Genomic DNA, 115,343 nt, shown 5'->3' with positions numbered 1-115,343 from the left:
ACTTTACAGATAGTGATATTCAGATTATTGAAGTTCAAGTTGGAAATTATCTTGGTGAAGATGATATAGTACGTTTAGAAGATATCTATAAGCGTGACTAACACCAATCCCAATACAAATTCATACTTTCTATCATTGCATTTTACACCTTCTTTAGCCTTTTAATATTTGCCAATAGCTTTTGCTATTACCGGCATATCAAAAGATTAAATTAGGTACAAACTCTCTTTGAGATAAATATACTAATTTGTATTGGGACTGGCATAACTTCTAAAAAAATACTAAAAAAAATATTTATTCTGTACCCCTATCATTTAAAATAGTTATTGTATTCATATTTTATTAAATAACTGGAGTATTTCAATGACTATAAAATCAAAAGCAGCTGTTGCTTATAAAGCTGGACAACCATTAACTGTTGAAATGGTTAATGTTTCTTTACCCAAAGATAATGAAGTTTTAGTTGAGGTTAAAGCAACAGGTATTTGTCATACAGATGCATTTACTTTGTCAGGTGCGGATCCTGAAGGGCTATTTCCTGCAATATTAGGCCATGAAGGTGCTGGTGTAGTAGTAGAAGTTGGTAAAAATGTTACATCTGTAAAGCCGGGAGATCATGTGATTGCTCTTTACACTCCGGAATGTAGAGAGTGTGAGTATTGCTTAAATCCAAAAACCAATCTGTGCCAAGCAATTAGAGAGACTCAAGGTAAAGGTTTGATGCCAGATGGTAGTTCTAGATTTACTACACAAGATGGTAGAGAAATATTTCATTATATGGGATGTTCAACATTTTCAAATTATACAGTCTTACCAGAAATAGCAGTAGCTAAAATTCGTAAAGATGCACCTTTAGACAAGGTTTGCTATATAGGCTGTGGTGCAACTACAGGGGTTGGAGCTGTAGTTAAGACTGCAAATGCTGAGGCAGGAGCTAGTGTGGTTGTATTTGGCTTAGGTGGAATTGGTCTAAATGTAATACAAGGTGCTAAACTTGTCGGGGCTGGTCAGATAGTAGGTGTTGATATTGATAACAATAAAAAAGAATTAGCAGAAAAATATGGTATGACAAATTTTGTTAATCCAAATGAAATTGATGAAGATCTTGTCCAGCATTTAATTCGCTTAACTGGTGGGGGTGCTGATTATAGTTTTGAATGTATTGGTAATACAAAACTTATGCGCCAGGCTTTAGAATGTGCCCATAAAGGTTGGGGGCAAAGTATAGTAATAGGTGTTGCTGGAGCTGGTCAAGAAATTAGTACAAGACCATTTCAGCTTGTGACAGGTCGTACTTGGAAAGGTTCGGCTTTTGGAGGAATGCGTGGCAGAACTGATGTACCAATGATAGTTGATTGGTATATGGATGGTCGTATCGATATAGATAATCTTATTACTTCGAATATAAAGATTGAAGATATTAATAAAGGTTTTGCCGATATGCATAAGAATATTAGGACAGTTGTCAGCTTTTAAGGTTCATAACTTGTACGGAAGGGGCAAAGTATGTGTAAAGTTAGTAAATTTTATAAATTAATGTTTTTAGTATTATTAACACTTGTGTTAATAATACTGGTTGATAATTATGACTATTTTTATGGAGATGTTACTGTTGCTAAGCATATCCAAGCTATTTTTTCTGGAGATATCGCCTGGGCTAATATTCTTTCGAATTTAGCTGAGTTTCCTTATAATATAGTTTTGTTAATTATAGCCATGGCTATAGCTTTTTATATTAAAGGCTATAGAGCGGCATTTTTAGCTGTTATTAGTTTCATAGGTTTATCCTTAATTGATAAAGTAATTAAAGTTTTTGTCTTTCAAGCAAGACCTTCGGCTGATTTGATTTCCGTCAGACACAAGTCTACCACATCAGGATTTCCATCAACTTCAGCAATTATTTATGTAGCAATATTTGGTTTTTTGTTGTTACTTAGTGCTAGGTTTATAAAGAATCATTATTTAATAAAGTTATTTTCTTTATTAGTTTTATACCTCTAATAGCAATATTTATCGATAGAGTTGTATTAGGGGCACATTGGCCAAGTGATTTAATTATAACGTATATGGTAGGAGTAGTATGGATTATGTTTTTAATATCCTTTATAAAAAGAACACAAAACTAAGTTATTTGTTATTATATGCTTTAATTGCTTTTTCAAATAGTTCTAAGGCTCTTTTAAGTAATTTTTCTTCTAGGATATATGCTATTCTTACTTCATCTTTACCAAGTTCTTTTGTTGCGTAGAAATCAGTTGCTGGAGATATCATAACTGTTTCCTTATTATCTTCAAAATCAGTTAATAACCAAAGAGCAAATTTTTCAGCATCATCAATAGGCAGTTTAGCAATTACATAAAAAGCACCTGTTGGTTTTTCACAAATTACATTTTCCATTTTAGAAAGAGCTGCAAAAGTGACATCTCTTCTTTTCTGGTATTCTTTATTTACTTCTTTTAGATAATCTTCAGAAACTTCATAAAGTGCTGCAGAACCAATTTGCTCAAGAGTTGGTGCGCATAACCTTGTTTGGCAAAGTTTTGTTACCTGAGCAATAAAGTCTTTATTCTTTGAGCAAAGAGAGCCAATTCTAGCACCACAAGCACTATAACGCTTAGAAACTGAATCAACTATGATAACTCTATTTTCAACACTTTTTATATTGCCAAAAGAAGTACAAGTAAGTCCATCATAGGTAAATTCACGATATACTTCATCACTAATGATAAATAGATCTTTCTCTTTAGCAACTTCAGCTAAAACCTCAAGCTCTTCTTTAGTATAAACAACACCAGTAGGATTTCCTGGGTTAGAAATCATAATCGCACGAGTTCTATCAGTAACACATGTTAAGATTTCTTCTTTTGATGGTAGATGGAAGCCTTCTTCAGCTTTTGTTGTAATAGGCTTAATAGCTACATCAACGGCTGTGGTAAAACCATTATAATTTGTATAAAAGGGTTCTGGTACAAGTATTTCATCACCTGCATTACAAGTTGCAATTGCTGCAAATATAAGTGCTTCTGAACCACCATTTGTGATTAGGATTTCATTTTCTGTAAAATCCATATCAAATCTTTTGTAGTATTTTGATATAGCTTTGATCAGACTAGGTTCACCACTTGCTATCGAGTAAGCAATAGTTTCTTCATCATAATCTCTAATAGCATCCATAAACTCATGAGGAGTCTTAATATCTGGCTGACCAATGTTTAGGTGATAAACTTTTCTACCTTCTTTTTCAGCTTGCGTTGCATACGGTACTAACTTACGTACGGGAGAGGCTTGCATTGCCTGTACTCTTTTTGATAACTGCATTTTTGTTGATCCTATATTTTGGGTTTCACATTTGAATTATAATATGTTTTTATCTGATAAAGAAAGGCTAATAGATTATATTTATTGACAAAACTTGTATAAAGCTAAACTAAGATATATATTAAATACGTCCAATAAAAAAATAACTGACTATTTATGTTATTACATTTATCTATAAAAAATTTTGCGATTATAAGATCTACAGAGATTGATTTTAAAAGTGGTATGACAGTCTTAACTGGTGAAACTGGAGCAGGTAAATCCATATTACTTGATGCTTTAAGTTTTGTACTTGGAGCAAGATTAGAAAAGACATTTATACATGATGATCAGGTTACAGAAGTATCAGCTACTTTTTGTATAAAAGATAATCAAAAAGCAAAAAGTCTTTTAGATGAGCTTTTTATCGATTACGAAAATAATGAATGTATTTTTAGACGTGTTGTTAATAAATCTAAACAGAGTCGCTTATTTATAAATGGTAGTGTAGTTAAAGCAGTAGATGTTAAAAAAGTATCAGATAAGCTAATAAATATATATAGTCAGAATTCACATCAAGATTTATTGGATCCAAAATCTCAATTAAGTTTATTAGATAGCTTTGCAAATAATGATCAACTGTTAGGTTATGTTTCTGAAACTTTTTATCAATTACAAAAGATAAATAGCGAAATAAAAGATTTACAAGAGTACGTAAATAATCAAAATAGCCAAAGAGAGCTTTTGGAGTATAAATTAGAAGAGCTTGTGTCTTTAGGTCTAGGAGAGAATGAATTTGAAGAATTATCTCAAAAGCAAAAAAATCTCTCTAGTGTTGATGATATTAGCTATAGCTTAAATCTTATCATTAATTTAATGTATGATGATGAAATAAATATTACGGCAATGTTAACAGAACTTGAAAAAGAAACGTTAAAGCTAGAAGAAGCTAATTTTAGTGATCTACAAGAACTAATATCTCAAATAAAAGTATATGCTCAAGAGGCTTACCAAGAAGCGCAGAATAAGCTATATTCACTAGAGCAAGATCCAGAAGAATTAGCAAAAATAGAGCAAAGGATGAGCCAGATATATGATCTTGCACGTAAGCATAAGGTTGAGCCTAATTATTTATATCAATATATTCAAGAACTACAAACTGAGTTAGAAAGTTTTACTTATGATAGTGCTAAACTAAAAGAGCTAGAAAAGCAAAAACAAAATCTAGAACAAGAGTATAATGATTGTGCAGATAAACTTAGTAAGGTGAGAAATAAAGCAGCACAGGAGTTCTCAAAGCAAGTAGAGAGAAATATTCGTTTATTAAATATTCCTAAAGGTAGTTTCGTCGCTCAAGTTGTAAAAACTGAATCAAATACATCAAAAGGAATTGATGAGTGTCAGTTTATGATTAATTTTAATTTAGGAGAACAACTTGCACCTGTGAAAAAAGTGGCCTCAGGAGGTGAGCTAAGTAGAATAGGGTTATCAATACAAGCTGTTTCTGCTGAGAAAAAATCATATCCAACCTTGGTGTTTGATGAGGTTGATGTTGGCATATCTGGTGCAACTGCTGAGATAGTTGGTAAGCTTTTGAGGAGGTTATCTGAAAAATTACAAGTACTTTGTATTACACATCAACCACAAGTTGCTGCTCAAGGTCAAACACACCTACATGTGAGTAAAAAATATCTTAAAGATACTACAGAATCAAAAATTATAGAGCTTACACATGATCAGCGTATTACAGAAATAGCTAAGATAGTAGGCGGAGTAGATGTTTCAGAGAATGCTCTTAAGCATGCTAGAGAACTTCTTTTAGGGTAATTCTAGATTATAACTTGTTTATAAAAATGATTCTTATTATTATATTCAAACTACTGAACAGTTAGCAGGAGCTTGGGTTGAATTAACTCCGTTTATGTTACAAGTCCAGGTAATTGTGCCACTTGATACTAGTGGAGTAAGCCTAAGTTCAGAGCCACTAACAATAGAACTTGTGTCTAAATCTATTCTGCCGTTGGTAACACCATCGTTAACTGCTGCTCCAAATGGAAGATTTGGGATATCACTGGATATGTAGTCAGTGTTGCCTGCGTTATTTGTGATATAATCATTAGCATTTGTTTTAGCTCCTCCTAGTTTTGTCAGCTGAGCTCCTAATTTAGCACGAGTAGTATAATTAGAATACATGGGGATAGCTACTGCTGCTAAGATAGCAATAATAGCAATTACAACCATTAACTCAACTAGTGAGAAACCTCATTTAGTTTTTAGTTTTTTCATGATTATTCCTTATATAGTATTTAAATAAGCTTGAAGAGAGTTTTAAACTAATGCGAAAAAACCTTCAAGTATAATCAATTATAAGTATAAAAGTTTTTTATTCAAGAGAAAAAAAATTATAGATTTAGGGTAAACAACAGTTCAATAGATAAAGAAATTCACTAGAAATAGAAGAAAGATATAAAGTTATAGAACAATAATAATTCTAAAGGATATTAAGATACTGTACAGTTGCCTGGTGCTTGAGATGTGCTTACTCCAGATATATTACAAGCCCAAGTAATTGCACCTGATCCAACTGTTGGGGTTAGAGTCATGCTAGCTCCAGAAACAACATTAGAAACATTACTATCAGTAATAACTCCATCCGCCACACTTACTCCAGCTGGGGTATTCGCTGCATCACCAGACACACCTGTAACAGAACCATTGTTGTTTGCAATATCTTTAGCAACGTCAGATTTTACACCACCAAGTTGAGCCATTTCTGCACCAAGATTCGCACGAGTAGTATGGTTAGAATACATTGGGATAGCTACTGCTGCTAAGATAGCAATAATAGCAATCACTACCATTAATTCAACTAGTGAGAAACCCTTTTGAGCTTTTGTTTTTAAATTTTTCATGATTATATTTCCTTATAGGTTTTTACATTTCTCCGAGATTTGGTGAATAAATTCCCTAGATCTCAGATAGTTCTAATTATAAAGGTAAAAAAATCTCAATCAAGTTTTTTTGAAAAAAATTAACCTTATTAAATTAATGGGATTTAGGGTTTTATTTCTTAATGTAATATTAAAATGTCTGCTATACTTGTCTTATAACATAAAATTATGTACGAAAAGTAATGAAAGAAATTATCAAAAACAATTTTGACCAGCTAAAGGAATTTTTAAAAAAACCTAAAGTTCTAGATGAAAAAATCCCTAAATACTTACAGTTGAAGTACACTTTTATACCTATAATACTGGTTGTTATATTTACTTTTTATAACATCGATACTCCAGTTGAAGATTATATCAAACATTCATTACCGCATATTGTTGATACTATTTTTAAGGATATCACAAATGTAGGTAAAGCAGAATATATTTTAATAATCTGTATTGTTATTGTCCTTGTAAGATTAGTTTGTAACCCTAAAAAACTTTCTGAGAAAATGGAGATTTTCTTTAATAAGCTTGTAGCTTATTCTGGATTTATGATTGCAACAGTTGCAATTAGCGGTATTGTTGGACAAATATTGAAAATGATTATAGGAAGAGCGCGCCCTAAATTCTTTTTACAATATGGGTCTCACTACTTTGAGCACTTTCATGCTCCAGGGTATAATTTTGCAAGTATGCCTTCTGGACATTCAATAACAGTGGCAGCGATGTTTTTAGCATTCTTGTATATGTTTCAAAAATTAAAATACATGTGGTACGTACTTATAGTAATATTTGCTGGTAGTAGAGTTATTATTGGTTCTCATTATCCGAGTGATGTTATATTTGGAGTGGCTATAGGATTGTATAGTACAACTTATTTATATTATTGGATGAAAAATAGAAAAATGTTGTAAAATTAAATCAAAATTTATTGTATCTTTAGTTTAAAAAATAGTTTTAAAAAAATCTCAAAAGTTTACACAAATTTGTTATTATTATAGGTATAGATATTAATTTATGTCCTAAACAAATTAACTATGATTTTAATCGATGGAAAAGCTCTTTCTCTGAGTCTAAAAGAGAGATTATCACAACAAGTCAAAGAATATAAAAATGATACTGGAATAACTCCAAAACTTGTGGCTATAATAGTTGGAGATGATCCTGCTAGTAAGACTTATGTTGCATCTAAAGAGAAAGCTTGTGCAAAAGTTGGTATTGATTCTGATGTGATTACTTTACCTGAGACAACTACAGAGCAGGAGTTATTAACATTAATTGATGAATTAAATAATGATAATAATGTCAATGCGATTCTGGTACAGCTTCCTTTACCCATACATATTGATAAACAAAAAATTATATATAATATTAGGCCTGAGAAAGATGTAGATGGCTTTCACCCTACTAATGTAGGTAGACTTCAGTTAAGAGATAAGAAGTGTCTTGAATCGTGTACTCCCAAGGGAATTATGACGATATTAAGAGAGTATGATATAAAAACTGAAGGTGCCTATGCTGTAGTTGTTGGAGCCAGTAATATTGTCGGTAAACCAGTTTCACAGTTGCTGTTAAATGCTAAAGCAACTGTAACAACTTGTCATAGATTTACTAAAGACCTTAAATCTCACACAACCAAAGCAGATATATTGATTGTTGCAGTAGGTAAACATAATTTTCTTACTGAGGATATGGTTAAGCCAGGAGCTGTAGTAATTGATGTTGGTATAAACCATATTAATGGAAAAATACGTGGAGATGTTGATTTTGATGCGGTGAAAAATAAAGTTTCTGCTATTACTCCTGTGCCAGGAGGGGTTGGACCTATGACAATCACAGAGCTCTTGTATAATGCATTTCAATGCTGTAAAGAACAGAATGAAGGTATTGATATGGAAGTATAATTTCTTAAATTTAGTGGAGCCATCCTAAACTAGTCACTGAGCGGAGTCGAAGTGTAATTAAGGATCTCTAGGATTTTGCTTATAAATATTTTGGATTAAAATCTGGAATATGAATAGGCGTTTTGAATTGATTAAAAAGGAAATTAAAATGGCAAGCTTAAAATATGAAGATGCTGGGGTAAATATTGAAGCAGGGAATCAAGCTGTAGAAAGAATGAAAGATCATGTGAAAAAAACTTTCACAAAAGATGTTTTAACAGGCTTGGGGAGTTTTGGTTCACTATATTCACTAAAAAATATCATTAATAATTATAATGATCCTGTTTTAGTTCAGTCTATCGATGGAGTTGGAACTAAAACAAAAATTGCAGTGATGTGTGGCAAATTTGAGAATCTTGGTTATGACCTTTTTTCAGCTGCTACTAATGATATCGTTGTGATGGGGGCTAGGCCAGTTACATTTTTAGATTATGTTGCCCATGATAAATTAGATCCTGAAGTTATGGAAGAACTTGTTAAAGGTATGTCAAAAGCCTGTGCAGAATGTGGAGTATCTTTAGTAGGTGGTGAGACTGCTGAAATGCCCGGAGTATATCAAGCTGGAGAAATTGATATGGTAGGTGTTATTACAGGTGTTGTAGATAGGAATAAAGTGATAAACGGTGAAAATATTAAAGCAGGTGATGTCGTTTTTGGACTAAGTTCGTCCGGGCTTCATACAAATGGTTATTCTTTTGCTCGTAAGCTATTTTTTGATGTTGCTGGTAATAAGAATACAGACACATATCCAGAGTTAGAAGGTAAAGCAATTAGTGATGTTTTACTTGAACCACATATTAATTATACAAATATTGTTCATGACTTTTTGGATAATGGTGTAGATATTAAGGGTATGGCACATATTACAGGTGGTGGATTTATTGAAAATATTCCACGCACACTACCAAAAGGTTTAGGTGCTGAAATAGTTAAAAATAGTTTTGAGACTCCTGCTGTTTTCGAAGTGATGCAGAGAATAGGTAAAATTAGTGAGTTTGAAATGTATAGATCATTTAATATGGGTATTGGTATGACTATCATTGCTAATCAAGATCAATATGGAAAAATGCAACAGCTCGCTAAAAAACATACTAACACTAAATTACACCAAATAGGTAAAATTACAAATTTAGGTAAGGTGGAAATCATTTAATGATTGATAAACAAATCATCGCAAATAATATTAAAAATGTTTTAAAATCGACAAATCTTGATATCAAAGATAAGTATGTTGGTAAAGTTAGAGACATGTATTTTTTTAATGATAAAAGTATTTTGATATCTACAGATAGACAATCTGCTTTTGATAGATCTTTAGGATTTATTCCTTTTAAAGGGCAAATATTGGCTCAATCATCTATTTGGTGGTTTAAAGAGACGGCACATATTGTCAAAAATCATTTTATAGATTCACCTGACCTAAATGTTGTAATTGCAAGAAAAGCAAAAGTGCTACCTATTGAATTTGTTGTTAGAGGTTATATAACTGGCTCAACCTCTACTTCTTTGTGGACTCATTATGAGAATGGTAGTCGAGACTACTGTGGTAATATCTTACCAAAAGGGTTAGAAAAAAATCAAAAACTTCAACAAAACATTTTAACTCCAACAACAAAAGAGCATGACCATGATTGTCCAATATCTGCTGATGATATCGTTAAAGAAGGCTGGTTAACTCAGAAACAGTGGGATTTTGCCTCACAAAAGGCGCTAGAACTTTTTGAATTTGGACAAAAAAAAGCATTAGAACATGGACTAATATTGGCCGATACTAAGTATGAGTTTGGTATTGATGAGAAAACTGGTGAAATTATTTTGATCGATGAAATACACACTCCAGATAGCTCAAGATTTTGGCTAGAGAGTAGTTATGCTGATAGAGTTAAAAAAGGGTTGGAGCCTGAGAATATTGATAAAGAATTTTTTAGACTTTGGTTTGCTAAAAATTGTGATCCGTACAATGATGAGGTTTTGCCTGGAGCTCCAGAAAATTTAGTTGTAGAGTTATCACAAAAATATATAACTCTTTTTGAGATGATAACAGGACAGGAATTTGAACTACCAAAAGATTTGAGTAGTATAAATCAGCGTATTGCTAGAAATGTTACAAATTATTTAAATACGGAGAAACAAATGAATATCCTTCTAGTTGGTTCAGGTAGTAGAGAGCATGCTATTGCTGAAGCTATTAAGAAGAGCTCTACTGAAACTAGGCTTTTTTGTATTAGTGGGGCTGTAAATCCTGGAATTGATAAAATAACACAAGGTTATAGTATTATTAACATTTGCGATTGTGATGCTGTTTTAGAATATGCAAAATCTCAAAATATAAACATAGTTATAATTGGCCCAGAAGCCCCATTAGAAGCTGGCTTAGCTGATGTTCTAAAAGCACAGGGTATAGGCGTAGTTGGACCAACTAAGAAGCTAGCCCAGCTAGAGACTTCAAAAAGTTTTACTAGAGATTTAATTCGTGATTATAAAATTTACGCGAACCCATTTTTTAAAAGGTTTAACTCAATGGATGGTGTTGAGGAGACTCTAAAGAAATATGAAAAGCAATTTGTAATTAAAGCGGATGGTCTTTGCGGCGGTAAAGGTGTACTTGTATGGGGAGATCATCTGCGCAGCATGTCTGAGGCTATTAAACATTGTCAATCATTGGTAGATACCAGGCAAGAATTCGTGATTGAAGAGAAGCTAGTTGGACAAGAGTTTTCTCTAATATCATTTACTGATGGCAAAAATTTCATCCATATGCCAGCGGTGCAAGATCACAAACGAGCTCATGAGGGCGACAAAGGTCCAAATACTGGTGGTATGGGAACATACTCTGATGCAAATCATAGTTTACCGTTTCTATCTGATAAAGATATTCAAAAAGCTAAAGATATTAATGAAAAGGTTGTATGCGCACTAGCAGAAAAATTTGGTGAGCCGTATCAAGGTATTCTCTATGGTGGTTTTATGGCTACTAGGAGTGATACTAAGGTTATTGAATATAATGCTCGCTTTGGTGATCCTGAAGCTATGAATTTATTGACTCTATTAGAAACAGATTTTGTTGAAATTATTGAAGCTATAACACAAGGAACACTTGATAAAGTACAATCAAGCTTTAAAAAACAAGCAAGTGTATGTAAATACTTGGTGCCTTTGGGGTATCCAAACCAATCAGTAAAGAATTTTGAGATTGATATTTCACAATGCCCTGATGATGTTGAACTTTTTCTTGGAGCTGTTGATTATAAGAGTGGTAAGTTGATTGGTACAGGGTCAAGAGCAATAGCAGTACTTGGTTTGGGAGATACTATTTTAGAAGCTGAAAAAAAGGCAGAAAATGCTGTAAAAAATATTTATGGTAAATTATATCATCGCCCAGATATTGGTACAAAAGAGCTTATTAATAAGCGAATAAGGCATATGAATTTATTACGTGGTAATAAGTATCAGGAACTATAAGTGGTGACTAAGTTAAAACTTGCAATACTAGGTTCAACTCGTGGCACTAATATGCAAGCTATAATTGATGCTATAGCTGCTAAAGAAGTAGATGCAAATGTAGAAATAGTTATTTCAAATAAGAGAACTGCATATATTTTGGAAAGAGCTAAAAATTATAATATCCCAAATAAATTTATAGGAGCTAAAGGGCTATGTCGAGAGGAGTATGATAGAACTCTTGCCGATGAAATACAAAAATATAACCCAGACTTAATCTTATTAATTGGTTTTATGCGTATTTTAAGTCCTTTTTTTATAAATAGCTTTAAAGATAAGGTTCTAAATATTCATCCATCACTTTTACCAAAACATGCTGGGTTAATGGATCTAGATGTTCATCAATCTGTGATTAATGCTGGCGATTATGTTTCAGGTTGTACTATACACCATGTGACAGAAGATGTTGATGGAGGAGGTATTGTTTTACAACTTAAGTGTGACGTTAATAAGAGTGACACGGCTAAAACCTTAAAGGCTAAGGTACAGACTTTGGAAAGTAAAGCTTGGGTTGAAGTTATCAAAAGCTGGAGATAAAAAATGAGTATAGATGTTGGTGTAATAATGGGCTCTAAATCTGACTGGAGCACAATGAAAGAATGTTGTGATATTTTAGATAGTTTGGGTGTTAACTATGAGTGTGAAGTAGTATCTGCACATAGAACTCCAGATAAAATGTTTAGCTATGCTGAAACTGCTAAAAAAAGAGGCCTTAAAGTTATAATAGCTGGGGCTGGTGGAGCTGCACATTTGCCTGGTATGGTTGCTGCAAAAACAGATCTTCCAGTTTTAGGTGTGCCAGTTAAATCTAGTACATTAAGTGGCAAAGATAGTCTGTTATCTATAGTGCAAATGCCTGCAGGTATTCCAGTTGCTACTTTTGCAATTGGTGTAGCAGGCAGTAAAAATGCAGCACTATTTGCAGCTAGTATTTTGCAACATACAAACCCTGATATAGGTCAAGCTTTAGAGAAATTTAGAGCCGATCAAACTCAAACTGTTTTAGATAATGCTGATCCAAGAGTAAAATAAAATATAGGGTAGTTATGAAAATAGGTATTATAGGAGCTGGGCAACTTGCTAGAATGTTAAGTATCGCAGGTACACCTCTTGGGCTAGAGTTTCACTGTTTAGGTAAACTTGGGGATTGTGCAGAGAACGTTGTAAAAAGTGTTATAGATATTGATTTAGATAAAGTTAATGATGTTGTAAACTGGGCTAAGCAGTTCGATGTAATAACCTTCGAAAATGAGAATATATCTCATGAACTTATTAAGGCAATAGATCATGAGGTAAGTGTATATCCATCTGCTAAAGCTATAGTAATTTCACAAGATCGTTTACTTGAAAAATCTTTTATGCGAGATCATGGCATTGAGACAGCAAATTTTGTCAATATTGATGATTTGGATAAACTTGAAAATGCGGTGAAACAGTATGGATTACCAGCTATAGTTAAAACACGTAGATTTGGCTATGATGGTAAAGGCCAGTTTGTGATCAAGTCTCAAAATGATGTTACTAAGGCTTGGGGTATTTTTAAAGATGCTCCCGATGGTCTTATCTATGAAGCTTTTGTTAAATTTGATTATGAAGTTTCTCAAATATGTACAGCTGATATTAAAGGTAATATTGCATTTTATCCATTAGCTAAAAATACTCATAAGCAGGGTGTTATAGTTGAATCAGAAGCACCTTTTGAAAATGAGGCTCTAGAAGTCAAAGCTCAGCAAATAGCAAAAATTTTAGTCAAAGAATTTGGCTATGTTGGAACTCTTGCAATAGAGTTTTTTGTTAAAGGTAATGAATTGATTGTAAATGAAATAGCTCCTAGAGTGCATAATAGTGGCCATTGGAGTATAGATGGTGCAATTACATCACAATTTGAAAATCATGTAAGAGCTATAGTTGGATTGATTTTAGGCGATACTTCAAGCAGAAAAACAGTGATGCTAAATTGTATAGGCGGTATGCCTTCAACAAAAGATTTATCTGCTTTAGATAGGGTTAAAATTCATAATTACAATAAAGAGTCTAGAAAAGGGCGTAAGGTTGGTCATTTAAACCTTAATCTTAATGATGAAACTGATGAGTATCAACTTTTGCAGGCTAAGAAATTGATTGCTCTTTCTGAGAAGCTTTAATTAAAACTTAGCTCTAACAGTTATCAAGATATAAAATTTGTTTTCTTACAATGTATTTCCAGAAGCCAATTGAAAGTGTATTCTTTAATAATCACAAAAAAGTTAAGTATGAGTATGGATAATAAAGTTTTACTAGTACTGGATCAAGTAGAGGTATTGGAGCTGCTACAGCAATTCAAGCAGCAAGAGAAGGGTTATTCTGTTTGTATTAATTATCTGAGTGATGAGCTCGCAGCTTTTAAAGTTAGGGATGAGATTTTAAGAATAGGGGCTAAATGTATTGCTATACAAGCTGAGGTTTCTGATGAAAGTGAGGTTTTTAAATTATTTAAAAAAAATGATAATGAAATAGGGGTAATCACTCATTTAGTCAATAATGTCGGTATTTTAAAAACTAAAATTCCTCTAATAGAAATGAGTGGTGAGCGTATTAAAACTGTTATTAATACAAATATTATGAGATATTTTTACTGTTGTAAAGAAGCAATAGTTAGGATCTCTAAAGCTAAAGGCGGTCAAGGTGGCGCTATAGTTAATGTCTCATCTGGGACCTCTAGAAAAGGGGCACCATTTGAGTATGTTGATTATGCTGCTTCTAAAGGTGCTATAGATACATTAACGACTGGTCTTGCAAAAAAAGTTGCTGCTGATAGCATTCGTGTAAATTGTGTAAGGCCTGGTTTTATATACACTGATATACATGCTGATGGTGGTGAGCCAAATAGAGTTGATAGAATTGCAAAAAGTCTACCAATGAACCGTGGCGGTAAACCTGAAGAGGTTGCTGAAGCAATTATGTGGCTGTTAAGCGATAAGGCATCTTTTGTTACAGGCAGTTTTACGGATCTTTGCAGTGGTTTATAAGTTATTTCACATTACTACAAAAGCATCTCTTATCCAGTTAATATCGTTATCATTTATTGCGATTAGATCAAAGCGACATTCATAATTTTCATAAACAGGATTTTGTTGTAAGAAAATGTTTGCTGTTTTTATAAGTTTTTGCTGTTTACTGTAAGTAAGCATTTCTTCAGCTTTAGCAAATTTAGTTTTGCTCACTTTTTATTTTATAAGCTTATATTGTCTTGTTAAAATAGTACCATTGTTTGTGTTTAACTAAAAATCTATATATTAATAAGCTTTGATATTTAGGATGTTTTTGGAGTGTTCTATATGTTAGAAAAGTTAAAGTTTAATATTATTCAAGCTCCTATGGCTGGAGGGATTGTTACTCCTGAGATGGTATCAGTGGTAAGTAATAGTGGTATGTTAGGTATGATTTCTAGTGGATATTTAAGTATTCAGCAGCTAGAAGAGTTTATATTAGAGGTAAAGAAATCTTTAAAGATAGGATCAGTTTTTGGAATAAATCTATTTATTGAGCCGTTTGTTAATCAATCAAAGTCATATGACAAAAATCATAATATAGTTAGAGCAGAAGAGCATTTACAAAAAAATAAAGTAATAGATTTATAATGTCCCCAGAAAAAGCTACTGATTTTAGAAAGATTTTTATTCCTAGATGTTAAACTTAACTAGATAAATTAGGAAATAGATAAATGAGTAAAAAAAGAGTAACGTATACAGCTGATTTTAAAGCTAAAGTAATTATAGAATTGCTAGAAGGCGATATGACAGTTAATGAGATAGCAAGTAAGTATGATTTACTTCCTAAAAACGTGCACAATTGGAAGCAGTAATTTTTATCTAATGCTTGCTTAGCATTTGATAAAAGCTCTGTTGTTAAGGAGTATAAGCAGGAAATAGATGAGCTTAGAAAAGATAAAGATGCAACAAGTAAAAAACTAGTCGAGGTAATAGTAGAGAGGGATTTTTTAATGGGAAAGCTAAAAAGCTTGGTATCATCAAATGATAGAGTAAACTCTGTAGATACTAAGCTAGAATTATCTTTAAATAATCAGCTTAAACTATTATCTGTATCTAAGAGTGTGTACTATTATACACCAATATCAAAATTTAGTAGTAATGATGATATTAGACTATTAAATGCAATAGATTTGATACATACTAAACATCCATATTATGGTACGAGAAGGCTAGTAAAGTTGCTAAATAGATTAGGATTTCTAGTTGGAAGGAAGCTAATCAAAAGTGCTATGTAATTCATGGGTATTAAGGCATTGTATCCTAAAAAAAAGACAACTGTCATTAATAAGCAACACAAGAAATATCCATACTTACTTAATGTATTTAAAAATGAGACGAATCAGGTTGTTATAGATAAAGCTAATAAGGTATGGAGTGCTGATATCACGTATATTAGACTAGAATGTGGGTATGCATATTTAGCAGCCATAATAGATTGGCATAGCAAGAAAACACTAGCTTGGAAGATTTCTAATACTATGGATACACATCTAACAACTAGTGTGTTAAAAGAAGCGTTATTTAAATATGGTAAACCTGATATCTTGAACTCTGATCAAGGAACTCAATATACAGCAAAAGAGCATATTAAAATATTATCTGATAATAAAATAAATATATCTATGGATGCTAAAGGAAGATCTATAGATAATATTGCAATTGAGAGATTTTGGAGAACACTGAAATATGAAAATGTTTATCCGGCATCATATATAACTATGAAAGAGGCTAAAGTAGGTATCAAAGAATATATTGATATTTACAACAATGAAAGACTACATTCTAGTATTGGATATATGACTCATGATGAAGTATATTCTGGTATTTTAGATGCTGCATAAAAGCAAGGAATAAAAATATTTTATAAAGTGATATTGAATAACAGGGACAGTTTAATTTAAGCTTTAAAGTTCCTGAATCAATACCTGAAGAAGAATATGTTCAATGTATAATAGCAAATTCTGTACCTATAGTAAGTACAACATTTTGTTTATTATCCATGGAGTCTATACTAACACTTCAAAAACCATAATATAGAAGTTATTGCCACAGTCACGAGCATCAAGGAGGCTGAGCTAGCTGTTAATAAAGGTATAAGATCTTTGATATTTCAAGGTAATGAAGCTGGAGGCCATCAAGCTTAATTTATAGCAAATAGAGTAAATAAACTATCTACACGTGATTTGATAGTCCAAGCTAAATCTAAGTTTGATAATAACGTTAGAATTATCGCTTCAGGAGGTATATCAATTGAAAATATGAAAGAATATTTTGCTCTAGGCAGTAACTATGTGCAGATGGGAAGTATTTTTATGATGAGTAATTTAAGTGGACTTTATGAGAAAGCAAAAAGATATATTATTGATAATTTTGATAAAAATTATATTTCTAAAAATACAACAGGCAGATTTGCTAGAGGAGTTATTGGGGATTTTTATAAAGGCCAATATCATCATTATGATTTTCCTATACAGCATTATCATACATCTAATTTAAGAAGATTAGCTAAGCAAAATAATAATTTTAACTATAATTCTCTATGGGTTGGTTCGAATAAAGATAATCTAAGATGCTATAAGTTAGAAGATTTAATTAAAGAGTGTATAGTTCGATTAACATCATAAAAATAAAAGGAATTTATAGTTTATTTAATTCCACTATGTCTAAGTAGAGCTTCTTCATTAGGTTTACGACCCATAAATGCGACAAAGTTATCCATAGCATCACGTGATGAGCCTTTTGAAATAATATTTTCAAGTAAATCTTGACCAACCTTATCACTAAGTATTCCTTCTTGTTCAAAACGAGAGAAAACGTCTGATGATAGTATTTCTGCCCATTTATAACTATAGTATCCAGCAGCATACCCTCCAGAAAAAATATGAGAGAAACTATTCTGGAATTTATTATAACTAGGAGTTTTTATCAGGTTTATTTTTTCTCTTACACCATCTAGCTCACTTTGGACATCTGCAACTGTTACTAGTTTTTTATAATGAATATTCATATCAAAGATAGCAAACTCAAGTTGTCTAACCATCATTAAAGCGGCATGAAACTCTCTTGTACCAACAAGTTTATCTATTTGCTTTTTAGTCAATGATTTACCATCACGAGAATCAGATATCAGTTCTAGACCTTCTTCACTCCAGCAGAAATTTTCCATAAACTGACTTGGTAATTCAATAGCATCCCACTCAACACCATTTGTACCAGAAATAGAAGGTATACTAACCTGAGATAGTATATGATGTAGGGCGTGACCAAACTCATGAAAAAGTGTGACCACATCATTATGAGTTAAGTTTGCGCCATCTTTTGAAGGAGGTAAAAAATTACAGTTAACATAAGCTACAGGTTTTTGTTTTTGAGCATCTGAATTAATGAATGCAGTACGTGATCCATCCATCCAAGCACCACCTCGTTTATTATCTCTTGCAAAAAGATCACAAATTATGCTACCTACATATTTATTATCTTTATAAAAATCAAAAGTTTGTTGTTCATCGATATATTTTGCGTATTCTGTATTTTCACGTATTTCTAAGCCATATATTTTATTAAGTATAGTAAATAGACCTTGTTGAACTTTCTCTAGGGGAAAATATTCTCTTAGCTCTTCTTCTGTGAAATCAAATTTAGCTTTTTTAAGCTTCTCAGAGTAATATGCAGTATCCCAAGGTTGAAATCCATCAACTAAATATGCATCTCCAGCAAACTGACGTAATTCATTAAGATCTTTTTTTGCTTGTGGAGTCGATTTTTCTAAGAGATTGTTTAAAAGTTTTAAGACTTGCTTAGGAGTTTCCGCCATTTTTGTGAGAAGAGAGCTTTCAGCATAGTTTTTAAAGCCTATAATTTCAGATTTCTCAATACGCAGTTTAAGTATTTGCTCTATTATTCTATCATTATCAAAGTTTTTGTTCTCGGCTTCTTTTGATGCTCTTGTGCAGTATGCTTTATAGAATTTTTCTCTTAGAGTTTTATTATCTGCTTGCTGCAGAATTGCAAGATATGTAGGTATATCAATACCAAAGGCATAATCATCTGATAGTTCTTTTTGCTTTGCTTTAGCTTTTGCAGCTTCAATAGTGTTACTAGATAAACCTTCAAGCTCTTTTTCATCACTTGTAGTATATATCCAATACATTGTTGCATCTAAAACATTATTTTCAAATTTTGAATTTAATTGGGCCAACTCTTGGGATATTTCTTGTAGCCGTTTTCTTTTGGTTTCATCAAGATTTACTCCAGATTGTTCAAAACTAACTATAGCTTTGCGTACTGCTTGGGATTGTTCTTTATTAAGCTGTTGTTTCTGAATCTGTTTGTATAAATTGTATAATTCTTTATTTTGACCAACTTTTGTATAAAACTTAGTCAGCTTAGCTATGGCATATTCATAGCTTTCGCGAAGTTCTTTAGTATTGCAAACAGCATTCATGTGAGAAATAGAAGAAAAATTTTGAGTGATTTTCTCGTCACTTTCTTCTAACTTTAGTAGGGTATTCCAGTTTGGGTTTTGAATTTTTAAAGCTTGTTTTAAATTGTCATTAACCATTTCTAATAAAGAATCTATAGTAGATTTTACTTCATCTACTTTAAATTGTGAAAGGTTAGGCAGGTTAGTATTTTGAGTTATTGAGTTCATAATCACCTTAAAATATTATTTAGATATGATATTGATAAGTTATAATTTATTAATATGATAACTATACTATTATAAATCAAGGTTTTTCTACTATGATGAGTTTACAAGAAGAAAAGGTTATTGCGCCAGTTTTTTTTAAGGAGTATATAAATGGTACATTTAGGCTTAATATTGGTGAGTACAATTATCCTCTTATTTTATCTTCAAAAGAGGTTCTTGACTATCAGGAAAAAATAAATGATCTTGAAGATATTCAAATGAGCCATTTAGAACTTATTCTTAAGAGCTATCCAGAGATTGTAATTATAGGGACTGGCAAAAAACAAGTTTTACCACCCGTTGAGTTAATTAGTGAACTAGCTAAAAAAGGTAAAAGTATTGATTTTATGGCGAGCGATGTTGCGTGTAAAACATATAATCTTTTAGTTAATGAAAATCGTAATGTTAGTTGTATTATTATTTAATAAACCATCAGGGTAAATGCGCCTTGTTTAAACTAATTTATATAGCGATTCTAAAATTATTTGAGATTTAAAGAATAAATACTCTTTCAAAAGTTTTATATTTGGCTATAATTAAGAGTATTGTGTTTGGTAAGTGGCTTTAGTTAATGAAAGTATTTATTTGAAACTGTAAACTGTCCCTGTTATTCAATACCACTTTATAAAATATTTTTATTCCTTGCTTTTATGCAGCATCTAAAATACCAGAATATACTTCATCATGAGTCATATATCCAATACTAGAATGTAGTCTTTCATTGTTGTAAATATCAATATATTCTTTGATACCTACTTTAGCCTCTTTCATAGTTATATATGATGCAGGATAAACATTTTCATATTTCAGTGTTCTCCAAAATCTCTCAATTGCAATATTATCTATAGATCTTCCTTTAGCATCCATAGATATATTTATTTTATTATCAGATAATATTTTAATATGCTCTTTTGCTGTATATTGAGTTCCTTGATCAGAGTTAAAGATATCAGGTTTACCATATTTAAATAACGCTTCTTTTAACACACTAGTTGTTAGATGTGTATCCATAGTATTAGAAATCTTCTAAGCTAGTGTTTTCTTGCTATGCCAATCTATTATGGCTACTAAATATGCATACCCACATTCTACGTGATATCAGCACTCCATACCTTATTAGCTTTATCTATAACAACCTGATTCGTCTCATTTTTAAATACATTAAGTAAGTATGGATATTTCTTGTGTTGCTTATTAATGACAGTTGTCTTTTTTTTAGGATACAATGCCTTAATACCCATTAATTCCATAGCACTTTTGATTAGCTTCCTTCCAACTAGAAATCCTAATCTATTTAGCAACTTTACTAGCCTTCTCGTACCATAATATGGATGTTTAGTATGTATCAAATCTATTGCATTTAATAGTCTAATATCATCATTACTACTAAATTTTGATATTGGTGTATAATAGTACACACTCTTAGATACAGATAATAGTTTAAGCTGATTATTTAAAGATAATTCTAGCTTAGTATCTACAGAGTTTACTCTATCATTTGATGATACCAAGCTTTTTAGCTTTCCCATTAAAAAATCCCTCTCTACTATTACCTCGACTAGTTTTTTACTTGTTGCATCTTTATCTTTTCTAAGCTCATCTATTTCCTGCTTATACTCCTTAACAACAGAGCTTTTATCAAATGCTAAGCAAGCATTAGATAAAAATTGCTGCTTCCAATTGTGCACGTTTTTAGGAAGTAAATCATACTTACTTGCTATCTCATTAACTGTCATATCGCCTTCTAGCAATTCTATAATTACTTTAGCTTTAAAATCAGCTGTATACGTTACTCTTTTTTTACTCATTTATCTATTTCCTAATTTATCTAGTTAAGTTTAACATCTAGGAATAAAAATCTTTCTAAAATCAGTAGCTTTTTCTGGGGACATTATAATTATAAATCTATATATAAAATTAGATTCTTTTACTCTATTAAATAGTTTGTTTTTCTGTTGTTATTGTTGTTATAATCCTATTGAGTATTAAAAAAATATAAAACTACTTTAAAGGAGTATCGTTTATGAAAAATATAGTTAAATTAAGTGCAATTACTTTAGCTGTTATTGGATTAGCTAGCTGTTCAACTTTAGGTTTTGATAGCAAAGATGCAAAAAATTCTGAAGCTCAAGCAAAAACTCAAGATGCTGCTAAAACAGCCACAGAATCTGATACAACTGCACCAACAGCCACAATTAGCCTTAAGAAAAACGATCAAGATCAAATTAAAGCTACTATATATACTACATACAACAATAACCCACAAGGAAGTATCAAGCTACAATGGGAAGCTCCTAAAGGTACTAAGTGTTATAATACTAGTTTCCCAATTACTAAATATAGTGATAAGAAAGATAAGACATGGGCATCTGTTGAGATCAAGCAAGGTAAAAAATATTGCCATGGTACGTGGACTGCAAATGTTGTCTTTGATAAAAATGTAATTGCTACAGATTCAATAACTGTTTAGTCTTTCTTTAAAAATTCCTTTTCTTTATTAAAATTAAATTCATTCTCTTGTGTTTTTACTTAATACTTTGGTATAGTGTAGGTTAATATTGATTTTATTAGGTTTCAAATTTATGAAAAAGGTTATATTAGCATCCACAATGCTTGTGGTGGCAGCTACTGCGTTGACATCTTGTGCATCCACCAAAGAAAAACAAATACGACAGTTACAGCAGACTCAAGAACAGCTTAATCATAAAGCATCGCAAGATTTAGCAAATGTAGATGAGTTAAGTACTAAGATTGTGAAATATAGGCAAGAAGCAAATACTTTGCAAAAAGAATCCAATAATATGGTTAATGACATAAAAGATTTAAAAGCAGCGTACTCTCAGTTTAAGGATCCTAACAATAGTAGTGCTATTGCCGTAAATAAAGAGCTAGTGCAGAAAACTTTGGAAAAAGTACAGTTAGATGAGAAAATAAATAAATATAGAGCTCAAGCTAATGAATATCAAGCTAAGATAAACGATTTAAAAACAACATCACAAACTCAGGCAAATGAGGCTTCAAAAATATCTCAGCAGATTAGTCAACTAAAGGTTAATAATAAATAATTTAATTTTGTTCTTATATATTATTAATCTTCTTTACTTGTTTCTACCAAATGTTAAAATATAGTTTGTATTAGAAATTGATTAAATTTTTATGAAGAAAATATTTTGCTTATTGATTATATTTGTTTTTCTAGTTTTTTAATCATTGGCTGTATGAATAGGAATATAATTTGAGCAAAAGAAAGTTGTTTGATAGAGCTGGCAAAGAGGTTCAACAAAAAAAAGAAAGAAATTGTCTGTAATAATAAAGTTAATCTCAAAAAATAGGAAAGTAGGTAAAATTAATGAAGAAAATAGTACTTTGTATAATAGCTCTATGGTTAGCTGGTTGTAGTGATACTTATCATTCTTTTAGTAAATCTTATAGTTCTTTTATTAGTGGGTTATATGATTCTGATAATTCAGTAAAAGTTAATCCTGATGATCACTTAGATAACCCTGATCAAGATGGTGAAAATTTAGCTGTAGATAAACCGACAGCAACATTAAATTTGAAATATAAGCCTAAAACGCATGAAATTGATGCCAAAATTATTACAAACTGGAATGGAGCACCTCAGGGAACGATTTATTTAACATGGACAGCACCTAAAAATACTAATTGTTATAGCACTTCTTTCCCTATTACTAAGTTTAAGGATACTCAAGATCTTACAGTTGATAGTCAAAGTGTTCTTAGCGATGCTAAAGTTTGTCAGGGAGAGTGGACAGCTACGGTTGTCAATAAATCAGATAACTCTATCTTAGCTAAAGGTTCTAGCGCCATCAAATAACTAGAATTTCTAATTTTTCCAAAGAATAAAATTTATGTTTTTGCTAAACTTATTACATTAATTAATCTTTTAATTTGAAAATAATATCTATGAAGCAAATTTATAATAAAATAAAATATAGTGATTGTGTTTTTTATTTTTTAGCGATATCAATATTTTTTGTGTTTTTGATGCCATTTATGCATTACACATCATTAAATATACTGCCAATATCAGGCGAGAAAGGTAAATATTTTAATGATTTGCGTTCAGTCAATATTTATCTGTTTATAGATAGGTATTATATTTTCTATTATAGCCTTTGTATAGTTAGTGCTGCTGTTTTGCTAAATAAGCAGCTACTATCAAAAGTAATAGAGCTATTTAAAAGCTTCTCTAGGCTGACTCAATATGCAATAACTGTATTTTTTATATTTGGAATTATTTCATCTGCTTTTGCTATATCACCATCAATAGCTTTTAAAGGCGTTGCTGTAACATTTTTACAATTTTTTTGTGTTTTATTTATAGCAACTTATGTTAGGGATAATGCTAAAAGTATACAATTTTTTTTTACGATTATATTGTTATCTTTGATATTTTTTGGAGGAGCTTTATTTCTACAGTTATTTCTGGCAAATTATTCAATATATGGCTCTGTTATAGCAGGGAATATACAAACAGTTTTACTATATATGTATAACTGTTTAAATCCTCGTTTCTTAGATAATTATTTTAGTTGGTTTTTGCCTCTTCTATTTTTACCGTGGTTTGTTGATTTAAAACCTATATATAAGATGGGAGCATTTATAGCTTTAACTCTTTCTTGGTTTATACTAATTAATCATGCGTTTAGAACAATATTTGCAGAGTATATCGTTATACTACCATTGGTTTTTGTTTTTGCTCGTCAGTACTTTAAATTAACATTTACATTAGTAATATCAGCACTAATTTGTGGTTATTTACTTGATTTATTTTATACTAATCTTATTATGGCGGGAGTACATTCTGGAGTGGCTTCAACAGCAGATCTTTTGAGATATGGGACAAGTGGAAGAATACCCGTATGGGAAGAAGCTTTTTGGGTTGGAATTAGTCACCCTTTGACTGGTATAGGTCAGTGGAACTATATAGCCGTTACCAAATATGCTTATGCTGGTTATCCCCATAACCTATTACTTGAAATCTGGTCACAGTGGGGTATTACGGCATTTATAGCGGCTGCGATAGTTATTATTACAAGTATTAAAAATTTGTTTAAAAATAGAATAGAGATATGTTCAAACCCGTATTATTGCATATTTATAATGATGCTGGCAGCTGGAATGATAGATGGTATGTTAAATGCGATGTTCAAAACATCTCTTGGGTTATTTGGCTGTGTATTTGTGTTTGGTTTTTGCTTGTCTATATTTGCTAAAAAAACACAAACTATAGATAGTATAAATATGTCAAGGACTAGTTATTTAGTAATTAGTTTAGCAATAATTGCTAGCTTATTCTGCATAGTTATTTTGTCTATTATTTTTCCACCAATGTGGATATAATATCGTGCTTTTTAGAGTAATTGATTTTTACTAAATTAATTTTATAGAATGAGTTTTTTTGTAGGTAATAAATAGATATAGATATCAAAAAATATGTTATTTATTATCTTCAAAAGGTACTGCATAATCACATTCTATATTAGGACATGCTTTTTGCTCACCATCTTTTTTAGTTGTTTTGTGTAGAAGTATAGGAGAGTTACACTTAGGGCAAGGCTCTTTTATCGGTGGGTACCAGTAAGCATTTTTACATTTAGGGAATCCTGAGCAAGCATAGAAAACTTTACCTTTTCGAGATTTTTTTTCAACAATATGATTTTTATTACATTTAGGACAAATAACACCTGTATCTTTAGGTTTTTCTAGTGGTTCCATATGTTTACATTTTGGATAGTTAGAGCAGCCTATAAATTTACCATAGCGTCCTTGTTTGATATGCAAGTCTGATTCACATTCAGGACACTTTCTACCCTCAACAATAGTAGGTTCCTCTTTCTCAATTTCTTTACCATCACTATCAACACGGCGAGTATATTTGCAAGTTGGATAGTTAGTACAGCCAATAAACCTACCATTTTTACCTAAACGAGAAGACAGTTTGCTACCACATTCAGGACAGTCTTCATCAAGCTCTTCAGTAACTACGTCTTTACGTGAAACATCTTCGGAGATTTTGTTGATTCTTTCAATGAATGGGTTCCAAAAGTTATTTAGAACATTTAAATAATCATTTTTATGATGTGCAATTTCATCAAGTTCTTTCTCTAAGCCTGCAGTGTATGAATATTCAACATATTTTTTGAAGTATTCTGTTAAAAACTTGTTTACAATGCGGCCTTTATCAGTTGGTATAAAACGACGTTTTTCGACTTCGACATATTCTCTTTGCTGTAAGGTAGAGATAATTGTTGCATAAGTTGAAGGTCGACCAATACCATATTTTTCTAAGGCTTTTACAAGAGATGCTTCTGTATAGCGAGGAGGAGGCTCTGTTGAGTGAGCTTTAACAAGAATGTCATTAAGTTTTATTTTTTCACCTTTTTCAAACTTAGGTAAAGTTACCTCATCATCAGAATCTTTATCATCTTCATCTTTTTCTACATTGTAGATTTTTAGGAATCCAGCATCAACGATAACAGTTCCTGTCACTCTAAACTTATGTTTATTGTTTTCTGTAATTAAATCAATTGAAGTACTATTTAAAGTTGCATGTTTCATTTGGCAAGCAATAGTTCTATTATAAATTAAGCTATATAGTCTAAATTCATCAGCAGTTAAGCGTTGTTTTATTGATTCAGGAGTTCTATTTGCAGCAGTTACACGAATAGCTTCGTGAGCTTCTTGAGCATTTTGAGATTTTTTACCAAAAACTCTAGGGCTAGTTGGTAACATGTCTTTATCATATTTTAACTCGATAAAATTTCTAATATCGTTAAGAGCATCATTTGAAAGATTTGTTGAGTCAGTTCTCATATATGAAATAAGACCAACTGACTCACCATTTCCTAAGTCTATACCTTCATATAGTTTTTGAGCAGTAGACATAGTTCTTTTTGCAGTGAAACCAAGCTTTTTAGAAGCTTCTTGTTGTAGGGTTGACGTTATAAATGGTGGGTAAGGATTTCTTCTTGTTTTCTTTTCAGTAATTCCATCAACAATTAAAAAGCCGTTAGCATCTTTTAAGATAGTAGTTTTTGCACTCTCTGCATCTTTGTCTTTTGTGAAAGTGAACTGTTCAACTTTTGTATTATCAAACTCAATTAAACTAGCCAGAATTTTTTTCTTCTTAAATGTATCGGCGGTTAGACTCCAATAATCTTTTTTGACAAAAATCTCACGTTCTATTTCACGTTCAACAATCATTCTTAGTGCTGGACTTTGAACTCTTCCTGCAGATAAACCACTTGTGATTTTACGCCATAATAATGGAGATAGGTTAAAGCCTACTAAGAAGTCTAAAGCTTGACGTGCTTTTTGAGCATTTACTAAGTCCATAGAAAGCTCTTTAGGATTTTCTATGGCGTTAGTAACAGCTGATTTTGTAATTTCGTTAAAACTTACCCTATAAACGCTCTTATCTTTAAGTAGACGTGCATTTTTTAAAACTTCTTTGACATGCCATGATATCGCCTCACCTTCTCTATCTGGATCTGTAGCCAGATAAATACTATTTGCATTTTTAGCAGCTTTTTTGATTGCATCTAAATGTTTTTTACTTCTATCATTAGTTGTAAACTTAATTTTAAAATTATCATTTACGTCTATCGAGGTATCTTTTGATGGTATTTCACGTACATGTCCAAAAGATGCTAGGATCTCAAAGTCACTTCCTAAATATTTTTTTATAGTCTTTGTTTTTGCTGGAGACTCTACAATTACTAAGTTTTTTGCCATTTTTAACCTTTAGAATAAATTTTTTATAAAAGAGTACTTAGGGAAACACCCGTCAGTAATTTAATAAAATATAAGAAAATCTTCCGCTTATCAATAGCTAATGTATAAAAGTTGGTTTTATAGCAGACAAATATAGATTATAATTCCTTAAGTATTTTATTTAAATAAAATAAAGCTATATATTTTAAGGTTAAAAAAAATGAATCAAAAAAATGCAAAAGTAATTTCTTTGCTTCAACAAAAAGGTGGTTCTGGCAAAACTACAACAGCTATAAATATTGCTTGTGGGTTGAAAGAGTTAGGTTATAAAGTTGCTATGGTAGATATGGACAAAGATAAGCCAGATGCATATATGTGGATGACAAAAAATGATGATTCTAAAAAATTTATTTATAGCCTAGATGAGAAAAGTGTTCGTGAGAAGGTTGCTGAATTAAAGTTAGGCTTGGACTATATTGTTATTGATACGCCTCCAAACTTTCAAACAGCAGCTTTAAAATCAGCCTTATTATCTGATTTGGTTGTTATTCCATGTTCACCTAGTGGTATGGATCTATCAGGACTTATTGAGGCTAAAGATTTAGCTTTGACAGCAGATAAACCATATAAGTTTTTTGCAAATAGAGTCCAGATGCAATCTAATATGTCAAAAAGTTTGATGGATTTTTTTGAAGAAGATGGTAATTTTTTTGAAGCTTATGTTTCTCAAAGTGTTAAGTTTATAGAGTCCGAAGCTGAGGGCGTGTATATTGGTGATTATGCGAAACAAAGCAAAGTTCATGTACAAGTTAAGAAGCTTGCTGGAGAAATAACCGAATTCTTTGGAGAAAATGATGTCTAAGAAAGTATCTTTAATGAATCGTAAAGTTAATCAAAAAGTTCATGATACTGTAGGGCAAGAAAAAAAAGATATACTTAGAGCAATGCAGCTACAAGAACTCAATGAGCAGACTAGTAAAGTAGGCCAGCTTCTTGAGCTATCATTAAGTATTGTCCAACCAGATAAAGATCAGCCACGTAAAACTTTTAAAAATATTGACTCCTTAGCTAAAAGTATCAAAGAAAATGGTGTGATACAGCCAATTATAGTTACAACCAAAAAAGATGATGGTTTACATTATATAATTGCAGGTGAGAGAAGGTATTTAGCAAGTCAAAAATCAGGGCTTACAACTATTCCCTGTGTAGTTAGACAAGAAGAGACTGATGCTAGTATTGTACTTCTGCAACTTTTAGAGAATGATCAACGTGAAAGTGTTTCACCTTTTGAAGAAGCTGATGCCTTAAAAGATTTGATAGATAATAAAAAAATGAAGAAATCTGATATTGCTAAAGTTTTAGGTAGAGATAATAGTTGGATTTCAATGCGTCTTAAAATTTCTAATTCAGATGAAAATATTCGTGAATTATCTAGAAAAGGAATTATTGAAGATGTAAGAACTCTTTATGAACTAAAGAAATTTGCTGAGGAAATTCCTCAAGGAGCACAGGAGTTTGTCAAAAAAGCTTTGGAACATAAGATATCAGGTTCTTATCGTACAGCGATCACAAGGTATAGAGGTAATTGGAAACGTAAAGCAGAAATTTTAGATGATGCGAAAGCTGATGTGATAAATATTAAAGACATTACTAAAGATAAAAATTTGCTAAAGATAAAAGGTTCTCGCTTAGGGAGCAAATCCCATACATATACTTTTGAAATTACAGAAGAATTTAAAAAAATATTATTTGAAGCGTTAATAAAATAGTTATAAAGCAAACAATAAAATATGAGAATCGCAATTTTACAAACAGATCATATACCTGAGCATAGAAGGATAGTTTCAGGAGGAAATTATCCTGATATGTTCGCAAATTTATTTTTTAAACTATCGATAGTTGTTGATTTAGATATTTTTGACGTAACTGAGCAAAAATATCCAGATAACTATGATGTTTATGATGGTTTCATAATAACAGGTAGTAAGGCTACAGCGTTTGACAATCTAGCATGGATAGCTAAGTTAAAATCTGAGATAGTTAAACTGTATAATAAAAATAAAAAAATAGTTGGAATCTGTTTTGGACATCAAATATTAGCTCAAGCCTTAGGTGGCAGAGTTGAGAGAGGACCTAAAGGTTTTGCAGTAGGAGTGAGAAATGTTAAGGTTTTAACCAAGAGACCCTGGATGAAGCCATTTCATAATTACTTAAGTTTGTTGTTTTATCATCAAGATATGGTTGTAGAATTACCCAAAGGTGCTGAGCTTATAAGCACTAGTGATTATTGTAAAGTACAGATGTTCTGTATAAATAATCATATTTTAGGAATCCAAGCACACCCAGAGATGTTAAAAGTTCATAATCATGCTTTAATAAAGGAATATCAAGATGATATTAAAAATGAATTTCAACATGCTTTAGAGAGTTTAAGAATAAGAGATAATAGTTTGATAATGGCTTATTGGATGGTCAATTTTTTTGAATATAAGGATTAGTAAAGGATATGAATATAAATAGACTTGTAGTTTTTGGTGATAGTCTTTTAGATAATGGTAATATTATTAAAACTCTTGATATACCAGGGAAGCCCTATTTTGAAGGAAGATTTTCTAATGGTCTTGTTTCTACTGAATATTTAGCTGAATTAATCACTAAAGAGCAAAAATCGGATCAAGTAAAGCATAAAAGTTACGCAATAGGTGGGGCATTAACGCATGGACCAAATCCATCTTCTTTACTTAAACATCATTCATTTGCTGTATCTGAGCAGTTAGCAAGATTTGAGAATAAAGAAGGAAGGTTTGCTAATGATGATATGGTTATTATAAATGGTGGGGCTAATAACTTTATGTTTACTGTTTATAACGAAATACCGTATATAAACTTAACAGCAAAACTTAGAGTCGCTAGAGACTTAAAAAAAATACTTAGAAAAGCTATTAAAATGGGAGCAAAAAATATAATAGTTTGGAATACTCCAGATGTGACAAGAGCTCCTGGATATAAGGAATATTTATCTAATTGGGTAGGTAAATTTTTTAAATCTTATTTACAACTAAATATAAATTTGCAAAATGGTTTATTAAGAAATAGAGTAGCGGATTTACAAATGTTTTTTCCAGAAGTAAATCTTAAGCTTTTTGATTTTTTTACATTATTAAATGATTGTATAGATAATCCAATAAAGCATGGTTTTGAAAATGTTACAGATGCTTGTATAGATAGTTATGGTGGAGCAGATTCATTAGGTAATATTCAGTATGATATAGAGATTTTAGGTGATCCTGAAAAATATTTATGCTGGGATTATTGTCATCCAACAGCAAAAGCAAATAGAGTTGTTGCGAATAGGATGTTTGAGTTGTGGAAACATAATATTTAGTTATAGTGTGGCATTAGATATGCATTCCTTTTATGGTTTTGGTTAACTATGTTAAGTGATATTTATTATTGATTTCGATTCAGATAGATACGAACAAGGTCTAGAATCAGAAATTAACGATTAGAGTGAGCACTATATCATAATTATTCTAGAGCCCAATTAGCATAAGCAATGAAAAGTTTTGTACAATCAACTATTGAGACGGAAGTTTTGATGACTCCTTGATGTATAGTAATTTTGATTTTACGATTTTATAATACCCCATGAAATTTTAACAACAATTTTGAGAATTTAGTTCCTAAAGTAGCTAAACTATAAATGAGCAATTTAGGATAAATGTAAATGAGTAATAAGAGAAAAATATATACCGTTGAATTTAAGACTAAAGTTGTCTTGGAAGTATTGGGGAAAGATCAAACAATCACACAGTTATCAGTAAAATATAATATTACGCCCAAAAACATAAATAATTGAAAAACAGCCTTTTTAGAAAATGCTGAGTTGGCAATGGATCCATCCAAATCAGTATCACAATATAAAAAAGACAATGCAAAGCTTCAAACCAAGATAGATCAGTATTCTAAGAAGGTTGGACAACTAACAATTGAGAAGGAATTTCTTGAGGGAAAACTCGTAAGCTTGGGATTATCTGATAGAAAAGCGATGATTGATCCTAAGCATAAATTATCTGTTGTAAAACAAAGTTTCTTATTAGAAGTTTCTAGAGCTGGTTTATATTACAAGCCTGTGGTTAACGAACATAAAGAAGAAGTAAAAGCAAAGCTTATACAGATACATGAGGAGATTCCCTGCTACGGCTATATAAAAGCTCATAAGCAATTAATAGAAGATGGGTTTAGCATCTGTGAGAACACAGTACAAAAATATCGTAAAGAGTTAGGCATCAAAGCTATATTGGCGGTGAAAAAACCAAACTTAAACTTATCTGAACCTAACAAAGAGCATGCTATTTATAGTTACAAACTAAAAGGTTTAAGCATATTGAGACCTAATCAAGTTTGGTCTACAGATATTACATATATTAAGACTGATGCTGGCACAGTTTATATGGCAGCTATTATTGATTGGTACTCTAAGGCTGTACTAAGTTGGGAGATATCCAACACTATGGATAGTAGTTTAGTTATGAAAGTTTTAAATGAAGCTCTGTATAAATATGGAGTACCAGAAATATTTAACACTAATCAAGGTAGCCAGTACACATCTAACATTCATATCCAAACATTATTGGATAAAAAAATTACTATATCTATGGATGGTAAAGGTAGAGCAACTGATAACATTTGCATCGAAAGATTTTGGAGAAGTGCCAAATGTGAGAGATTTTATTTAAATCAATATCCTGGCATTGTTGAACTAAGAAACGATGTGGATGATTATATAGATTTTTATAATAATAGAAGATTTCATGAGTCTATCAATTATAAAAAACCTATGGAATTTTATTACGATAACTTATTGGAAAAACGGGCGGCTTAGATGGGAACTAAATAATTGAAAATATTGTTTAATTTATTGGGGTAGTATAGGACATGATCTACAGTTACAGCTAAAACATATTTTCTTAGTATGATGACAGCCTTTAGTATGGCATACAAATTGCTTATATCCTCTAACCTGTAAGCCACAGCTCATAATATTAGTCATGTTTTCTAGCTCAACATCTCTAATATCTGTTTTATGAGCTTCGAAGTATTTCAGCCATGATTTACCAATTTGTAATACTTCTTTGATTTTTGATGGAGTTCGAATTGTAATGTATAAAAGTCTATTAGATAATAAATAATTATATTTAAAATATTTTAAACATTGAAGCATAAACATTCTCATAATAAGATGATACAGAAAGTATTACGAGATATAGCTAAAAACCATAAATTATTCCCTCAAGTAGTTATCCAAGAATTTGCTGAAGGTTAGTTAAACTTTGTTGATGAGTTTTGGATTAAAATATATGAAATATATGGTGATAAATATAATGATGTATATCGTCGTCCTGATTGTAAGAAATTTGAATTAGATCACTTCGAAGATAAAGGAAAAATATCTAAATATTTACAGTTAATTGATAATTGTGACCACTAGCACAAACTAAACCACAGCTGCCAACGCAGTTGGCTTACGTTCTTATAGGCTTACAAAGCACAGGTTTGGTAGATAGTAAGCGTAACATTATTTTAGTTGGTGGTACTGGCACTGGTAAGACTCATACAGCTATAGCCATTGCTAGAGAAATAGTCAAATTAGGTAGGAAAGCAAGATTTCACAATATCGTTGATTTGGTTAACCAATTAGAGCAGCAGAAGTTAAACAATAACTCGGGAAAGCTTGCGGAAAAGTTAAAATCAATGGATGTGATTGTTTTAGATGAATTGGGCTATTTACCTTTCTCAAAGTCTGAAGGAGCTTTATTATTCCACCTTCTGAGTAAGTTACATGAAAATGTATCTTTGATTATAACTTCAAATTTATCTTTTGGAGAATGGACACAGATTTTTAGTGATAAGAAGATGACTTCAGCTATGCTAGATCGTTTAACTTTTAACTGTGAAATTATTGAAACTGGCAATGATAGTTTTAGACTTAAAAATAGGAAATAAAACAGATGATTTTGACTGACTAAAAATCAGTCATTTTAGGTCCTCTAGGGGGTCAAAAATTCGGTGCCTATAGGGGTCAATTTTCAATGCCTATTGACAAAAAAGCTATTATTTTCTTAAATGCTTCTTATAGCTAGGGTTTTATGATATTTTTCATTTTTTATGATAGATTGTTTATCTTAGGAGATATTCTTTAAAATGCTTGATGGGAACATTACCTTTTGAAACCACTTGCTACTATATAAAATTCTCTCGATTTAGGTCTTGATGATTTAGGTTTAAACTGAGTTACTTTACTAAAATATTCTTTAACTAATTTTAAGTATTCATCACTACCTTGTCCTTGGAAAACTTTTGCTACAAATGTTCCATTCATTTTAAGATTTGTATTTGCAAAGTCTAGAGCGAGTTCTAAAAGGTATACTGATTTTGCTTGGTCTGAGGTTTTATTACCACTTAGGTTGGGCGCCATATCTGATACTATACAATCAATCTTTTGTACATTGACAAGTTCATTTAATTTCTCATAAGTCTTATCACTTGAGAAATCACCTTGGATAAAATCAACACCAGCAATAGGAGACATCTCTAGTAAATCTAAAGCAATGAGCTTTCCAGCATTCCCAATATATTTTATTATTTGCTCGGACCAGCCTCCTGGAGCAGCACCAAGATCAACCACAAACATATTTGATTTAAAGATTTTATATTTATCTTGTATTTCAAGGATTTTAAAACTTGCTCTGCTACGATAACCTAATTTATTTGCTTGTTTAACGTAAAAGTCAGAAGTATGGTCTTGCATCCAGCGCTTTGTATTTGAGGCTTTTGACATTTGTTGATATGAATTGCAATTTTTTGTTTTAAATATTTTATTATAAATAACTTCAGTCTTAAATTAAAAGTTTTTATAATTAATTTGGATTGATAAGAGTATTAAAAAATAGACTTTGCCGTTATAATTGTTGATATTAGATATCTTGCTTTTAAAGAGAATGATCAAGAAAGTTTTGGCAATGTGCTTAGTTTCGTTGGTTGTAAGCTCGTGTGCCACTGTTGGGGATGGTATAGAAGATAATATTGTGCATTATAAAAAGCTGACTAGATATAGTGAAGTTAAACCCGTTGAGTATTCAAAGCATACAAATGATGTTGAAGGTGTTGATTTCCTGGTTGCAAATTACCCAGATCAAATTATCGATCTTAACGGAAGCAATGATTTTGATAAAAGATACGATAAGCTTATTAGCTATTTAAAAGATAATGGTTATACTATTATGTTTAACGAGAAGCTTCCGCTGACAGCGACAGTGATTGCAGAAGTTAATAAGCCTATGCCAGACCTTAAATATATAGGTGTGTTAATGCAGCAAAATTCTCGCTTGCAGCAAACTGTTTATAACATCTCTTACAGTGGAAACAAGTTCAAAGCTCGCCAATTTTATCACAATTATAAAAAGACTTTATGATTTTCTCTTACTAAATAAAGATGCTAATATTAGGAGAATAACTCCACATGTAATAGCAGAATCAGCTATATTAAATGATGGCCAGTGATAATTTCCAATATGAAAGTCTAAAAAATCAATAACATATCCTCTAAAAGCACGATCATAAAAGTTACCCAATGCACCACCTAAAATAAGTGAAAAAGCGAATAAGTTAAGCTTTTCATCAGGAGATTGTTTGATAATTAAATAAATCAGAACTATCGCTGCTATTAACGAGATTATTGAAAACATAACCATTTGCCATGATGTTTGGTCATTACTTAGAAGGCTAAATGCTGCACCATGATTATATAAAAGGGTAAAGTTAAAAAAACTAGTTATCTTAACTGGCTGAGCAAACTCTAAAGAAGTATTAGCCAGATGTTTAGTGTATAAATCAGCAACTATAATAATAATTGCTAAAATAAAGTACTTTACTTTAGGCCTAAGCAAATTCACGAGATTCTCCAGTTTCTGTCGTAATATTTTCAACACAGCGGCTGCAAATATCTTGATATTCATTATTTTGACCAATTGTGGGGCTGCGGTGCCAGCATCTTTCACATTTAGGTTCCTCTATTTTATCAATATCAATAAATAAACCTGGGATGTGAGCCTCAGTTGAGATTTTAGATTTTTCTTCTAAAGGCCTTAAGTCTGCTTTAGAAGATATTAATAGAAATCTAAGCTCATTTTGTAATTTACTAAGAAGAGTATATTTTTCTTCATCTGCATATAGAGTTATTTGTGCTTCTAGAGATGCTTTGATAATATCTTCATTTCTTTTGATTTCTAATACTCTATTAACTTCTGAGCGAATCTCCTGAATTTTTGTCCAGAAGTCTAGGTTTAGCTCATCATTTGGTTTAAATGATTTAAGTTCTGTATACCATTCACATAGTTGTATAGGTAAATCAGTTGTTTTTGGCACTGCTTGCCATATTTCATCAGCTGTGTATGATAGTATTGGAGACATCCATCTAACTAATGCATGAACAATATGATAGATTGCTGTTTGTGCAGATTTACGCGGATGGCCATCAGCTTTTGCAGTGTACTGTCTATCTTTGATAATATCTAAATAGAAACTTCCCATTTCAACTGAACAGAAGTGATGTATTAGTTGAGCTACTGTGTGAGTTTGATACTTTTCATAAGCAGATATGATTTTATCTTGGAAGTCTTTGGCTTTAGCAATAGCCCATTGGTCTAATTTTACTAGTTTATCAAATTCGATAATATCTGTCTCAGGGTTAAAGCCATTTAGATTAGATAGTAAAAATCTTGCTGTATTACGCAGTCTGCGATAAGTATCAGCTGTTCTTTTTAAAATCTGATCAGAAACTGCCATTTCACTCTTATAGTCAGTTGAGGCAGTCCAAAGACGTAGAATATCAGCACCGAGTGTATTATAAATATCTTGAGGAGAGGTTACATTTCCTAAAGATTTTGACATCTTACGGCCATGCTCATCGACAACAAACCCATGAGTGAATACTTCTTTATATGGCTGACTACCTTTAGCAGATATACCAACTAATAGTGATGTTTGGAACCAGCCTCGGTGCTGATCAGAACCTTCTAAATATAAGTCAGCAGGATAGCTAAGGCGTTTGTCGATATCTAAGATGCACATACTAGATGAGCCAGAATCAAACCAAACATCTAAAGTATCTTTGACAGATTTATATTCATTTATTTCTGATATAAACTCACTATCATCAGCATTAAACCATGCTTCAATGCCACATTTTTCTATTTTTTCTGCTACTTTATGTAATATTTCAATAGTATTTGGGTGTAGCTCTTCGGTTTCTTTGTGAATAAACAGAGGTAAAGGTACTCCCCAAGTTCTTTGGCGAGATATACACCAGTCAGGTCTATCTCTAACCATTCCTTCGATACGAGCTTGTCCCCAACTAGGTGCCCAGCTAGTTTCTTTAATTGCCTTTAGTGCTTTATCACGTAAACCTTCCTTTTCCATATTAACAAACCACTGTGGTGTAGCTCTAAACATAAGATGAGTTTTATGACGCCAGCAATGAGGGTAGCTGTGTTTGATTTTATCAAAGTTCATTAAGCGCTTTTTCTCACCTAAGAGCTCCACAATTCTATCATTAGCTTTGAAAATAAACTCACCAGCAAAGAGTCTAGTATTGTCACTATAGCAACCATTACCTTTAACAAAAGTTTCCATAGATAGGTTATGCTCTTTACCTAAAGTAAAATCCTCCACACCATGCGTGGGAGCTGTATGAACCATCCCAGTACCAGAGTCATCAGTTACGTGATCACCATGTAAAATTGGTACATGACGACTATAAAAAGGATGTTCAGTTATAATCCCTACTAAATTTTCACCAGTAGAAGAGGCTACTATTTTAGCACCTTCTATAGCATATCTTTTAAGGGTTTGCTCTGCTAAATTCTCTGCAAGAATTATATAAAAATCATCTATTTTAATTAAGCTGTAATTTAGATCATTACGTACAGCTATAGCTTGGTTAGCTGGTAATGTCCATGGAGTAGTAGTCCAAATAATAGCAAAAGCTTCATGATTTAGAGAATCTAATCCAAATGCTTCAGCTAATTTAGCTTGATCTTTGATTTTAAACTTCACATCAATAGCAGGAGAAATTTTATCTGCGTATTCAACTTCAGCCTCAGCTAAGGCTGATCCGCAGTCAGTACACCAGTGCACAGGCTTAAATCCTTTGCTTAGATGGCCATTTCCCACTATTTTAGCCAGAGTTCTAATCATATTAGCTTCATAGTCGAAGTTCATTGTTAGGTATGGTTTCTCCCATTCTCCTAAAACACCAAGTCTTTTAAAGTCTTTTTTCTGAACTTCAACTTGTTTTTTTGCATATTTACGACATTCTTTGCGAAATGCATCTTCAGAAATTTTTTGACCAGCTTTACCGTATTTTTTTTCAACTTGTAGTTCAATTGGTAGTCCATGACAATCCCACGTTGGAATAAAGGGAGCATCATAACCACTTAATGTTTTAGATCTTACAATTATATCTTTTAGAATTTTATTTACAGCATGGCCAACATGGATATTACCATTTGCATAAGGAGGTCCATCGTGAAGGACAAATTTATCACGTCCAGCAAAATGCTCTCTAATTTTTTTGTAAATACCTTGTTTTTCCCATTTGTTAAGAATCATCGGTTCTTTGTTTGCTAAGTTACCCTTCATTGAGAAAGATGTTTTTGGAAGGTTTAACGTGTCTTTATAGTCACTCATCTGAATTCCTTAGGTATTTAAAAATAAGTTAATATTGAGAATTAAAAAAATTACATAAACATAAATTATAATGTACAAAGATAGTTATGTTAAGAGTCTACAATGTACTTATTAAATTTTTTGCTACTTTAATGTCGTTTGAGATTTGAGATTTTAGTTCTTCAAAAGATTTAAATTTTTTTTCCTCTCTGATGAAGTCTATAATTTCTATAGTAATGTACTGGCCATAAATATCTTTGTTAAAATTGAAAATATGAGTTTCTAGAAGGTTGTTCTTGCCATCTACAGTTGGCCTAGTTCCAGCATTAGAGACTCCATAAAAGCTCTCACCATTATTAAAAAACACTTTTGTTAAATATACGCCTTTAAGAGCTGAATTTTTTGGTAATTTTTGATTTGCTGTATGAAAGCCAATTTTTCTACCATTTTTTTGTCCATGTATAACTCTGGAGTTGATTTTTAAAGATCTTCCCAAAAGCTTACTGGCTTGACCTAAATTATGTTCGATAATAGCTTGGCGTATTTGACTACTACTAATACGATGATTATCTAGATTTAAACTAGAAACCTTATCTACTTTAAAATCATTTTTTGTTGAAAATGTTTTTAAAAGGTTATAGTCACCTTTACGTTTTTTTCCAAATTTAAAATCATCACCAACAATAATATGCTTTGTATTTAATTTTTTTATTAAATATTCCTTGATGAAATCTTCTGCTTCAATATTAGCAAAATTAGAGTTAAATTTTTGACATATAATATTTTGTAAGCCGAGATTATGTAGATTTATGATCTTGTTTCGAAAATCATAAATTCTAGTAGGGGCATTCTCTTTGAGAAAAAACTCTTTTGGTAATGGTTCAAAAAATAAAATATAAGGCTGTAGTTGATTTTTTTCAGCAATGGATATTAATTTTTGTATGATTGCTTGATGTCCTAAATGTACACCATCAAAAGATCCTATGGCTACAGCAGAAGGTTTAGGGTTCTTGATTTTTTTAAAGCTTGTGATAATTTTCATTATAAAAAGATAGTTTTAAGCCATTTCTGTTATAGGGAGTATAATAACCTAATAGTATTCATTTTTTGTTGAAAAAATGCAACTACTGTTAGATACTAACTAGTTAGAAGTTTGTCATTATATTTGTATAGGATATTTTTAAGTGGTTTTGTCATGGAAAGACGTGTAAAGAGAATAAGAAAGTTACGAAATAAAAGTGGTAAGGTTTTTGCGATTGAAACAAATCTTACAAGTAGGCAACTACTTAATAATAGGGTTTTGAACAAGGATGTTGCTTTTAGCCAGGAGGAAAGGCTAGCGTTTGATATTCTTGGATATCTTCCAGAAAAAGTAGAAAATCTAGAGGAACAGGCTGTAAGGGTTAGAAGGCAGCTTGATCTTAAGCCGAGCTCATTGGAAAAATATGTTTTTTTAAATAGGCTCAATGATCTAAATACAACTCTTTTTTATCACTTTGTACGTGAGAATATAGAAGAAATAATGCCCATTATATATACTCCAACAGTAGGTGAGGCAGTACAAAAATATAGTAGTTCATTTAGGAAACAAAGTGGTCTTTTTATATCAATCAATCATAAGAGATATATTTCGAGAATCTTAGAAAGATATGAATATAATAGTATTGATTTAGTTCTTGTAACAGACGGTGAAGCAGTTCTTGGTATTGGTGATCAAGGTATTGGTGGTATGAATATTAGTATAGGTAAGATTATGGTTTATGTTGCTGCTAGCGGCATAGATCCTGCAAGAGTTTTACCTGTGCAGCTTGATATGGGAACAAATAATGATGATTTACTTGCAGCTCCTGGCTATCTAGGTGTGCGTTTACCAAGGGTTTCTGGTGAAACATATGATGAGTTTATAGAAGAGTTTATTACTCAAGTTAAAGCAAGATTCCCTAATGTGTTTTTGCACTGGGAAGACTTAGGAAGAGATAATGCTACCCGTATATTGGATAAATATAAAGAAAGGTTGTGTACATTTAATGATGATATTGAAGGTACAGGTATTGTAGCTGCGGCTAACTGTATAGCCGCAGTTAAAACAGCGATGACAATCAGAGTTAATTCAGGTGATCTAACAGAAGAGGAAGCTATTGGTGGTATTTGTGACCTTAAAATAGTTATCTATGGTGCTGGTAGTGCTGGCTGCGGTATTGCAAGACAGCTTGCTGATGTGATAGCTGATAGGGCAGGAATTACAATTGAAAAAGCTAGAAAAAGTATTCATCTTGTTGATAGGTATGGTTTAGTTTGTGATAAGCTAAGAGCAAAAAGAATTACTCCTGAGCAGAAACTTTTCGTTAAGATAAGTGATGAAATAGATAGTTGGAATGTTGAGGATTTTAATTATATAACTCTAGAAGAAACTGTTAAAAACTCAAAACCAGATATTCTAATTGGTACATCTGGCCAGCCAGGATCATTTACAGAAGAAATTGTCAAAACAATGGCTGAATATAGTAATTATCCTATTATAATGCCGTTATCAAACCCAACGTCTCTTTGTGAGGCATTACCTGAAGATATTATCAAGTGGACAGAAGGAAGAGCTTTAATAGCTGCAGGAAGTCCTTTTGCCGATGTTGAGTATAATGGTAGAGAATATAGAATATCTCAAGGTAACAATGCATTTATATTCCCAGGATTAGGTCTTGGCTCTGTTGCTGTTCATGCTAAGGTTCTAACTGATGGGATGATTAGAGCAGCTTGCTATAGATTGAGTGAATTATCTCCAATGGTAATTAATGAAGATATAACACGACCATTATTAGCACATATTTCAGATCTGGTTGGAGTAAGTAAAGAAATTACAAAAGCTGTAGCAAAACAAGCGATATTAGAAGATGTTCATGGTGTTGATATTGATTTAGAAGATCTAACCTCAGAAGAGCTTGATGATGAGATTAATAGACTGATCAACTTATCTTCATGGACTCCAACATATGCACCTTATATGCCAATTTAGTTGACAGATTAACTAAGAATTTTAAATCTATATACTTAAATTTCACATTATTTATCTACTGTAAAATCTCTTGAAAAAATATTTTATCTCATGCTAGAATCATAACTTAATGTTAAATTTAATATGCTACAAACATAAAATTAATATTTAAGGCAATTAGCCTTAACTTTATTTAAATTATTGTGGATATTAATGTTAGCGTTAATATTTAGATTTGATACGTTGTGAGGAAAAGTATAATTGTGATACGAAAGTTAAGAAAAAGCTGTATTTTAATTGGTAGTATATTAGTTGGCTATAGTTCTGGATACTCAGAGAGCTCCCCTGACGTTGTCTCTCAAGGAGGTCCGTTAGGTGCGACAAGTATTGGAGATCAAAATCTCAATAACACTTCAACCACAAATACTACAAAAAAAACTAGTTCAAAAGCATCACAATCATCAAGCTCAAAACAAGGTACTCAAAATTTCAATGAAAAAGAGCTCTTGCTGAAATTACAAGAGCAAGTTCAACAGTTACAAGGACAGTTACAACAAATAAAAGCACAAAAAAATGAAGTTAAAAATATGTCTGGCGATGATTCAGAGTTTTCCACATATGGTAGAAAAGTGTATGACAATAAGCCTAATTCACCTGAAACAATAACTAGTGGAGATCTTAGTCAGACTTTAGTCGGTGGTCAAAGTGCTTCAGATATTATGGAAAATGTTAATGCCAGTAACTCAATAATTGACTTAGGCAACAAGTCATTAGGCGGAGTATTTAACCAAAATGGTGGTATTGACGTTGGTGGAGCTCCAGCAATTACTACTCAAGGTCAGGTTACTTTCTTAGGTTCATATTCTGGTAACAACAGTATCCCTATTGGACAGATTTCATCAAATCTTTTTGCTTCAACATTATTAGGTCAAAGAGAAAAGTTTGATGATTATTCAGTTTTCTTTGGTGGTTTCATTGAGGCAGATGCACAAGCTTGGTTTGGTAGTAGTAATGCATCTACTAATATAGCTGGCAATGGACAAAATATTTATCTAACAAATGCAAAATTATTTTTCTTGTCAAACCTTGGTCATTATGTAACAGCGCAGTTTGACTTTGATACAGATGAGTCAGGAACCTTTAGCTTAGGTAATGCTTTTGTGATTTTTGGTAACTTGGATACCTCACCTTTCTTTGTAACAGCGGGTAGAAGTAAGCTATCTGTTGGTACATATGGTGGTGGTGGTCCATGGACCTCTGGTATTACAGACTTTTTAGCTCCAGGAACAGTTACAAATGTTTCGGTCAATTATAAGAGTGAAGTATGGAACGCCAACGTTTCTGTATTTGGTGCAGATGATCAGACAGCAGACGTCTCAGCCGGCTTATTCTATGTGGATAGTTGGACAGAAAATCTAATTGGTGCTTTTAACGTAGGTTATGTTTATAATATGGCCGGCGCAGATAATAGTTCATTAGGAGATTATTTAACCAATACTAAGCTTTCCTCAGCAACGCCAATAGGCGCATTTAATATTGATGCCAACTTGACTTATGGGATCTTTAATGGATTTTTGAATTTAGGAGCAGGTTGGTCAACAACTACAAATTCATCAAACTTTAATGGCGATGGCAATGATGTTCTTGCAGGAGCATGGTATGGTGCAGCCAACTATTCACTAGTTTTAGGAGGTAGAAATACCAGTTTCGGTGTTTCTTATGGTCAATCATATAATGCTGCAAATATACCAATGAGTCTATCGGCCTCTCCTATTAATGGAAATAGTACTACTTCAGGTATAAAAGAACAGTTCATTGTTAGTGGAAACAGAGCGTACTTTGATAATAACGTTTTATTTGGTCCAGAATATTCATATCAAAAATTATATAATGGTCAATATATGAATACGTTTACTCTTGATATGTCAGTATATGTTTAATTTTATTTGTTTTTATCAAGAACATATCTTGTAGCAGTATTAGACTTATAAGGTATATCATTATTGTTAATAATACATGTGTTTTCTATAGGTTTTTAAAATTTAATTTTTCAGTGGTTAACTTAAATTTCCTACTCTTCTAGTATTGCTATACTTTGTTATTAGTATTTTTTAATAAAAATTTCATAGTATTGATTATGTTACATAATATTTGATTAAATTTTCTAGCTTTATAAAATGATCTAAATAGAGTAATATTAGCGTTAAATATATAAAATTATAAAAGAAATGGGACGTATATGTCTTTTTTAGTTGCTATAGTAGGTAGGGCTAATGTTGGTAAATCAACATTATTTAATGTACTTACTAATTCTAGAGATGCTTTAGTTTTTGATTTTGAAGGTGTAACACGTGATCGTCAATATGGTCAAGCAAAATATGATGGACTTGATTATTTGGTAGTTGATACTGGTGGTATATCAGATCAGGATGCAGGCTTTGATGAGTTTATGGCTAAACAGTCTGAGATGGCTATAGATGAGGCCAATTTAGTATTTTTTATAGTAGATGGTAGATCTGGACTAACAGCTAGTGATCAGTATGTAGCTAACTTATTACGTCAAAGGGATAAAAAAGTCATAGTTGTAGTTAATAAGGTTGATGGTGTGGATGAAGAAGCTGCGATGTCAGAGTTTTATAGTTTTGGATTTGACAAAGTCTTTGCTATATCGGCGGCACATCGTAGAAATACTCAAAAATTAGTAGATAAGTTTCTAAAAAAACCTTTAAATGATTATTATCAAGACTATACACAAACGGGTGTGCATAAGGAGCAATTGCGTCACGGTATTCATTACTCATTGATTGGTAGGCCTAATGTAGGCAAATCAACTCTTACAAATAGGATGCTTGGTGAAGATAGAGTTGTGGTGTTTGATATGCCTGGAACAACTATTGATAGCGTGAGTGTTCCGTTTGAGCGACATGGCCGAAAATATACTATAGTTGATACTGCTGGTGTACGTAAAAGAGGTAGGATAAAACAAACATTAGAGAAATTCTCAGTAGTTAAGACTTTACAAGCTATACAAGATTCAAACGTTGTAGTAGCTATAGTTGATGCTAGACAAGGTATATCAGATCAAGATCTAAGTTTGATACATTTTGCAATTAAGAATGGTCGAGCGCTTGTTTTGGCTGTCAATAAATGGGATGGCATGACAGAGCAGGACCGTAATAAAGTTAAAGAAGATATAAAAAGAAGATTATATTTCCTACAAGATTATGTAGATATTCACTTTATATCAGCTCTCCATGGAACAAATGTAGGTCACGTTTTTGAGTCTATAGAAACAGCTTATGAGTGCGCTAATAAGAAAATAACTACAGCAGATGTTACAAAGTTATTACAACTTGCTATAGATGCCCATTCACCACCAGTGGTAGGTAAGTTTAGAATCAAACTAAAATATGCTCATGTAGGTGGTCATAATCCTCCAGTAATCGTTATACATGGTAATCAATTAAGTAAGCTACCACATTCTTATAAGAGATATTTAGAAAATTTCTTTAGAGAGGCTTTAGAGTTTAGAGGAACTCCTATAGTATTTGAGTTTAAGCAGTCAGAGAATCCATTTGCGACTAGAAAAAATAAGAGATCAAAAGATGAAAGCAGTAAGAGTAAAAAAGTTAAATAACATTGCTGATGAAATAACAATAAATATTAGTGGTGCAAAAAATGCTTTACTACATTTAATATTTGCTAGCTTAATTCCTGATACAAAAACTACATTTAGTAATGTTCCAACAACTTTGTTGGATTATAAGGGTGCAAAAGAAATACTTGAAAGTGTTGGTGCAGATGTTTCTGAAAATGGTGAAGATGTAACAATTGATACAACTAAAATATCAATGCAAACATTAGAACTATGTGGTGAAATGACTTCAAAAACTCGTTGTTCTTTGATGCTTTTAGGCTCTATGTTAAAGAAAAAGGGGTGTGTAAAAATTGGATTTCCTGGAGGGTGTAGTTTTAGCGAAAAAAGACCTTTTGATATTCATTTAGAAGGGCTAGAAGCATTAGGTGCTAAGGTTACATTAGCAGAAGAACATATAGAAGTTGTCTATAAAGAAGAAAAGGATGCTAAATTTAAGATGCCTTTTCCATCTGTTGGAGCAACTATGAATTTAGTTATGTATGCAGTTATTGGCAATTCTGAGGTTATTCTTGAAAATGTTGCTTTAGAACCTGAAGTTGTCACATTAATTGATTATTTAAATAAATGTGGAGCTAATATTAAGTTTGATATTGAGAGTCGAAAAATTAGAATACTAGGTGTTGCAAGGTTGTTGGGTTGTGATTTTGAGATAATCTTTGATCGTATTCAGGCCATGACTTATGCAGCTATGGCATATTTATATAAGACAAATGTAACTATTACAAATATAAACACAAAAAATACATATAATATTACAAAACCTTTAGAGAAACTAACTAATTCAACAGCTAAATGGGAATATGATCAAAAAGATAAGACATTAAAATTCTTTGGTAAAAAAAGTAATATTAAAGGAGTTGATATTATAGCAGCTCCTTTTCCTCATTTTCCAACAGATTTACAGCCTATATATGCCGTAATGTTATTTATGGCAAATAGCTGTAGCACTATTCAAGATACTGTTTATCCTGAGCGAATTAATTATGTGTACCAAATCCGTAAAATGGGATTTGATATTTCCATAGATAATAATTTAATTGAGATAAAACCAGTTAAAAGTCTTAGGAATATTCGTCCAGCAGTTATGAGTGTAAAAGATCTACGTGCTGGGATGGCTTGTTTGATGGCAGGGTCATTACTTGATGAGTTTTCTACTATAAATAATGTCCATCAGATATTTAGAGGGTATAATGATCTTATAGAGAATATGTCTCATTTTATGAAAATAGAGATATTAGATAATAATATTTAGGTAAGTAATGTCACAATATATATCCTTAGAAAAATATAACACTTACAGAATTAGATCTTTTGCAAAACATGTTTACTTTCCTGAAAATGAAACTGAATTGCTTAATATTGTAGATAAACATAAAAATATGTTTTTTCTTGGTAATGGTAGTAATATAATTTTTTCTAAAGAGTATTATAATGATGAAATAGCTTTTGTTATCTTCTGTAAGAACTTTAACTCATTTAATATTTCTGATAGTTGTGTTGATGTTCAAGCGGGAGCTTTGCTACAAGATCTTGCATTAGCAACCTATGATGCTGGATTAAGTGGTATAGAGACGTTCTATGATGTTCCAGCAAGCTTAGGTGGGGCATTAATTATGAATGCAGGAGCCTATGGCGATGAGATTTACACCTATGTTAGAAGTATTAGAGTTTTAGATCTTAACAAGAAAAAAATAGTAGAGTATAAAAAAGAAAATATAGAATATGGCTATAGATATTCTATGTTCAAAAATGATAATAATATCTGCATACTGTCTGCTAAATTTGAATTTGAAAAAAAATCAAAACTAGAGATTAAAGCTAAATTAGACGATATTTATTCACGTCGACTATCTAATTTACCACAAAAACCTACGGCAGGAAGTGTATTTAAAAGACCTCAAGCAAATATGCCTGTAGGTGTTATGGTCGAAGAGCTTGGGCTTAAAGGTAAAATGATTGGTGATGCACAAATTTCACTTAAACATGGCGGTATTATTGTTAATAATGGTAATGCTACAGGCAAGGATATAATTGCACTTATTAAATTTATAAGAAATACGGTTTTAGAATATTATAATATAGAGCTTCATGAGGAACAGATAGTTATTTAAAGTATTATATAAAATACTTTTTTATATGTTTAATATCTAATATACTTTGCTTAAGAAAAAGTTTTTTATTTAATTATGAGAAAAAAAATTATATTTCTTTTAGTTACTGCGTCTCTAAATTATGGCACTGCTTTTGCTGACTCTAATGCTACTCAAACTAAGCAAGAGATAGTCAATACCACAGCTAGTAAAGAATCTACGCTGAAAAATAATACTGGTAAGGCTCAAGCTAAATCTAAGCAATCAAGTACGCAGAGTTATGATGATGGTTTAAGTATTATGGTTGATACTAGTAATGCCAGTTATGATGCACTTCTAGCAAATGCAGAGAAAATATTGGCTGATGGTGAAGCTAATAAACCGTCAGATGAAGAAGTTACAAAAAGAATAACACAAATTAATAAACATGTTAATAAACATGTTGTGGTAAAGAAAGATAAGAAGGCATCTATGCAAAAAGATGTTAAGGCAGCTAGCGATATTTTAAACCGTCAAGATGAAATTAGTAAAGATTTTAAAGACTCTTATGGAACTTATCAGGGGAAATCAACAAAAGATTATATTACAAAAGAAGCCCATGGTTACAATGATGCGGATGCTTATCAAATGAAAAACTATAAAACACTTTTGGATAATATAAAGACTTCGAAGCAAATAGATAATTCATTTAATGAAATAGATAATAGTAGTGATAATTCTAAGTATAAATTATCTGATGGCTACTCAATTGAAGATGTCACAATAGTTGGGGCTTTAACAGGTCAAAATAAACGCTTGAAAAAATGTTTGATTATGAAAACTTATGGAGGAGGTACTTGGAGTACATATTGTCAGCCTCTTAAAAAACCAACACAATGTCCAGATTATGATTGGAAACAGTTATCAACTATGGCTATTATGTATTGTTAGTTTTTTTAAAATTAGCTATTTGATCTTTTAGTTCATCTAGACTTACTCTATTTGGATTTGTATGAGGTTTTAAACTATCATCATTTTTACGTATTGCATAACCATATAGAGCTTCTATTTCTAGCTGTAAATTTTGCTTAAATTGGGTGTTGAAGTTGTTCCATAGTTTTTTACCTGTTAAGCCTTTATGCATGGTTGTATCAGCAAGAGGCTCATTTAGTGCTCTAATATCTTCAAAAAGGGTACTTGTGCTTTCATAGGTAAATATAATTAAATCTGATTCTATAGCTGGATTTTTATATCTACTAGATTGTAAAGTATCTCCCCACGTCAATAGATCTATCATATCGTTGGTATGTTTATTATTGCTTACTGCTGCAAAGGCTTGCTTTATGGAAGCAAAAGATTTATTTCCGAAAGTTGAAAAAAGTAAGATTCCATCATTGTTTAGCAATTCATAATAATTTTCTAATTCTTGAGTTAAGTTATCTGTTAAATGAATAGTAGAGTTTGATATTATAATATCAAACTTTTGCTGAGAATTTTGATTGCTATAAATTTTTGCATTTGAGAAACGATTTTTTAATGTTTTTAGATAATTGCTATCTTGATAGCCTTCAACTAGAATTACTATAGGATTAAGTTTGATAAAATCAAGTCTTTTTAAGAGTCTTTGAGCAATTTCATTTTTTATAAATGATGTTTGGTAAACTCTTCTATTTGATAAGTGATGCAAAAAAAGATTGTAGTTAAACATGTTTTTTAAAATTTAATTTTGTTGATGTGATTGTAATGGTTTTTTTATCTCTATAAAAGGTATTAGTTTATTAAAATAGGAAACGAGAGCCTATTAACTTTAAAAATTTAAGCTTATTAATTTGGGACTACTGAAAGTAGAGCCATCTATACTGATGAAAAATATCAAATTAGAAAGTAAATCAAACCTTCAATATTTAAGTATATTTAAATTTATTATAATACGAAAAGGGAACATTCAACATAAGTTGTATGACTCTAAGTTAATATAAAGATATAATGGAAAATGAAGTTAACAATTGTTCTAGATTAATAGGATGGATCATATTCTTGCAGAATTTTTGTTGGAGTAACAAAAATAGCAATTAAGTTGTTATTAATGTGTTGAAGGCAAGTATCTAGGAAAACTAGTTGGTGATTATGAGTGTTTTTTATAAAGATCCTAAAATAGAGCGACTAAAGAGTTTTATAAGTAAATATGTTTATTAGTGATAAATTTCTTTTTAAACAAAACTGTCTTTTATGTAAACAAAGTTCAAATGATATTATTTGTAATTATTGTTTTGATAATTTACTAAAACATTTGAATTTTGAAAAACAAGAAATTAATTTAGGTCAAGAGTATGATTATTATCACTTACTTAAGTATTCTGCAGAGGTTAAATATCTTTTGCAGAAATTTAAGTTTCAAAAAGATTTATTATCAGGAAATATATACTACCCCAATAAATTAAACAATATTTTTGAAAGATCAAATATTATAAAAAAAAATAGCTATTGGAGTAGTAGTGATAATGAGCGTAGTAACAATAAATTTTGGAGCTAGATTACATTAGGCTAGATGGATCTGTGAATGGTTCATTTCCTATTGTTATGAATTTTTTTTGTAGCTTAGGAAATTAATTACTGTGGTATGGAATGAATAGTACCACCGAGAATATGGGCATGAATATGAAAAACAGTTTGTCCACCTTCTTTACCTGTGTTAAATACAGTTTTAAATCCTTTTAGCCCCATTTCTTTAGCGACTTTAGGGATGCCCAGCATAAATTTGCCAATAAAACTTTCATCTGAAGCAGATAACGCATTTAAACTAGTAATATGCTTTTTAGGAATAACTAGAATATGTACATCTGCTACTGGACTAATATCATGAAATGCTAATACATTTTCATCTTCATAAACTTTCTTACATGGGACTTTACCAGCAATGATTTTGCAAAAAATACAATCAGACATTTATTTCTCCTTTTTGAAACCATAATAAATTAAGCATGCTATACCAGTTACTATAAAACCAGTAGTATGGCTTTCGATAAAGCCTTGTAATTTAACTAGAGGTGATAAGTTGTTATGCAAGGTGTATATAATCCCTAGACCTGTTAGAATAATTCCAGTTGCTAATGCAAAGTTATGTTTTTTCTTTGGTTTTAAAGAAGTATTTTGCTGATTTGAAGTTATTTGCTTTTGGTTTGTTTGTGTTTGCTGCAATATATCAAAAACCATACGTGGAAGTTCAGGTAGTTTGTCACTAACTCTTGGCATATTTTCAATGGAACGATGATAAAAGCCGCGTAGCCCCATCTGCTCCTTCATCCATCTTTCTAAGATGGGGCGAGAAGTTTCCCAGATATTAAGCTCTGGACAAAGCTTTTGTCCTAAGCCTTCAATATGGAATAAAGTTTTTTGTAGTAAAGTTAACTGTGGTTGGATATTCATATTAAAACGACGCGCAACAGAGAATAGTTGCATTAAGGTATATCCTAATGATATTTCACTCATAGGCTTTTCAAATATAGGTTCACATACAGTTCTAACAGCAGACTCTAAGACATCTACACGTGTGTCGCTAGGAACCCAACCAGACTCTATATGTAGCTCAGCAACTTTTCTATAGTCACGTTTAAAAAATGCCAAGAAATTGCCTGCTAGATAGCGCTGGTCATCACGATTTAAAGTTCCAACAATTCCAAAATCAATAGATATATATTTAGGATCTGCTGGATTTGAAGCATCAATAAACATATTGCCAGGGTGCATATCTGCATGAAAAAAACAGTTATCAAATACTTGTGAATAGAATATTTCAACACCTCGTTGAGCTAATAAACGACGATCAACTCCTAAAGAGTCTAATGTATCTATGTCTGATACCCGTACACCACCAACTCTTTCCATCATCATCACCGTAGAGCTAGTATATTTCCAGTATATTTTTGGCACATAATGTATAGGTGAATTTTCAAAATTCCTACGAATTTGTGAGGCATTTGATGCTTCTCGAACTAAATCAAGTTCATCAAAAAAGCTTTGATTAATCTCTTTGACAATTTCTATCGGTTTAAAGCGGCGAATTTCTCTTAGTTTATTTAGAGCTTGGGCAAGTATTAGCATCAAAGAGGTATCAAGTTTTAGAATTTTCTCAATTCCTGGGCGTAATACTTTAACGACTACTTCATCATCATTTTCAAGAGTAGCTTTATGAACTTGTGCGACTGATGCTGATGCTAGAGGAGAACTATCAAAATTTTTGAAAATATTACTAATAGGTTGCTTAGTAGCTTTTTCAATTTGTTGCGCTGCTATATTACTATCAAATGGGGGCACATTATCTTGGAGTTTAGCAACTTCTTTTATAACTTCTGGAGGAAGTAAATCTGCTCTGACAGATAACGCTTGACCAAATTTAATAAATATTGGTCCTAGTTTCTCTAATGCTTCTCTAATGCGGATGCCATGCTCTAGCTTACGAATTTTTCTTGAATAATAAAAAGGATTAAGTAAGAGTAACACTTTCAATAGCTTTATATTTGTAGCTTGAACTGGCTCATTAAGTAGGCAGTATCTATTTATAATATAAAAGATGTATATAAGTCTTAAAAACTTTCTAATCATATTATGAGCCTTGTAATAGTTTTAGCTTTGCTTCTACTATATCAGTAGCTTGTTTTAACTCTTGTATTTGTTTGTATAAAATATTTATTTCATTTTGAGATATCAAAGTTTCTCTTTCTTCTGTTAAGTAGTCTTTGATATCTATAACGGTTTCTTGGCGTGAGGTTTTTAAGTATTCTTTGATCTTATCAAGAGGTTTAGCTATAATACTAGCAAATTCTGGACTAGTTAAACTAGATATCTTATAAATCAGGTCTATATCAATAGCATTTAGAAATGTATTGAATTCATTTAGATCTTTTAGACTGCCCTGATAATCAAGCTTTTCAGCAATTATTAACTCTTGTAAATTTTTATTAAAGACAAGTTCAAGAATATAAGCTAATTTTCCTTCTAAAATATTGCTTGTTAACTCATCTGAAGCATACAGATTATTATTTTTTATCTTTAGAGAAATGTTGTAATTAAGATCAGTAATAACCACACTTAGAGATTTGTCTTTTAAAGGAGATATTAAAGCGTTTACTTGAGGGTCAAGTTTTGGCAAAAAGCTAAGAGCTTTATTTATTGTTTGTATCATTTTAATATTTATATCCAATATGTAATGCTACAACTCCACCAGTCATATTCTGATATTCAACATTATCAAACCCTGCATCAAACATCATTTGCTTTAGAGTTTCTTGATTTGGGTGCTTACGTATTGATTCAGCAAGATATTTATAGCTTTTAGCATCTTGGGTAATAATTTTCCCCAAAAATGGTAATGCTTTGAAAGAGTACTCATCATAAATTTTTGAAAGTAAAGGCACAATTGGTTTAGAAAACTCTAAAACTAAAAGACGACCTCCTGGTTTTAGAACTCGACACATAGAGGCCAAAGCTGTTGCTTTATCTGTGACATTCCTAAGACCAAAAGAGATTGTTATACAATCAAAGTAATTATCAGGAAAAGGCAGAGATTCGGCATTAGCTTGGATATATTCAATATTGCCAACACAACCTTTATTAGTAAGTTTTTCTTTACCTACTTCTAGCATAGAAGAGTTAATATCACTTAAAACAACTTTACCTTGTGGGCCAACCATTTGACAAAACTTATATGCCAAATCACCAGTTCCTCCAGCAAGGTCTAGGACTTTATCACCTTTGCGAACAGCAGTCTTTGAGAGAGTTTGTTTTTTCCAAATACGATGTATGCCAAAAGACATTAAATCATTCATTAAATCGTATTTAGCTGCTACTGAATGGAATACTCCAGCAACTTTTTTTTGTTTTTCTTCCCATGGCACTTCTGCAAAGCCAAAATCAGTTGTTTTATTTTCTTTAGACATTTAAACTAAAAATTATAATAGTTAGGTTATTGCTTCATTATAGCAGAATATGATTTATTTGTATTGGCAAGATACTACTAAATAGGAGTATAAGAATGTATATATTGTCGGGAGATATTGGTGGAACTAATACTAGGTTAGAAGTTTCTTTTTTAGAGGATGGTGTAATTAAAAGTATAGCTATAAAAAAATATAAGGGGGCTAACTATAATTGCCTATCAGCTATTATTGAGAAGTTTCTCTCAGAAGTTGATTTAACTGGTCAAATTGATTCAGCATGCTTAGCTGTTGCAGGGTTTGTATCAAATGGAGAAGTAGAGGTTACTAATTTGCCATGGATGGTTTCTGAGCAATACATATCAGAAAGTTTAGGTATAGATAAAAACATGGTCAAAGTAATAAATGATTTTGAGGCAATAGGTTATGGGATAGAGTCTCTTGATAAGGAACAAGATATCTTGACTATTCAGGATGGTCAAAAAGATGAAGATACTCTTTGTGCTGTTGTAGGTGCTGGTACAGGGCTTGGAATGTGCTTGGTCAGCTATGATAAGGAACATGCTCCTAGAGTTTATAAGACAGAAGGTGGCCATGTTGATTTTTCTCCAGTTGATGATGAGCAAGTTGAGTTATTCAAATTTATGCGTAAGACTTTTCATAGAATATCTCCTGAGAGATTTTGTAGTGGTTATGGGATTTATAATATTTATAAATATGTTGTGCGTACTCCTTTATATGATCAGCCTGAATGTATGCAACTAAGAAGAAAGTTATTTAGTGTTTCAGATTCAGATAAAGCAGCTGTTATTGTTAAGTATGCTACTGAAAATAGAGAGCCATCAGCACTAAGAACAATAGATATATTTTTGAGTATTTATGGATCTGTAGCGGGGAATCTAGCTCTTACAAGCTTTCCTTTCAGAGGATTGTATATTGCTGGAGGCATAGCCCCTAGACTTATCAAGCAAATAAAAGAAAGTAAATTCTTAGAGAAGTTTAGAGATAAAGGCAGAATATCGAATATGATGAAAGATTTTCCAATTCATATAATAACAAATACTGATGTTGGCTTGATAGGCGCACGTACTTATGCGGCAGGTCTAGTAAAAAAATGATAGGCTAGTGTTTATTAGAGTTTTTTCTTCTTTCTTTGAAATGTTTAGAGATTTTCATTGCAACAAGAAAGAGTAAATATATTCCTCCAAATATAGCTATCACAGCATAAAAAAACATAAATACTATAAAAATACCTACCATTATAGCTAATTCTGCTATGCTAAAAATAGCTAATATAAATACTAAAGAAGCACACCCTAAAAAGCTTTTATATGAACACGCAGGTTTTTTAGAGATAATAGTGCCATTAATTTCAGAGTTATTTTCGCTCATTTGTCTAAATTTTTATTATTGTGATGTTATTATACATTTGTAAAAGAATTCTTTGCAAACTAAAAATTAAAATTATCTTTTAATATGTTTAGATAAGTAAAGTGATTGGATAATTAAAAAGACAAAGGTTATTCCTAATAAGCCAAAGAGTTTAAAGTTCATCCAGATATTTGTAGAAAAAAAGTATGCTACAAATAAGTTTAATGTGCCAAGGACTGTAAAGTAAGCTCCCCACATATTATTGATTTCTTTCCATTTGTGTTTTTTAAGATCAATAGTTTCTTTAAGAATTTTCTGCATTGGGGTTTCTTTCATGGTGTATGTAGTTATTATTAGGCCAATCCCCATCAACCAATTGATAATGCTCACTTTCCATTTTATAAGCTCTTCATTATGGAAATAGAGTGTTGCACTGCCAAAGATTACAACAAGTATTGCAATAGTGATCTGCGCTTTAGCTACTTTGCGATGAGCAATATACTGCCAAGTAACTTGAGCCAATGTTACTATAATTAGAGCAGCAGTAGCAAAAAATATATCATAAACTTTATAAACGGTAAAAAAAACGATTGCTGGAAGCAAATCATTAATCATTTTATTCATTTTTATTAACAGTAAGTATTGTATAATGTCTTAGAAGTATAACGGTTGTTGTAAAGATTATGAAGAGATTAATTGAATTATATAGCTATGGTAATAATGATTTAGAGTTAAAGGGCATAGGAAATATATTAGAAAATGATGGAGTTATAGCTATCCCAACAGATTCTGGCTATGCTTTGGCTTGTAAGATGAAATCAAAGAAAGGAATTAATAAAATTATAAAAATAAGAGATTTAGATAATAGTCATAACTTTACACTTTCGTGTAAAGATTTATCTGAAATATCTGAATATGCAAAAGTTGATAATAATGCTTATAGGTTGTTAAAAAGACATGCTCCTGGTCCATATACATTTATTTTAAATGCTACAAAAAAAGTATCATCATTGCTTGTTACTAAATCAAAAAATACTGTAGGAATACGAGTTAGTGAGCATTATGTACCACAAGCGGTCTCGTTTGAGATTAGAGAACCTTTAGTTATTAGTACATTTATTCTTCCAGGACAAGAACATGTAGTTACTGACTGTTCTGAAATTGATGATCAAGTCATGAATAATATTGATGCAGTTATAGAGTCTGATTATTGTGGTTATAAATCAACAACTGTTGTAGAAATGCTGGGGTTACCATATCAAATTCTAAGGCAAGGCGCAGGAGATATGGATCTTTAAAGTAAATAAGATATTAGTAAGTAGTTGTTTGCTAGGATATAACGTTAGGTATGATGGAGGGAGCAACTTAGTTACAGATACGGTTTTTAAAACCTGGGTAGATGAGGATCGATTAGTGTTTGTATGTCCTGAGATTGCTGGTGGACTGTCAATTCCTAGATCTGCTTGTGAGATTATTGGTGGTGATGGTAGAGCAGTGTTAGCAAGTAGGGCTAAAGTTTTATCTAAAGGAGGTAAGGATTTTTCTACTGAATATATAAAAGGAGCAGAAGCTGCTTTAAAGTTGGTTAAGAAATACTCTATTAAAATTGCTATTTTAAAGAAAAATAGTCCGTCTTGTGGTAATCAGCAAATATATGATGGAACCTTTAATAGTAATAAGATTCAAGGCTCTGGAGTTGCTGCAAGCTTATTAATGCAAAATGATGTTAGGGTATTTAATGAAGGTCAATTATTGCAAGCTAAAGACTTTTTAGAAGAGCTTGAATTTAAAAGGATTATTTTTTAAACAGCAATGAATGTTTATAAGACAATATCTAAGAATATACAAACTGAAGTTGAACCTATAAAAAAATCACGTCTTATTGCATATGCTTTTTATATTGAAAGTGAACAAGAAGCTTTAGATGAGATTGGTACTATTAAAGCAAGGTATGGTGATGTTAATCATCATTGTTGGGCTTATGCACTTACTAAAGATAATAGATTTAGGTTTAGTGACGATGGTGAGCCAAACGGTTCAGCTGGTAAGCCAATACTATCACATATTCAAGGTAATGATTTGTTAAATGTGTTGGTGATTGTAGTACGATATTTTGGTGGAACTAAGCTTGGTGTTGGAGGATTGATAAGAGCATATGGACAGGCAGCTAAAGATGTACTTGAATTAGCAGATATTGTAAGTGTGGAGACTAATTGCTGTATTCAAATAATATATGGATATAACGAAACAGCAAGTATTGATATTGTTTTAAAGCATTATAATGTTAATATATTGAGCCAAGAATATTCTGAAATGGTTCAGTTGGTTGTTCAGGAAAATACTTCAGATAAGTTAAGCTTTATAGAAGAGCTTAAGAATGTAACTAAAGGTAAAGTTCAGTTTAGAGTTTTTGAAGAAAACTAGTCTGATGATTGCTTATCAAACTACTCTGCGGTTACGAATAAGCATATAGATAATCGATCCAAATAAACAAATTACGCCACTAAAAACAAATACAATAAAAAAGTTGTTATTTGTAGCTTGAAGTATAGCTCCTGTGATTAATGGTGCTAGTCCAGCACCAATGAAGTTAGCAAAGTTTTGAGCTCCACCTATTGTACCTACTAAGTGACTAGGAGATATATCTGCCACAAGAGCCCAAGTCGGTGAGACTCTAAGTCCTAGACAAAATATTGTTATGCCTATTACAACAACTATTAAAAATATGTTCTGTATATATGGTAAAGTAAGTATTGCTATTGAAGCTATTAAACATCCACTTATTATTGGTGTCAGGCGAGAAGATACTGCAGAAAAATTACGCTTAATCATAAAGTCAGAAATTATTCCACCAAGCATAACAGATACTACACCAGAGATAAAAGAAGCTGATGTTGCAATACTCATTTGAGATAAGCTCAAATCCTTTACCTTAATGAAATAGTAAGGTAACCATGTTAAAAATAACCAGTAAGCATATGATGAGCAGAGGTTTCCTATGCACAGAAAGATAACATTTTTATTTTTTAAAACTTTCTTTATTGATATTTGTTGTGTTTTGTTTACAGACTTGGCTTCTTTAAAGAGTCCTTTTTTTTGTAAATGTTGCCATAGTACAACAGCTATTAATCCTATAGCCCCAAGTAATATAAACATTCCACGCCAATTTATTAATATCATCAGAGCCACTAGTACTAAAGGGGCTAGAATATTAGCAAGTCTTGGACCTAAAGATACAATTGATGATATAATTCCTCTTTGTGAAGTTGCAAAGTTTTGCTGGATTATCTTTGTAGCAACTATAAAAAAAGGTGCCTCAGCAATTCCTAATAACAGTCTTGTAAAAAGTATTGAATAAAATCCAACAACTAAGCCACCAAGCACACATGCAGCTGACCATGTAATCATACTTATTAGCATTACTTTATTTATACCAAGGCGATCAACTAAATATCCTGCTGGTAAGCTTGCTAGGGCATATGGCCACATAAATGCAGAAAGTAAGATTCCCATTTCTGTAGGTTTAAGATTAAAGACATTTGCTATTTCAGTATTAGCAATACTTAACGTGGAACGATCAAGATAGTTCAGTAATGCCAAAAAAAACATTAAGCTAACTATTATTATATAGTGAGATCTTTTCATGACTTGTGTGTTTTATTTGACACGCATGCCAGGTTGAGCACCATCGTGTGGCTCTAATATATATATTCCTTTATTATCTCCTGCAGCAAGTATCATGCCTTCAGAAATACCAAACTTCATTTTTCTAGGGGCTAAATTTGCAACCATTACGGTATGTTTCCCAACAAGTTCTTCAGGATTGTAAGATGATTTTATACCAGCAAAAACCTGTTTTTTAACCCCGGCTAAATCTAGTATTAGTTTAAGTAACTTATCTGCCCCTTCAACATATGAGGCTTCTATGATTTTAGCTACACGAAGATCTATTTTCATAAAGTCATCAAAAGTGCATTCATCAGCTATATCAAGTTTAGACTCTTCTTTTTTAGGCGGTTGAGATTGCTCTTTTTCTAACATTTTTTTTGTGTCCTCTATAATCTTGTCAACTTTCTCTTTTTCTATACGAATAGCAAGAGGTTTGAATTTATTTATCTTGTGGTTTCTCAAAAATACTGGAGAGTCATCCCAGTTAGAAATTTCTATATTCAAGAAAAGTTCTGCTTTTGTAGCAATGTTTGGGATAATTGGCTTAAGATATGAAGCCAAAACCTTAAACATGTTTATACCTTGCGAGCATACTTGATGAACTTTTTGTTCTTGTCCTTCCTCTTTAGCTAGTTGCCAAGGCTTATGATAGTCAATAAATTGGTTTGCCTTATCTGCTAGTGACATTATAAGTCTAACGGCGCTCGCAAATTCTCTTTTTTCAAAAGCTTGAGTTATTGTGCTATGGTTCTCAGCAAATTCTTTTTCTAATCCTTTATCAAAAATTTCATCAGCTAAAGTGGCATCAAATTTTTTATAAACAAAGCCGGCACAACGACTAGCAATATTTACTACTTTTCCAACAATATCAGAGTTTGATTTTGTAACAAACTTTTCTAGGTTTAAATCTATGTCATCAATGCGTGATGTTAGTCTTGATGCAAAATAATACCTTAAATAACTAGGTTCTAGGCTATCTAAATATGTTCTAGCTTGAATAAAAGTTCCGCGAGATTTAGACATTTTTTTACCGTTTACAGTTAAAAAACCATTAGCAAATACACTTGTAGGAGTTTTATAACCTGTAGAAGCTAGAATTGCTGGCCAGAATAGTGCGTGGAAATAAATAATATCTTTTCCAATGAAGTGGTAAAGTTCACTTTCATTGGAGCTATCGCCCCAATATTGATCAAAATTAACATTATTTTTATTACAAAAATCTTTGAAACTTGCAATATAACCCATAGGGGCATCTAGCCAGACATAGAAGAATTTTTGTTCATTTGTTCCAGGTATTGCAAAACCAAAATATGGCGCATCACGCGAGATATCCCAGCTTTGTAAGCCTTGTTTAAACCATTCAGATAACTTGTTTGCAACCTCAGGTTGTAGGTTTTTATTAGATTTAATCCAGTTTTCTATGTCATTTGTTAATGCTGGTAGGTCAAAGAAAAAGTGCTCTGAATTTTTTTGTATAGGAGCTTTACCAGAAATAACTGATTTTGGATTTATTAATTCGGTAGGATCGTAAGTGGCACCACAAACTTCACAGCTATCACCATATTGATCTTCAGCTTTACATTTTGGACATATACCTTTTACGAACCTATCAGGTAAAAACATTTTAGCTTCAAGATCATATGCTTGAGCTATTTCTTTCTTTGATATAAGTTTTTGTTCATTTAGCTTATTGTAAATATCTTCGACAATTTCTTTGTTTAGAGAGTTGTGTGTCGAGTAGTAGTTATCAAAAGTAATTTCAAAATCAGCAAAATCTTTTTGGTGATTATTTGAATATTTTTCTACTAATTCATCTGGGGATATACCTAGATTCTTTGCTTTTAGCATAATTGGTGTGCCATGAGTATCGCTCCCACAGACAAATATGCATTTATTTCCTTGTAATTTTTGGAATCTAACCCAGATATCTGACTGTATATAGCCAAGCATATGACCTAAATGAAGGTCTCCATTTGCATAAGGAAGGGCGTTAGTAACTAGAATTTTTCGCATATTTAGATTTAATTATAAATTTATGTTGATTTAAATATTATAATGCTTTTTAAGCATTTTGCTTAGTAAATTTACATCAATTTATAATTAAAATAAATACGGTATTACTCTTGACACAATGTTTTATCTAGATATAATAGTTTCTCACATGGTTTAGGAGAGGTGGCCGAGAGGCTGAAGGCGCTCCCCTGCTAAGGGAGTATAGGCGTTAAACCCTATCGAGAGTTCGAATCTCTTCCTCTCCGCCATGAAAGAAATCGATTTTTTAAAATCGGGTGCATAGCTCAGCTGGGAGAGCATCGCCCTTACAAGGCGAGGGTCGGGGGTTCGAACCCCTCTGCACCCACCACCTGTATAAGGTGGTCTAATCAAGTGTCAAATTTAAATTAATTACTTAAATATTATCGTTAAAAAAGATGAACGATTTGATATACTAATTTTCGTGTTCAATTTTTTTAATATCAATATTATGAAAAAAATATTATTATCCACTATTTTAGTAACACCATCGTTAACGGCTTTTGCAACTACAGAAATAGCTATGAAGAACTGTATAAATGCATGGCAAAATAAAGAGTATGTTAATGCTATAACTTATTGTAAGCCCTCTAGCAAACCCCGCAGATCTTTATGCTGTTGGGGTTACGGCGCTATCAAATATGAAGATAGGTAATCTTGGAGAAGGTTCTAAATACGCGAAAATGTTTACAGATAATTATGATCCAAAAGCCCCGCATAGTGATAATGTTAAGAAAATAGCTAAGGCTTTGTACACTCAGTATGGTGAAGAGAATGTTGAAGGGTTAGTTTCTGGAGCTAATAAAGAAAAGGGTAAATAAATGCTAGAGACAGCTAATGAAATGGGTAGTAGTAAAGCTAAAAAGCTGCTGAGTATGTGGGATTAATAAAAATATTTCAAGGAGTATTCAGAGTGGATTGGTCAGAGATTCTTTCAGAAGAAAAGCAAAAGCCTTATTTCAAGCAAATATTAGATTTCCTAGCCAGTGAAATAAATAGTGATAAAGTGATTTTCCCATCCAAAAAAAATATTTTTAATGCTTTTAAATATACTGGGTTGGATAATTTAAAAGTCGTTATCCTAGGGCAGGATCCCTATCATAACTATAATCAAGCTCATGGATTAGCATTTTCTGTGCAAGAAGGTGTTGATGTACCACCATCTTTACGAAACATGTATAAAGAATTGAAAAATAGTATATATGGATTTGATGTTCCAAATCATGGGTGTTTAACGAACTGGGCAAAGCAAGGAGTTTTTCTTTTAAATACAACTCTTACAGTAGAAGCTCACAAAGCTAATTCACATAAAGATATTGGTTGGCAGACATTCACTGATACTGTTATAGAAAAGATCTCACAGCATAAAGAACATATTGTATTTATCTTGTGGGGATTACATGCACGCAAGAAGAAAAGTCTTATTGATAGTTCAAAACATTTGATATTAGAATCAACACACCCATCACCTTTATCTGCTCATAGAGGTTTTTTAGGTTGTAATCATTTCAAAATAGCTAATGAGTATCTTAGTAATATTGATCAACCAATTATAAACTGGAATCTTTGATAGCTATTAAAAATCTTTTTTATAAGAAAACATATGTGTTGAAGATTTTGACGGAAGTGTTAAAGAGTGCTTTTTTTTATTCAATATGATAGAATACCGACTATATGTTTTATCTTTATTAAAAGCGGTAAGTAATGTCTATAGCTACTAAAGAATCACCATCTATAAATATAGAAAAAGAATTAAGACAGTCATATCTTGATTATGCTATGAGTGTAATCGTTGGTAGGGCTCTGCCAGATGTTAGAGATGGTTTAAAGCCCGTGCATCGTCGCGTGCTTTTTGCAATGAATGAGTTATCAAACTATTACAATAGACCATATAAGAAATCCGCTAGAGTTGTCGGTGATGTTATAGGTAAGTACCATCCTCATGGTGATACAGCAGTTTATGATACTATCGTTAGAATGGCCCAGCCGTTTTCATTACGTTATACACTTGTTGATGGCCAAGGTAACTTTGGATCTGTTGATGGCGATTCTCCAGCAGCAATGCGTTATACTGAGATTAGAATGCAAAAGCTCACTCATGAGCTTCTAATAGATATAGACAAAGAAACTATAGACTTTTCTCCTAACTATGACAATACAGAGTTGGTTCCCGATGTTTTGCCAACAAGAGTGCCGAACCTTTTAGTTAATGGTTCTTCAGGTATTGCTGTTGGTATGGCCACAAATATACCTCCTCATAACATGACTGAAGTTGTAAACGGAACTATTGCGCTTATTGATAATTCACAACTAACAATAGAGGATCTTATACAGTATATACCAGCACCAGATTTCCCAACAGGATCATACATAAATGGTACAGATGGTATTTTAGAAGCCTATCAAACTGGCCGTGGTCGTGTAATCATGCGTGCAAAAGCTGATATTCATGAAGATGAAGCTTCAGGTAAGTCACAAATAGTTATTACAGAGATTCCATATCAAGTAAATAAAGCTAAGCTTGTTGAGAAAATAGCTGAGCTAGTAAAAGATAAAAAAGTAGCTGGAATTTCGGAGTTAAGAGATGAGTCTGATAAAGATGGTATAAGAGTTGTTGTAGACCTTAAAAGAGATGAATCACCAGATGTTGTTTTAAACACTTTATATGCCCAAACACAGCTTCAGTGCAGTTTTGGTATTAATATGGTTGCTCTTAGTGATAATAGACCTAAGCTTTTGAATCTTAAAGAAATCTTAGAACAGTTTATCAAACATAGAAAAGAAGTTGTAACTAGAAGAACTATTTTTGAATTAAGGAAATCAAAAGAAAGAGCTCATATTTTAGAGGGTTTATTGCTTTCATTAGCAAATATTGATGAGATGATTGAGCTTATTAAAGCATCGCCATCTCCAGCAGATGCTAAAGAATCAATGTTGGCAAGATCATGGAATGGTACTTTAGTAAAAAGTATGCTTGAAGGTGTTGACGTTAAAATGTATCGCAAAGAAACTTTAGCATCGCACTATGGTATTCAAGTAGATACGTCATATAACTTAACTCAAGAACAAGCTGAAGCAATATTAGCTTTAAGGCTTCATAGATTAACTGGTCTAGAGCAGGATAAAATTACCAACGAATTTAAAGAACTTATTGAGAGAATTAAGTACCTAATTGGTATTTTAAGTGATACTGATGAGTTAATTCGAGTAGTTAAAGAAGAGCTTGTTGAAATTAGAGATAATTATGGAGATGAAAGAAAGTCTGAAATAATTGTTTCTAGATTAGATTTGACAAGAGAAGATTTAATTACTGAAGAAGACATGGTTGTGACACTTTCTATGGATGGATATGTTAAAACACAGCCTCTTAGTATGTATAATGCACAAAAACGTGGTGGAGTGGGTAAATCTGCAACTAAGACTAAAGAAGAAGATAGTATCTTCAAGTTAATGCTGGCCTCAACTCATGATACTATGTTGTGTTTTTCTAGCTTGGGTCGAGTCTATTGGTCAAAAGTTTATGATTTTCCTGTGGCAAGTAGGATATCTAAAGGTAGGCCAATTAATAATATTTTACCATTAGAAAAAAATGAGAAGATAACAGCCTTGATGCCTATTTCACAGTTTGAGGACGGCTGGTTTGTGTTTATGTCTACTAAGCTAGGTAGAGTTAAGAAAGTTGATTTATCTCAATTTGCTAGACCACGTTCAACAGGTAAGATTGCAATTGGATTAAATGATGGTGATGAGCTATCGTATGTGGCTCTTACTGATGGTAGTAAACAAATTATGATGTTCTCAGATGCTGGTAAGGCTATCAGGTTTGATGAGTCAGATGTTAGAGCCATGGGACGTTCTGCTGCAGGCGTAACAGGTATGCGCTTACAGCCTAACCAAAAAATAGTATCTATGATTGTTACAAACCCTGATCAAAGCATTATTTTAGCTGCAACAGAAAATGGTTATGGTAAGAGAACAGCTGTTTCTGAGTATAGAAAGACAAAAAGAGCAAGTCAAGGTGTTATCGCAATTTCAACTTCAGAACGCAATGGTAAAGTCGTTGTAGCTGTGCTTGTTGGGAGTGATGAAGATATAGTCTTGATTACAGATAATGGGACTTTAGTTAGAACACCTTCTGATCAGGTCAGAGAGTGCGGTCGTTCTGCTCAAGGTGTTAGACTTATAAATCTAAGGAATAATGAAAGACTTATTAGCTTAAAAGTAGTTAAGCAAGATGATGAAAACCTTGAAGAAAATGATGAGCAAGTAGAAGAATCTTCACAAAGTAACTCATTAGAAAGCGAATAGGTATTATGTCTGAAATAAGTAGGGTTACTATATTAGGAGCTACTGGATCTATAGGTGATAGCACCCTTGCTGTGATTAGAGAGAGTGATGACTTTGAAGTTTTTGCATTAACAGCTTTTAATAATGTTGAGAAGTTGGCAAGGCTTTGTAAAGAGTTTAAGCCTAAGTTTGCAGTAGTGCCTGACTTGGATAAAAAGCATCAGCTACAATTAATTGTAGCTGATATTGATATCTTAGTTGGAAATGAAGGTCTTGAGAAAGTGGCTAGCTCTCCAGATGTTGATATAGTTATGTCAGCTATAGTTGGAATAGCTGGCCTTAAACCTACTTTTGTAGCTGCTAAATCAGGTAAGAAAATACTTTTAGCTAATAAAGAGTCATTGATAACAGCGGGCCATTTACTTGTTAATGAGGTAGCTAAAAATAATGCTCAACTTATACCAGTTGATAGCGAGCATAATGCAATTTTTCAGTGTATAGATAATAATACTAAAAAATATGCCGCAGATATTAGTCAGATAATTTTGACGGCGTCAGGAGGACCTTTTAGATATAAAAGTTTGGACGAATTAGCTAATGTAACTCCCGAGCAGGCATGTGCTCATCCTAACTGGGATATGGGGAGAAAAATTTCCATTGACTCATCAACAATGGTGAATAAAGCTTTAGAAGTAATCGAAGCTTATTGGCTTTTTGATATTGAAATTGATAGAATAGGCGTTTTAATTCATCCACAGAGTGTTATTCACTCGATGGTAAAGTATGTTGATGGTAGTTATTTGGCTCAATTAGGTGTACCTGATATGAGGACGCCTGTTGCAAATGCCTTATACTATCCAGCTAGAGGTTTTGTAGGTGTTGAGGAGCTTGACTTTACAAAACAAGAATTAACTTTTAAAAAGGCATGTTTTGAAAGGTTCGAAGCTTTGAAAATTGTATTTGATAATTTACAAAGTAAGAACTATGCTGCAAATATAGTTTTTAATGCAGCTAACGAAAAGTTAGTAGAAGCTTTCTTAAATGAAAAAATTAAATATTTAGAAATTATTAGATTAAATAAAAAAGTAACAGAAGAGTTGAGTTTTAGGAATCCATTTAGTATAGAAGAAGTTTTTGAGATTGATAGAAAAACTCGTGAATATGTGGATTCTATTTTGGGGTAAATTAGAGTGGTTTTTTTTAGAAAGAAGTTTGTATTAGCCTCTCTTCTTATGAGTGTTGCATTAAATGGCTTAGCAGCTAATAGCAGCTTTGTCTTAAATAATGTATCTATAAAAGGTCTACAAGGCTTACAAAGTGAAGTAGTTAAAAGCCGTATGGGCTATAAAAAAGGTAGCTATATCACGCCAGAGGATACAAACCAGATTATTAACAACCTTTATGGGACAGGTTTTTTTAATAGTGTAGATCTTTATCGCAAAGGAAGTAATCTTTTTATTAATGTAAAAGAGCACCCAATTATCTCAGGTTTTAGTTTTAGTGGTAATAAAAAGCTTAAGAAAGAAGACTTGCAAAAAGTTTTCACTGATGCTGGTATCTATGTTGGAAATGTATATAACCCAAATACTATGTTCTTACTGAAACAGTCATTATTAAATCAATATTCTATGATGGGGTTATATGGAGCTCAAATTGAAGAACATATAAGAAAACTTCCAAATAATAGAATTGATATAAGCATAAATATTAAAGAGGGTGAGCCTGCTAAAATTAGTGCTATAAATTTTATCGGTAATAAGAAATTTGATGATAGTGATCTGAAAAGTGGAGTTGCTTTTGCTGTTCCTTCAATGTGGAATCTTTGGGGGTTCCTATCTAAATTCGATAGTTATTCTCCTCAAGGAATGGGTCAGTCAGTTCAAGGAGTAACTAATTATTACTTAGATAGAGGTTATTTGGATTTTAAGATTACATCTAAACAAGCCTCAATGTCAAAAGATCGTGAGCATTCATATATAACTTTTGATGTTGCAGAGGGGAAAGTATATAAGGTTGGTAGCATTTCATTAAGTGGTAAGTTTCTTTTACCAAAGTCTGAAATTCAGTCTTTGATTAAGTTGAAACAAGGTGAAGTTTTCTCTAAGAAAAAGCTTGTTGATAGTGTTGAAGCTATAAAAACTTTACTTGGTAGTAAAGGCTATGCTTTTGTTACAGTTAATCCTATTCCTAGTGTAGATAAAAAGAAAAGAACAGTTTCTTTTAAATTTGTTGTAGATGCTGGCAAGAAAGTTTACGTAAATAGAGTTAATTTCTTTGGTAATAATGTAACTAATGACTATGTTTTTCGTAGACAATTACAGTATTATGAGCAAAGTCAATATAATAAGAAACAAATAGATAAATCTCAAAGAAGATTAGAGCAGTTACCTTATGTAGGGTCAGCAGATATGGAGCTTGTTCCGGTAAAAGGCTCTGATGATTTAGTTAACATCAATTATAATATTAAAGAGAGAAATGCTAACTCCGTTAGTGGTAGCTTGGGATATTCAGATCTATATGGCTTTATGATTGGTGGTAGGCTAAATATGCCAAATGTTTTTGGTACAGGAAATACTTTTAATGTTAATGCTCAGCTAGCTGTTCCTTACCAAAATCTAGATGTAAGCTATATTAATCCATATTTTACTACTTCAGGCATTAGCCAAAGTATTTCAGCATATGTTAGTCGTTCAAACTTTGCAAAAACAAATGCTATTGCAGCATACCAGTTAGATAGATGGGGTGGTAGATTAATATATGGTGTACCAGTATCAACTTTTAGTAATGTAACAGGGGGGCTTACTTTCTCTGATAGTAAAGTTAAGCAGTCTGATGGATATCAGTCAGCTGTTGTAGACTGGTTTACGCAACAACAGGGCACTAATAATTTTTATGAAACAGCACTTACTGCAGGTTGGAGCTATGATAACTCAAATAGATACATATTTCCTACAGCTGGTGGATCATTTGGTTTAAATGGTTCAATAAACATACCCGGTGTGAGTAATATTCAAGTATATAAAATAGAAGTCAAAGGCACTTATAATATAGCTATACCAAATACAGACCAGTCAGTTTTACAAATTAGGGCAGGTATTGATTATGGTGGAGGCTATGGTAAGACTAAAGAACTTCCTTTCTATGAGAACTTCTATGGAGGTGGTTGGGGAAGTGTGCGTGGTTTCCTACAAGGTTCATTAGGTGCGCGCGATATAAATTTAATTGATGGCTCGACAGGTAACTCAATTGGTGGTAACCTTAATATTTATAATAATTATGATTTACTGTTTCCAGTACCTTTTATTAAGGATAGTTCAAAAATGAGAATTGGTGCTTTTTTTGATTTAGGTAATACATATCTTACATACAATATACCAGGTAATGTACTATCACCCTCACCGCCCCACCCAACTTCACCATCGTTTACTAATTTGAAGTACTCTGTAGGTGTTGAGTTTAGGTGGGATTCACCAATGGGGCCTTTAGCTGTTTCATTTGCGCAGCCTTTCAATGTTCAAGCAGGAGATGTAACGCAACAGTTCCAGTTCTCACTAGGACAGAATTTTTAAAATATAAATAATCAAGGAGATTAAGAGAATATGAAAAAAATAATTTTATCACTATCACTTATAACAGCAGCTTTTACAGGAGCTTATGCTGATACTAAAATGGCTGTAGTTAATCCAGTTGAGATTTTTAATGATTCTGATCTTGGCTCGGTTAGTGTAAAGAAATTAGAGAATGATCTTAAACCACAGGCAACACAGTTAAGACAAGAACAAAATAATATAATGCAGCAGATGAAAACATTACAAGAAAATTCTGCTACTATGACTAAACAAGAGTTGAGTCAAAAACAACAACAAATCCAAAAAGAAGAACAAGCATTTAGAGAGAAAGCGACTGTTTTACAGCAAAAGGAATATGCTGCTAAAGATAAATTATCAAAGAAATTCCAGGCTTCATTTGATAGATCAGTAAAAGCTGTAGCTAAGCAAAAAGGTTATAATGTTGTTTTTACGACACAAGCTCTTGCATATGTTAACGGTGTTACTGATATATCAAATGAAGTAATAACGTTAATGAATAAGGATTCTTAATTAGGGGAATTTTTAATGTATACTTTAGATTTTTTAGCATCTAATCTAGATGGTGTAGTTAAAGGTGATGCGGATATTCAAGTAAACAAGATAGCAACTTTATCGGAAGCTAGTGAAGGAGATATATCATTTTGTACTAACCCTAAGTACTTAAAGGATTTATCTGAAACGAAAGCCTCAGCAGTCTTAATTACTGAAGAAGCTTTATCTTATTGTAATACTAATGCTGTAGTTTTAGCTAATCCATACATAGCTTTAGCAAAAATTATGGAACTGTTTGATAAGTCACCTCAGCCTAATGGTAAAATTCATAGTAAGGCAGTTATTGCTTCGAGTGCAGTTATTGGTGAAAGTGTAACAATAGATGCAAATGCTGTAATAGGTGAAAATGTCGTACTTGATGATGGTGTTACTATAGGTGCTTGTGCAACTATTCACGATAATACGAAAGTAGGTAGAGATACAGTTATAAAAAGTAATGTATCTATAGCTCATGATGTTGTAATAGGTTCTGACTGCATAATTCATCAAAATGCTACTATTGGCTGTGATGGTTTTGGTAATGCTCGAGATGAAGATGGCAGCTGGACAAAGATTCCTCAATTAGGAAGAGTTATAATAGAAAATAATGTTGAGATTGGTGCTGGCACTGCTGTTGATAGAGGTGCTATTAATGATACTATCATTAAAGAAGGGGCTCGTATTGATAATTTAGTGCAGATAGCTCATAATGTAGTTATAGGTAAAAATACTGCTGTGGCCGGTGTTACAGCCATTGCGGGCAGTACAAATATAGGTGATAACTGTTTGATTGGTGGGCAGTCTGCAATAACCGGACATATAACTATCTGTGATAACACTATGATCGGAGGTGCTTCAAATATAGGTAAATCTATAACTAAGCCGGGTATGTATTATGCTGCTTTTGAAGCTAAACCAAAGATTAAGTGGGGTAGGTTTGTTGCTAAGTTGTCTAAAATAGATAAACTAATGGCAAAAGTAAAAGAATTAGAAGAAAAATTAAAATAAGTAAGGATTGTTTGATGAACCATTTTGATGAGAAGAATAAAGAGATTGATATTATGGGGATTAGAAAAATTTTACCTCATAGATATCCTTTTGCTCTTTTAGATAAGATTGTTGATTGGAGTGTTGAAGAAAGAACTATTATAGCTCAAAAAAATGTAACAATAAATGAAGACTTTTTTAACGGACATTTTCCTGATTTCCCGGTAATGCCAGGAGTTTTAATTGTTGAATCTATGGCTCAAGCTACAGCTATATTGGGTGAGTTAATGGCTGAAACTTTATTTGCTCATGTTGTTAAAAAAGCTGGTGGTGGCAGAAGAACATTTATGTTAGCTGGTATAGATAAAGTTAGAGTTAAAAGACCTGTTGTACCTGGTGATATATTAATGATTGAGTCAAGAATGGTAAAACAGAAAAATATAATTTGTACAGCAAAATCTGTGGCAAAAGTAGATGGACAAGTAGTTTGTTCAGCTAATTTAATGGCAGCATATAAGGATTATTAATCGTGATACATAGTTTGGCAGTAGTACATGACAGTGCCAAGATAGCAGATAGTGCTATAATAGGGCCATTCTGTGTTATTGGAGAAAATGTCGTTATTGGAGAAGGTACAGAATTAAAGAGCCATATAACTATTGGTGATAATACAATTATTGGAGAAAATAATCGTATTTTTCAATATGCATCAATTGGTGATGACCCTATTGATTATACCTATAAAAAAGGTGATTTTTCTCAGGTTACTATAGGGGATAATAATATTATCAGAGAATGTGCAACAATTCATGGAGGAACATCCAAAGAAGTTGGTGTGACCTCTATTGGAAATAATAATATTATTATGTGTTATGTGCATATAGGCCATGATTGTAAGATTGGGAACTATATAAATTTAGTTAATGGTGTTGGTTTGGCTGGCCATGTTCATATTGACGATTTTGTTATAATTAGTTCTAATGTTGGTGTTCATCAGTTTTGTAGAGTTGGTAAGCATGCATTTATTGCCCATGCTGCGTTAATAGGAAAAGATGTTCCTCCGTATCTTATGGTAACAGCTGTTACAGCAGGATCTACACCTTGTGGAATTAATTCGGAAGGATTAAAGCGTCGCGGCTTTAGTCTAGAAGATATAAAGAAAATAAAAGAGGTTTATAAAGTTCTTTATCGAAGGGGGCTAATGATGAAAGAAGCCGCTGAGGTTATTAAAGATATGGCAGAAAATGATCCTATTTTAGAACCATTTGTTGACGTTATAAGTACTTCAAAAAGAGGTATTTTAAGATAATGAGAATAGGTATTGTTGCAGGAGAACTGTCAGGAGATCAGCTTGGTGGAACTTTAGTGAAAGCTCTTAAGCAAAAATACCCAGATGTTATTATAGAAGGTATTGGTGGTCCTAAGATGCAAGCAGCAGGCTTTAAAAGCTTATATCCTATGGATGCTCTTTCATTGATAGGTTTGCTTGAGATTATATCAAAAGGCTTAAGCATTTTGGGCATACGTAAAAAGATTATTAATTACTTTAAGCAAAATAGGCCAGATATTTTTATAGGTATTGATGCTCCTGATTTTAATTTAACTGTTGAGAAAGATTTACGGGCAGTTGGTATTAAGACTATTCATTATGTCAGTCCTAAAATATGGGTTTGGCGAGAGTATCGTATTAAAAAGATTAGAAAAGCTACAGATAAGATTCTAGCAATACTTCCTTTTGAGGTGGATTACTATAGAAAAAGACATAATTTTGAAGCAATATATGTGGGGCATCCATTAGCAAAAGATATCCCCATAAATATGAATAGATCTAGTTATAGAGAAAAACTTGGCTTAAATGATATTAGCTTGCCTATATTGTCTGTACTGCCTGGAAGTAGAAGTACAGAGGTGGCTAGACTTTTGCCCTTATTTCTTGATGCGTTAGATAAGTTAGTAAAAGCAGGCTATAAATTTCAAGTAATTATGCCTTTGGCAAAACTCTCATTACAACCTTTGTTTGATAAGTACCAAGAGCAAATTGATAATCTTGGTATAAAGGTTTATAAAACAAACTCTCATGATGTGTTAAAAGCTTCTGATCTTAGCTTGTTGGCTTCTGGTACAGCTACTTTAGAAGCAATGTTATGTAAATTACCAATGGTTGTTGGTTACAAACTATCAAACATCTCTGCTTTCTTAGGGAAATTGTTAGTAGGAAGTCATAGCTACTGGGCTTTTCCTAATATTTTACATAAAGATGAAATCATCAAAGAGCTAATTCAAGAAGATTGTACTATAGATAATTTATTTATAGAGTTGAAGAGGCTATTTGATGATAAGCAAAGAAATGATTATATTGTACAAGAGTTTGAGAAGATTCATAAAAACATGATAATAGATACTGATGATAAGATAATTGAAGTATTAGATACTATGTTATTAGAAAAATCTTAATTTTTATAAGCTTTATAATATATAATAGATGTGTAGAAAAAAAATTATATTCAGGTGTTCAATAAATGACGTTAATATTAGTTTTAATTTTAGTTTTAATTTTAGTGGTATTAATTATAATTGATTTATACCGTAAGAGTCTTCGTCTTAAGCAAAAAGATATCCTTGAAGGTACTCAACAAAGAGATGGTGAACAGCTTCTCAAGCAGGCAAAGAATTCATCAGAATATATGTATATTGAAGATGTTCAGCGTGAGTATCCATTATTAAGAGATGGTTTCTTACTATTTTATTTTGAAGGAATTGAAAAGATTGATGTAAAAGATTTGTCAACCTTTTTAAAATATTACGGAATTAAATATACAGATGAAAAAGTGTTTCAGAAACTTAATTATAATGATGTAATATTTAGTATTTTACCTGATAATGAAGAGCAAATATTTGTTGATGCAAAAGAAGGTCAAGTTAATGGTATTGTAGCTGTGATGAATTATAGAAAGTTATCTGGTATGGAGTATGATGTTAAAACATGCTATGAATTGATGATGGATATTCTAGAGGCTACAGGCAAGTCATTTCATGGTACATTAATGAATGAGCATAGGGTTAGACTTACAAATAAGGATAAGCAAAATTATTTAGAAGCAATATTATAGCCAGTTTCCTTATCTAAAGATAAAAATCTAGAAAAGCTTTTACTTTAGGAATCTCATATCCATGATTTTGATAAAAAGTAAAAATATCATATTTTTTGAATTTTATTTCTGGTAAAAGCTGTATTAAAGAGCCTTCTTTAATATCTTTTTCTACTAATCTATCTCCTGTAAGAAAAAGTCCAACGCCATTTTTACATGCTTGATTAAGGGCATTAAAATCATCAATAAATAATATTGGAGAGGAACAATATATATAAGTACCATTCTCTAGAGGTAGTTTTATGGCAGGCTTTCTTAAACTATGGGAAATAAAAGGATAATCTAGGAGATCTTTAATTGATTGAGGTAAGCCGTATTTTTTAATTAATTTTGGTGATCCACATAAGATGTTTGATATTGGTTGATCTACCCCGTCAATTTGGGACAGTTTACTACTTCATTTTCCATTATATATTCAAATTGATATGGAGTCATATAATTTATTGTAGAATGTCTCCTTTTTGTATTATAGTAAGCTTCAATATATTCAAATATTGATAGTTTAGCTTCTTCTCTAGTTTTATATCTTTCATCATGTACTAACTCTACTTTTAAAGTTCCAAAGAAACTTTCACAAGCAGCATTATCGTAACAGCATCCTTTAGAGCTCATACTTGATAGTAGCCAGTGTTCTTTAATAATGTCTTGATATTGTTTGCTACAGTACTGTGACCCTTTATCAGAGTGTATAATCACACCACTAGGAAAATTTCTTCTAAATAATGCCATATTTAAAGAATTACAAACTAAATCCGCTTTCATCCTAGAATCCATTGCCCAACCAATAACTGATCTTGAGAATAAATCTATAATCACACAAAGATACAGCCACCCCTCTTGTGTAGGTACATAAGTTATATCTGTAACCCACCTATGATTTACAGATAAAGCAGTGAAGTTTTGTTCTAATAAATTATCATAAACATGTTTGTTGTGGTTAGAATCTGTAGTTTTCTTATGCTTACGAGCCGCTTTAGCATGTAAACCAAGTAATTTCATACGTTTAGATACTCTAGGTTGAGTAACTTTCCAACCCATATCTTTAAGCTCTTTGTATATCCTAACACTTCCATATCTAGATTTATGTTCATTAAAATAGCATCATCTAGTTCAGCATCATTATATTGCCTTTTACCTATAGGTTTATGAATCCATCTGTAATATGAAGATGTGCTCACATTCAAAGATTTACATAGTGTTGTTACTGGCATAACTTTATAATGCTCCTTAATAAAGGCGTACCTTACAGATTTTGCTTTGCAAAGTACGCTGCTGACTTTTTTAGTATTTCACGCTCTGTTTCTGCCTGTTTGAGTTTTTTCTTCAAATCAGTATTTTCAAAAGATAGTTGCTGGTACTGCGTTTTATAATCTATCTTTATTTCTTTCTGAGGGTTTGACATGGCTTTGGATATCCAACTGCAAATGGTTTTATATTTAACCCCTAAATTATCTGCTATTTCTCGTCTATTTGCATCTGGTTGTAAACATAATTTAACAGCTTCATCTTTAAACTCTTTTGTATATCTCATCTTGTCTCCTTTTCTTAACACCTAAGTGTCCCAAATAGGAGGGTATGATCAAAAAATATATACCGTTGAATTTAAGACTAAAGTTGTCTTGGAAGTATTGGGGAAAGATCAAACAATCACACAGTTATCAGTAAAATATAATATTACGCCCAAAAACATAAATAATTGAAAAACAGCCTTTTTAGAAAATGCTGAGTTGGTAATGGATCCATCCAAATCAGTATCACAATATAAAAAAGACAATGCAAAGCTTCAAACCAAGATAGATCAGTATTCTAAGAAGGTTGGACAACTAACAATTGAGAAGGAATTTCTTGAGGGAAAGCTCGTAAGCTTGGGATTATCTGATAGAAAAGCGATGATTGATCCTAAGCATAAATTATCTGTTGTAAAACAAAGTTTCTTATTAGAAGTTTCTAGAGCTGGTTTATATTACAAGCCTGTGGTTAACGAACATAAAGAAGAAGTAAAAGCAAAGCTTATACAGATACATGAGGAGATTCCCTGCTACGGCTATATAAAAGCTCATAAGCAATTAATAGAAGATGGGTTTAGCATCTGTGAGAACACAGTACAAAAGTATCGTAAAGAGTTAGGCATCAAAGCTATATTGGCGGTGAAAAAACCAAACTTAAACTTATCTGAACCTAACAAAGAGCATGCTATTTATAGTTACAAACTAAAAGGTTTAAGCATATTGAGACCTAATCAAGTTTGGTCTACAGATATTATATATATTAAGACTGATGCTGGCACAGTTTATATGGCAGCTATTATTGATTGGTACTCTAAGGCTGTACTAAGTTGGGAGATATCCAACACTATGGATAGTAGTTTAGTTATGAAAGTTTTAAATGAAGCTCTGTATAAATATGGAGTACCAGAAATATTTAACACTGATCAAGGTAGCCAGTACACATCTAACATTCATATCCAAACATTATTGGATAAAAAAATTACTATATCTATGGATGGTAAAGGTAGAGCAACTGATAACATTTGCATCGAAAGATTTTGGAGAAGTGCTAAATGTGAGAGATTTTATTTAAATCAATATCCTGTCATTGTTGAACTAAGAAACGATGTGGATGATTATATAGATTTTTATAATAATAGAAGATTTCATGAGTCTATCAATTATAAAAAACCTATGGAATTTTATTACGATAACTTATTGGAAAAACGGGCGGCTTAGATGGGAACTAAATAATTAAAAATATTGTTTAATTTATTGGGGTAGTATATTCCGATACAAGGATTTAGGGTTACTATAGTTGAAGAAAATGGGGCAGTAATAGAATTTATACAAACTAATTTAACAGAAGAAGAAATATGGAATGAAATTAAATATAGTAATTCAAATATTTATCCTAAGTTTTAAATATTAACAAAAAATTTATAGAAGACTTAAGAAATATCTGCTGATGTAATGGTGGGCCCAGTAGGACTCGAACCTACGACCTACGGATTATGAGTCCGGCGCTCTAACCAACTGAGCTATAGGCCCAAAACATAAGCAAGATTATATTTAAAATAAGGTTATTAGTCAATATTTATTTTAAATATATAGCTTTTTATTTATATATTTTTGAAGATGTACCAACAATTAGAGGATCAGGTGAAATAGCAATTTTAGAATCTTTGTTATCATAATCAACATTACTTAAAATATGCCTTATTGCATTCAGTCTTGCTCTCTTTTTGTCATCTGATTTAACAATCACCCAGGGAGCGTATGGTTTGTCTGTATAAATAAACATCCTTTCTTTAGCTTCTGTATAATCATCCCACTTATTTAGAGATGCTTTATCTATAGGACTTAGCTTCCATTGTTTGAGAGGGTGTAACTCACGAGCTATAAATCTATTTTTTTGTTCTTGTTGGCTTACTGAGAACCAAAATTTAATTATAATATTTCCACTATCTACGAGCATTTTTTCAAGTTGGGGAGCTTGCTCCAGGAAGGAGAAATATTCTCTTTCAGTACAAAATCCCATAACTCTTTCTACACCTGCTCGGTTATACCATGATCTATCGAAGAGAACTATTTCTCCTCCGGATGGGAGGTGCTCAATGTATCGTTGGAAATACCATTGATTTCGTTCTCTTTCCGAGGGTTTCTCCAGAGCAATAACTTTAGCTCCACGAGGATTAAGATGCTCCATCATCCTCTTAATAGTCCCACCTTTTCCAGCAGCATCTCGACCCTCAAAAATAATTAATACTTTTTTGTTATTTTCTTTTACCCATCGTTGGAATTTTAACAATTCTATTTGTAAGTAATGTTTTTGTTTCTCATAAACTTTACGATGTATTTTATGTTTATATGGAAAAATATTTTCAACAAAAAGCTTTTGGTGTTCTTCTTGACTTAAAACTTTCATAAACAACACTCAAATAATTAATTTGAGTAATATATTAGCATATGGAGATAGTAAATAGATAGGTTAATTTTTTACAGGTTTTATGTTTAATTTAAAGCTAAATATAATATAGAAAGCTGTAAACAAAATTATTATTGCAATAATTGGCGAAGGAGTTTTAATAGGATAAATAAGAACCGCTAAGAATATTAACGTTGAGGCTAGCATAGTGAATATAAAAGTGAATAATTTTACTGCTTTACTATTACTAATATTCTCTGTTCTTGAAAGATAGATATATTTTATAGGTATAAAAGAAAATATTGTTAATACAGTTATTGTAAGTTCATTAATTAATTGTGAAGATTGAAAGCATAGCATAAAAATCACGATTACATTCCAGTAACTTGGGAAACCGACAAAAAAATTGTTGTTAGTTTTAGCATTTATTTGACAGAACTGGTATGATGATGAAATTGTTATCATTACTACTACGGGAATTAGCCATTCTTGGCTAACAACACCAGAAACATATATCCAGATGCAAGGTACAATTGAGTACGTTGTGAAATCTATTATATTATCCAAAAGAGCCCCGTCTAATGGCGCAAGTTTTTTGATATCTACTAGTCGAGCTAAACTCCCATCTATTGAATCAATAAATATTGCTATTATAATACTAAACATAGAAAGTCTAATATAATGCTGATGTAGGCTTATTTGGTTAGTTACACTCGCTTTAGCTGCTTCAATTGAAAAAATAATGGCTAATATACCAAATACAGCTCCTAGAGATGTGAAAAGGTGTACTAACCAAGCATATATTTTTTGTATTGTCTGCATATTAAATTGACTTATTTATAGATAAATTTATCAAATTGTAGCAAAAATAATTAATAGTTTCTATTAATAACTAAATTAATAAGTTTCTCAAGCTTTGCTAAATTTAGTTTTCTTTCTTCAAACTCATAGAGAATGGTATCAATTTGTTTTTTTTTACTATTAAGATATTTATTAGCTTTATCTAAGCCCATCAAGGAAACATACGTTGATTTATTTGCAGCTATATCTTTAGCACTTGTTTTACCTAACTCTTCTGATGTTTTTGTAACATCCAAAATGTCGTCTTTAATTTGAAAACATAGACCAATTAGCTCAGAAAGTTTGATTAAGGAAGTTTTTGTATTAGAACAGTGATTATCTAAAGTTAAGTAAGGAAGTAAGATGCTAGCCGTAAACATTCTTGCAGTTTTATTGATATGGACAATTTCTAGAGTATCTAGTTTGAGCTTTTTATTCTCTCCTTCAATATCGAGTTGTTGACCTGCTACCATACCAGCTGAGCCAGAGCATTGACAAAATAATTTGTTAATGCTTCTAAGCTGGGAAATATTGTTTATTTTAATATCTTGCATTACTTCAAAAGCTAGTGCTTGAAGTGCATCACCAGCTAAAATTGCTGTGGCTTCATCAAATTTTATGTGACAAGTTGCTTTACCTCTACGTAGATCATCATTATCCATAGCAGGTAAATCATCGTGAATTAATGAGTATGTATGAATTGCTTCTATTGCAAATGCTACCTTATGACAGTTATTGATATCTAGATTAAAGATTTCGCCTATAGAATAGACAAATTGCGCTCTTACTCTTTTCCCACCACCAAAAAAACTGTATTTCATAGCTTCTAATAAGGTGTCGGAACAGCAGTTAATATTATTAAATATATTTTCAGCAAAATTATTAAAGTCTATTAGTATGTTTTCAGTTTTCATAAAAATTTTATAATATTTTCATATTGCTTTTCCAAGACATCACTATGTTTTCTAAAAGTTTTAAGTGATCCGGTAGACATTTTATTTGATAAGTTCGCATTACCTAAAATCTCTACTATATTTTCGGCTAATTCTTTGTGATTGGCTACTTTTGTTAAGGCTTCATTTTCAGTTAGCTCCTTAGAAATCTTACTGAAATTAAACAAGCTTGTACCACTTACAATAGGTTTTGCTAGTGCTGCTGGCTCAAGTAAATTATGACCACCATTATCTATTAAACTACCTCCAACAAAAGCAATATCTGATATGTAGTATAAATCTAGAAGTTCGCCCATTGTATCACCAAGATATACCTGTGTATGGTTGAATACTTCATTTTTAAATAAGCTTCTTTTTTGAAGAGAAAAACATTCATCATTAATGAGTTTTTCTATCCTTAAAAACCTTTCTTTATGTCTAGGGACAATTATTAATAGGCATTGAGGATATTTTTTTAGAATATCTTTGTGCGCTTTAAGTATCTCTTCTTCTTCACCTTGATGGGTACTACCAGCAATCCAAACAGGCCTACTTCCTAGGCTTTCTTTTAAGTTTGCCATTTTTTCCCATAAATTTTCAGGAGTGATAAGGTTGTACTTTAGGTTTCCTGTTAATGATATTTTATCTTTTGGTATGCCTAATGAATGGTACCTTTTTGCATCATTTTCTGTTTGTGCATTTACATGGGAAATTCTACTAAATAAAAATTCTTTGGCAAATGGTAGTTTTGTATAATTACGCATGGATTTTTTTGAAAGTCTTGCATTTGTTATCACTACAGGAACATCTTCATTAAAGCATTTGTTTAAAATATTTGGCCAAATTTCAGTTTCAATTATAATAAATATCTTGGGGTTTAGTTTTGTGAAAAAACTATTAATGAATGGTAAGATATCATAGGGAATATAAAGGTGATGAACATTTTTATAATCTGAATATAAGCGCTCAACAACATCACTTCCTGTAGGAGTTGTCGTTGTTATGACAAAATCATCATCCGGATAGCTTTCAAGTAACTTTTTGACTAAAGGTTCGGCAGAAACCGTTTCACCAACTGAGACAGAGTGTATCCATATACAATTTTTTAAACGAATTGTTGTTTGTCCAAATCTTTCCGACCATCTTTTTCTATAGTTTGGATTTTTTAGGCTACGACGCAGTTTTTTTAAATATATTATAGGTATAGAAATAGTAAATAAACTTGAGTACACATGAGATAGAAGAGAATAAATAAAAGTCTTTAAATGTTTCACATTCTAACCTAAATATTAAATTAATTACTGATAATAGCTATATGTCAAAATATTATAGCATATAATCTAGAATTTAGATAACTTGAGGTGCTATAAAAAATTAAGATAAATCATTAGTAATATTTTTTAAGGCAGTAGCTCTGTGGCTAATTTTATTTTTATACTCAGGTGAAATTTCGGCTAAAGTTTTTCTTAATTCAGTTATGAAAAAGATAGGATCATAACCAAATCCATAATCGCCTTTAGGAGTATATGAAATTTCTCCATTTAGAAATCCTAGTGCAATTATTGGTGTAGGGTCTAGTGGGTGTTTAACATAAGCTAATGCACATACAAACCTAGCTTTCCTACAAGTAACTTTCTTCATTTTATCTAGTAGTTTTATTATATTAGCCTTATCATTCCCATGTTCGCCTGAGTATCTAGCTGAGTATATTCCAGGTTCACCGTTTAATGAGAGAACTTCCAATCCTGAGTCATCTGCTATTGCAGGAAGTCCCGTATGTTGGGAGCAGTTACGTGCTTTTAAAATGGCATTTTCAATAAAGCTAAGGCCAGTTTCATCTGCATCTAGGACATTAAACTTAGTTTGAGGAATTATTTTTATATTTTTTTCAGCAAAAATTTTTGTAAACTCTTGTATTTTACCTTTATTACTTGATGCAAGAACTATTTCTTTCATATTCGTATTACAGCTATTTTTTATAATATTTGCATATATATTAGCAATATTTGTTGTAAATGTTATCCTTTTAGTGTCTTAAAGAAAGTAAAAAATGAGGGTGTTATGAAAATATGTTTTATTGGTAGTGGAAATATGGCATCAGCAATGATTGCTGGTATGGTAGCTCATGGTTATAATACTCAAGATATAGTTATTTTTGATAGGAATGAAGAAAAGTGTCAAAACTTAGTTCAGAAGTATTCCATTAGGATCTCTAACTCTTTGGTAGAAACAGTTAAGCAAGCGGATGTTTTGATATTAGCTATTAAACCACAAGGAATGGTTGATCTAATTAAAGAAATTAGAGATTTTATTACAGCCGGACAAATAATTGTAACAGTTGCAGCAGGAATAGAGACTAATGCATATGAAAAACTCTTTGGCAAAGAAATTTCATTTGTTAGAACAATTCCAAATACACCAAGTAGTCTAGGTTACGGAGCTACTGGAGTATATTTTAATAACAATGTAAATGATACAAGTAAAAACTTGATTATTGATATTATGAAAACTATGGGCACAGTAACTGTAGCTGAGGATGAAAAAGAAATCAATGTTATTGCTGCTATTGCAAGTTCTGGTCCTGCCTATTATTTTCAGTTTATGGAGCATATGATTAATGCAGCCATAAAGAGAGGTTTAGGAAAATTACAAGCAGAGAAATTAGTCGCTCAAACATGTCTAGGAGCAGCGCAAATGGTTTTAAATAGTGATGGAGATATTGCAACTTTAAGGAAAAATGTTACATCGAAAAAAGGTATAACATTTGAAGCGTTAAAGACATTTGAAAAATTTGATCTTGGAAATATTGTAGATAAAGCAATTCAATCAAATATCAACAGGGCAAAAGAGTTAACAAAAGAGTTTAGTGATAGTATATGATTTTTTGCTAATCTCTTCATAATTTAACTATTAATTTTATTATAAGTTAGATATAAGGATTTCAATTATTCTCAATATTGAATAAGTATTTGCTTTATTTACCCTGTAAGGTATACTTGTAAAGATATGTATTATTCTAAATAAAATTAGTTTTTTAATTGAAGTATAAAGGTATATGAACTATGAGATTATTATTAGCAGAAGATGATCTGAATCTAGGAGAAGGGTTGTTGGAAGCTTTACAGAAAGAAGGTTTCGTTGTGAATTTGGTTTCTGATGGCGAGGCTGCACAAACTTTTATAGAGTCAGGTCTTTATGACGTAATAGTATTAGATATTGGTTTACCTATTAAAACAGGCTTAGAAGTTCTTAGAAATATAATAAACAAGGGTATTAAAGTGCCAATTCTTTTATTAACTGCTAGAGATGGTTTAGAAGATAGAATCAAAGGCTTAGATCTGGGTGCTGATGACTATTTGACAAAACCTTTTGAGCTTAAAGAGTTAATAGCGAGAATTAAGGCTATTTCTCGCAGAACGGATAAAAGATTAGGTAAACAGGCTATAGAAGAAATTAAGTTTGGTGATTATAGTTTTAATCCTAGCTCAGAGACTGTTACTAAAAAAGGTATGATTATATCTGTATCTAAAAAAGAATTAGCTCTTCTTACTATTCTAGTGCAAAATGCTGGTAGAGTTGTCCCTAAAACACAGCTTCTAGAAGAAGTTTATGCAACTGATAAGGAGATGGATACAAATACTTTAGAAGTTCATATGCATAATTTAAGGAAGAAACTTAACATTCCTGGTTTTATTCAGACAATAAGAGGCGTCGGTTACTTTGTGCAAAAAGGTAAAGTAGTTAAGTAACCTTATGGAATTATTTAATTATTTCTTGAATTTAGGTTTCACATTCTGGTTACTATTTTTAACTTTAGCCAGTGGTTTGGTCTATGCCATAGACTATGTTTTTTTTCAAAAGTCTAGACTAGCTCATTATAAAGAGCACTTAAAGGGTTTTACTAAGAAACAAAAAAGACAATTTTATAAAGATAATGGTTTAAAAGCCCCATTTATAGCAGATCAAGCAAGATCATTATTTAGTGTCTTTATTATAGTGTTTTTTATAAGAATATTTTTTATTGGAAATTTTTTAATTCCAACAGCATCAATGACACCAACACTGCCAGTTGGTGATTTTATTTTTGTTAATAAAACTGCATATGGTATAAGAGCACCATTTTCAAATGAGACTTTAATAAATATGAGTGAGCCTAAGCGGGGCGATATTGTTGTATTTCATTTCCCTGTTAATCCAAATGTTGACTTTGTTAAAAGAGTTGTAGGCTTACCAGGAGATGTAATATCTTATAAAGATAAGATGTTAACAATAAATGGTAAAAAGCTTAAGTATACTAATTGTGATAAAAATGCTGTAAATTATTATAATCAATCTATGTCAGCTGGTGCAGGAGATACTATTTGTACAGAAGATCTTGATGGTATAAAGCATCAAGTTGATTGGATAGAGTCAGTTAAAGGTAATGATTTTGAAAACTTAAAAGTTCCGGCAGGGCATTACTTTGTTATGGGCGATAACCGTGATAATAGTGAAGATAGTCGTTACTGGGGATTTGTTCCAAAGAAAGATTTGGTTGGAAAAGCTAAATTAGTATGGATGAGCTGGGATAAAATAGATAAAAAATTTCGTTGGGATCAAATAGGAAAGGTTTTTAAGTAGATGATTCCTGAGTATTCTAGACTTTATAACCTTCTTGGTTATAACTTTAAAGACCATACTTTTTTAATTAGAGCTTTAACTCACCGTAGTAAGACAAAAAAAAATTATGAAAGACTAGAGTTTTTGGGCGATTCTATACTTGGTTTTGTAATAGCTGAAGAGTTATATACTCAGTTTCCAGATATGGCCGAAGGGAAGCTTTCACAGATAAGAGCAAAGCTTGTCAAAGGAGCAACTTTAGCTCAATTAGCATTAAGTTTAAAAATTGATGGTTACATCATTTTGGGTGCTAGCGAACAAAGTGGCGGACAAAAACGTCATAAGATTTTAGAAGATGTTTTTGAGGCTATTATTGGAGCTATTTATTTAGATAGCGATTTTACTACAGTTAAGAAAACAATATTGAACTGGTACAAGATAATATTGTCGAATATTAATCTAGATAGTGTTAAGATCAAAGATAATAAGTCAGAACTTCAAGAAATCCTTTTGCAGAACTCCTTGAGCTTACCAGAATATAATATTGAAATTATAGAAGGTAGAGACCATGAACAGTTATTTACCGTTAAAGTGAGTTCATGCGAGTTAGGAATTGATATAAAAGCTCAAGGCACATCACGTAGAAAAGCAGAGCAACAAGCTGCTGGAAAAATGATAGAAATATTAGCAAAACAAGGCTTACATGAAAAAAAATAGACTAAATCTAAATGGTGTAATAGTAGTCGATAAAGTTAAAGGTATTAGTTCAAATAAAATTCTTCAACAGTTAAAACACTTATTTAATGCTCAAAAGGCTGGTCATACAGGAACATTAGATCCTATGGCAACAGGTGTTTTACCAATATGCTTTGGCAGGGCTACTAAGATAGCCCAATATTTACTTGATGCAGATAAGGAATATATAGCAACTATAAAGCTTGGTGTTGAAACTAATAGTGGTGATGCTGAAGGTGATATAATTGCCCAAAATGATAATATACCAGCTTTGACAGAATTTTTAATAGAGGATATATTAAGAAGATTTCGAGGTGAAATATCTCAAGTACCGCCAATGTATTCAGCGCTTAAATATAATGGCCAGCCATTATATAAGCTTGCAAGAGAAGGCAAAAAAGTTGAAATAAAACCTCGTAATATAAAGATATATGAATTAGAGCTGTTAAATTTATCTGAGACCATTATAAAAGTTAAGGTTAAATGTTCTAAAGGAACCTATATTCGAAGCTTAGCTGTAGATATAGGAAAAACATTGGGCTGTGGGGGACATTTGATTGCTTTACAAAGAACTCAAAGTGGTCCTTTTAATTTGGATCAAGCATTTACCCTAGAACAGCTAAAAGATTTAAACTTTACAGAAAAAGTTGCTAGTATAGCTAGTATAGAGAGTGTGTTTGTAGAAAAGCCAATATATTCTCTTGAAGAAAAAGAGAAAGATGATTTATACAAAAGAGGGCTTTTAGCAGATAAACTAAACCTAGATAAAACAGTTAGAATATATGATAATGATAAGTTTGTTGCTATAGCTGAATTTGAGAAAGGTAAATTAATAAGTAAAAAATTTTTTGATCGGGATATATTGATAAGTGAGTAAATATAGCATACAGAATGATCCTAATAGGGATACAGAAGCACAAAAATATGATAACCCTATACCTAGTAGAGAGGTTATATTAAACTATATAAAAGATACTAAGTTGCCTGTAAGTATCGAAAATATTGCAATGACTTTGGAAATTTTTAAGAAAAGTTTATTCGAGGGGTTAGTTAATCGCCTTGGCGCAATGGTTAGAGATGAGCAACTGGAAAAAGATAAATCATATTATAGTCTTCCAAAAATGACTCCTATTTATATAACCTCTAAAGTTACATCTGATAGAAGTTCACGACTAGAGTTATTTAGTAATACATTAAATACTAAAGTATGTATTGTATCGCACCAATCAAAATTGGTGATGGTTGGTGATGAAGTTACAGCTAAGGTTTTAGGTGTAAATAAAAGAGATAGGATTGAAGCAGAAGTAAAAACCATTGTTTCAAGAGCTCAAAAAATTGTGACAGGATATTATTATAAGAGTTTTGATTGTCATTTTTTAAAGCCAATAAGTAAAAATATAACTAGTGATATAGCTCTCTTGTCACCAAAGGAGAAAATAGAACATAACTCATTAATAGAAGCAGAAATAGTAGTTCAGCCAAGTGTAAATAGTTGCGCTGTTGCCAGATTTAAGCAAGAGGTTGAAGCTGTATCGCCTGTCAAGGAAGCTATAATGCTGGCTGCACAAAAGTATGATTTAGTTGAACAGTGGGGTAAAAAAGCGCTTAGATATTTAGATAATATTTCTGAAGATATTTCTGTAGGAAGTAGAGTTGATTTGCGTGATAAGCATTTTGTAACTATTGATGGTGAGGATGCTAAAGATTTTGATGATGCTGTATATGCACATAAGGCTAAAAGTGGTAGTTGGAAATTATATGTTGCAATTGCGGATGTTTCAAATTATGTGGCTAAAGATTCGGCATTAGATTTAGATGCTAAACGTCGCTCAACTTCAGTTTATTTTCCTGGGTTTGTTATACCAATGTTACCTGAAAAGCTCTCTAATGGACTATGTTCATTAAGGCCAAAAGAAGATCGATACTCTCTTGTTTGTGAGATGAATATTAGTAAAGAAGGTAAGCTTTCAAGATATAAGTTCTATTCAGCAGTTATTAACTCAAAAGCACGTCTTACTTATACAGAAGTAGCTAAACTTTTGGAGAAAAAACAGAATATTATTGTTGATGAAAACCCACAATTGGTGTCTAATTTATTTGATTTATACGACTTGTTTAAAATATTGCATAGTGCTAGAGAACAAAGAGGTGCTATAGATTTTGATACTGTTGAAACACAAATAATCCTTGATGAACATAATCATATAGGCTCAATTGTTCCAAGACACCGTAATGATGCTCATAGGCTGATTGAAGAATGTATGCTTGTGGCGAATGTTGCAGCTGCTAAATTTATGATTAAGTATAAAAAAACTTCTCCGTTTAGGGTTCATAGTGAGCCTAAAGAAGACCGTATGGAAACTCTAAAAAAATATCTATCGAGACACGGTATTCATCTAGCTTATGGTAAAAATGGTAAAGTTACACCAAAAGCATTGTCAGAAATGCTTGAGAGTATAAAGGATCGTGCTGATTATGATGATATTCAAATGATGACCTTGCGTAGTATGAACCAAGCAATTTATAGTATAAATAATGATGGACACTTTGGTTTAGCATACAAAGAGTATACTCACTTTACCTCGCCAATTCGTAGATATCCTGATTTGGTTGTGCATAGACTTATTAAATCAATAATTGCTGAATATAAGCATGGAGGGGCAGATTATAAAGATTCTGAACTGGCTAATATTTGTGATAATGCTTCACAACAAGAACGTAATGCTGATGGGGCTTCTAAGCAAGTAGAGAATTGGCTTAAATGCTATTTTATGCAAGACTATATCGGCCATGTTTTAGAGGCGCAAGTTAAGCATGTGAATGGTCTAGGTCTTTTTGCAGAGCTAAAAGATATGTATATAGAAGGTTTAATACATGTCTCAGCAATCCCTGGAGACTATTATATCTATGATGAAACTAAAGATATACTCATAGGTAAAAGAACTCACAAAATTTATAAAATTGGCCAGGACATAACTGTAAGAGTTGTCAGGGCTGATTTAGAAAGAGCACATATAGATTTTGAATTATATGATCCTCGTAGTGGAAAACCTTTTAATGAAAATACTTCGGAAAGGCTAACAGACAAAAAGCCTAAGAAAAACAAAAAGATCAAAAAGAAAAGAGTTCGCAGAAGAAAGGTTAAACCTAATAAAAAGGAAGTTAATAATGCTTAGGGTGCTTCATAACCATTTGAAATCTCTAAAATCTTAAACCAATCTTGGACATCTAAATCTATTTCTTGAGATTTAACAGTATTTTCTAATCTTGAGATATTTTGACTACCTATAATTACTTGAGGATTAGCAGGGTGTTTGAGTAACCACGCCATAGCAATTTGATCAATGCTATTTACACTATATTTAGTAACTAGAGTTTGTATAAATGCGACAAGCTCTTTTTCTTTAACTGTTTTAGGGTCAAAAATTTTACCACCAGCTAAAGGTGACCATGCCATAGGACGAATTTTACGTTGTTGTAGTTGATCTAAAGTACCATCATAAAAAGTATCTGTATGTAGTACTGATACTTCAACTTGGTTTGTTTTTAGAGGTATATAGCTATTTAACAGATTAAACTGTGATGGCGTGAAATTTGAAACACCAAACTCTTTTACTTTGCCTTCTTTACGCAGCTGCTTAAAGGAGTTAGCGATTACTTCAGCATTCATAAGAGGGCTAGGTCTATGCACTAATAATAGATCAAGGTAATCAGTACATAGGTTTCTAAGAGAATTCTCAGCAGACTCTACAATACTTGCTTGAGATAAGTTATAGTGCTTAACTTTATTGTTTGGAGTGGAGTCACATTCAAATTTGATGCCGCACTTACTTACGATTTGCATTTTATCAAGCAGGTGAGAATGATTTTGAAGAGCATCACCAAACAGCTTTTCACACTTATATTCACCGGAGATATCAGCATGATCCATTGTTGTTAAACTATCCTTGTTATTCAATACCACTTTATAAAATATTTTTATTCCTTGCTTTTATGCAGCATCTAAAATACCAGAATATACTTCATCAGGAGTCATATATCCAATACTAGAATGTAGTCTTTCATTGTTGTAAATATCAATATATTCTTTGATACCTACTTTAGCCTCTTTCATAGTTATATATGATGCAGGATAAACATTTTCATATTTCAGTGTTCTCCAAAATCTCTCAATTGCAATATTATCTATAGATCTTCCTTTAGCATCCATAGATATATTTATTTTATTATCAGATAATATTTTAATATGCTCTTTTGCTGTATATTGAGTTCCTTGATCAGAGTTAAAGATATCAGGTTTACCATATTTAAATAACGCTTCTTTTAACACACTAGTTGTTAGATGTGTATCCATAGTATTAGAAATCTTCCAAGCTAGTGTTTTCTTGCTATGCCAATCTATTATGGCTACTAAATATGCATACCCACATTCTAGTCTAATATACGTGATATCAGCACTCCATACCTTATTAGCTTTATCTATAACAACCTGATTCGTCTCATTTTTAAATACATTAAGTAAGTATGGATATTTCTTGTGTTGCTTATTAATGACAGTTGTCTTTTTTTTAGGATACAATGCCTTAATACCCATTAATTCCATAGCACTTTTGATTAGCTTCCTTCCAACTAGAAATCCTAATCTATTTAGCAACTTTACTAGCCTTCTCGTACCATAATATGGATGTTTAGTATGTATCAAATCTATTGCATTTAATAGTTTAATATCATCATTATGATCATACCCTCCTATTTGGGACACTTAGGTGTTAAAAAAAGGAGACAAGATGAGATATACAAAAGAGTTTAAAGATGAAGCTGTTAAATTATGTTTACAACCAGATGCAAATAGACGAGAAATAGCAGATAATTTAGGGGTTAAATATAAAACCATTTGCAGTTGGATATCCAAAGCCATGTCAAACCCTCAGAAAGAAATAAAGATAGATTATAAAATGCAGTACCAGCAACTATCTTTTGAAAATACTGATTTGAAGAAAAAACTCAAACAGGCAGAAACAGAGCGTGAAATACTAAAAAAGGCACAGCGTACTTTGCAAAGCAAAATCTGTAAGGTACGCCTTTATTAAGGAGCATTATAAAGTTATGCCAGTAACAACACTATGTAAATCTTTGAATGTGAGCACATCTTCATATTACAGATGGATTCATAAACCTATAGGTAAAAGGCAATATAATGATGCTGAACTAGATGATGCTATTTTAATGAACATAAATCTAGATATGGAAGTGTTAGGATATACAAAGAGCTTAAAGATATGGGTTGGAAAGTTACTCAACCTAGAGTATCTAAACGTATGAAATTACTTGGTTTACATGCTAAAGCGGCTCGTAAGCATAAGAAAACTACAGATTCTAACCACAACAAACATGTTTCTGATAATTTATTAGAACAAAACTTCACTGCTTTATCTGTAAATCATAGGTGGGTTACAGATATAACTTATGTACCTACACAAGAGGGGTGGCTGTATCTTTGTGTGATTATAGATTTATTCTCAAGATCAGTTATTGGTTGGGCAATGGATTCTAGGATGAAAGCGGATTTAGTTTGTAATGCTTTAAATATGGCATTCTTTAGAAGAAATTTTCCTAGTGGTGTGATTATACACTCTGATAAAGGGTCACAGTACTGTAGCAAACAATATCAAGACATTATTAAAGAACACTGGCTACTATCAAGTATGAGCTCTAAAGGATGCTGTTACGATAATGCTGCTTGTGAAAGTTTTTTTGGAACTTTAAAAGTAGAGTTAGTACATGATGAAAGCTATAAAACTAGAGAAGAAGCTAAACTATCAATATTTGAATATATTGAAGCTTACTATAATACAAAAAGGAGACATTCTACAATAAATTATATGACTCATATCAATTTGAATATATAATGGAAAATGAAGTAGTAAACTGTCCCAAATTGACGGGGTAGATCATTACTACTAAATTTTGATATTGGTGTATAATAGTACACACTCTTAGATACAGATAATAGTTTAAGCTGATTATTTAAAGATAATTCTAGCTTAGTATCTACAGAGTTTACTCTATCATTTGATGATACCAAGCTTTTTAGCTTTCCCATTAAAAAATCCCTCTCTACTATTACCTCGACTAGTTTTTTACTTGTTGCATCTTTATCTTTTCTAAGCTCATCTATTTCCTGCTTATACTCCTTAACAACAGAGCTTTTATCAAATGCTAAGCAAGCATTAGATAAAAATTGCTGCTTCCAATTGTGCACGTTTTTAGGAAGTAAATCATACTTACTTGCTATCTCATTAACTGTCATATCGCCTTCTAGCAATTCTATAATTACTTTAGCTTTAAAATCAGCTGTATACGTTACTCTTTTTTTACTCATTTATCTATTTCCTAATTTATCTAGTTAAGTTTAACATCTAGGAATAAAAATCTTTCTAAAATCAGTAGCTTTTTCTGGGGACATTATAGTATTTTAAAAATAGCTATATAATCCATTTAAATAAACAAGTATTCTATGTATAAAATAGTATATTAGAAAGTCGGAGGTTGAAATGAAAAAAATTTTAGTAGTAATACTAGGTTTAGCTATAGTTTCTGAAGTTTATGCTAAAAGCTATACAATGTATGTAAAAGCAGATGAAAAATCACAAAAGTTGGGGCAGGTCGATGATCAGAATCCTCAGTATCAGGCAATTTTCTCTAAAAAATGTTGGTTTGAGATAGTAAATAATGCTAATGGTCAAGTAGGATGGGTTAAACAAAAACCTCAAAATAAAACATCTAAAACGATCCAAAATGATCCTGTTGCACAAATGTTGGTGGATTTTCAAAAGCAACAGCAAGTGTTAGATCAGCATTTTGATAAGGTTGTATCTAATATTGATAATAATGTTGATCAGTTAACTTCTCAGTCAGGTTCAAGTGCTGTTAAAGGTAAACCTAAAGTATTTAAGGAGTTTAATTCTATTATTATAGACTCTAATGGTAAAACAGCAAAAATTATTAAAAAAACACAAGATGGTAGTGGCAATGTTAAAACTGTTGAAAAAGTAATTCCAGCAAACCAGTTATCAAACATTAAATTACAAAGCTAATAAAAATTATTACCTTAACCTATTTTTATTTAAAAGAATAGTGTAATAAGCTATCATTAATTTGATTAAACTACAAAATTAAGGGGTAGCTTATGTATGAAGAAGAATTCTTATCAGAAAAACTACAACGATTTACCTTAGTTGATATAGCATTGGTTAAGATCGTTTATTTCTTGGTTGGTTTGCTAGTAGTAACCAACTATTTAGTTTTAACGACAGTTAGCTGGATTTTCTACTTGCTGATGGCCTTGATGGCAGTGTTTCCGATAGTGATCCATTTATTCTCATTTGAAGGATCATATGTTGAGAAAGCTAGAATGTATCTAAAAACAAATAAACCATCATATCAGGTACTTTTGTTTTTTAGCCAGTTCTTTTTTGCTTGTATGCTTACAGTTTTAATACCAGCATTAATACTAGTTCCTTGGTATGTTTATGTAATATTAATAGTAATTTTTGCTATTAAGCCTATGCGTTCAAATATGTTTTGGTAATGTTTTATATAGATTTATAAGTGATTTATTATGCGAATATTAATTGTTGGAGCAGGTATTGCAGGTCTTAGTATGGCTAGGGCATTAAAAAAATATGATATAGATACTACCATTGTAGAAAAACAGCTAAGCATTTCTCAGTCAGGTTTAGGTATTGCATTACCAGCAAATGCCACTAAAGCTCTGGAGTATTTAGGCTTAAAGGAACAAACTTTAAGCCTTTCTTATAAAGTTGATGAAATACTATATTCTAAACCTTCTGGAGAGTTGTTATCTAAAGCAAGTTTAAATCAAGGAAGTTTAGCATATTCTGAATTTGTAGCATTAATGAGAAAAGATCTCATTAAAGTTTTAAACTCTTCGGATTTTAAAATACATTTTGGTTGTAGTATAGAGTTTCTAGAGGATCAAAATGGTAAGGTTTTTACTAAATTTACGAATGGTGAGGAAAATGTTTGGGATTTAGTGATAGCTGCTGATGGAATAAATTCGATCGTAAGAGAGCTAAGCTTTAAACAAAATAAACCTAAAGAGTTTAATATAAAAACTTGGAGGTTTCTAGCAGACTTAAGTATGGATAATATACAGCCTAATTATTACATTGGTAGAGATACTGCATTTATGATATACCCTATATCAAGTTCAAAAGTATACTGTTATGCCCACCAATGTAATTCTATTAAAAATGATTTTACTCTCGAGGAAACTTTTCGAGAGTATTGCCAAACAGTTAGAGATATTATTGCGGGAGTAAATGATAAAAATATTGTCTGTGGTAAATTAAAATCTGTGAATAATATAGAGTTCTATAAAGGGAATATCGCATTTATTGGAGACGCATCAAGTGCTTGTAGTCCTATGCTTCAACAAGGAGCAGCATCTGCGTTAGAAGATGCCATAATTCTTGCTCACTTATTAAGTAATAATTCCGTAGAAATAGCTTTGTCTAAGTATAAAAAAAATAGAAATGAGAGAGTTTCTTGGATTGTGAATAAATCTGATTATCCTATAAGAAAAATAGAAAATGGAACTTCTTTTTTATTTTATTTGTTTAGAAATCAAATTATAAAAAGAAGAGGGCCTATTAATATACAATATTGGAAGGAGCTATTTAAGGAAGACCCTCTTACTTTTTTTTAAAATCTATTTAAGTATTGTCACCATTGGGTTGTATATATAGTATTTTTGTTATAATCAAATTTATATAAGTGTTTCTTGGATAAATAAGTAAGCGTGTTTTGATATATTAAGTTGATATCTTAGAAAATACTAAATAAAAACTCTTTTCTAGGTTTTGATTCTATTTATTTGGCTCAACGATAGTTAATAGAATACAACTTAAAAATGATAATAAAGATTGCTGAATAAACTTAATTCAAAAATAATTTAGTTTGCGTCTATGTAAAGAGTTAGTCAATTGTTTTTTTATGAGCTATTTTGTATATTGATGAGGTTCGTAGTATAATTAGAGTATTATTAATTTTTAATAACGATAGTGATCAATAAAAGATAGATGAAAATGTGTAGCATTTTACCAAACAAATGGGTTGGAGAGATTCTGTCTGGAGAATATTTAAAAGGAGAAATGTTATGAATATTTTAAAAAAAATTAATGGCAATAAGCTTGGCATTATTTTTGATATGTGGAGTGTCTTTTGCAGATACAGATGATCAAACACAGGTTACAACAGGTGATAATACTGTAGCTGTACAAGCAGCTAAAGCAAGTGATATTAGTAGTACAGCTAAAAAAGGGAATGCTAGAACATTACGTGAGTTTATATCTCCATTAAGAAAAAATAGAATAGAACGTCGTGTGGATAGAAGAGCATTTATATTCGGTTCAGATAAACAAGACACTTCTAGTAAGACAGCATCTAGTAAGGTAAATCAATCATCTTAGCATATGAGTCTTATAGATCTAAAATATCTCTATACTGATATTGTTTTCTGTAATATACCTTAGGATTGTTAAATAATTTTTTAAATATTGAGACTCTCTTATTTATAATAAATAACATTATTGGTTATTTTTGTTATAATCGCTACATAAGTGACTTTTTAATAAAAATATATGATAAGAAAATTTCTAATAGTTATGACCTGTATTGGTATATTGCTGACTCTCAATTCATGTAGTACTAAAGTAGCATATGAAAATCCAAATAGTGTAGATACTACATCAATAGATTTTAGTTCGACTGATCTTCAAGCAATTACTAAAAAAATGACTAATGATATGCTTAATTCTCGTGGGGTTAAGAAAATTACAGCTATGGACACACCGACGTTATTTTTTAGTAATATCCGTAATGAAACAAATGAGCATATTAATACAACAATGCTATCAAATACTGTTCAAACTCAAATTGTGAATTCTGGATTATTCCAAGTTACAGATATGACTCAAATCAAAAATATACGTGAACAATTAGGCTATCAGGCTAATAGTGGTATGGTTGATCAAAGTACAGCTACTAGAATTGGTCATAATATTGGATCTAGATATATGGTATATGGTAGTATCCAGGATATTAATAATACAAGTGTTGATAAAGATCGAAAGTCTAAATTTTTCTTAGCGACTTTGAAGATGCTAGATCTAAAAACAAACATAATTGTATGGCAAAATGAAAAACAAATTCTTAAATCTCAGACAAGATCTATGTTTGGTTGGTAGTTTTTGAAAATAGGAGAAACTCTATATGAAAAAGAAAATTATGGCTTCATTTATAGCTTCATCGTTAATAGTTAGCCCATTATTTGCTGAAGATTCTAATATGCAAAACTCTAATACCCCAAGCTCAGGATCATCCCAGCAGCTTTTTCAAGCTAAGAATCCACAATCTCAGCAACAGTCAGAGCCTAATATGAGTACAGATATAACTACATTAAATAATAGTATCTCTTCTAAATCAGCTCCTTTTGTTGCAGAAAATGCAGATGTTGATAGTAGATCTGCTGAGCAAATATTAAGTGATATGATGGAAGGTTATATCGACCAAAATGACTTAAGAGATAAATATGAATATGTTGGTTCAGCGATTGGTTCAGCTTCTGTAAATCAAACAAATTCAAACTATGTTGATAGTGCCCAAATAGCTTTTGAAAAAGCATTAATAAAAGCTCAAGCAGATTATATATCTTTTATCTCTGCGAATACTAAAGTTGATAAAGGCTTTAGTGTTAACAGTACGCAAGGCTCTGGTGCAAATGAGATAAGCACTGACTCAGATAAGCCTAAAGATGGTACACAAGCAGCTATTGACGCTAAGAAAAAGGCTCTTGAGGAGGCGCAGTTAAATAAACAACTGAAAGATCAAGGCTTGGACCCAAATAGCTTCACATCAGTTTCAGAAAAGAAAAAAGTTATTTTAGATCAACAAATGACAATAAAAAGTCTAACAACAGGGTTTGGAAACCTATCAGGCTTACTTCCTATTAAAACTTTTGTTGTTGAAAAAAATGGTAATGCTGCTATTGGTGTAGTGATTATTTATTCAGCTAAAATTAAAGGGATGTTTGAGGATATTAAACATGGTAATGAACCAGTAATAGTTGGTAAAGGTGGCGAATCTCCATCAACCTTATATAAAGATAAAACAGGCGAAGATATGATGGGGGATTATGGTATTAGAGTAGGCTTTGGTAAAGATAATAAACCATATATTCTATCTTATGGGCAAGGATCATATACTGGTGCTAGTATCCAAGGCGTATCTGCCGGCGATTATGGTTATAAGCAATCTGCTATTATGGCAAGAGCAAATCTTGTTACTTTGATAGCAGGGCAAATGTCTACAAAAGAAGCCTTAACAATGTCAGAGAATATCTCTAGTACATTAGCAAAAAATACTAAAACAGAGCAAACTCGTAGAATAGATGCTACAGATATTGAGAAGACTTTATCTACTTACTATAAAACTCAGGCAAAACTAGATATTGTGGGCCTTAAAACAGTAAAAAGATGGCGTTATCAGCTACCAAGTACAAAAAATACAGTTTATGGTGTTGTTCTTAAATGGGACCCTAAGCAAGTAGCAACAGCGAATAAAATCAAAAATTTTAATTATGATGAGTATCGTAAACAACATACAAAATCAAAAGCTGGGTCTAAGAGCTCTTTAGATGGAAAAATAATTATTAGACAAAGTGATGATAATAAATATTTAAATCAGTTTTAAGGTTTTAAAATGAAAAAAGCTTTAATTTCTTTTTTAACATTATTTTTATTTTCATCGTTTGCTCTTGCAAAAACTAGCTCTTTTGAGAGCTCAATGGTTAGCTCAGGCAGTTCTATTACTAATTCAGGTAGCACTGCTAAGTATAATGGGGTAGATGAGCGAAACAATCTAAAGATGTTTAAGGTAGCAATTCTACCATTTGATGCCCATAATGCTAAAATAAATGCCAGTATGGGTATAAAACAGTTACAAGATGGCTTAAATAATATCATTATAGCGCAAATTACTCAGTCGCGTAAGTTTAGAGTATCTAATCGTGATGTTAAAGATCAAAAAGCATACGAGAGAGAAGTTCAGCAAATAATGAACTCTAATACAGATAATGAAAAGGCTAAGCTTAATAAGAAAATTGGGGCTGATTTCATACTTACTGAAGATATCTTAAGTTTAAATGTTAGCAAAAAGCAGACGTCATATTATGGTGAAAAGTTTAAAGCATACCATGTATCAGCAAGTGTAGCATATCGTATGGTAGAACTAGCGACAATGGAAGTTAAATGGTCAAATGTTGTGACAATAAGTATTCCTGCGAATATTGCTAACCAGTATGTTGAGTCAAATAATGGTAACTATTCTGAACTATTGAATTACCTTGGTAAGAGGTTTGGCAAAATTATATCTGATCAAATTGTTGGTGCTATATATCCTTTACAAGTATTAAAAGTATATGATGGAGAAGTATATTTTAATCAAGGCGGTAATACAGTTATAAAAGGTAATGTTTATGAAGTTCGCCAAGAAGGTGGTATTACTATAGATCCTGCCACAAGTCAGCATATAGTGCTTGATGGCAAGGTCTTAGCAAAAGTAAGAATTACAGACGTAATGCCTAAATATTCTATAGGTATTGTAATTGATGGTAGTTTATCAAAAATCCATAAAGGCTTACGTTCATATTTAACTAAATAAGCTATGAAATTTAAACTTTTTTTGGTATTTTGTTTGTGTCTAATTATATCTAGCTGCGCTACTTTTAGTGGTAGTCATCCTCACCAAATGGCCAAAGTAAAGCAAAGTATTGATGAAAATCATCCTAGAATGATAGAGGCAAGTTTTTTAGAGAGCTTTGATGCTACTAGTATCAACGAATCTCTTGATTATTTAGAAACTGGTAGGTTTGAACAGCTTTTAAAGAATGATAGGTTATCTTTACATAAATATGCAAAGGCAACAGATTATGTAGTTAAATCGGAATTTGAAGCAAAAATTAGAGTTAGAAATATTTTAAAAGATGCTCAAGCAACTTTAACTAGTGATAGAGAAAGATATTATTATATACCAGATTATGAAGTAACTTTTTTATATGCATATCAGGCTCTTAATTATTTGATGAAGCATGATCTTGAAAATGCTGCAGTAAGTATTAGGAATCTTTCATATGCTCAATATGCAACTTTTGAATCAAAAAATTTATCAAATAATAATTTAGATGATTATAATCAAGTTAATTCTAATAAAGTTTATTCTAATTTATCACGTTCAAAGCAATATAGACAGTTATATAGTATAGCCAATAAAGTCACCAATTCTTATGAAAATGGTTTTGGGTATTATCTTGCAGCTATTATCTATCAATCGTATGACACTAACTTAAACAACGCCAATCTTTCGATGAAAAATGCATTGGGAGTCATTCCTGGCAATCCATATGTACAAAAAGATTATGCACAGATACACCAAGCCTTTAATCAAGGTGGGAGCATCTATAAGCAAGGACAAGGTAAACTTGTTGTAATATATGAGAATGGTTGGGTTGAGCCAATTCAAAAGTTTGATTTACCTATTATTATATTTGTGCAATATGCAGGTATACAAAAGATTTCTCTACCGTATTATGCCCCGTATAGTTTAGGGAGATCTGCTAATGTAGTAGTGTATAATAAGGATAAGAAAGTAGCACAGGGTCAGACTGCCTTATTAGTTGATACAACTGCAATGGCAGCAAAATCTTTATCTAATAGATACCCTATGATTGTTACTAGAGAGATTCTACGATTAATAGCAAAGACAACAATGTCTATCACAGCTATTAAGTCATCTGGTGATTATGGAGCTTTAGCAATGATTGGGATATCAATATATAATCTAGCAACTCCTCAAGCAGATCAAAGAAGCTGGAATCTTTTACCTCGAAGCGTTGATCTTTTTTCAACAGGTTTAGATCAAGGACAATACACTGTAAGAGTTGATAACAAGATAGAAAAAGTTTCAGTCGAACCTCAAAGAGTTACTTTGGTTTGGATTGTTAAAGAGCAAAGTTTTGAGAAGATATTATTTAAGGGGGAGTTGTAATTTACACTAACTAGTTGTCAAATTAAGGTGCTCTTGAAATACTCAACTAATAAGAAAATAATTTGATTAAATAAATTTATTTTTTAAATTTACCTTTAAATTACCTTATAAGTATATTAAAGTTAAACATTGCCTCTTTAAACAAGAAAGTTATAAGGTTAATTCTTATTTAAAGAGATAATTGTTATGGTATTTATGTTGCTTTATTGATTAATTATAATATTCTGATACTTTATAAATTAAATTTTCTAAAATTTAAGTAATTACAATTAAATAAACGTTTTTGGAGAAAATATGAGAATTTTATCAGTCCAGGATATGGCTAAAATAGTTGAAAAACATGGTTTTGATAATTTTATAAAAGACCTTGTAAATTATACAAAAGAAGATTTTATTAGATGGAATGAGTTTGACAAGTCTCCAAGATATGCAGCTCACGTACCTGGTGGTGTTTTAGAGCTTATGCCAACGGCTGATAATAAGCTTTTTACTTACAAGTGTGTTAATGGACATCCTGCAAATCCTTTTGAAGGTAAACAGACTGTTGTAGCAACAGGACAGCTGAATGAAATTAAATATGGTTATCCTTTATTGATATCTGAAATGACCGTTCTTACAGCACTAAGAACAGCTGCATCCACTGTTTTAGCAACAGATTATTTAGCACGTAAAGATAGCAAAACTATGGCGTTAATAGGAACAGGTGCACAAAGTGAGTTTCAAACCTTAGCTCATAAGCTAATACGTCCGATAGAAACAATTAAATATTATGATACGGATCCTGAAGCTATGAAGAAATATGCTCATAATCTGAAAAATGTAGATCTTGAGTTTATAGCATGTGATAGCGCTAAAGAAGCTTGTCAGGATGCTGATATTATAGTTGTTTGTACTGCTTGTAAACTTCATGCAATTGTTATTGAAAACGATTGGATTAAAGAAGGTGTACATATTAGTGGTCTAGGAGGGGATTGCCCAGGTAAGACAGAACTAGATATGAATATTCTTTTTAGAGGTAAAGTAGTTGTTGAATATAAAGAACAATCTATGATAGAAGGAGAAATACAAAATTTATCACCACAAGAGGTTGAAGAAGTCTTACATGCGGAAGTTTGGGAAATTTTGACAAGCAAAAAGAAAGGTCGTGAGAATGATGATGAGATCACTATTTATGATTCTGTTGGTTTTGCAGTAGAAGATTTTTCGGCTTTACGTTTAACTTTGGATTTATCTGAAAAATATGATATTGGTATCCAGATGAATATAGTTCCACCAATAAAAGATCCAAAGAATTTATTTTCTGTACTATAGTTGTAAATAGGAGATTTTTATGAAGAAAGTAGAAGCTATTGGTATCGGTATTGGTAATGCTGGTAGAGAAATAGGATGTGGTAGAGCTCCTTATACTCTTTTAAATGAGCTTAAAGATAGAAGAATAGATGCTCAGATTTATAATTATGTTGGTGGCAGGGTAGAGATAGAAACTATGAGTAAGTATTTCAGTAATATTGCTCAGAAAGTATCAAACACACTTAATGAAGGTAAATTTCCTTTAGCTCTCGGTGGTGATCATTCATGTGCAATTGCGACATGGAGCGGAGTTTACGACTATTTGAAAGATCAGAAGAAAGATTTGGGACTAATCTGGATAGATGCTCATATGGATAGTCATAGACCTGAAACTTCTGATACTGGTAATATTCACGGTATGCCAGTTGCTCATCTTTTAGGTTATGGTTATGATGAGTTAACAAGTATTCTTAATAAAAACCCTAAGTTAAAGCCAGAAAACATAGTGTTTTTTGGAATTCGTTCTTATGAGAAGCCTGAAAAAGAGCTTTTAGAAAAGCTAGGTGTTAAAGTTTATTATCAGTCAGACTTAACAGATAAAAATTTTGAAGAATTATTTTTACAAGAGTTTGAGCGTTTGGAGCGAGTTACGGAAGGTAATGTTGGTATTAGTTTTGATCTAGATGGCTTAGATCCGACTAATCTTGATGCTGTAGGGACACCTGTAGAGGATGGTATAGATCCTCAAGTATTTTATAAGACTATTGAAAAAATTAATTTCCATAGTTTAGTGTGTTTTGAAGTTGCTGAGTATAATCCTTTAATTGACAAAACTAAAATATCTCTAAATTATATGGCAAAACTGCTAAAATTGATTGAGAGTAGTGTAAAAAACCTTCCACAAAAATAGTTTATATATAAAACTTCTGTTAATATTGTATTTATTAAGTCTTTTATAAATTTATCATCCTAATGAATTGTGATAATAATATTCTTTTGATGACAGATAGTTATAAGCATTCTCATCCTTTTCAATATCCGAATGATACTAATTATCTACATTTCTATCTAGAAAGTCGTGGTGCAGCAAATCCTAATCTTGGGACTTGTACGCGATTTTTTGGCTTACAGTACTACATAAAAGAATACCTCTCTAAACCATTAACATATCAAATGATAGATGAAGCTGGAAGCATTATAGAAGCTCATGGTTTGACATTTTATAGATCTGGATTTGAGAGAATAGTAGAAAAACATAATGGCTTCTTGCCAGTCAGAATAAGAGCCGTTGTTGAGGGTAGTTTGATTCCATTGCAAAACGTTTTAATGACTATTGAAAGTACAGACCCAGAGTTACCTTGGTTACCAGGGATGTTAGAGACATTGCTCTTAAAAGTATGGTACCCAACAACTGTAGCAACAATTAGTTTTAATATTAAGGAAGTTATAAAAGAATATCTTCTAGAAACAGCAGATAGCCTCGATAAGCTTAGCTTTATGTTACATGACTTTGGTTATAGAGGAGTTTCTTCAGAAGAGTCTGCTGGAATTGGAGGAGCTGCTCATTTAACCAACTTCTTAGGAACAGATACTTTAGCAACACTTCGTTTTTGTAAAAGATATTATAATGAAGATATTGCGGGCTTTTCAATTCCAGCAAGTGAGCACTCAACAATAACTAGTTGGGGTGTTGGCTCAGAATGTGAGCGACAAGCTTTTGATAATATGATAGAACAATTCGGTGATAGTAGCGTTTTATATGCTTGTGTTTCAGATAGTTGGGACTTTAAAAAAGCTATTCAAACTTGGGTTGATTTAAAGGATAAGGTTAAAGCAAAAAAAGCTAACTTAGTTATTCGCCTAGATTCTGGTGATGCAGTAGATAATATTGTCTATGCATTAAAAGAACTTGAAAAAGCATATGGAAGTATAACTAACTCTAAAGGCTATAAGGTTTTAGAAAAGATTGCCCTAATTCAAAGTGATGGTGTGAGTATTAGTTTAGCTAAAAATATCTTAAATGCTATGAAAAAAAATGGTTTCTCAGCTGAAAATATTGCTTTTGGCATGGGAGGGGCATTGCTGCAAGGTAATTATGAATCATCAATTAATAGAGATAGTTTTAAGTTTGCTATTAAATGTTCTGCTATTAGAAGATCAGAGACTATTTTTGGCGTAAAAAAAGAGCCTGTTACTGATTTATCTAAAAAATCAAAGGAAGGTCGTCTTGATCTTATAAAAGATGAAAATGATGACTATAAGACAATTAAATTAGATGAAAATTATGCTTTTGGGGAGTATCATCCTCAAAGTCAGCTAAAAACATATTATGAAGATGGAAAAGTACTTTTTGAACAAAGTTTAGAACAAATTCGTAATATTTAATAAAAGATTGATTTTATAGTTATATAAATGATATAGTTAACACGCTAATAAAATTAAGGAAATAATAATGTTAGAACATCATCCATTAGTAAAAGAGTTCCCTGAACTTAAAGATCAAATTCATAATATTAAAAAAGATCACCATATTAGTAAGCAAATGAAGCATTATGAAGAGTTAGATAAAAAAATATTTAACCTTGAAAGCACTGGCAATTTTCAAGATTCTGAATTAGAAAGCCTTAAAAAACAACGTTTAGAAGCTAAAGATGTAATCTATAAGGCTTTAAAATCTTAATATCTTATATTTATTATAATAATTTCTTAAACTTTCTCATAAATTTAATTTTTGTACTGTTAACAGTTTGTCAGCTAGTATTTTTTATATATCTATTTATTATAAATACATGCTATTCTAAAATTAAGATATCTCAAAAGATGTGAGGTGTAGTGTTTATAAGTATTGAGGATTAGTAATGCTAACAACAAAATATCAAAGATTAGTGATTAGTTTAATTATTCTTACAGGAATTTGTTCAGGTTTTGATATAGGTGTTATATCGGGAACATTGCCAGTTATTAAAGATGAGTTATTGTTAAACTTTAGTCAATTATCTGAGATAGCAGGAATAGTCTTCTTTGGAGCTTTATTATCAAAATTAATATCTGGTCCATTAATGGATTTTTTGAGTAGAAAAAATGTTATTGCCTTTGGATCATTTCTATTTACTATATCTATAGTATTAATGATGCTTTCAAATACCTTTGTTACTCTTATGTTATCAAGACTTTTACAAGGCGTTTCGGTAGGTTTTTTGCTAACAGTAGTCCCTGTTTATATTTCTGAAACTAGTCTTGCAAGATTTAGAGGTAGGGCTATGGCAATATTCTAGTTATCATTAGTTTCAGGAATATTTTTAGCTAATTTATTTGCTAGCTTATTTGTTAATGATTTTGGCTGGAGGTTTATTTTTGCTTGTGCTATTCCATTTTCAGTAGCTTTATTTGTAGTTAGTCTCTTAGCACCATTTTCACCATCATGGCTTGTTTTAAAAGGTAGAAATAATCAGGCACTAACTATAGGTGAGCAGCTAGATTTAAAGATTCAACTGTCTCTTAAGGAAAAAAGTAAAATAGGATTTATCGAGTTTATAAAGATTGTGATTAAGCAAAAATATTATCTTTCTATAGCATTAATTAGTCTGATGGCTGTCTTAAATGGATTTGTTGGTATAAATGTATTTATCAGTTATGGGCCAACTATTTTTGGTCAGCTTACTAACTGTCATGGCTGTGATCCAACTTATTATGGCTCTGCTATGACTTTAGTTAATTTAATAGCTACTGCAGTTGGATTATTCTTAGTTGATGTCATTGGTAGAAGAAAACTTATTATAGGTGGATTAATTATAGCTTTCCTATCAATATTTGCGACAGTTCTATTTATAACAGGTAATTATGATAATATGGCGCTGTTTATGCTTGTGATTGTTGTGTTCGGTGGAGCTGTTGGTCCAGGTGTTTGTATTTGGCTGGTTTTATCAGAAGTTTTACCTGTACAGATAAGGGCAATGGGAATATCAATAGCTCTTGTCTCAAAAGCATTAATTGAGAGTATGTTTATTTCTAGCTTTTTAGATCTTATTAATGATTATGGCTATGCGCCTATACTATATTTTATGGGAGTTTGTATAGTTGTATTTATAGTAGTGGTTTATAAATTTTTACCAGAGATGACAAATAAAGAGCTTCTTTAGGAAAGTTATTTTAGGTGTGCGGTTAGATCTTTTAAATCATAACTAGCTATATCTTTTTGTTTTGCATGATGTTCTTCTAGAAGTGCAAAGTCAGCATCTGCATAAGCACATAGATCACCTTTTTCGTTATAAATATCAACTTTTATCCAAACTGTTGTGCGACCCTTTCTAATAATACTAGTTTTAAAAATATGAGAAACTTTGCTGTAAGTTGGCTTCAAATATCTAATATTTAGATTACGAGTCATACAAAATGATTTGCTAACACTCAAAACATGTTTACCAAGAATGTCGTCACATATTAAAGCAATAATTCCACCATGAATAACATTGTCCCAACCAACATGGTTAGGTAAACATTTGAACTTAGTATACATATGCTCACCAATATGATAAAGCGGAAGTTTGATCCCTAGAGGGTTTCTTTTTGTGTTACTAAAACAAGTAAAATCACAAGGAAAATCAATTGGTTTGTGGTTATTTAAATTTATTATTCTCTATACCTATTCAATTACATAAATATATTTTAAAGATTATTGACATAATCATTCTCCAACTAAATTCACGTAAGTGAGAGAGTATCATATAAAATCATCGTCATCCTTGACACTGGGATCTCTTGACTATTTGAGAGATTTCCACCTACGCGGGAATGATTACAGATTAAATCAACAGCTTTTTAAATCTATTATTTTCTTATAAGTTTGTAGTTTAGCTTAAAAAATATTTATTGCTATGGGAGGTCATAACAATTTTTAGCAAGCTTCAACAATTCCAGCGGCTCCCATTCCTGTACCAATACACATTGTAATCATAGCATATTTCTTACCAGTACGTCTAAGTCCATGAAGGGCTTTAACAGTAAGTATTGTCCCAGTAGCTCCAAGCGGGTGGCCTAGAGCAATTGCTCCACCACATGGATTAATTTTTTCTAAGTCAAGATTAAGATCATTGATCACAGCCAATGATTGGGCAGCAAAGGCCTCATTTAATTCAATCCAATCAATATCATGAATAGTTAAATTTGTTTGTTTTAGTACTTTAGGGATAGCTGCAATTGGACCTATACCCATAATACGAGGATCAACACCAGCTACAGCAAAACCTAAAAATTTACCTAGAGGATTTAAGTTATGTTTTTTGAGATATTTTTCACTAACTAGGATTACAGCAGCAGCTCCGTCAGATACTTGAGAACTATTACCAGCTGTGACAGAACCGCCGTTTGCAAAAGCTGGTTTTAGTTTAGCTAGAGCTTCAAGAGAAGTATTTTTACGTGCACCTTCATCAGTAGTTATAGTTTTTTTATGATTGATGATCTTTTCATTTTCTTCATCTGGTCTACGATGGTCAACATCAATAGGCAGTATTTCAGCTTTAAAGTAATCATTTTCAATAGCATTAACAGCTTTTTTATGACTATTAAGAGCAAAAACATCTTGATCTTGACGTGATATGTTCCAATCATTAGCAACATTTTCTGCAGTGATACCCATACCATAAGCTATAGCAATATTTTCATCTTTTTCAAAAATTTCTCTGCTAAAAGACATTTTATTACCACCAAATGGGATCATACTCATGCTTTCTATACCAGCACCAATAACTACATCCATATTGCCTTGAGCAATCTCATTTACTGCAATAGCAATTGATTGTAAGCCGGAGCTACAGTAACGATTAATTGTGAAAGCTGGTACAGTATTTGGTAAGCCAGCTAAAAGTGATGATATTCTAGCAACATTTAATCCTTGCTCAGCTTCTGGCATAGCGCAACCGACAACTATATCTTCTATATTATTAGGATTAATATTAGATTCTAAAACAGTCTTTTTTAATACATCTGCTAGTAACTCATCAGGACGTTTTTTTGCAAAACCACCTTTTTTACCTTTTGTAACAGCAGAGCGTTTTGCAGCGACTATATATACATTTTCACTCATTACAGTACTCCTTTAGTTTCTTAGCGGTTTGCCCGTTTCTAGCATGTATTTCATTCTAGCTTCTGTTTTCTCTGATACTGCAAGTTCAGTAAAGTTTGCCAGTTCTCTTTCAAGTAGCCAATCTTCTGACACTTCAGTATCTTTTTCAATTTCTCCACCACACATAGTATTAGCAAGATTTACAGCTATTTTATAATCATGTTCAGATATTTGATTGCCATCTAGCATATTTATAAGTAAAGCTTTAATAGTTGCGATACCTGTTTCTCCGAAAACTTTGATTTTTTGTTTAAGAGGGGGTTGGTATTGACTAAATGCTAGTAGTTGAGCCTTTCTAAGAGCAACACTAAGTACTTCTTTGTTATTCATGACGATTATATCGCTTTCGCGTAAGAAGCCCATTTCTTTTGCCTCATAGCCACTTTTTGCAACTTGTGCTAAAGCTAGATTTTTATAGCGTTTTTCAAAATCTTTCCATGGATCTTGAGCTTTAGAAGCTCGTAGAGCCATTTCTTTTGAACCACCCCAACCAGGTATGATTCCTACACCTGCCTCAACCAGTCCAATATAGCTTTCATGCGCTGCAACGGTAGCATCACTATGTAAGATAGTTTCACAACCGCCGCCAAAAGCAAATCCTTTTACAGCCGCAACTACAGGTATCTTGCTATAACGAAGTTTTTGGGTAATTATTTGATGACCTTTGCGAATGACTTCTTCAATTGCAGCTTCACCATTCATAGTGAATTTAATACCAAACTCTTCTAGGTTGGCACCTACTGAGAAGATATCTTGTTGTTGCCATATAACTATAGCATCTAGATTTTCTTCTGCATGATCTATAGCTTCGGAGATACCATCTAACACATCATCGCCAATTGAGCACATTTTACTTTTGAATGATAAAATACCAATACCTTTATAATCATCTACTTGCCATAGTTTGACACCATCATTTTCATATAGTGTTTCAGTAGCAATTTCGCTGGTATGTTCAATAACAGTATCTGCGAAAAGCTGTCTATCATAAACGTTTAATTTCTTGCGAGATATAAGTTCTTTATCATTAAAGCTAAACTCTTTTTTATTTTGATAGACACCAATATCTAAATCATCTACCCAGTCAGGTAGTTTGTTTTCTGATAAAGCTCTACCTGCACTGATGTCTTTTTCTAACCATTTAGCTACTTTGTGCCAACCGGCTAATTGCCAGATTTCAAAGATTCCTTGTTTCCAGCCGAACCCCCAACGAATTGCTAAATCCATATCTTTAGGGAAGTTTGAGATATCTCCAACAAGATGAGCGGTATATAGGAACATCTCTCTAAATGTTGCCCAGATAAATTGAGCTTGGATGTTATCACTATTACGCAGTCCTTCAAGCTTTTTACCCCAATTTTTTTCAGATAATATCTCTAGAACTTCTTTATCAGATTTTTTATTAGACGGTCGATATTCTTTAGTATCTAAATCAAGCACTTTAATACCATCAGATTCTTTTATATATAATCCTTTTCTAGTCTTTTGCCCAAGAGAGCCATCATCAATAAGATTTTTAACCCAGCTAGGGGTCTTATATAAATTTTGCCAACCATCTTTGAGATTATCTTTCATTGTTTCTACTACATGTGATAGCACATCTAGTCCAACTAGGTCAGCAGTTCTATAGGTAGCACTTTTTGCACGTCCTAATTTTTTACCTGTAAGCTCATCAACTATTTCTAGAGGAATATTCATTTTTTCAGTATAGTAACAAGTTATAAGCATTGAAAATACACCTAAGCGATTAGCAATGAAGTTTGGAGTATCTTTAGCTCTAATAATACTTTTACCAAGTTTTTCTACTAGGAATGTTTCTAGCTTATCTAATATCTCTGTATTAGTGCTTATATGAGGAATTAGCTCAACCAGAGGCATATATCGGGGTGGATTAAAAAAATGTACACCACAGAAGTTAACTTTCAAGTTTTTAGGTAAAACTTCAGTAAGTGCTGTGATACTTAACCCTGATGTATTTGAGGCTAATATAGCACTTTCTTTTAAATGATCAGCAATTTTTGTATATAGACTTTCTTTGATATCTAAGCGTTCAGCTACAGCTTCGATAACTAGATCACAGTCTTCAAGTAATTCAAGATTATCTTCGTAGTTGGCAGGAGTGATATATTTGATAGAATTTTTTGAGCCGAGAGGAGCAGGGTTTAGTTTTAAAAGTTTTTCTAATGAGCTTTCTATGATTGCATTAGGTTTACCATCTTTTGATTTTAGATCAAAAAGGATAACAGGAAATCTAGCATTTGCAAAATGAGCTGCAATTTGAGCGCCCATTGTTCCAGCACCCAAAACTGCTATTTTATCAATAGCTTGACGTTGTGATTCATGATTTACAGGTTCTAATTTTTTTGCAACATTTGGCCCCAAACTATTGCTTTCACCATCTGGAAGATATTCATTGCCAAAAACTTTTAGATACTCGCGCATAGCATTCTCTTTTGACATACCTTTGATAGTATCCCAAGCCACCCACTTAGCTCGCTCAACCATTTTTAATGCAGAAGGTTTTTTTGTATTATTATCTCCTTCTTTGACTTGCTTGTAGAAAGCATATAATTTTAGCTTTTGGCTATTATCTGGCTTGAAATCAATAGTTGCATCACGAACAGCTACAAGCATTTCTTCAAATTTTTTCTCTAACTCAGTCATTTCTCCTCCTTGAGGTCGATATCCTTATCGATTTTTTTGTATAAACATTTAACAGAGTAATTGTTGTTTAGATTTCTCCCTAAGTTTGCCATTCAGGATGAGCATTTTTAGGACCCAGTGCGTAGTCATCAAATTCATCTGTCTGTATGATATTATTAACCTTAGTTAACATACCTTCGACATTGGAAGCTTCTTCTTCTGAGATGATTCTACCTTTTAAAGCTTCATCAATACAATTTGACCAATTAGTTTTAGGTAGTTTTTCAGCTTTAATTGCATCAATGATTTTTTTCTTAATATTAGTGGTTTCTAAAGAGGCTAAGTAGGCATTTTCGACTCTTCCTGTTGGATCATTGTCATTGTTTGGTACATAACAGTGGGCTTTCATAGATTTTCGAGTTTCATTGTTAGTACTTAAAGCTTTGCATATTTGAGCCTCTAGCTTATCTGAAGGTCTTCGAAATTTTTTACCATATGGAAATACAAAAAGTTTCATTTTTGTACCAAATAATCTATTTGGAAAGTTTCTAAATAGATCTAGCATTGCTTGTTGAGCTTGGTATAAACAATGTTGGATACTCCAGTCAACAAAAATATCATCATTTATTGGTTCACCAGCATCTTTATAGTATTTTAGGACTGCAGAAGCCATGTATAAATAGCTCATAATATCTCCAAGTCTAGCAGATAACCTTTCTTTACGTTTTATACCAGCACCTAGAACTGTAACTGATATATCATTAACATAAGAATATGCTGAACTCATATGGAATATATATTTGTAATAGCGTTTGAATTTTGAATTATAGCTCGGTGCTGTAAAGCCACCACTTAGACCATACCATAAAGTACGGGAACCATTAAGAGCCATATATTTAAAATGGCTCTTAAAGTTACTAGTAAATTTTTTTTCATCATTATTCATTAAGCTTTCTATTTCTTTATGGATATAAGGGTGACATTTCATAGCTCCTTGACCAAATATCATTAGATTACGTGTCATAATATTTGCACCTTCAACAGTAATCCCTATTGGTGTAGCCATGTATGGAATAGCAAGATAATTATTTGGCCCCATGATAATCGCCCGTCCGCCATGGATATCCATAGAGTTATTAATCGTAGTACGCCCCATCTCTGTTAGGTGATATTTTGCAATAGCTGAAGCAACAGAAGGGCGAATACCACTATCTACAGCAGCCACTGTAAATTGGCGAGTTGCATTAGCTATGTATGCAAGTCCTGCTATTTGAGCTAGTTTTTCTTGGACACCTTCAAACTGAGCAATAGGGACTTTAAATTGCTCACGTACATTTGCATATGCTGAGGTAATAACTGTAGACATTAAGGCGTTTGCTGTACCACATGCTGGTAGTGATATTGCTCTACCTATAGATAGACACTCAACTAACATCCTCCAGCCCTCTCCAGCCATATCTTGTCCACCTATTACCCAGTCGATAGGTATAAAAATATCTTTAGCTTTTATATATCCATTCATAAATGCTTGAGCTAAAGGCAGACCTCGTTTACCTATTTCTAATCCTTTATGGTCGTGAGGAAGCAGAGCGCATGTTATACCTTCTGAGCCAATACCATTTAATAATTCATCAGGATCTTGTAGTTGAAATGCTAAACCAACCAATGTTGCAATCGGAGCTAAGGTAATATAGCGCTTATTAATATTTTTTAGTTTAATACCTAAAGTTTTTTTACCATTGTATTTTTTATAACATACAACCCCTATATCTGGTAATGAGGTTGCATCAGATCCTGCTGTGGGTCCTGTAAGTGCAAAACAAGGTATTTCATCTCCAGAAGCTAGTCGCGGTAAATAGTAGTCTTTTTGGTGATCTGTACCATAATGAACTAAAAGTTCACCTGGACCTAAAGAGTTTGGAACCATTACAGTGATTGCTGCAGTGACACTTTTTGTGGCTAACTTCATTACTATTTCTGAGTGAGCAGCTGCAGAAAAACCTTTGCCGCCATATTTTTTATCGATTACTAGACCTAAAAAACCTTTTTTGCGGATAAAATTCCATGCTTCTATTGTTAGATCTTTATCTTCATAGTTAATTTTCCAATCATCAATTAAGCTACAAAGCTTAGTATTTTCATTATTTAAAAAAGATTTTTCCTCAGTTGAAAGTTCAAATTTTTTAAGGCTATGTAATTTGTTAAAATCTGGTTTACCCTGGAATAAATCTTGTTCAAACCAATTATCACCTGCGTTAAGGGCAGTTTGCTCAGTTTTTGAAATTTTAGGTGTTGATTTATTTGCTAGTCTATAAATCTTATTGAACATTTTAGCTCCTTAAGCAACGGATGAATTAATCATTACTCATGTTTCTCAGCATACTCTTTTTGTAAAGCGTTTACATCTATTTTTCCAACAGTATTTTTAGGTAGTCTATCTATGAAAATTATTTCTCTTGGGAGTTTATAATGAGCTAGATTACTCTCACAATATCTGAATATTTGTTTTTTGGTTATTTTTTTATCATGTTTCAGAACTACAAAAGCTACTGGTATTTCACCAGTTTTCTTAGAGTGTCCTTTAATAACAGCAGCATCTTCTATTTCATCTTTTTCAATAAGTACAAGCTCGACTTCTTTAGGAAAGACATTAAAACCAGAGACAATAATCATATGTTTTATTCTTCCTGATATTACTAAACGGCCGAGTTCATCTAAGTAGCCCATATCGCCAGTTTTAAGCCAACCATCATCAGTGAAATGTTCTTTGTTTATATCTGGTAAACTCCAGAATCCAGGGGATTTTTGTGGGCCTGTAACCCATATTTCACCGATCTTTCCTTGAGGTAGCTCTTTACCGTTGTCACCATAAATTTTGATGTCTGTATTTGGTAGAGCAAATCCTACAGTACCATTGAATGGTTCATCTTCTAATGAATTAACAGTAACAACATGAGACATTTCAGATAATCCATAACCTTCTTTAATATTTATCCCTGTAACTTTTTTCCACTCATTTGCCACAGCTTTAGTAGTTGACATTCCACCACTTATAGAAAGTTTAAAATTCGAAAAATTACTTTTTTTAAATTTCTTATTATTTAGTAGCGCGATATAAAGAGTGTTCACACCAAAAATAGTAGAGAAATCATTTTTCCTCATTTCATTGACTAGAGATTTTATGTCTCTAGGATTTGGAATTAGAACTTGGGAAGCCCCAGAAAAATAAAAAAGAAACAGATTTCCAGTAAGACTAAAAATATGATAAATTGGCAAAGCATTTATAACTGTTTGTTCACTAAGTTTTATTGAAAAACCTTCTGTCCATGCTTTTATTTGGTATATATTAGAAACAATGTTTCTGTGTAGTAAAATTGTTCCCTTAGGCGTTCCTGTAGTTCCACTAGAATATTGTAAAGCAGTAATATCATCAGGATTGATTTCAACCTTAGAGTAATCAGGCTTATATTCAGAGTTTATAGCATTATCAAAAGCATCAAACTTATCTTTTGAGTATTTATCTTTCATACCTTTGATATATTTTGCTATAAAAGAAATGAACTGTTTTTTTGGAGACGGATATAAATCAGTAATATTAGTAATAATTTTGTACTGTAAGTTTTCACACTCATCAGAGATAGCTTCAACATTGTGAGCTAGTGATGAGAGGACAATAATTGCTTTTGCTTTTGAGTCTATAAGTATTTCTTTTACTTCTCTGCTTGTATATAAAGGATTTATATTTATAAAAATACAACCTAACTTTATCAGTGCAAAAATAATAATAGGAAATTGCAATAAGTTTGGTAGCATGATTGCAATATGGTCACCTTTCTGGATGCTCCATTTTTTTTGTAAAAATCCAGCGAATTGATCAGAGTAGTTGTTTACTTCTTTAAAACTTAGCTTTTCACCGTGACAAGTAAGAGCAATTTTAGAGGAAAAACTTTCAGTTGTTTGTTCAAGCATTTGATTTAGAGTAACATTAGGTATGCTTATATTAGGATTTACTTCTTTAGGGTAGTTATCTTTCCATGGCTTAGGCATTTTGAATCTCCTATTCTACTTACTAGAATTTTTTAACTCTCTATTTAGCCTCCTGTATCTTAACTACTAGCTTATTTTGTTATAAAAATATTTTATCTATGAATTCATTATATTAGATATTTTGTCTTACCAGCAAATTTTTTTACAAATTTATCTTTATAATTTATTAAATTATTTTAATATCTTGTTGATACCTTTTATTGTGTGGTGAAACTTTTTATCATTTCTTTTTTAATTCATTTATAATTATGCGTATTAATGAAGTAATAGCGTATCAGTGTTGTTATGAAAATTTATTATAATCCAAAATGTTCGAAGTCTCGACAAGCTAAGCAAATTCTAGTTCAAAATAATATAAGTTATGATATCCATTTATATTTAGATGATCCATTATCACAAGATGATCTAGAGACTTTGCTTAGGAAGTTGAAACTTTCTATAAAAGATATTATTCGCACCAAAGAAGCTATTTGGAAGGAAAATTTCAAAGATAAAGAGCTTACTGATAGTCAGCTTATTGATATAGTTGCACAAAATCCTAGACTTCTAGAGCGACCAATAATTGAGCATAATGATTTTGCGGTAATAGCAAGATCTAATGATAAAATTACAGAAATATTAAATATCTACTAGTTTTGTGCTAGTATTTGAAAGATGAAATTCTATCTATAGGGAGATTTTTTATGCATAAAATATTTTACACATTCACAGATGAAGCTCCAGCATTAGCTACTGGGTCTTTTTTGCCAATCGTTGAGAGTTTTACAAAAATAGCTGATATTGAGTTAGAAACTAAGGATATATCACTAGCAGCACGTATATTAGCTAACTTTAGTGATTATCTATCAAATAATCAAAAATGTTCTGATGATCTAGTTATATTAGGAGAGGTAGCTAAAACTCCAGATGCTAATATTATTAAGCTTCCTAATATTAGTGCTTCAATACCTCAATTAACAGCAGCTATTAAAGAACTTCAGTTAAAAGGTTATAAAATACCTGATTATCCATTTGAGCCTAAAGATGATAAAGAACAAGAGATCCAAAATCGTTATGCAAAAATCTTGGGTAGTGCGGTTAATCCTGTACTAAGAGAAGGGAACTCTGATCGTAGAGTTGCTGAAGCTGTTAAGAAATATGCTGAGAAACATCCTCATTCAATGGGTGAGTGGTCAAAAGATTCAAAATCACATGTAGCTAGCATGGCTGATAATGATTTCTATGCTAACGAGAAATCTTATATTGTGCCAAAAGCAACTACTGTCAAAATAGTACATACATGTCTTAAAGGGGCTCAAACAGTTCTTAAAGATGCTCTTGCTCTAGAAGAAAAAGAAATTCTTGATGCTACAAAAATTTCTGTAAAAGCTTTAAGAGAGTTTTATAAATTTGAAATTGCAAAGGCTAAAAAAGAAGGAACTCTACTTTCACTTCATCTAAAAGCTACTATGATGAAAGTTTCTGATCCAATACTATTTGGTCATGCTGTTGAAGCTTTTTTTGAAGATATTTTCAAAAAATATGCTAAAGAATTTAAAGAATTAGGTGTAAATTCTCGTAATGGTTGGGGTGATGCAGTTGAGAAAATAAAACAACTACCTCAAGATGTTCAGAATAGAATTAATGTTGATATTGAAAAAGTATTTGCTAAGCAACCTGATATTGCGATGGTTAACTCTGATAAAGGAATTACCAACCTTAATGTACCAAGTGATGTGATTATTGATGCTTCTATGCCTGCAGCTATCCGTTCATCTGGTAAGATGTGGAATAAAGCTGGTAAGCTTCAAGATATGAAAGCCATGATTCCAGATAGGTGCTATGCTGGAGTATATGCTGCAACTATCGATTTCTGTAGAGAAAATGGAGCTTTTGATGTTGCTACTATGGGAGATGTTTCAAATGTAGGTCTGATGGCTAAAAAGGCAGAAGAATATGGATCTCATGATAAAACATTTGAAATTCAAGCTGATGGTAAGGTAGAAGTTATTGATGCCGATGGTAATGTTATATTTGAGCATCAAGTAGAAAAAGGTGATATTTGGAGAGCTTGCCAGACTAAAGATATTGCAGTAAAAGACTGGGTGAAATTGGCAGTAAATAGAGCTAAAATTACTCAAAATCCAGCGATATTTTGGTTAGATTCAAATAGGGCACATGATAGAAATTTAATTGCTAAAGTAAATGAATATTTAACTCATCATGATACTACTGGTTTAAATATTCAAATTTTAGCTCCGATTGAAGCAACTAAGTATTCATTAAAGAGAATAAAAGAAGGTAAAGACACTATCTCTGTTACAGGTAATGTTTTAAGAGATTATTTGACGGATCTTTTTCCAATTCTAGAGCTTGGTACAAGTGCTAAAATGCTTTCAATAGTGCCTCTTCTAGCTGGCGGGGGTTTGTTTGAAACTGGTGCTGGTGGATCTGCTCCTAAGCATGTTGAGCAGCTTATTGATGAAAATCACCTAAGATGGGATTCTTTAGGAGAGTTTCTCGCTTTGGGTGCGTCATTAGAAGATCTAGCTATTAAAACTAGAGATGCTAAAATAAAAATTTTAGCAGAATCTTTGGCTCAAGCAAATCAAGATTTTCTAGATAATGATAAATCTCCAAAACGTAAAGTTGGTGAACTTGATACTAGAGGAAGCCATTTTTATTTAGCTTTTTATTGGGTAAAAGCTTTGGCTGAGCAAACAATTAATGTTGAGTTAAAAGCAAAATTTGAACCAATCTATACTGAATTAGCAGTTAATGAAAATAAGATTGTTAAAGAGCTAGCAAATGTTCAAGGTAAAAAAGTTAATATTGGTGGTTATTACTATCCAGAAAAAGCAAAATTAAGTGATGTGATGCGCCCAAGTAAAACTTTAAATTCAATTCTTGCTAAGATATAGTCTTTATCTTTTTAATATTTTAATTCTAGGGTGTTAAAATACATTTAATTTATATAATTTAACTGTTTTTTTAAATGCCTAACTTTAAAAATCAAATTTCAAATTTATTAAATCATATACCAACAAACTTACGTGGCAAATATATATTTTTGTCAAGGAGAAAGAGCATATGTTCTAACCTTCTAGCCGAAGAGCTTGAAGATTTATCCAAACAAACTGATCAAAAAGTATTGCCCAAAATAACATATCCAAATCTACCTGTTGCAGAAAAAGTAGATGATATAAAAAAACTTATACAAGAAAATCAAGTAATAGTCGTTGCTGGTGAAACTGGATCAGGTAAGTCAACACAATTACCTAAGATCTGCTTAGATTTAGGTTTAGGTAAAAGAGGTTTGATAGGGCATACTCAGCCAAGAAGAATAGCTGCTAGATCTATAGCAAATAGAGTTGCTACAGAAATAGGTGATCAATCAAAGGTTTCTTTCAAAATACGTTTCTCTGACCAGACATCTGAAAACACTTTGATAAAAGTAATGACTGATGGTGTGCTGCTATCTGAAATTAAGAATGATAGGTTTTTATCTCAATATGAAGTTATCATAATTGATGAGGCGCATGAGAGAAGTTTAAATATTGATTTTCTTCTAGGGTGTATAAAAAAGATTTTACCATTTAGGCCTGATTTAAAAGTTATTATAACTTCGGCTACTATAGATCATCAAAAAATTACAAGTTATTTTCAAAAGGCTAAAGAAATTGCAATTAGTGGTAGAACATATCCTGTAGAGATTTGTTATCAAAATGACGAAGGTTTTGATACATTTTCAATGCAAGAGAGAATTTTATATGCAATTGATGAGTTAGGTAGAGGAGATGTTTTAGTATTCTTACCAACAGAAAGAGATATTCATGAAACACTAGCATATTTAAATAAACAAGATCTCAGATTTACTGAAGTTTTGCCTTTATTCTCAAGATTATCAAATAAAGATCAAAATAAGATTTTTAATCCAGAAGGTTCGACACAAAGAATTATTTTAGCGACAAATGTTGCTGAAAC

General features: G+C 31.8%; 116 protein-coding genes, 3 tRNA genes and 4 pseudogenes (2 of these 123 cut by a window edge). 83 read left to right on the top strand and 40 right to left on the bottom strand.

All coding sequences use genetic code 11. From position 1 onward, the window contains the following. The 4 genes from CDV26_RS09770 to CDV26_RS14075 all read left to right on the top strand — a co-directional run. Positions 1-101 carry the 3' end of a phosphomannose isomerase type II C-terminal cupin domain gene (locus tag CDV26_RS09770; protein ID WP_088773118.1) on the top strand. It extends 262 nt beyond the left edge of the window, so the window shows 101 of its 363 coding nt (coding positions 263-363); its start codon lies off the left edge, out of view; the stop codon is at positions 99-101. A gap of 262 nt (positions 102-363) precedes the next feature. Further along, positions 364-1,476: an S-(hydroxymethyl)glutathione dehydrogenase/class III alcohol dehydrogenase gene (locus CDV26_RS09765; protein ID WP_088773117.1), complete on the top strand. Its 1,113-nt coding sequence runs from the start codon at positions 364-366 to the stop codon at positions 1,474-1,476. Positions 1,477-1,506: 30 nt separating this feature from the next. After that, a complete protein-coding gene (locus CDV26_RS09760) occupies positions 1,507-2,001 on the top strand; it encodes a hypothetical protein (protein ID WP_088773116.1) in 495 nt (164 codons plus the stop codon). Next, positions 1,974-2,126 carry a phosphatase PAP2 family protein gene (locus CDV26_RS14075; protein ID WP_088773495.1) on the top strand — a complete coding sequence of 51 codons (153 nt, stop codon included), beginning with the start codon at positions 1,974-1,976 and terminating at the stop codon, positions 2,124-2,126. The genes CDV26_RS09760 and CDV26_RS14075 overlap by 28 nt, the downstream gene beginning before the upstream one ends. A 1-nt stretch (position 2,127) precedes the next feature. Here CDV26_RS14075 and CDV26_RS09750 read toward each other — a convergent pair whose 3' ends face one another. After that, entirely contained in the window at positions 2,128-3,318 is a 1,191-nt protein-coding gene (locus CDV26_RS09750; protein WP_088773115.1) for a pyridoxal phosphate-dependent aminotransferase, read from the bottom strand. 156 nt (positions 3,319-3,474) lie between these two features. Between CDV26_RS09750 and recN the strand changes: the two genes are divergently transcribed. Beyond that, positions 3,475-5,124, top strand: a complete 1,650-nt coding sequence (recN, locus tag CDV26_RS09745; RefSeq protein ID WP_088773114.1) for a DNA repair protein RecN — start codon at positions 3,475-3,477, stop codon at positions 5,122-5,124. A gap of 45 nt (positions 5,125-5,169) precedes the next feature. Here recN and CDV26_RS09740 read toward each other — a convergent pair whose 3' ends face one another. Further along, positions 5,170-5,538 (bottom strand): pilin, encoded by a 369-nt coding sequence (locus tag CDV26_RS09740; protein WP_245806436.1) that lies wholly within the window; start codon positions 5,536-5,538, stop codon positions 5,170-5,172. 260 nt (positions 5,539-5,798) lie between these two features. After that, positions 5,799-6,209 (bottom strand): pilin, encoded by a 411-nt coding sequence (locus tag CDV26_RS09735; protein ID WP_088773113.1) that lies wholly within the window; start codon positions 6,207-6,209, stop codon positions 5,799-5,801. Between the two features lie 221 nt (positions 6,210-6,430). On the opposite strand from CDV26_RS09735, the gene lpxE reads away from it, so the two are divergent. The 8 genes from lpxE to CDV26_RS09695 all read left to right on the top strand — a co-directional run bounded on the left by lpxE (position 6,431) and on the right by CDV26_RS09695 (position 14,685). Continuing rightward, positions 6,431-7,147: a lipid A 1-phosphatase LpxE gene (gene lpxE / locus CDV26_RS09730; protein ID WP_088773112.1), complete on the top strand. Its 717-nt coding sequence runs from the start codon at positions 6,431-6,433 to the stop codon at positions 7,145-7,147. A 123-nt stretch (positions 7,148-7,270) separates the two neighbouring features. Further along, the gene (gene folD / locus CDV26_RS09725; protein ID WP_088773111.1) at positions 7,271-8,137 is read left to right on the top strand and encodes a bifunctional methylenetetrahydrofolate dehydrogenase/methenyltetrahydrofolate cyclohydrolase FolD; all 867 of its coding nucleotides are present in this window, start codon (positions 7,271-7,273) and stop codon (positions 8,135-8,137) included. A gap of 148 nt (positions 8,138-8,285) precedes the next feature. Continuing rightward, complete coding sequence (gene purM / locus CDV26_RS09720) at positions 8,286-9,329, top strand: phosphoribosylformylglycinamidine cyclo-ligase (RefSeq protein ID WP_088773110.1); 1,044 nt, start codon at positions 8,286-8,288, stop codon at positions 9,327-9,329. Further along, positions 9,329-11,638: a phosphoribosylamine--glycine ligase gene (purD, locus tag CDV26_RS09715; RefSeq protein WP_088773109.1), complete on the top strand. Its 2,310-nt coding sequence runs from the start codon at positions 9,329-9,331 to the stop codon at positions 11,636-11,638. Before purM ends, purD begins: the two co-directional genes overlap by 1 nt. Positions 11,639-11,641: 3 nt before the next feature. Continuing rightward, the gene (gene purN / locus CDV26_RS09710; RefSeq protein ID WP_088773494.1) at positions 11,642-12,214 is read left to right on the top strand and encodes a phosphoribosylglycinamide formyltransferase; all 573 of its coding nucleotides are present in this window, start codon (positions 11,642-11,644) and stop codon (positions 12,212-12,214) included. A 3-nt stretch (positions 12,215-12,217) separates the two neighbouring features. Next, a complete protein-coding gene (purE, locus tag CDV26_RS09705) occupies positions 12,218-12,709 on the top strand; it encodes a 5-(carboxyamino)imidazole ribonucleotide mutase (RefSeq protein WP_088773108.1) in 492 nt (163 codons plus the stop codon). 14 nt (positions 12,710-12,723) lie between these two features. Next, positions 12,724-13,821 (top strand): 5-(carboxyamino)imidazole ribonucleotide synthase, encoded by a 1,098-nt coding sequence (locus tag CDV26_RS09700; protein WP_088773107.1) that lies wholly within the window; start codon positions 12,724-12,726, stop codon positions 13,819-13,821. 114 nt (positions 13,822-13,935) lie between these two features. Beyond that, the gene (locus CDV26_RS09695; RefSeq protein ID WP_245806435.1) at positions 13,936-14,685 is read left to right on the top strand and encodes an SDR family oxidoreductase; all 750 of its coding nucleotides are present in this window, start codon (positions 13,936-13,938) and stop codon (positions 14,683-14,685) included. Positions 14,686-14,691: 6 nt separating this feature from the next. Here the strand turns inward: CDV26_RS09695 and CDV26_RS09690 are convergent. Then, positions 14,692-14,877: pseudogene (locus CDV26_RS09690) on the bottom strand (YraN family protein); the annotation flags it as partial. A gap of 117 nt (positions 14,878-14,994) precedes the next feature. Between CDV26_RS09690 and CDV26_RS09685 the strand changes: the two are divergent. From CDV26_RS09685 to CDV26_RS09670, 5 genes and pseudogenes are all read left to right on the top strand, one after another. Beyond that, positions 14,995-15,297 carry a nitronate monooxygenase gene (locus tag CDV26_RS09685; RefSeq protein ID WP_088773106.1) on the top strand — a complete coding sequence of 101 codons (303 nt, stop codon included), beginning with the start codon at positions 14,995-14,997 and terminating at the stop codon, positions 15,295-15,297. A gap of 83 nt (positions 15,298-15,380) precedes the next feature. Then, positions 15,381-15,521: a transposase gene (locus tag CDV26_RS09680; RefSeq protein ID WP_088772134.1), complete on the top strand. Its 141-nt coding sequence runs from the start codon at positions 15,381-15,383 to the stop codon at positions 15,519-15,521. Positions 15,522-15,659: 138 nt separating this feature from the next. After that, positions 15,660-15,944 carry an IS3 family transposase gene (locus tag CDV26_RS12255; protein WP_157671585.1) on the top strand — a complete coding sequence of 95 codons (285 nt, stop codon included), beginning with the start codon at positions 15,660-15,662 and terminating at the stop codon, positions 15,942-15,944. Between the two features lie 3 nt (positions 15,945-15,947). Continuing rightward, positions 15,948-16,550, top strand: a complete 603-nt coding sequence (locus CDV26_RS09675) for an IS3 family transposase (protein WP_157671583.1) — start codon at positions 15,948-15,950, stop codon at positions 16,548-16,550. A gap of 192 nt (positions 16,551-16,742) precedes the next feature. Beyond that, a pseudogene (locus tag CDV26_RS09670) lies at positions 16,743-17,333 on the top strand (nitronate monooxygenase). Positions 17,334-17,353: 20 nt separating this feature from the next. On the opposite strand, the gene CDV26_RS09665 reads toward CDV26_RS09670, so the two are convergent. Continuing rightward, entirely contained in the window at positions 17,354-19,360 is a 2,007-nt protein-coding gene (locus tag CDV26_RS09665) for a M3 family metallopeptidase (RefSeq protein WP_088773104.1), read from the bottom strand. A 92-nt stretch (positions 19,361-19,452) separates the two neighbouring features. Here CDV26_RS09665 and CDV26_RS09660 point away from each other — a divergent pair, with 92 nt between their 5' ends. Further along, entirely contained in the window at positions 19,453-19,824 is a 372-nt protein-coding gene (locus tag CDV26_RS09660) for an Mth938-like domain-containing protein (RefSeq protein ID WP_088773103.1), read from the top strand. Between the two features lie 223 nt (positions 19,825-20,047). Here CDV26_RS09660 and CDV26_RS09655 read toward each other — a convergent pair whose 3' ends face one another. Together CDV26_RS09655 and CDV26_RS09650 are read right to left on the bottom strand one after the other, a co-directional pair. Beyond that, positions 20,048-20,410, bottom strand: coding sequence for an integrase core domain-containing protein (locus CDV26_RS09655; protein WP_088773102.1), 363 nt, complete (start codon positions 20,408-20,410; stop codon positions 20,048-20,050). A 77-nt stretch (positions 20,411-20,487) separates the two neighbouring features. Next, positions 20,488-21,207 (bottom strand): IS3 family transposase, encoded by a 720-nt coding sequence (locus CDV26_RS09650; RefSeq protein ID WP_088773101.1) that lies wholly within the window; start codon positions 21,205-21,207, stop codon positions 20,488-20,490. Between the two features lie 215 nt (positions 21,208-21,422). On the opposite strand from CDV26_RS09650, the gene CDV26_RS09645 reads away from it, so the two are divergent. The 4 genes from CDV26_RS09645 to CDV26_RS09630 all read left to right on the top strand — a co-directional run bounded on the left by CDV26_RS09645 (position 21,423) and on the right by CDV26_RS09630 (position 24,766). After that, positions 21,423-21,869, top strand: a complete 447-nt coding sequence (locus CDV26_RS09645) for a TUL4 family lipoprotein (protein ID WP_088773100.1) — start codon at positions 21,423-21,425, stop codon at positions 21,867-21,869. 139 nt (positions 21,870-22,008) lie between these two features. Then, positions 22,009-22,464 carry a hypothetical protein gene (locus tag CDV26_RS09640; RefSeq protein ID WP_211276398.1) on the top strand — a complete coding sequence of 152 codons (456 nt, stop codon included), beginning with the start codon at positions 22,009-22,011 and terminating at the stop codon, positions 22,462-22,464. Between the two features lie 284 nt (positions 22,465-22,748). Beyond that, positions 22,749-23,237: a TUL4 family lipoprotein gene (locus CDV26_RS09635; protein WP_088773098.1), complete on the top strand. Its 489-nt coding sequence runs from the start codon at positions 22,749-22,751 to the stop codon at positions 23,235-23,237. Positions 23,238-23,317: 80 nt separating this feature from the next. Then, positions 23,318-24,766: an O-antigen ligase family protein gene (locus CDV26_RS09630; protein ID WP_420809904.1), complete on the top strand. Its 1,449-nt coding sequence runs from the start codon at positions 23,318-23,320 to the stop codon at positions 24,764-24,766. Positions 24,767-24,862: 96 nt separating this feature from the next. Here CDV26_RS09630 and topA read toward each other — a convergent pair whose 3' ends face one another. Continuing rightward, complete coding sequence (topA, locus tag CDV26_RS09625) at positions 24,863-27,160, bottom strand: type I DNA topoisomerase (RefSeq protein ID WP_088773096.1); 2,298 nt, start codon at positions 27,158-27,160, stop codon at positions 24,863-24,865. A 199-nt stretch (positions 27,161-27,359) separates the two neighbouring features. Between topA and CDV26_RS09620 the strand changes: the two genes are divergently transcribed. From CDV26_RS09620 to CDV26_RS09600, 6 genes are all read left to right on the top strand, one after another. Further along, positions 27,360-28,001 (top strand): ParA family protein, encoded by a 642-nt coding sequence (locus tag CDV26_RS09620; RefSeq protein WP_088773095.1) that lies wholly within the window; start codon positions 27,360-27,362, stop codon positions 27,999-28,001. Then, positions 27,994-28,908, top strand: a complete 915-nt coding sequence (locus CDV26_RS09615; RefSeq protein WP_088773094.1) for a ParB/RepB/Spo0J family partition protein — start codon at positions 27,994-27,996, stop codon at positions 28,906-28,908. Before CDV26_RS09620 ends, CDV26_RS09615 begins: the two co-directional genes overlap by 8 nt. Positions 28,909-28,929: 21 nt before the next feature. Further along, positions 28,930-29,637: a glutamine amidotransferase-related protein gene (locus CDV26_RS09610; RefSeq protein ID WP_088773093.1), complete on the top strand. Its 708-nt coding sequence runs from the start codon at positions 28,930-28,932 to the stop codon at positions 29,635-29,637. A gap of 8 nt (positions 29,638-29,645) precedes the next feature. Beyond that, positions 29,646-30,524: an SGNH/GDSL hydrolase family protein gene (locus CDV26_RS09605; RefSeq protein WP_088773092.1), complete on the top strand. Its 879-nt coding sequence runs from the start codon at positions 29,646-29,648 to the stop codon at positions 30,522-30,524. 342 nt (positions 30,525-30,866) lie between these two features. After that, on the top strand, positions 30,867-30,998 hold the full coding sequence (locus CDV26_RS13670) for a transposase (protein WP_169709695.1): 132 nt from the start codon (positions 30,867-30,869) through the stop codon (positions 30,996-30,998). 33 nt (positions 30,999-31,031) lie between these two features. Next, a complete protein-coding gene (locus tag CDV26_RS09600) occupies positions 31,032-32,024 on the top strand; it encodes an IS3 family transposase (RefSeq protein ID WP_088773091.1) in 993 nt (330 codons plus the stop codon). 33 nt (positions 32,025-32,057) lie between these two features. Here CDV26_RS09600 and CDV26_RS09595 read toward each other — a convergent pair whose 3' ends face one another. Then, positions 32,058-32,363 carry a transposase zinc-binding domain-containing protein gene (locus CDV26_RS09595; RefSeq protein WP_157671549.1) on the bottom strand — a complete coding sequence of 102 codons (306 nt, stop codon included), beginning with the start codon at positions 32,361-32,363 and terminating at the stop codon, positions 32,058-32,060. A 296-nt stretch (positions 32,364-32,659) separates the two neighbouring features. Here CDV26_RS09595 and CDV26_RS09590 point away from each other — a divergent pair, with 296 nt between their 5' ends. Beyond that, entirely contained in the window at positions 32,660-33,145 is a 486-nt protein-coding gene (locus CDV26_RS09590; protein WP_157671579.1) for an ATP-binding protein, read from the top strand. 214 nt (positions 33,146-33,359) lie between these two features. Here the strand turns inward: CDV26_RS09590 and CDV26_RS09585 are convergent, their stop codons facing one another. Continuing rightward, a complete protein-coding gene (locus CDV26_RS09585) occupies positions 33,360-33,980 on the bottom strand; it encodes an RlmE family RNA methyltransferase (RefSeq protein ID WP_088773089.1) in 621 nt (206 codons plus the stop codon). A 160-nt stretch (positions 33,981-34,140) separates the two neighbouring features. Between CDV26_RS09585 and CDV26_RS09580 the strand changes: the two genes are divergently transcribed. Next, on the top strand, positions 34,141-34,614 hold the full coding sequence (locus tag CDV26_RS09580) for a hypothetical protein (RefSeq protein ID WP_088773088.1): 474 nt from the start codon (positions 34,141-34,143) through the stop codon (positions 34,612-34,614). On the opposite strand, the gene lspA is transcribed toward CDV26_RS09580, so the two are convergent. The 3 genes from lspA to ribF all read right to left on the bottom strand — a co-directional run bounded on the left by lspA (position 34,609) and on the right by ribF (position 38,909). After that, complete coding sequence (lspA, locus tag CDV26_RS09575) at positions 34,609-35,094, bottom strand: signal peptidase II (RefSeq protein WP_088773087.1); 486 nt, start codon at positions 35,092-35,094, stop codon at positions 34,609-34,611. The genes CDV26_RS09580 and lspA overlap by 6 nt on opposite strands. Then, on the bottom strand, positions 35,081-37,888 hold the full coding sequence (gene ileS, locus CDV26_RS09570) for an isoleucine--tRNA ligase (RefSeq protein WP_088773086.1): 2,808 nt from the start codon (positions 37,886-37,888) through the stop codon (positions 35,081-35,083). The genes lspA and ileS overlap by 14 nt, the downstream gene beginning before the upstream one ends. A 97-nt stretch (positions 37,889-37,985) precedes the next feature. Next, entirely contained in the window at positions 37,986-38,909 is a 924-nt protein-coding gene (gene ribF / locus CDV26_RS09565) for a bifunctional riboflavin kinase/FAD synthetase (RefSeq protein WP_088773085.1), read from the bottom strand. 153 nt (positions 38,910-39,062) lie between these two features. Here ribF and CDV26_RS09560 point away from each other — a divergent pair, with 153 nt between their 5' ends. From CDV26_RS09560 to CDV26_RS09535, 6 genes are all read left to right on the top strand, one after another. Beyond that, entirely contained in the window at positions 39,063-40,877 is a 1,815-nt protein-coding gene (locus tag CDV26_RS09560; RefSeq protein WP_088773084.1) for an NAD-dependent malic enzyme, read from the top strand. 242 nt (positions 40,878-41,119) lie between these two features. Next, positions 41,120-42,796 carry a DUF3573 domain-containing protein gene (locus CDV26_RS09555; RefSeq protein ID WP_088773083.1) on the top strand — a complete coding sequence of 559 codons (1,677 nt, stop codon included), beginning with the start codon at positions 41,120-41,122 and terminating at the stop codon, positions 42,794-42,796. 299 nt (positions 42,797-43,095) lie between these two features. Next, entirely contained in the window at positions 43,096-44,493 is a 1,398-nt protein-coding gene (der, locus tag CDV26_RS09550) for a ribosome biogenesis GTPase Der (protein WP_088773082.1), read from the top strand. Beyond that, on the top strand, positions 44,462-45,766 hold the full coding sequence (locus tag CDV26_RS09545; RefSeq protein WP_169709731.1) for a UDP-N-acetylglucosamine 1-carboxyvinyltransferase: 1,305 nt from the start codon (positions 44,462-44,464) through the stop codon (positions 45,764-45,766). The genes der and CDV26_RS09545 overlap by 32 nt, the downstream gene beginning before the upstream one ends. Before the next feature lie 7 nt (positions 45,767-45,773). Further along, positions 45,774-46,625, top strand: coding sequence for a UDP-N-acetylmuramate dehydrogenase (murB, locus tag CDV26_RS09540; RefSeq protein ID WP_088773080.1), 852 nt, complete (start codon positions 45,774-45,776; stop codon positions 46,623-46,625). Positions 46,626-46,700: 75 nt separating this feature from the next. After that, entirely contained in the window at positions 46,701-47,534 is an 834-nt protein-coding gene (locus CDV26_RS09535) for a hypothetical protein (RefSeq protein ID WP_157671577.1), read from the top strand. On the opposite strand, the gene CDV26_RS09530 is transcribed toward CDV26_RS09535, so the two are convergent. Continuing rightward, the gene (locus CDV26_RS09530) at positions 47,521-48,291 is read right to left on the bottom strand and encodes a methyltransferase domain-containing protein (RefSeq protein ID WP_088773079.1); all 771 of its coding nucleotides are present in this window, start codon (positions 48,289-48,291) and stop codon (positions 47,521-47,523) included. The two genes, CDV26_RS09535 and CDV26_RS09530, sit on opposite strands and share 14 nt — an antisense overlap. Positions 48,292-48,768: 477 nt before the next feature. Between CDV26_RS09530 and CDV26_RS09525 the strand changes: the two are divergent. After that, positions 48,769-49,008 (top strand): annotated as a pseudogene (locus CDV26_RS09525) (ComF family protein); the annotation flags it as partial. Positions 49,009-49,193: 185 nt separating this feature from the next. Here the strand turns inward: CDV26_RS09525 and CDV26_RS09520 are convergent. From CDV26_RS09520 to ubiE, 4 genes are read right to left on the bottom strand one after another with little or no spacing between them, the layout of a single operon-like run. Further along, entirely contained in the window at positions 49,194-49,529 is a 336-nt protein-coding gene (locus tag CDV26_RS09520; protein ID WP_088773077.1) for a histidine triad nucleotide-binding protein, read from the bottom strand. Next, positions 49,530-51,185: a ubiquinone biosynthesis regulatory protein kinase UbiB gene (ubiB, locus tag CDV26_RS09515; protein ID WP_088773076.1), complete on the bottom strand. Its 1,656-nt coding sequence runs from the start codon at positions 51,183-51,185 to the stop codon at positions 49,530-49,532. It lies immediately after the preceding gene. A 1-nt stretch (position 51,186) separates the two neighbouring features. Next, positions 51,187-51,765, bottom strand: a complete 579-nt coding sequence (locus CDV26_RS09510; RefSeq protein WP_088773492.1) for a ubiquinone biosynthesis accessory factor UbiJ — start codon at positions 51,763-51,765, stop codon at positions 51,187-51,189. Between the two features lies 1 nt (position 51,766). Further along, entirely contained in the window at positions 51,767-52,519 is a 753-nt protein-coding gene (gene ubiE, locus CDV26_RS09505; protein WP_088773075.1) for a bifunctional demethylmenaquinone methyltransferase/2-methoxy-6-polyprenyl-1,4-benzoquinol methylase UbiE, read from the bottom strand. Positions 52,520-52,614: 95 nt separating this feature from the next. On the opposite strand from ubiE, the gene glk reads away from it, so the two are divergent. Further along, positions 52,615-53,634 carry a glucokinase gene (gene glk / locus CDV26_RS09500; RefSeq protein WP_088773074.1) on the top strand — a complete coding sequence of 340 codons (1,020 nt, stop codon included), beginning with the start codon at positions 52,615-52,617 and terminating at the stop codon, positions 53,632-53,634. Between the two features lie 4 nt (positions 53,635-53,638). Here glk and CDV26_RS09495 read toward each other — a convergent pair whose 3' ends face one another. Both CDV26_RS09495 and CDV26_RS09490 read right to left on the bottom strand, forming a co-directional pair. Then, complete coding sequence (locus tag CDV26_RS09495) at positions 53,639-53,908, bottom strand: hypothetical protein (RefSeq protein WP_088773073.1); 270 nt, start codon at positions 53,906-53,908, stop codon at positions 53,639-53,641. A gap of 72 nt (positions 53,909-53,980) precedes the next feature. Next, positions 53,981-54,511: a septation protein A gene (locus CDV26_RS09490; RefSeq protein ID WP_088773072.1), complete on the bottom strand. Its 531-nt coding sequence runs from the start codon at positions 54,509-54,511 to the stop codon at positions 53,981-53,983. Positions 54,512-54,570: 59 nt separating this feature from the next. Here CDV26_RS09490 and CDV26_RS09485 point away from each other — a divergent pair, with 59 nt between their 5' ends. From CDV26_RS09485 to CDV26_RS09475, 3 genes are read left to right on the top strand one after another with little or no spacing between them, the layout of a single operon-like run. Continuing rightward, the gene (locus tag CDV26_RS09485; protein WP_088773071.1) at positions 54,571-55,185 is read left to right on the top strand and encodes an L-threonylcarbamoyladenylate synthase; all 615 of its coding nucleotides are present in this window, start codon (positions 54,571-54,573) and stop codon (positions 55,183-55,185) included. Between the two features lie 28 nt (positions 55,186-55,213). Continuing rightward, positions 55,214-55,693: a 2-thiouracil desulfurase family protein gene (locus CDV26_RS09480; protein ID WP_245806433.1), complete on the top strand. Its 480-nt coding sequence runs from the start codon at positions 55,214-55,216 to the stop codon at positions 55,691-55,693. Positions 55,694-55,699: 6 nt separating this feature from the next. Continuing rightward, positions 55,700-56,311 (top strand): YigZ family protein, encoded by a 612-nt coding sequence (locus tag CDV26_RS09475; protein WP_088773069.1) that lies wholly within the window; start codon positions 55,700-55,702, stop codon positions 56,309-56,311. 15 nt (positions 56,312-56,326) lie between these two features. Here CDV26_RS09475 and CDV26_RS09470 read toward each other — a convergent pair whose 3' ends face one another. After that, entirely contained in the window at positions 56,327-57,532 is a 1,206-nt protein-coding gene (locus CDV26_RS09470) for an MFS transporter (RefSeq protein ID WP_088773068.1), read from the bottom strand. 12 nt (positions 57,533-57,544) lie between these two features. Further along, positions 57,545-59,569 carry a methionine--tRNA ligase gene (gene metG, locus CDV26_RS09465; RefSeq protein WP_088773067.1) on the bottom strand — a complete coding sequence of 675 codons (2,025 nt, stop codon included), beginning with the start codon at positions 59,567-59,569 and terminating at the stop codon, positions 57,545-57,547. Between the two features lie 156 nt (positions 59,570-59,725). Here metG and CDV26_RS09460 point away from each other — a divergent pair. From CDV26_RS09460 to CDV26_RS09395, 14 genes are all read left to right on the top strand, one after another. After that, a tRNA-Ser gene (locus CDV26_RS09460) sits at positions 59,726-59,817 on the top strand. 25 nt (positions 59,818-59,842) lie between these two features. Next, positions 59,843-59,918, top strand: a tRNA-Val gene (locus tag CDV26_RS09455). Between the two features lie 120 nt (positions 59,919-60,038). After that, on the top strand, positions 60,039-60,242 hold the full coding sequence (locus CDV26_RS09450; protein WP_088773066.1) for a hypothetical protein: 204 nt from the start codon (positions 60,039-60,041) through the stop codon (positions 60,240-60,242). Further along, the gene (locus CDV26_RS09445; protein WP_088773065.1) at positions 60,229-60,408 is read left to right on the top strand and encodes a hypothetical protein; all 180 of its coding nucleotides are present in this window, start codon (positions 60,229-60,231) and stop codon (positions 60,406-60,408) included. Before CDV26_RS09450 ends, CDV26_RS09445 begins: the two co-directional genes overlap by 14 nt. Positions 60,409-60,500: 92 nt before the next feature. After that, positions 60,501-61,157, top strand: coding sequence for a uracil-DNA glycosylase (ung, locus tag CDV26_RS09440; RefSeq protein ID WP_088773064.1), 657 nt, complete (start codon positions 60,501-60,503; stop codon positions 61,155-61,157). 134 nt (positions 61,158-61,291) lie between these two features. Then, positions 61,292-63,895: a DNA gyrase subunit A gene (gyrA, locus tag CDV26_RS09435; protein WP_088773063.1), complete on the top strand. Its 2,604-nt coding sequence runs from the start codon at positions 61,292-61,294 to the stop codon at positions 63,893-63,895. A 5-nt stretch (positions 63,896-63,900) separates the two neighbouring features. Further along, positions 63,901-65,058, top strand: coding sequence for a 1-deoxy-D-xylulose-5-phosphate reductoisomerase (gene dxr / locus CDV26_RS09430; RefSeq protein WP_088773062.1), 1,158 nt, complete (start codon positions 63,901-63,903; stop codon positions 65,056-65,058). Positions 65,059-65,064: 6 nt separating this feature from the next. Beyond that, positions 65,065-67,443, top strand: coding sequence for an outer membrane protein assembly factor BamA (bamA, locus tag CDV26_RS09425; protein WP_088773061.1), 2,379 nt, complete (start codon positions 65,065-65,067; stop codon positions 67,441-67,443). Between the two features lie 30 nt (positions 67,444-67,473). Then, on the top strand, positions 67,474-67,974 hold the full coding sequence (locus tag CDV26_RS09420) for an OmpH/Skp family outer membrane protein (protein WP_088773060.1): 501 nt from the start codon (positions 67,474-67,476) through the stop codon (positions 67,972-67,974). A 15-nt stretch (positions 67,975-67,989) separates the two neighbouring features. Beyond that, positions 67,990-69,003, top strand: a complete 1,014-nt coding sequence (lpxD, locus tag CDV26_RS09415) for a UDP-3-O-(3-hydroxymyristoyl)glucosamine N-acyltransferase (RefSeq protein WP_088773059.1) — start codon at positions 67,990-67,992, stop codon at positions 69,001-69,003. Between the two features lie 14 nt (positions 69,004-69,017). Continuing rightward, positions 69,018-69,509 carry a 3-hydroxyacyl-ACP dehydratase FabZ gene (fabZ, locus tag CDV26_RS09410; protein ID WP_088773058.1) on the top strand — a complete coding sequence of 164 codons (492 nt, stop codon included), beginning with the start codon at positions 69,018-69,020 and terminating at the stop codon, positions 69,507-69,509. 2 nt (positions 69,510-69,511) lie between these two features. Then, on the top strand, positions 69,512-70,291 hold the full coding sequence (gene lpxA, locus CDV26_RS09405; RefSeq protein ID WP_088773057.1) for an acyl-ACP--UDP-N-acetylglucosamine O-acyltransferase: 780 nt from the start codon (positions 69,512-69,514) through the stop codon (positions 70,289-70,291). Next, positions 70,291-71,436 carry a lipid-A-disaccharide synthase gene (gene lpxB, locus CDV26_RS09400; protein ID WP_088773056.1) on the top strand — a complete coding sequence of 382 codons (1,146 nt, stop codon included), beginning with the start codon at positions 70,291-70,293 and terminating at the stop codon, positions 71,434-71,436. The genes lpxA and lpxB overlap by 1 nt, the downstream gene beginning before the upstream one ends. Before the next feature lie 65 nt (positions 71,437-71,501). Then, entirely contained in the window at positions 71,502-72,092 is a 591-nt protein-coding gene (locus CDV26_RS09395) for a cell division protein ZipA C-terminal FtsZ-binding domain-containing protein (RefSeq protein ID WP_088773055.1), read from the top strand. A 13-nt stretch (positions 72,093-72,105) separates the two neighbouring features. On the opposite strand, the gene CDV26_RS14070 is transcribed toward CDV26_RS09395, so the two are convergent. The 4 genes from CDV26_RS14070 to CDV26_RS09375 all read right to left on the bottom strand — a co-directional run bounded on the left by CDV26_RS14070 (position 72,106) and on the right by CDV26_RS09375 (position 73,683). After that, positions 72,106-72,429: a LysR substrate-binding domain-containing protein gene (locus CDV26_RS14070; RefSeq protein ID WP_420809903.1), complete on the bottom strand. Its 324-nt coding sequence runs from the start codon at positions 72,427-72,429 to the stop codon at positions 72,106-72,108. A 68-nt stretch (positions 72,430-72,497) separates the two neighbouring features. Beyond that, positions 72,498-73,169: an IS3 family transposase gene (locus CDV26_RS09385; RefSeq protein WP_088773470.1), complete on the bottom strand. Its 672-nt coding sequence runs from the start codon at positions 73,167-73,169 to the stop codon at positions 72,498-72,500. Continuing rightward, positions 73,127-73,342 carry a hypothetical protein gene (locus CDV26_RS09380; RefSeq protein ID WP_088771820.1) on the bottom strand — a complete coding sequence of 72 codons (216 nt, stop codon included), beginning with the start codon at positions 73,340-73,342 and terminating at the stop codon, positions 73,127-73,129. The genes CDV26_RS09385 and CDV26_RS09380 overlap by 43 nt, the downstream gene beginning before the upstream one ends. 32 nt (positions 73,343-73,374) lie before the next feature. Beyond that, entirely contained in the window at positions 73,375-73,683 is a 309-nt protein-coding gene (locus CDV26_RS09375) for a transposase (protein ID WP_157671249.1), read from the bottom strand. Between the two features lie 4 nt (positions 73,684-73,687). On the opposite strand from CDV26_RS09375, the gene CDV26_RS12250 reads away from it, so the two are divergent. Both CDV26_RS12250 and CDV26_RS09370 read left to right on the top strand, forming a co-directional pair. Beyond that, positions 73,688-73,831, top strand: a complete 144-nt coding sequence (locus CDV26_RS12250) for a hypothetical protein (protein WP_157671575.1) — start codon at positions 73,688-73,690, stop codon at positions 73,829-73,831. 33 nt (positions 73,832-73,864) lie between these two features. Beyond that, on the top strand, positions 73,865-74,857 hold the full coding sequence (locus tag CDV26_RS09370; protein WP_088773054.1) for an IS3 family transposase: 993 nt from the start codon (positions 73,865-73,867) through the stop codon (positions 74,855-74,857). A gap of 235 nt (positions 74,858-75,092) precedes the next feature. Here CDV26_RS09370 and CDV26_RS09365 read toward each other — a convergent pair. From CDV26_RS09365 to rdgB, 6 genes are all read right to left on the bottom strand, one after another. Then, positions 75,093-75,169, bottom strand: a tRNA-Ile gene (locus tag CDV26_RS09365). Between the two features lie 67 nt (positions 75,170-75,236). Next, positions 75,237-76,046 (bottom strand): polyphosphate kinase 2, encoded by an 810-nt coding sequence (ppk2, locus tag CDV26_RS09360; protein ID WP_088773053.1) that lies wholly within the window; start codon positions 76,044-76,046, stop codon positions 75,237-75,239. Positions 76,047-76,109: 63 nt separating this feature from the next. Continuing rightward, positions 76,110-76,868 (bottom strand): CDP-alcohol phosphatidyltransferase family protein, encoded by a 759-nt coding sequence (locus CDV26_RS09355; RefSeq protein ID WP_088773052.1) that lies wholly within the window; start codon positions 76,866-76,868, stop codon positions 76,110-76,112. A gap of 50 nt (positions 76,869-76,918) precedes the next feature. After that, the gene (locus tag CDV26_RS09350) at positions 76,919-77,800 is read right to left on the bottom strand and encodes a polyprenyl synthetase family protein (RefSeq protein ID WP_088773051.1); all 882 of its coding nucleotides are present in this window, start codon (positions 77,798-77,800) and stop codon (positions 76,919-76,921) included. Beyond that, a complete protein-coding gene (waaA, locus tag CDV26_RS09345) occupies positions 77,797-79,092 on the bottom strand; it encodes a lipid IV(A) 3-deoxy-D-manno-octulosonic acid transferase (protein ID WP_088773050.1) in 1,296 nt (431 codons plus the stop codon). Before waaA ends, CDV26_RS09350 begins: the two co-directional genes overlap by 4 nt. A gap of 100 nt (positions 79,093-79,192) precedes the next feature. Beyond that, positions 79,193-79,774 (bottom strand): RdgB/HAM1 family non-canonical purine NTP pyrophosphatase, encoded by a 582-nt coding sequence (rdgB, locus tag CDV26_RS09340; RefSeq protein WP_088773049.1) that lies wholly within the window; start codon positions 79,772-79,774, stop codon positions 79,193-79,195. A 105-nt stretch (positions 79,775-79,879) separates the two neighbouring features. On the opposite strand from rdgB, the gene proC reads away from it, so the two are divergent. The 6 genes from proC (at position 79,880) to rnr (ending at position 86,328) form a co-directional block, all read left to right on the top strand. Beyond that, entirely contained in the window at positions 79,880-80,698 is an 819-nt protein-coding gene (gene proC / locus CDV26_RS09335) for a pyrroline-5-carboxylate reductase (RefSeq protein WP_088773048.1), read from the top strand. Positions 80,699-80,880: 182 nt separating this feature from the next. Continuing rightward, positions 80,881-81,567 (top strand): response regulator, encoded by a 687-nt coding sequence (locus CDV26_RS09330; protein ID WP_088773047.1) that lies wholly within the window; start codon positions 80,881-80,883, stop codon positions 81,565-81,567. A 4-nt stretch (positions 81,568-81,571) separates the two neighbouring features. Then, positions 81,572-82,438, top strand: a complete 867-nt coding sequence (gene lepB / locus CDV26_RS09325; RefSeq protein ID WP_088773046.1) for a signal peptidase I — start codon at positions 81,572-81,574, stop codon at positions 82,436-82,438. Continuing rightward, on the top strand, positions 82,439-83,134 hold the full coding sequence (gene rnc, locus CDV26_RS09320) for a ribonuclease III (RefSeq protein ID WP_088773045.1): 696 nt from the start codon (positions 82,439-82,441) through the stop codon (positions 83,132-83,134). It abuts the gene before it with no gap. Next, positions 83,121-84,029: a tRNA pseudouridine(55) synthase TruB gene (gene truB, locus CDV26_RS09315; RefSeq protein WP_088773044.1), complete on the top strand. Its 909-nt coding sequence runs from the start codon at positions 83,121-83,123 to the stop codon at positions 84,027-84,029. Before rnc ends, truB begins: the two co-directional genes overlap by 14 nt. After that, positions 84,022-86,328 carry a ribonuclease R gene (rnr, locus tag CDV26_RS09310; RefSeq protein WP_088773043.1) on the top strand — a complete coding sequence of 769 codons (2,307 nt, stop codon included), beginning with the start codon at positions 84,022-84,024 and terminating at the stop codon, positions 86,326-86,328. The genes truB and rnr overlap by 8 nt, the downstream gene beginning before the upstream one ends. Here the strand turns inward: rnr and CDV26_RS09305 are convergent. Together CDV26_RS09305 and CDV26_RS09300 are read right to left on the bottom strand one after the other, a co-directional pair. After that, positions 86,325-87,083, bottom strand: coding sequence for an aldo/keto reductase (locus tag CDV26_RS09305; protein WP_088773042.1), 759 nt, complete (start codon positions 87,081-87,083; stop codon positions 86,325-86,327). The two genes, rnr and CDV26_RS09305, sit on opposite strands and share 4 nt — an antisense overlap. Positions 87,084-87,143: 60 nt before the next feature. Next, entirely contained in the window at positions 87,144-87,914 is a 771-nt protein-coding gene (locus CDV26_RS09300; protein WP_088773041.1) for an IS3 family transposase, read from the bottom strand. 4 nt (positions 87,915-87,918) lie between these two features. Here CDV26_RS09300 and CDV26_RS09295 point away from each other — a divergent pair, with 4 nt between their 5' ends. From CDV26_RS09295 to CDV26_RS09290, 3 genes are read left to right on the top strand one after another with little or no spacing between them, the layout of a single operon-like run. Beyond that, positions 87,919-88,242: a transposase gene (locus CDV26_RS09295; RefSeq protein WP_157671573.1), complete on the top strand. Its 324-nt coding sequence runs from the start codon at positions 87,919-87,921 to the stop codon at positions 88,240-88,242. Between the two features lie 16 nt (positions 88,243-88,258). Then, on the top strand, positions 88,259-88,474 hold the full coding sequence (locus tag CDV26_RS12245; RefSeq protein WP_088771820.1) for a hypothetical protein: 216 nt from the start codon (positions 88,259-88,261) through the stop codon (positions 88,472-88,474). Then, positions 88,432-89,061 (top strand): IS3 family transposase, encoded by a 630-nt coding sequence (locus tag CDV26_RS09290; protein WP_088773039.1) that lies wholly within the window; start codon positions 88,432-88,434, stop codon positions 89,059-89,061. The genes CDV26_RS12245 and CDV26_RS09290 overlap by 43 nt, the downstream gene beginning before the upstream one ends. Here CDV26_RS09290 and CDV26_RS12240 read toward each other — a convergent pair. Further along, positions 89,040-89,534 carry a transposase gene (locus CDV26_RS12240; protein ID WP_157671571.1) on the bottom strand — a complete coding sequence of 165 codons (495 nt, stop codon included), beginning with the start codon at positions 89,532-89,534 and terminating at the stop codon, positions 89,040-89,042. The two genes, CDV26_RS09290 and CDV26_RS12240, sit on opposite strands and share 22 nt — an antisense overlap. A 172-nt stretch (positions 89,535-89,706) precedes the next feature. Here CDV26_RS12240 and CDV26_RS09280 point away from each other — a divergent pair, with 172 nt between their 5' ends. The 13 genes and pseudogenes from CDV26_RS09280 (at position 89,707) to CDV26_RS09220 (ending at position 102,708) form a co-directional block, all read left to right on the top strand. Continuing rightward, complete coding sequence (locus tag CDV26_RS09280; protein ID WP_088773038.1) at positions 89,707-90,249, top strand: hypothetical protein; 543 nt, start codon at positions 89,707-89,709, stop codon at positions 90,247-90,249. A gap of 92 nt (positions 90,250-90,341) precedes the next feature. Then, a complete protein-coding gene (locus CDV26_RS09275) occupies positions 90,342-90,743 on the top strand; it encodes a hypothetical protein (RefSeq protein WP_088773037.1) in 402 nt (133 codons plus the stop codon). A 30-nt stretch (positions 90,744-90,773) separates the two neighbouring features. Further along, positions 90,774-91,883, top strand: a complete 1,110-nt coding sequence (locus tag CDV26_RS09270; protein WP_088773036.1) for an FAD-dependent monooxygenase — start codon at positions 90,774-90,776, stop codon at positions 91,881-91,883. A 472-nt stretch (positions 91,884-92,355) separates the two neighbouring features. After that, positions 92,356-92,646 (top strand): hypothetical protein, encoded by a 291-nt coding sequence (locus CDV26_RS09265; RefSeq protein ID WP_088773035.1) that lies wholly within the window; start codon positions 92,356-92,358, stop codon positions 92,644-92,646. A gap of 171 nt (positions 92,647-92,817) precedes the next feature. Beyond that, entirely contained in the window at positions 92,818-93,423 is a 606-nt protein-coding gene (gene lpoB / locus CDV26_RS09260; RefSeq protein ID WP_088773034.1) for a penicillin-binding protein activator LpoB, read from the top strand. A 25-nt stretch (positions 93,424-93,448) separates the two neighbouring features. After that, positions 93,449-94,927 (top strand): DUF6844 domain-containing protein, encoded by a 1,479-nt coding sequence (locus CDV26_RS09255; protein ID WP_088773033.1) that lies wholly within the window; start codon positions 93,449-93,451, stop codon positions 94,925-94,927. 9 nt (positions 94,928-94,936) lie between these two features. Continuing rightward, entirely contained in the window at positions 94,937-95,896 is a 960-nt protein-coding gene (locus CDV26_RS09250; RefSeq protein WP_088773032.1) for a CsgG/HfaB family protein, read from the top strand. 3 nt (positions 95,897-95,899) lie between these two features. Beyond that, positions 95,900-97,279 carry a COG3014 family protein gene (locus CDV26_RS09245; RefSeq protein ID WP_088773031.1) on the top strand — a complete coding sequence of 460 codons (1,380 nt, stop codon included), beginning with the start codon at positions 95,900-95,902 and terminating at the stop codon, positions 97,277-97,279. A gap of 294 nt (positions 97,280-97,573) precedes the next feature. Next, a complete protein-coding gene (locus CDV26_RS09240) occupies positions 97,574-98,590 on the top strand; it encodes an ornithine cyclodeaminase (protein ID WP_088773030.1) in 1,017 nt (338 codons plus the stop codon). 19 nt (positions 98,591-98,609) lie between these two features. Beyond that, positions 98,610-99,479 (top strand): arginase, encoded by an 870-nt coding sequence (locus CDV26_RS09235; RefSeq protein WP_088773029.1) that lies wholly within the window; start codon positions 98,610-98,612, stop codon positions 99,477-99,479. 62 nt (positions 99,480-99,541) lie between these two features. Next, positions 99,542-100,954, top strand: coding sequence for a nicotinate phosphoribosyltransferase (locus CDV26_RS09230; RefSeq protein ID WP_088773028.1), 1,413 nt, complete (start codon positions 99,542-99,544; stop codon positions 100,952-100,954). A 67-nt stretch (positions 100,955-101,021) separates the two neighbouring features. After that, the gene (locus CDV26_RS09225; RefSeq protein WP_088773027.1) at positions 101,022-101,249 is read left to right on the top strand and encodes an HP1242/YdcH family protein; all 228 of its coding nucleotides are present in this window, start codon (positions 101,022-101,024) and stop codon (positions 101,247-101,249) included. A gap of 178 nt (positions 101,250-101,427) precedes the next feature. Then, positions 101,428-102,708, top strand: a pseudogene (locus CDV26_RS09220) (MFS transporter). A 5-nt stretch (positions 102,709-102,713) separates the two neighbouring features. On the opposite strand, the gene CDV26_RS09215 reads toward CDV26_RS09220, so the two are convergent. From CDV26_RS09215 to CDV26_RS09195, 5 genes are all read right to left on the bottom strand, one after another. Next, complete coding sequence (locus CDV26_RS09215; RefSeq protein ID WP_088773026.1) at positions 102,714-103,202, bottom strand: PaaI family thioesterase; 489 nt, start codon at positions 103,200-103,202, stop codon at positions 102,714-102,716. A 261-nt stretch (positions 103,203-103,463) separates the two neighbouring features. Continuing rightward, positions 103,464-104,651 (bottom strand): acetyl-CoA C-acyltransferase, encoded by a 1,188-nt coding sequence (locus tag CDV26_RS09210; protein ID WP_088773025.1) that lies wholly within the window; start codon positions 104,649-104,651, stop codon positions 103,464-103,466. Positions 104,652-104,663: 12 nt separating this feature from the next. After that, positions 104,664-107,354, bottom strand: coding sequence for an acyl-CoA-binding protein (locus CDV26_RS09205; RefSeq protein ID WP_088773024.1), 2,691 nt, complete (start codon positions 107,352-107,354; stop codon positions 104,664-104,666). A gap of 79 nt (positions 107,355-107,433) precedes the next feature. Beyond that, positions 107,434-109,662 carry an acyl-CoA dehydrogenase gene (locus tag CDV26_RS09200; RefSeq protein ID WP_088773023.1) on the bottom strand — a complete coding sequence of 743 codons (2,229 nt, stop codon included), beginning with the start codon at positions 109,660-109,662 and terminating at the stop codon, positions 107,434-107,436. Positions 109,663-109,694: 32 nt separating this feature from the next. Next, complete coding sequence (locus tag CDV26_RS09195; RefSeq protein WP_088773022.1) at positions 109,695-111,380, bottom strand: long-chain-fatty-acid--CoA ligase; 1,686 nt, start codon at positions 111,378-111,380, stop codon at positions 109,695-109,697. A gap of 285 nt (positions 111,381-111,665) precedes the next feature. Here CDV26_RS09195 and CDV26_RS09190 point away from each other — a divergent pair, with 285 nt between their 5' ends. The 3 genes from CDV26_RS09190 to hrpA form a co-directional block, all read left to right on the top strand. Further along, positions 111,666-112,013 carry an arsenate reductase family protein gene (locus CDV26_RS09190; RefSeq protein WP_088773021.1) on the top strand — a complete coding sequence of 116 codons (348 nt, stop codon included), beginning with the start codon at positions 111,666-111,668 and terminating at the stop codon, positions 112,011-112,013. 50 nt (positions 112,014-112,063) lie between these two features. Continuing rightward, positions 112,064-114,280 (top strand): NADP-dependent isocitrate dehydrogenase, encoded by a 2,217-nt coding sequence (locus CDV26_RS09185; RefSeq protein ID WP_088773020.1) that lies wholly within the window; start codon positions 112,064-112,066, stop codon positions 114,278-114,280. A gap of 74 nt (positions 114,281-114,354) precedes the next feature. Then, positions 114,355-115,343: the 5' portion of an ATP-dependent RNA helicase HrpA gene (hrpA, locus tag CDV26_RS09180; RefSeq protein ID WP_088773019.1), read on the top strand. 2,923 nt of this gene lie beyond the right edge of the window; 989 of the gene's 3,912 nt are visible here — the first part of the coding sequence; the start codon lies at positions 114,355-114,357; the stop codon falls past the right edge of the window.

Origin of the sequence: Francisella halioticida, assembly GCF_002211785.1 — a bacterium.
In the GTDB taxonomy this organism is placed as follows: domain Bacteria; phylum Pseudomonadota; class Gammaproteobacteria; order Francisellales; family Francisellaceae; genus Francisella; species Francisella halioticida.
This window is presented reverse-complemented; position numbering and strand designations above follow the sequence as displayed.

Excerpts from the sequence above, each read along its gene's own strand:
- CDV26_RS09765 (WP_088773117.1), top strand. The coding sequence starts at position 364 with ATGACTATAAAATCAAAAGCAGCTGTTGCTTATAAAGCTGGACAACCA.
- CDV26_RS09760 (WP_088773116.1), top strand. The coding sequence starts at position 1,507 with ATGTGTAAAGTTAGTAAATTTTATAAATTAATGTTTTTAGTATTATTA.
- CDV26_RS09750 (WP_088773115.1), bottom strand. The coding sequence starts at position 3,318 with ATGCAGTTATCAAAAAGAGTACAGGCAATGCAAGCCTCTCCCGTACGT.
- recN (WP_088773114.1), top strand. The coding sequence starts at position 3,475 with ATGTTATTACATTTATCTATAAAAAATTTTGCGATTATAAGATCTACA.
- CDV26_RS09740 (WP_245806436.1), bottom strand. The coding sequence starts at position 5,538 with ATGGTTGTAATTGCTATTATTGCTATCTTAGCAGCAGTAGCTATCCCC.
- CDV26_RS09735 (WP_088773113.1), bottom strand. The coding sequence starts at position 6,209 with ATGAAAAATTTAAAAACAAAAGCTCAAAAGGGTTTCTCACTAGTTGAA.
- lpxE (WP_088773112.1), top strand. The coding sequence starts at position 6,431 with ATGAAAGAAATTATCAAAAACAATTTTGACCAGCTAAAGGAATTTTTA.
- folD (WP_088773111.1), top strand. The coding sequence starts at position 7,271 with ATGATTTTAATCGATGGAAAAGCTCTTTCTCTGAGTCTAAAAGAGAGA.
- purM (WP_088773110.1), top strand. The coding sequence starts at position 8,286 with ATGGCAAGCTTAAAATATGAAGATGCTGGGGTAAATATTGAAGCAGGG.
- purD (WP_088773109.1), top strand. The coding sequence starts at position 9,329 with ATGATTGATAAACAAATCATCGCAAATAATATTAAAAATGTTTTAAAA.
- purE (WP_088773108.1), top strand. The coding sequence starts at position 12,218 with ATGAGTATAGATGTTGGTGTAATAATGGGCTCTAAATCTGACTGGAGC.
- CDV26_RS09700 (WP_088773107.1), top strand. The coding sequence starts at position 12,724 with ATGAAAATAGGTATTATAGGAGCTGGGCAACTTGCTAGAATGTTAAGT.
- CDV26_RS09695 (WP_245806435.1), top strand. The coding sequence starts at position 13,936 with ATGGATAATAAAGTTTTACTAGTACTGGATCAAGTAGAGGTATTGGAG.
- CDV26_RS09685 (WP_088773106.1), top strand. The coding sequence starts at position 14,995 with ATGTTAGAAAAGTTAAAGTTTAATATTATTCAAGCTCCTATGGCTGGA.
- CDV26_RS09680 (WP_088772134.1), top strand. The coding sequence starts at position 15,381 with ATGAGTAAAAAAAGAGTAACGTATACAGCTGATTTTAAAGCTAAAGTA.
- CDV26_RS12255 (WP_157671585.1), top strand. The coding sequence starts at position 15,660 with ATGGGAAAGCTAAAAAGCTTGGTATCATCAAATGATAGAGTAAACTCT.
- CDV26_RS09675 (WP_157671583.1), top strand. The coding sequence starts at position 15,948 with ATGGGTATTAAGGCATTGTATCCTAAAAAAAAGACAACTGTCATTAAT.
- CDV26_RS09665 (WP_088773104.1), bottom strand. The coding sequence starts at position 19,360 with ATGAACTCAATAACTCAAAATACTAACCTGCCTAACCTTTCACAATTT.
- CDV26_RS09660 (WP_088773103.1), top strand. The coding sequence starts at position 19,453 with ATGATGAGTTTACAAGAAGAAAAGGTTATTGCGCCAGTTTTTTTTAAG.
- CDV26_RS09655 (WP_088773102.1), bottom strand. The coding sequence starts at position 20,410 with ATGGATACACATCTAACAACTAGTGTGTTAAAAGAAGCGTTATTTAAA.
- CDV26_RS09650 (WP_088773101.1), bottom strand. The coding sequence starts at position 21,207 with ATGAGTAAAAAAAGAGTAACGTATACAGCTGATTTTAAAGCTAAAGTA.
- CDV26_RS09645 (WP_088773100.1), top strand. The coding sequence starts at position 21,423 with ATGAAAAATATAGTTAAATTAAGTGCAATTACTTTAGCTGTTATTGGA.
- CDV26_RS09640 (WP_211276398.1), top strand. The coding sequence starts at position 22,009 with ATGCTTGTGGTGGCAGCTACTGCGTTGACATCTTGTGCATCCACCAAA.
- CDV26_RS09635 (WP_088773098.1), top strand. The coding sequence starts at position 22,749 with ATGAAGAAAATAGTACTTTGTATAATAGCTCTATGGTTAGCTGGTTGT.
- topA (WP_088773096.1), bottom strand. The coding sequence starts at position 27,160 with ATGGCAAAAAACTTAGTAATTGTAGAGTCTCCAGCAAAAACAAAGACT.
- CDV26_RS09620 (WP_088773095.1), top strand. The coding sequence starts at position 27,360 with ATGAATCAAAAAAATGCAAAAGTAATTTCTTTGCTTCAACAAAAAGGT.
- CDV26_RS09615 (WP_088773094.1), top strand. The coding sequence starts at position 27,994 with ATGTCTAAGAAAGTATCTTTAATGAATCGTAAAGTTAATCAAAAAGTT.
- CDV26_RS09610 (WP_088773093.1), top strand. The coding sequence starts at position 28,930 with ATGAGAATCGCAATTTTACAAACAGATCATATACCTGAGCATAGAAGG.
- CDV26_RS09605 (WP_088773092.1), top strand. The coding sequence starts at position 29,646 with ATGAATATAAATAGACTTGTAGTTTTTGGTGATAGTCTTTTAGATAAT.
- CDV26_RS13670 (WP_169709695.1), top strand. The coding sequence starts at position 30,867 with ATGAGTAATAAGAGAAAAATATATACCGTTGAATTTAAGACTAAAGTT.
- CDV26_RS09600 (WP_088773091.1), top strand. The coding sequence starts at position 31,032 with ATGGATCCATCCAAATCAGTATCACAATATAAAAAAGACAATGCAAAG.
- CDV26_RS09595 (WP_157671549.1), bottom strand. The coding sequence starts at position 32,363 with ATGCTTCAATGTTTAAAATATTTTAAATATAATTATTTATTATCTAAT.
- CDV26_RS09585 (WP_088773089.1), bottom strand. The coding sequence starts at position 33,980 with ATGTCAAAAGCCTCAAATACAAAGCGCTGGATGCAAGACCATACTTCT.
- CDV26_RS09580 (WP_088773088.1), top strand. The coding sequence starts at position 34,141 with ATGATCAAGAAAGTTTTGGCAATGTGCTTAGTTTCGTTGGTTGTAAGC.
- ileS (WP_088773086.1), bottom strand. The coding sequence starts at position 37,888 with ATGAGTGACTATAAAGACACGTTAAACCTTCCAAAAACATCTTTCTCA.
- ribF (WP_088773085.1), bottom strand. The coding sequence starts at position 38,909 with ATGAAAATTATCACAAGCTTTAAAAAAATCAAGAACCCTAAACCTTCT.
- CDV26_RS09560 (WP_088773084.1), top strand. The coding sequence starts at position 39,063 with ATGGAAAGACGTGTAAAGAGAATAAGAAAGTTACGAAATAAAAGTGGT.
- der (WP_088773082.1), top strand. The coding sequence starts at position 43,096 with ATGTCTTTTTTAGTTGCTATAGTAGGTAGGGCTAATGTTGGTAAATCA.
- CDV26_RS09545 (WP_169709731.1), top strand. The coding sequence starts at position 44,462 with ATGAAAGCAGTAAGAGTAAAAAAGTTAAATAACATTGCTGATGAAATA.
- murB (WP_088773080.1), top strand. The coding sequence starts at position 45,774 with ATGTCACAATATATATCCTTAGAAAAATATAACACTTACAGAATTAGA.
- CDV26_RS09535 (WP_157671577.1), top strand. The coding sequence starts at position 46,701 with ATGAGAAAAAAAATTATATTTCTTTTAGTTACTGCGTCTCTAAATTAT.
- CDV26_RS09530 (WP_088773079.1), bottom strand. The coding sequence starts at position 48,291 with ATGTTTAACTACAATCTTTTTTTGCATCACTTATCAAATAGAAGAGTT.
- CDV26_RS09520 (WP_088773077.1), bottom strand. The coding sequence starts at position 49,529 with ATGTCTGATTGTATTTTTTGCAAAATCATTGCTGGTAAAGTCCCATGT.
- ubiB (WP_088773076.1), bottom strand. The coding sequence starts at position 51,185 with ATGATTAGAAAGTTTTTAAGACTTATATACATCTTTTATATTATAAAT.
- CDV26_RS09510 (WP_088773492.1), bottom strand. The coding sequence starts at position 51,765 with ATGATACAAACAATAAATAAAGCTCTTAGCTTTTTGCCAAAACTTGAC.
- ubiE (WP_088773075.1), bottom strand. The coding sequence starts at position 52,519 with ATGTCTAAAGAAAATAAAACAACTGATTTTGGCTTTGCAGAAGTGCCA.
- glk (WP_088773074.1), top strand. The coding sequence starts at position 52,615 with ATGTATATATTGTCGGGAGATATTGGTGGAACTAATACTAGGTTAGAA.
- CDV26_RS09495 (WP_088773073.1), bottom strand. The coding sequence starts at position 53,908 with ATGAGCGAAAATAACTCTGAAATTAATGGCACTATTATCTCTAAAAAA.
- CDV26_RS09490 (WP_088773072.1), bottom strand. The coding sequence starts at position 54,511 with ATGAATAAAATGATTAATGATTTGCTTCCAGCAATCGTTTTTTTTACC.
- CDV26_RS09485 (WP_088773071.1), top strand. The coding sequence starts at position 54,571 with ATGAAGAGATTAATTGAATTATATAGCTATGGTAATAATGATTTAGAG.
- CDV26_RS09475 (WP_088773069.1), top strand. The coding sequence starts at position 55,700 with ATGAATGTTTATAAGACAATATCTAAGAATATACAAACTGAAGTTGAA.
- CDV26_RS09470 (WP_088773068.1), bottom strand. The coding sequence starts at position 57,532 with ATGAAAAGATCTCACTATATAATAATAGTTAGCTTAATGTTTTTTTTG.
- metG (WP_088773067.1), bottom strand. The coding sequence starts at position 59,569 with ATGCGAAAAATTCTAGTTACTAACGCCCTTCCTTATGCAAATGGAGAC.
- CDV26_RS09450 (WP_088773066.1), top strand. The coding sequence starts at position 60,039 with ATGAAAAAAATATTATTATCCACTATTTTAGTAACACCATCGTTAACG.
- CDV26_RS09445 (WP_088773065.1), top strand. The coding sequence starts at position 60,229 with ATGAAGATAGGTAATCTTGGAGAAGGTTCTAAATACGCGAAAATGTTT.
- gyrA (WP_088773063.1), top strand. The coding sequence starts at position 61,292 with ATGTCTATAGCTACTAAAGAATCACCATCTATAAATATAGAAAAAGAA.
- dxr (WP_088773062.1), top strand. The coding sequence starts at position 63,901 with ATGTCTGAAATAAGTAGGGTTACTATATTAGGAGCTACTGGATCTATA.
- CDV26_RS09420 (WP_088773060.1), top strand. The coding sequence starts at position 67,474 with ATGAAAAAAATAATTTTATCACTATCACTTATAACAGCAGCTTTTACA.
- lpxD (WP_088773059.1), top strand. The coding sequence starts at position 67,990 with ATGTATACTTTAGATTTTTTAGCATCTAATCTAGATGGTGTAGTTAAA.
- fabZ (WP_088773058.1), top strand. The coding sequence starts at position 69,018 with ATGAACCATTTTGATGAGAAGAATAAAGAGATTGATATTATGGGGATT.
- lpxB (WP_088773056.1), top strand. The coding sequence starts at position 70,291 with ATGAGAATAGGTATTGTTGCAGGAGAACTGTCAGGAGATCAGCTTGGT.
- CDV26_RS09395 (WP_088773055.1), top strand. The coding sequence starts at position 71,502 with ATGACGTTAATATTAGTTTTAATTTTAGTTTTAATTTTAGTGGTATTA.
- CDV26_RS09385 (WP_088773470.1), bottom strand. The coding sequence starts at position 73,169 with ATGGGTTGGAAAGTTACTCAACCTAGAGTATCTAAACGTATGAAATTA.
- CDV26_RS09380 (WP_088771820.1), bottom strand. The coding sequence starts at position 73,342 with ATGCCAGTAACAACACTATGTAAATCTTTGAATGTGAGCACATCTTCA.
- CDV26_RS09370 (WP_088773054.1), top strand. The coding sequence starts at position 73,865 with ATGGATCCATCCAAATCAGTATCACAATATAAAAAAGACAATGCAAAG.
- ppk2 (WP_088773053.1), bottom strand. The coding sequence starts at position 76,046 with ATGAAAGTTTTAAGTCAAGAAGAACACCAAAAGCTTTTTGTTGAAAAT.
- CDV26_RS09355 (WP_088773052.1), bottom strand. The coding sequence starts at position 76,868 with ATGCAGACAATACAAAAAATATATGCTTGGTTAGTACACCTTTTCACA.
- CDV26_RS09350 (WP_088773051.1), bottom strand. The coding sequence starts at position 77,800 with ATGAAAACTGAAAACATACTAATAGACTTTAATAATTTTGCTGAAAAT.
- rdgB (WP_088773049.1), bottom strand. The coding sequence starts at position 79,774 with ATGAAAGAAATAGTTCTTGCATCAAGTAATAAAGGTAAAATACAAGAG.
- proC (WP_088773048.1), top strand. The coding sequence starts at position 79,880 with ATGAAAATATGTTTTATTGGTAGTGGAAATATGGCATCAGCAATGATT.
- CDV26_RS09330 (WP_088773047.1), top strand. The coding sequence starts at position 80,881 with ATGAGATTATTATTAGCAGAAGATGATCTGAATCTAGGAGAAGGGTTG.
- lepB (WP_088773046.1), top strand. The coding sequence starts at position 81,572 with ATGGAATTATTTAATTATTTCTTGAATTTAGGTTTCACATTCTGGTTA.
- rnc (WP_088773045.1), top strand. The coding sequence starts at position 82,439 with ATGATTCCTGAGTATTCTAGACTTTATAACCTTCTTGGTTATAACTTT.
- truB (WP_088773044.1), top strand. The coding sequence starts at position 83,121 with ATGAAAAAAAATAGACTAAATCTAAATGGTGTAATAGTAGTCGATAAA.
- CDV26_RS09305 (WP_088773042.1), bottom strand. The coding sequence starts at position 87,083 with ATGGATCATGCTGATATCTCCGGTGAATATAAGTGTGAAAAGCTGTTT.
- CDV26_RS12245 (WP_088771820.1), top strand. The coding sequence starts at position 88,259 with ATGCCAGTAACAACACTATGTAAATCTTTGAATGTGAGCACATCTTCA.
- CDV26_RS09290 (WP_088773039.1), top strand. The coding sequence starts at position 88,432 with ATGGGTTGGAAAGTTACTCAACCTAGAGTATCTAAACGTATGAAATTA.
- CDV26_RS12240 (WP_157671571.1), bottom strand. The coding sequence starts at position 89,534 with ATGAGTAAAAAAAGAGTAACGTATACAGCTGATTTTAAAGCTAAAGTA.
- CDV26_RS09280 (WP_088773038.1), top strand. The coding sequence starts at position 89,707 with ATGAAAAAAATTTTAGTAGTAATACTAGGTTTAGCTATAGTTTCTGAA.
- CDV26_RS09275 (WP_088773037.1), top strand. The coding sequence starts at position 90,342 with ATGTATGAAGAAGAATTCTTATCAGAAAAACTACAACGATTTACCTTA.
- CDV26_RS09270 (WP_088773036.1), top strand. The coding sequence starts at position 90,774 with ATGCGAATATTAATTGTTGGAGCAGGTATTGCAGGTCTTAGTATGGCT.
- CDV26_RS09265 (WP_088773035.1), top strand. The coding sequence starts at position 92,356 with ATGGCAATAAGCTTGGCATTATTTTTGATATGTGGAGTGTCTTTTGCA.
- lpoB (WP_088773034.1), top strand. The coding sequence starts at position 92,818 with ATGATAAGAAAATTTCTAATAGTTATGACCTGTATTGGTATATTGCTG.
- CDV26_RS09255 (WP_088773033.1), top strand. The coding sequence starts at position 93,449 with ATGAAAAAGAAAATTATGGCTTCATTTATAGCTTCATCGTTAATAGTT.
- CDV26_RS09250 (WP_088773032.1), top strand. The coding sequence starts at position 94,937 with ATGAAAAAAGCTTTAATTTCTTTTTTAACATTATTTTTATTTTCATCG.
- CDV26_RS09245 (WP_088773031.1), top strand. The coding sequence starts at position 95,900 with ATGAAATTTAAACTTTTTTTGGTATTTTGTTTGTGTCTAATTATATCT.
- CDV26_RS09240 (WP_088773030.1), top strand. The coding sequence starts at position 97,574 with ATGAGAATTTTATCAGTCCAGGATATGGCTAAAATAGTTGAAAAACAT.
- CDV26_RS09235 (WP_088773029.1), top strand. The coding sequence starts at position 98,610 with ATGAAGAAAGTAGAAGCTATTGGTATCGGTATTGGTAATGCTGGTAGA.
- CDV26_RS09230 (WP_088773028.1), top strand. The coding sequence starts at position 99,542 with ATGAATTGTGATAATAATATTCTTTTGATGACAGATAGTTATAAGCAT.
- CDV26_RS09225 (WP_088773027.1), top strand. The coding sequence starts at position 101,022 with ATGTTAGAACATCATCCATTAGTAAAAGAGTTCCCTGAACTTAAAGAT.
- CDV26_RS09210 (WP_088773025.1), bottom strand. The coding sequence starts at position 104,651 with ATGAGTGAAAATGTATATATAGTCGCTGCAAAACGCTCTGCTGTTACA.
- CDV26_RS09205 (WP_088773024.1), bottom strand. The coding sequence starts at position 107,354 with ATGACTGAGTTAGAGAAAAAATTTGAAGAAATGCTTGTAGCTGTTCGT.
- CDV26_RS09200 (WP_088773023.1), bottom strand. The coding sequence starts at position 109,662 with ATGTTCAATAAGATTTATAGACTAGCAAATAAATCAACACCTAAAATT.
- CDV26_RS09195 (WP_088773022.1), bottom strand. The coding sequence starts at position 111,380 with ATGCCTAAGCCATGGAAAGATAACTACCCTAAAGAAGTAAATCCTAAT.
- CDV26_RS09190 (WP_088773021.1), top strand. The coding sequence starts at position 111,666 with ATGAAAATTTATTATAATCCAAAATGTTCGAAGTCTCGACAAGCTAAG.
- CDV26_RS09185 (WP_088773020.1), top strand. The coding sequence starts at position 112,064 with ATGCATAAAATATTTTACACATTCACAGATGAAGCTCCAGCATTAGCT.